The 113,920-nt window shown below is 46.1% G+C and carries 111 protein-coding genes and 16 pseudogenes (1 of these 127 cut by a window edge); 89 read left to right on the plus strand and 38 right to left on the minus strand.

Annotated features, from left to right (window positions below; all coding sequences use genetic code 11):
* Positions 1-1,197: the 3' portion of a DNA methyltransferase gene (locus DY231_RS24425; RefSeq protein WP_115632083.1), read on the plus strand. The gene continues 54 nt to the left of window position 1, outside the view; 1,197 of the gene's 1,251 nt are visible here — the last part of the coding sequence; its start codon lies beyond the left edge, outside the window; its stop codon occupies positions 1,195-1,197.
* 3 nt (positions 1,198-1,200) lie between these two features.
* Here the strand turns inward: DY231_RS24425 and DY231_RS24430 are convergent.
* Positions 1,201-1,434 (minus strand): annotated as a pseudogene (locus DY231_RS24430) (IS1-like element transposase); the annotation flags it as partial.
* Positions 1,435-1,562: 128 nt separating this feature from the next.
* On the opposite strand from DY231_RS24430, the gene DY231_RS24435 reads away from it, so the two are divergent.
* From DY231_RS24435 to DY231_RS24560, 25 genes are all read left to right on the plus strand, one after another.
* On the plus strand, positions 1,563-1,922 hold the full coding sequence (locus DY231_RS24435; RefSeq protein WP_166672008.1) for a hypothetical protein: 360 nt from the start codon (positions 1,563-1,565) through the stop codon (positions 1,920-1,922).
* Between the two features lie 399 nt (positions 1,923-2,321).
* Entirely contained in the window at positions 2,322-2,723 is a 402-nt protein-coding gene (locus DY231_RS24445; protein WP_134187289.1) for a hypothetical protein, read from the plus strand.
* A 346-nt stretch (positions 2,724-3,069) separates the two neighbouring features.
* On the plus strand, positions 3,070-3,897 hold the full coding sequence (locus tag DY231_RS24450; RefSeq protein ID WP_115632087.1) for a hypothetical protein: 828 nt from the start codon (positions 3,070-3,072) through the stop codon (positions 3,895-3,897).
* Between the two features lie 322 nt (positions 3,898-4,219).
* Positions 4,220-4,378 carry a type I toxin-antitoxin system Hok/Gef family toxin gene (locus tag DY231_RS24455; protein WP_115632182.1) on the plus strand — a complete coding sequence of 53 codons (159 nt, stop codon included), beginning with the start codon at positions 4,220-4,222 and terminating at the stop codon, positions 4,376-4,378.
* 621 nt (positions 4,379-4,999) lie between these two features.
* Positions 5,000-7,426 carry a phosphoadenosine phosphosulfate reductase domain-containing protein gene (locus tag DY231_RS24460; protein ID WP_115632088.1) on the plus strand — a complete coding sequence of 809 codons (2,427 nt, stop codon included), beginning with the start codon at positions 5,000-5,002 and terminating at the stop codon, positions 7,424-7,426.
* A 107-nt stretch (positions 7,427-7,533) separates the two neighbouring features.
* Entirely contained in the window at positions 7,534-7,740 is a 207-nt protein-coding gene (locus tag DY231_RS24465) for a hypothetical protein (protein ID WP_115632089.1), read from the plus strand.
* 71 nt (positions 7,741-7,811) lie between these two features.
* Positions 7,812-8,000, plus strand: a complete 189-nt coding sequence (locus tag DY231_RS24470) for a hypothetical protein (RefSeq protein WP_115632090.1) — start codon at positions 7,812-7,814, stop codon at positions 7,998-8,000.
* Between the two features lie 123 nt (positions 8,001-8,123).
* Positions 8,124-8,330: a hypothetical protein gene (locus DY231_RS24475; protein WP_115632091.1), complete on the plus strand. Its 207-nt coding sequence runs from the start codon at positions 8,124-8,126 to the stop codon at positions 8,328-8,330.
* 110 nt (positions 8,331-8,440) lie between these two features.
* Positions 8,441-8,686 carry a hypothetical protein gene (locus DY231_RS24480; protein WP_134187336.1) on the plus strand — a complete coding sequence of 82 codons (246 nt, stop codon included), beginning with the start codon at positions 8,441-8,443 and terminating at the stop codon, positions 8,684-8,686.
* A gap of 236 nt (positions 8,687-8,922) precedes the next feature.
* Positions 8,923-9,276, plus strand: a complete 354-nt coding sequence (locus DY231_RS24485; protein WP_115632093.1) for a hypothetical protein — start codon at positions 8,923-8,925, stop codon at positions 9,274-9,276.
* Between the two features lie 119 nt (positions 9,277-9,395).
* On the plus strand, positions 9,396-9,935 hold the full coding sequence (locus DY231_RS24490; protein WP_115632094.1) for a hypothetical protein: 540 nt from the start codon (positions 9,396-9,398) through the stop codon (positions 9,933-9,935).
* Between the two features lie 54 nt (positions 9,936-9,989).
* The gene (locus DY231_RS24495; RefSeq protein ID WP_115632095.1) at positions 9,990-10,499 is read left to right on the plus strand and encodes a hypothetical protein; all 510 of its coding nucleotides are present in this window, start codon (positions 9,990-9,992) and stop codon (positions 10,497-10,499) included.
* 294 nt (positions 10,500-10,793) lie between these two features.
* Positions 10,794-11,519 carry a hypothetical protein gene (locus DY231_RS24500; RefSeq protein ID WP_115632096.1) on the plus strand — a complete coding sequence of 242 codons (726 nt, stop codon included), beginning with the start codon at positions 10,794-10,796 and terminating at the stop codon, positions 11,517-11,519.
* Between the two features lie 133 nt (positions 11,520-11,652).
* Complete coding sequence (locus tag DY231_RS25570; RefSeq protein ID WP_115632097.1) at positions 11,653-11,982, plus strand: DUF957 domain-containing protein; 330 nt, start codon at positions 11,653-11,655, stop codon at positions 11,980-11,982.
* Positions 11,975-12,649 (plus strand): hypothetical protein, encoded by a 675-nt coding sequence (locus DY231_RS24510; RefSeq protein WP_115632098.1) that lies wholly within the window; start codon positions 11,975-11,977, stop codon positions 12,647-12,649. Before DY231_RS25570 ends, DY231_RS24510 begins: the two co-directional genes overlap by 8 nt.
* A 39-nt stretch (positions 12,650-12,688) precedes the next feature.
* On the plus strand, positions 12,689-13,063 hold the full coding sequence (locus tag DY231_RS24515) for a hypothetical protein (RefSeq protein ID WP_115632099.1): 375 nt from the start codon (positions 12,689-12,691) through the stop codon (positions 13,061-13,063).
* 24 nt (positions 13,064-13,087) lie between these two features.
* Positions 13,088-13,378 (plus strand): hypothetical protein, encoded by a 291-nt coding sequence (locus DY231_RS24520; protein ID WP_174977368.1) that lies wholly within the window; start codon positions 13,088-13,090, stop codon positions 13,376-13,378.
* 339 nt (positions 13,379-13,717) lie between these two features.
* Positions 13,718-13,930: a hypothetical protein gene (locus DY231_RS24530; RefSeq protein WP_115632101.1), complete on the plus strand. Its 213-nt coding sequence runs from the start codon at positions 13,718-13,720 to the stop codon at positions 13,928-13,930.
* Positions 13,931-14,294: 364 nt separating this feature from the next.
* Positions 14,295-14,573 carry a hypothetical protein gene (locus tag DY231_RS24535; protein ID WP_115632102.1) on the plus strand — a complete coding sequence of 93 codons (279 nt, stop codon included), beginning with the start codon at positions 14,295-14,297 and terminating at the stop codon, positions 14,571-14,573.
* A gap of 41 nt (positions 14,574-14,614) precedes the next feature.
* Positions 14,615-14,851, plus strand: a complete 237-nt coding sequence (locus DY231_RS24540; protein ID WP_115632103.1) for a hypothetical protein — start codon at positions 14,615-14,617, stop codon at positions 14,849-14,851.
* A gap of 76 nt (positions 14,852-14,927) precedes the next feature.
* Positions 14,928-15,446 carry a DUF262 domain-containing protein gene (locus DY231_RS24545; protein ID WP_115632104.1) on the plus strand — a complete coding sequence of 173 codons (519 nt, stop codon included), beginning with the start codon at positions 14,928-14,930 and terminating at the stop codon, positions 15,444-15,446.
* A gap of 392 nt (positions 15,447-15,838) precedes the next feature.
* Positions 15,839-16,519 carry a hypothetical protein gene (locus tag DY231_RS24550; protein WP_115632105.1) on the plus strand — a complete coding sequence of 227 codons (681 nt, stop codon included), beginning with the start codon at positions 15,839-15,841 and terminating at the stop codon, positions 16,517-16,519.
* The gene (locus tag DY231_RS25270) at positions 16,512-16,658 is read left to right on the plus strand and encodes a hypothetical protein (RefSeq protein ID WP_172588753.1); all 147 of its coding nucleotides are present in this window, start codon (positions 16,512-16,514) and stop codon (positions 16,656-16,658) included. Before DY231_RS24550 ends, DY231_RS25270 begins: the two co-directional genes overlap by 8 nt.
* A gap of 5 nt (positions 16,659-16,663) precedes the next feature.
* Positions 16,664-16,921 (plus strand): hypothetical protein, encoded by a 258-nt coding sequence (locus DY231_RS24555; RefSeq protein ID WP_115632106.1) that lies wholly within the window; start codon positions 16,664-16,666, stop codon positions 16,919-16,921.
* A 271-nt stretch (positions 16,922-17,192) separates the two neighbouring features.
* Entirely contained in the window at positions 17,193-17,597 is a 405-nt protein-coding gene (locus DY231_RS24560) for a hypothetical protein (RefSeq protein WP_115632107.1), read from the plus strand.
* 103 nt (positions 17,598-17,700) lie between these two features.
* Here DY231_RS24560 and DY231_RS24565 read toward each other — a convergent pair whose 3' ends face one another.
* Together DY231_RS24565 and DY231_RS24570 are read right to left on the minus strand one after the other, a co-directional pair.
* The gene (locus DY231_RS24565; protein ID WP_115632183.1) at positions 17,701-18,021 is read right to left on the minus strand and encodes a type II toxin-antitoxin system RelE/ParE family toxin; all 321 of its coding nucleotides are present in this window, start codon (positions 18,019-18,021) and stop codon (positions 17,701-17,703) included.
* Between the two features lie 5 nt (positions 18,022-18,026).
* Positions 18,027-18,257, minus strand: coding sequence for a type II toxin-antitoxin system Phd/YefM family antitoxin (locus DY231_RS24570; protein WP_115632108.1), 231 nt, complete (start codon positions 18,255-18,257; stop codon positions 18,027-18,029).
* Positions 18,258-18,472: 215 nt separating this feature from the next.
* Between DY231_RS24570 and DY231_RS24575 the strand changes: the two genes are divergently transcribed.
* Positions 18,473-18,895, plus strand: coding sequence for a hypothetical protein (locus DY231_RS24575; protein WP_115632109.1), 423 nt, complete (start codon positions 18,473-18,475; stop codon positions 18,893-18,895).
* A 2-nt stretch (positions 18,896-18,897) separates the two neighbouring features.
* A complete protein-coding gene (locus DY231_RS24580) occupies positions 18,898-19,134 on the plus strand; it encodes a hypothetical protein (RefSeq protein WP_256682734.1) in 237 nt (78 codons plus the stop codon).
* A gap of 5 nt (positions 19,135-19,139) precedes the next feature.
* Here DY231_RS24580 and DY231_RS24585 read toward each other — a convergent pair whose 3' ends face one another.
* Positions 19,140-19,391: a hypothetical protein gene (locus DY231_RS24585; protein ID WP_115632111.1), complete on the minus strand. Its 252-nt coding sequence runs from the start codon at positions 19,389-19,391 to the stop codon at positions 19,140-19,142.
* 430 nt (positions 19,392-19,821) lie between these two features.
* On the opposite strand from DY231_RS24585, the gene DY231_RS24590 reads away from it, so the two are divergent.
* The 4 genes from DY231_RS24590 to DY231_RS24605 all read left to right on the plus strand — a co-directional run bounded on the left by DY231_RS24590 (position 19,822) and on the right by DY231_RS24605 (position 21,304).
* Positions 19,822-20,019 (plus strand): hypothetical protein, encoded by a 198-nt coding sequence (locus tag DY231_RS24590; RefSeq protein WP_115632112.1) that lies wholly within the window; start codon positions 19,822-19,824, stop codon positions 20,017-20,019.
* Positions 20,009-20,332: a chromosome segregation protein ParM gene (locus DY231_RS24595; protein WP_115632113.1), complete on the plus strand. Its 324-nt coding sequence runs from the start codon at positions 20,009-20,011 to the stop codon at positions 20,330-20,332. Before DY231_RS24590 ends, DY231_RS24595 begins: the two co-directional genes overlap by 11 nt.
* Before the next feature lie 334 nt (positions 20,333-20,666).
* Positions 20,667-20,960 carry a hypothetical protein gene (locus DY231_RS24600; protein WP_115632114.1) on the plus strand — a complete coding sequence of 98 codons (294 nt, stop codon included), beginning with the start codon at positions 20,667-20,669 and terminating at the stop codon, positions 20,958-20,960.
* Positions 20,960-21,304 (plus strand): hypothetical protein, encoded by a 345-nt coding sequence (locus DY231_RS24605; RefSeq protein ID WP_115632115.1) that lies wholly within the window; start codon positions 20,960-20,962, stop codon positions 21,302-21,304. The genes DY231_RS24600 and DY231_RS24605 overlap by 1 nt, the downstream gene beginning before the upstream one ends.
* A gap of 1 nt (position 21,305) precedes the next feature.
* Here the strand turns inward: DY231_RS24605 and DY231_RS24610 are convergent, their stop codons facing one another.
* The 8 genes from DY231_RS24610 to mobI form a co-directional block, all read right to left on the minus strand.
* Positions 21,306-22,028: a nuclease-related domain-containing protein gene (locus tag DY231_RS24610; protein WP_172588754.1), complete on the minus strand. Its 723-nt coding sequence runs from the start codon at positions 22,026-22,028 to the stop codon at positions 21,306-21,308.
* A 16-nt stretch (positions 22,029-22,044) separates the two neighbouring features.
* Positions 22,045-23,202 carry a S49 family peptidase gene (locus DY231_RS24615; RefSeq protein WP_115632117.1) on the minus strand — a complete coding sequence of 386 codons (1,158 nt, stop codon included), beginning with the start codon at positions 23,200-23,202 and terminating at the stop codon, positions 22,045-22,047.
* Positions 23,203-23,211: 9 nt separating this feature from the next.
* A complete protein-coding gene (locus DY231_RS24620; RefSeq protein WP_115632118.1) occupies positions 23,212-23,883 on the minus strand; it encodes an IncC plasmid conjugative DNA transfer DtrJ family protein in 672 nt (223 codons plus the stop codon).
* A gap of 1 nt (position 23,884) precedes the next feature.
* The gene (locus DY231_RS24625) at positions 23,885-24,976 is read right to left on the minus strand and encodes a hypothetical protein (protein WP_115632119.1); all 1,092 of its coding nucleotides are present in this window, start codon (positions 24,974-24,976) and stop codon (positions 23,885-23,887) included.
* Positions 24,973-27,057: a conjugative transfer system coupling protein TraD gene (gene traD, locus DY231_RS24630; RefSeq protein ID WP_115632120.1), complete on the minus strand. Its 2,085-nt coding sequence runs from the start codon at positions 27,055-27,057 to the stop codon at positions 24,973-24,975. The genes DY231_RS24625 and traD overlap by 4 nt, the downstream gene beginning before the upstream one ends.
* Positions 27,058-29,964, minus strand: coding sequence for a MobH family relaxase (gene mobH / locus DY231_RS24635; protein WP_115632121.1), 2,907 nt, complete (start codon positions 29,962-29,964; stop codon positions 27,058-27,060).
* 122 nt (positions 29,965-30,086) lie between these two features.
* The gene (locus tag DY231_RS24640; RefSeq protein ID WP_115632122.1) at positions 30,087-30,785 is read right to left on the minus strand and encodes a hypothetical protein; all 699 of its coding nucleotides are present in this window, start codon (positions 30,783-30,785) and stop codon (positions 30,087-30,089) included.
* Between the two features lie 17 nt (positions 30,786-30,802).
* Positions 30,803-31,276, minus strand: coding sequence for a conjugative transfer protein MobI(A/C) (mobI, locus tag DY231_RS24645; RefSeq protein ID WP_115632123.1), 474 nt, complete (start codon positions 31,274-31,276; stop codon positions 30,803-30,805).
* Between the two features lie 737 nt (positions 31,277-32,013).
* Between mobI and DY231_RS24650 the strand changes: the two genes are divergently transcribed.
* The 5 genes from DY231_RS24650 (at position 32,014) to DY231_RS24670 (ending at position 40,342) form a co-directional block, all read left to right on the plus strand.
* Positions 32,014-32,814, plus strand: coding sequence for a trhR (locus DY231_RS24650; RefSeq protein WP_115632124.1), 801 nt, complete (start codon positions 32,014-32,016; stop codon positions 32,812-32,814).
* Between the two features lie 2 nt (positions 32,815-32,816).
* Entirely contained in the window at positions 32,817-33,392 is a 576-nt protein-coding gene (locus DY231_RS24655) for a hypothetical protein (protein WP_256682735.1), read from the plus strand.
* 515 nt (positions 33,393-33,907) lie between these two features.
* Positions 33,908-34,954: a conjugal transfer protein TraF gene (gene traF, locus DY231_RS24660; RefSeq protein ID WP_115632125.1), complete on the plus strand. Its 1,047-nt coding sequence runs from the start codon at positions 33,908-33,910 to the stop codon at positions 34,952-34,954.
* Entirely contained in the window at positions 34,944-36,353 is a 1,410-nt protein-coding gene (locus tag DY231_RS24665) for a conjugal transfer protein TraH (RefSeq protein WP_115632126.1), read from the plus strand. Before traF ends, DY231_RS24665 begins: the two co-directional genes overlap by 11 nt.
* Positions 36,354-36,361: 8 nt before the next feature.
* Positions 36,362-40,342 (plus strand): conjugal transfer protein TraG N-terminal domain-containing protein, encoded by a 3,981-nt coding sequence (locus tag DY231_RS24670; RefSeq protein ID WP_115632127.1) that lies wholly within the window; start codon positions 36,362-36,364, stop codon positions 40,340-40,342.
* Positions 40,343-40,658: 316 nt separating this feature from the next.
* On the opposite strand, the gene DY231_RS24675 is transcribed toward DY231_RS24670, so the two are convergent.
* Positions 40,659-41,204 (minus strand): lytic transglycosylase domain-containing protein, encoded by a 546-nt coding sequence (locus DY231_RS24675; protein ID WP_115632128.1) that lies wholly within the window; start codon positions 41,202-41,204, stop codon positions 40,659-40,661.
* A 151-nt stretch (positions 41,205-41,355) separates the two neighbouring features.
* Here DY231_RS24675 and DY231_RS24680 point away from each other — a divergent pair, with 151 nt between their 5' ends.
* The 3 genes from DY231_RS24680 (at position 41,356) to DY231_RS24690 (ending at position 42,985) form a co-directional block, all read left to right on the plus strand.
* Positions 41,356-42,099: a thioredoxin fold domain-containing protein gene (locus DY231_RS24680; protein ID WP_115632129.1), complete on the plus strand. Its 744-nt coding sequence runs from the start codon at positions 41,356-41,358 to the stop codon at positions 42,097-42,099.
* Positions 42,100-42,123: 24 nt separating this feature from the next.
* Complete coding sequence (locus DY231_RS24685; RefSeq protein WP_134187422.1) at positions 42,124-42,483, plus strand: hypothetical protein; 360 nt, start codon at positions 42,124-42,126, stop codon at positions 42,481-42,483.
* Between the two features lie 82 nt (positions 42,484-42,565).
* Complete coding sequence (locus DY231_RS24690) at positions 42,566-42,985, plus strand: hypothetical protein (protein WP_115632131.1); 420 nt, start codon at positions 42,566-42,568, stop codon at positions 42,983-42,985.
* Here DY231_RS24690 and DY231_RS25495 read toward each other — a convergent pair.
* Positions 42,982-43,425 (minus strand): hypothetical protein, encoded by a 444-nt coding sequence (locus DY231_RS25495; protein WP_256682736.1) that lies wholly within the window; start codon positions 43,423-43,425, stop codon positions 42,982-42,984. The genes DY231_RS24690 and DY231_RS25495 overlap by 4 nt on opposite strands.
* A gap of 269 nt (positions 43,426-43,694) precedes the next feature.
* Here DY231_RS25495 and DY231_RS24700 point away from each other — a divergent pair, with 269 nt between their 5' ends.
* From DY231_RS24700 to DY231_RS24715, 4 genes are all read left to right on the plus strand, one after another.
* Positions 43,695-44,504 (plus strand): DsbA family protein, encoded by an 810-nt coding sequence (locus DY231_RS24700; RefSeq protein WP_115632132.1) that lies wholly within the window; start codon positions 43,695-43,697, stop codon positions 44,502-44,504.
* Positions 44,504-44,707 (plus strand): hypothetical protein, encoded by a 204-nt coding sequence (locus DY231_RS24705; protein ID WP_115632133.1) that lies wholly within the window; start codon positions 44,504-44,506, stop codon positions 44,705-44,707. The genes DY231_RS24700 and DY231_RS24705 overlap by 1 nt, the downstream gene beginning before the upstream one ends.
* A 713-nt stretch (positions 44,708-45,420) precedes the next feature.
* Positions 45,421-45,951 carry a hypothetical protein gene (locus tag DY231_RS24710; RefSeq protein ID WP_115632134.1) on the plus strand — a complete coding sequence of 177 codons (531 nt, stop codon included), beginning with the start codon at positions 45,421-45,423 and terminating at the stop codon, positions 45,949-45,951.
* Positions 45,952-46,467: 516 nt separating this feature from the next.
* A complete protein-coding gene (locus tag DY231_RS24715; protein ID WP_115632135.1) occupies positions 46,468-47,709 on the plus strand; it encodes an SEL1-like repeat protein in 1,242 nt (413 codons plus the stop codon).
* A 78-nt stretch (positions 47,710-47,787) separates the two neighbouring features.
* Here the strand turns inward: DY231_RS24715 and DY231_RS24720 are convergent, their stop codons facing one another.
* Both DY231_RS24720 and DY231_RS24725 read right to left on the minus strand, forming a co-directional pair.
* Complete coding sequence (locus DY231_RS24720; RefSeq protein WP_115632136.1) at positions 47,788-48,048, minus strand: hypothetical protein; 261 nt, start codon at positions 48,046-48,048, stop codon at positions 47,788-47,790.
* Positions 48,049-48,114: 66 nt separating this feature from the next.
* Positions 48,115-48,624, minus strand: coding sequence for a hypothetical protein (locus tag DY231_RS24725; protein WP_115632137.1), 510 nt, complete (start codon positions 48,622-48,624; stop codon positions 48,115-48,117).
* 212 nt (positions 48,625-48,836) lie between these two features.
* Between DY231_RS24725 and DY231_RS24730 the strand changes: the two genes are divergently transcribed.
* Complete coding sequence (locus DY231_RS24730; protein WP_034500118.1) at positions 48,837-50,240, plus strand: ISNCY family transposase; 1,404 nt, start codon at positions 48,837-48,839, stop codon at positions 50,238-50,240.
* A 43-nt stretch (positions 50,241-50,283) separates the two neighbouring features.
* On the opposite strand, the gene DY231_RS24735 is transcribed toward DY231_RS24730, so the two are convergent.
* Positions 50,284-50,928 carry a DUF6904 family protein gene (locus DY231_RS24735; RefSeq protein WP_256682708.1) on the minus strand — a complete coding sequence of 215 codons (645 nt, stop codon included), beginning with the start codon at positions 50,926-50,928 and terminating at the stop codon, positions 50,284-50,286.
* 226 nt (positions 50,929-51,154) lie between these two features.
* Here DY231_RS24735 and DY231_RS25275 point away from each other — a divergent pair.
* Positions 51,155-51,586 (plus strand): annotated as a pseudogene (locus DY231_RS25275) (IS3 family transposase); the annotation flags it as partial.
* Positions 51,587-51,848: 262 nt separating this feature from the next.
* Here DY231_RS25275 and DY231_RS24750 read toward each other — a convergent pair.
* From DY231_RS24750 to DY231_RS24780, 6 genes and pseudogenes are all read right to left on the minus strand, one after another.
* Positions 51,849-52,616 (minus strand): hypothetical protein, encoded by a 768-nt coding sequence (locus DY231_RS24750; RefSeq protein ID WP_115632139.1) that lies wholly within the window; start codon positions 52,614-52,616, stop codon positions 51,849-51,851.
* A gap of 614 nt (positions 52,617-53,230) precedes the next feature.
* Positions 53,231-53,374, minus strand: a pseudogene (locus DY231_RS24755) (IS3 family transposase); the annotation flags it as partial.
* Between the two features lie 114 nt (positions 53,375-53,488).
* Positions 53,489-55,028: pseudogene (gene tnpC / locus DY231_RS24760) on the minus strand (IS66 family transposase).
* A 48-nt stretch (positions 55,029-55,076) separates the two neighbouring features.
* Entirely contained in the window at positions 55,077-55,424 is a 348-nt protein-coding gene (gene tnpB / locus DY231_RS24765; protein WP_042922210.1) for an IS66 family insertion sequence element accessory protein TnpB, read from the minus strand.
* 122 nt (positions 55,425-55,546) lie between these two features.
* A complete protein-coding gene (locus tag DY231_RS24770; RefSeq protein ID WP_147295672.1) occupies positions 55,547-55,813 on the minus strand; it encodes a transposase in 267 nt (88 codons plus the stop codon).
* A 779-nt stretch (positions 55,814-56,592) separates the two neighbouring features.
* Complete coding sequence (locus DY231_RS24780; RefSeq protein ID WP_147295673.1) at positions 56,593-57,531, minus strand: LysR substrate-binding domain-containing protein; 939 nt, start codon at positions 57,529-57,531, stop codon at positions 56,593-56,595.
* A gap of 260 nt (positions 57,532-57,791) precedes the next feature.
* On the opposite strand from DY231_RS24780, the gene tnpA reads away from it, so the two are divergent.
* The 3 genes and pseudogenes from tnpA to DY231_RS25500 form a co-directional block, all read left to right on the plus strand.
* The gene (gene tnpA / locus DY231_RS25715) at positions 57,792-58,100 is read left to right on the plus strand and encodes an IS66 family insertion sequence element accessory protein TnpA (protein WP_440898617.1); all 309 of its coding nucleotides are present in this window, start codon (positions 57,792-57,794) and stop codon (positions 58,098-58,100) included.
* Positions 58,087-58,326: pseudogene (gene tnpB / locus DY231_RS24790) on the plus strand (IS66 family insertion sequence element accessory protein TnpB); the annotation flags it as partial. The gene tnpA and the pseudogene tnpB (DY231_RS24790), both read left to right, overlap by 14 nt.
* 413 nt (positions 58,327-58,739) lie before the next feature.
* Positions 58,740-58,823: pseudogene (locus DY231_RS25500) on the plus strand (hypothetical protein); the annotation flags it as partial.
* Positions 58,824-58,914: 91 nt separating this feature from the next.
* Here the strand turns inward: DY231_RS25500 and DY231_RS24795 are convergent.
* A pseudogene (locus tag DY231_RS24795) lies at positions 58,915-59,608 on the minus strand (IS1 family transposase).
* Between the two features lie 3 nt (positions 59,609-59,611).
* A pseudogene (locus DY231_RS24800) lies at positions 59,612-60,615 on the minus strand (IS3 family transposase).
* Positions 60,616-61,196: 581 nt separating this feature from the next.
* Here DY231_RS24800 and DY231_RS24805 point away from each other — a divergent pair.
* The 8 genes from DY231_RS24805 (at position 61,197) to DY231_RS24840 (ending at position 68,601) form a co-directional block, all read left to right on the plus strand.
* Positions 61,197-61,751 carry a fimbrial protein gene (locus tag DY231_RS24805; RefSeq protein ID WP_147295674.1) on the plus strand — a complete coding sequence of 185 codons (555 nt, stop codon included), beginning with the start codon at positions 61,197-61,199 and terminating at the stop codon, positions 61,749-61,751.
* A 76-nt stretch (positions 61,752-61,827) separates the two neighbouring features.
* Positions 61,828-62,388: a fimbrial protein gene (locus DY231_RS24810; protein WP_172588756.1), complete on the plus strand. Its 561-nt coding sequence runs from the start codon at positions 61,828-61,830 to the stop codon at positions 62,386-62,388.
* Between the two features lie 54 nt (positions 62,389-62,442).
* Positions 62,443-63,147 (plus strand): fimbria/pilus periplasmic chaperone, encoded by a 705-nt coding sequence (locus tag DY231_RS24815; RefSeq protein WP_305954895.1) that lies wholly within the window; start codon positions 62,443-62,445, stop codon positions 63,145-63,147.
* 6 nt (positions 63,148-63,153) lie between these two features.
* Positions 63,154-65,772 carry a fimbrial biogenesis usher protein gene (locus tag DY231_RS24820; protein ID WP_440898616.1) on the plus strand — a complete coding sequence of 873 codons (2,619 nt, stop codon included), beginning with the start codon at positions 63,154-63,156 and terminating at the stop codon, positions 65,770-65,772.
* Positions 65,772-66,878, plus strand: coding sequence for a fimbrial protein (locus DY231_RS25280; RefSeq protein WP_172588757.1), 1,107 nt, complete (start codon positions 65,772-65,774; stop codon positions 66,876-66,878). Before DY231_RS24820 ends, DY231_RS25280 begins: the two co-directional genes overlap by 1 nt.
* Before the next feature lie 10 nt (positions 66,879-66,888).
* Positions 66,889-67,413 (plus strand): fimbrial protein, encoded by a 525-nt coding sequence (locus DY231_RS24830; protein WP_256682737.1) that lies wholly within the window; start codon positions 66,889-66,891, stop codon positions 67,411-67,413.
* Complete coding sequence (locus DY231_RS24835) at positions 67,413-67,934, plus strand: fimbrial protein (protein ID WP_115632145.1); 522 nt, start codon at positions 67,413-67,415, stop codon at positions 67,932-67,934. Before DY231_RS24830 ends, DY231_RS24835 begins: the two co-directional genes overlap by 1 nt.
* 1 nt (position 67,935) lies before the next feature.
* Positions 67,936-68,601: a fimbrial biogenesis chaperone gene (locus tag DY231_RS24840; protein ID WP_115632146.1), complete on the plus strand. Its 666-nt coding sequence runs from the start codon at positions 67,936-67,938 to the stop codon at positions 68,599-68,601.
* A gap of 125 nt (positions 68,602-68,726) precedes the next feature.
* Here the strand turns inward: DY231_RS24840 and DY231_RS24845 are convergent.
* The 4 genes and pseudogenes from DY231_RS24845 to DY231_RS24860 form a co-directional block, all read right to left on the minus strand.
* A pseudogene (locus DY231_RS24845) lies at positions 68,727-69,764 on the minus strand (IS630 family transposase).
* 98 nt (positions 69,765-69,862) lie between these two features.
* Positions 69,863-70,873: a chitinase gene (locus tag DY231_RS24850; protein ID WP_115632147.1), complete on the minus strand. Its 1,011-nt coding sequence runs from the start codon at positions 70,871-70,873 to the stop codon at positions 69,863-69,865.
* 58 nt (positions 70,874-70,931) lie between these two features.
* Complete coding sequence (locus DY231_RS24855; RefSeq protein ID WP_172588758.1) at positions 70,932-71,615, minus strand: acyl-homoserine-lactone synthase; 684 nt, start codon at positions 71,613-71,615, stop codon at positions 70,932-70,934.
* 88 nt (positions 71,616-71,703) lie between these two features.
* The gene (locus tag DY231_RS24860) at positions 71,704-74,016 is read right to left on the minus strand and encodes a glycoside hydrolase family 18 protein (RefSeq protein WP_115632149.1); all 2,313 of its coding nucleotides are present in this window, start codon (positions 74,014-74,016) and stop codon (positions 71,704-71,706) included.
* Positions 74,017-74,294: 278 nt separating this feature from the next.
* Here DY231_RS24860 and DY231_RS24865 point away from each other — a divergent pair, with 278 nt between their 5' ends.
* Positions 74,295-75,008 (plus strand): helix-turn-helix transcriptional regulator, encoded by a 714-nt coding sequence (locus tag DY231_RS24865; protein WP_115632150.1) that lies wholly within the window; start codon positions 74,295-74,297, stop codon positions 75,006-75,008.
* Between the two features lie 62 nt (positions 75,009-75,070).
* Here DY231_RS24865 and DY231_RS24870 read toward each other — a convergent pair.
* Positions 75,071-75,253 (minus strand): annotated as a pseudogene (locus DY231_RS24870) (DDE-type integrase/transposase/recombinase); the annotation flags it as partial.
* Positions 75,254-75,425: 172 nt separating this feature from the next.
* Here DY231_RS24870 and DY231_RS24875 point away from each other — a divergent pair.
* Positions 75,426-75,753: pseudogene (locus DY231_RS24875) on the plus strand (IS6 family transposase); the annotation flags it as partial.
* Positions 75,754-76,048: 295 nt separating this feature from the next.
* Here DY231_RS24875 and DY231_RS24880 read toward each other — a convergent pair.
* The 4 genes and pseudogenes from DY231_RS24880 to DY231_RS24895 all read right to left on the minus strand — a co-directional run bounded on the left by DY231_RS24880 (position 76,049) and on the right by DY231_RS24895 (position 80,970).
* Positions 76,049-77,482 carry an autotransporter outer membrane beta-barrel domain-containing protein gene (locus DY231_RS24880; protein WP_115632151.1) on the minus strand — a complete coding sequence of 478 codons (1,434 nt, stop codon included), beginning with the start codon at positions 77,480-77,482 and terminating at the stop codon, positions 76,049-76,051.
* Positions 77,451-78,302, minus strand: a complete 852-nt coding sequence (locus DY231_RS24885; protein WP_115632152.1) for a hypothetical protein — start codon at positions 78,300-78,302, stop codon at positions 77,451-77,453. The genes DY231_RS24880 and DY231_RS24885 overlap by 32 nt, the downstream gene beginning before the upstream one ends.
* A gap of 548 nt (positions 78,303-78,850) precedes the next feature.
* The gene (locus DY231_RS24890; protein ID WP_172588759.1) at positions 78,851-79,495 is read right to left on the minus strand and encodes a helix-turn-helix domain-containing protein; all 645 of its coding nucleotides are present in this window, start codon (positions 79,493-79,495) and stop codon (positions 78,851-78,853) included.
* Between the two features lie 345 nt (positions 79,496-79,840).
* A pseudogene (locus DY231_RS24895) lies at positions 79,841-80,970 on the minus strand (IS3 family transposase).
* Positions 80,971-81,494: 524 nt separating this feature from the next.
* Between DY231_RS24895 and DY231_RS24900 the strand changes: the two are divergent.
* Together DY231_RS24900 and DY231_RS24905 are read left to right on the plus strand one after the other, a co-directional pair.
* On the plus strand, positions 81,495-81,791 hold the full coding sequence (locus DY231_RS24900) for a hypothetical protein (RefSeq protein WP_147295675.1): 297 nt from the start codon (positions 81,495-81,497) through the stop codon (positions 81,789-81,791).
* 10 nt (positions 81,792-81,801) lie between these two features.
* Complete coding sequence (locus DY231_RS24905; RefSeq protein WP_115632155.1) at positions 81,802-82,137, plus strand: hypothetical protein; 336 nt, start codon at positions 81,802-81,804, stop codon at positions 82,135-82,137.
* A 618-nt stretch (positions 82,138-82,755) separates the two neighbouring features.
* Here the strand turns inward: DY231_RS24905 and DY231_RS24915 are convergent.
* Positions 82,756-83,793 (minus strand): annotated as a pseudogene (locus tag DY231_RS24915) (IS630 family transposase).
* A 371-nt stretch (positions 83,794-84,164) separates the two neighbouring features.
* Here DY231_RS24915 and DY231_RS25285 point away from each other — a divergent pair.
* From DY231_RS25285 to DY231_RS24950, 8 genes are all read left to right on the plus strand, one after another.
* The gene (locus tag DY231_RS25285) at positions 84,165-84,470 is read left to right on the plus strand and encodes a hypothetical protein (protein ID WP_172588760.1); all 306 of its coding nucleotides are present in this window, start codon (positions 84,165-84,167) and stop codon (positions 84,468-84,470) included.
* 197 nt (positions 84,471-84,667) lie between these two features.
* Positions 84,668-85,372: a fimbria/pilus chaperone family protein gene (locus DY231_RS24920; protein WP_115632157.1), complete on the plus strand. Its 705-nt coding sequence runs from the start codon at positions 84,668-84,670 to the stop codon at positions 85,370-85,372.
* Positions 85,373-85,407: 35 nt separating this feature from the next.
* A complete protein-coding gene (locus tag DY231_RS24925) occupies positions 85,408-86,145 on the plus strand; it encodes a DUF1120 domain-containing protein (RefSeq protein ID WP_115632158.1) in 738 nt (245 codons plus the stop codon).
* A gap of 11 nt (positions 86,146-86,156) precedes the next feature.
* Entirely contained in the window at positions 86,157-86,870 is a 714-nt protein-coding gene (locus tag DY231_RS24930; protein WP_115632159.1) for a DUF1120 domain-containing protein, read from the plus strand.
* 75 nt (positions 86,871-86,945) lie between these two features.
* Positions 86,946-89,414: a fimbria/pilus outer membrane usher protein gene (locus DY231_RS24935; protein WP_115632160.1), complete on the plus strand. Its 2,469-nt coding sequence runs from the start codon at positions 86,946-86,948 to the stop codon at positions 89,412-89,414.
* 19 nt (positions 89,415-89,433) lie between these two features.
* Positions 89,434-89,958 (plus strand): DUF1120 domain-containing protein, encoded by a 525-nt coding sequence (locus tag DY231_RS24940; RefSeq protein WP_115632161.1) that lies wholly within the window; start codon positions 89,434-89,436, stop codon positions 89,956-89,958.
* On the plus strand, positions 89,951-90,625 hold the full coding sequence (locus DY231_RS24945) for a DUF1120 domain-containing protein (protein ID WP_115632162.1): 675 nt from the start codon (positions 89,951-89,953) through the stop codon (positions 90,623-90,625). Before DY231_RS24940 ends, DY231_RS24945 begins: the two co-directional genes overlap by 8 nt.
* Before the next feature lie 758 nt (positions 90,626-91,383).
* A complete protein-coding gene (locus DY231_RS24950) occupies positions 91,384-91,797 on the plus strand; it encodes a hypothetical protein (protein ID WP_256682738.1) in 414 nt (137 codons plus the stop codon).
* Between the two features lie 140 nt (positions 91,798-91,937).
* Here DY231_RS24950 and DY231_RS24955 read toward each other — a convergent pair whose 3' ends face one another.
* A complete protein-coding gene (locus DY231_RS24955) occupies positions 91,938-92,528 on the minus strand; it encodes a GNAT family N-acetyltransferase (protein WP_256682739.1) in 591 nt (196 codons plus the stop codon).
* A 1,009-nt stretch (positions 92,529-93,537) separates the two neighbouring features.
* Here DY231_RS24955 and tssB point away from each other — a divergent pair.
* The 17 genes and pseudogenes from tssB (at position 93,538) to DY231_RS25520 (ending at position 111,641) form a co-directional block, all read left to right on the plus strand.
* Positions 93,538-94,026, plus strand: a complete 489-nt coding sequence (tssB, locus tag DY231_RS24960; RefSeq protein ID WP_115632164.1) for a type VI secretion system contractile sheath small subunit — start codon at positions 93,538-93,540, stop codon at positions 94,024-94,026.
* Positions 94,023-95,504 (plus strand): type VI secretion system contractile sheath large subunit, encoded by a 1,482-nt coding sequence (tssC, locus tag DY231_RS24965; protein WP_115632165.1) that lies wholly within the window; start codon positions 94,023-94,025, stop codon positions 95,502-95,504. Before tssB ends, tssC begins: the two co-directional genes overlap by 4 nt.
* Before the next feature lie 27 nt (positions 95,505-95,531).
* Positions 95,532-96,014 carry a hypothetical protein gene (locus DY231_RS24970; protein WP_115632166.1) on the plus strand — a complete coding sequence of 161 codons (483 nt, stop codon included), beginning with the start codon at positions 95,532-95,534 and terminating at the stop codon, positions 96,012-96,014.
* Between the two features lie 64 nt (positions 96,015-96,078).
* Positions 96,079-96,495 carry a type VI secretion system baseplate subunit TssE gene (locus DY231_RS24975; protein WP_115632167.1) on the plus strand — a complete coding sequence of 139 codons (417 nt, stop codon included), beginning with the start codon at positions 96,079-96,081 and terminating at the stop codon, positions 96,493-96,495.
* A complete protein-coding gene (gene tssF, locus DY231_RS24980; RefSeq protein WP_305954896.1) occupies positions 96,446-98,284 on the plus strand; it encodes a type VI secretion system baseplate subunit TssF in 1,839 nt (612 codons plus the stop codon). The genes DY231_RS24975 and tssF overlap by 50 nt, the downstream gene beginning before the upstream one ends.
* Positions 98,275-99,228 carry a type VI secretion system baseplate subunit TssG gene (gene tssG, locus DY231_RS24985; RefSeq protein WP_115632169.1) on the plus strand — a complete coding sequence of 318 codons (954 nt, stop codon included), beginning with the start codon at positions 98,275-98,277 and terminating at the stop codon, positions 99,226-99,228. Before tssF ends, tssG begins: the two co-directional genes overlap by 10 nt.
* 2 nt (positions 99,229-99,230) lie before the next feature.
* Positions 99,231-101,177, plus strand: coding sequence for a type VI secretion system Vgr family protein (locus tag DY231_RS24990; protein ID WP_115632170.1), 1,947 nt, complete (start codon positions 99,231-99,233; stop codon positions 101,175-101,177).
* A gap of 9 nt (positions 101,178-101,186) precedes the next feature.
* Complete coding sequence (locus DY231_RS24995; protein WP_115632171.1) at positions 101,187-101,663, plus strand: DUF6931 family protein; 477 nt, start codon at positions 101,187-101,189, stop codon at positions 101,661-101,663.
* A complete protein-coding gene (locus DY231_RS25000; protein WP_172588761.1) occupies positions 101,663-101,962 on the plus strand; it encodes a PAAR domain-containing protein in 300 nt (99 codons plus the stop codon). Before DY231_RS24995 ends, DY231_RS25000 begins: the two co-directional genes overlap by 1 nt.
* Before the next feature lie 3 nt (positions 101,963-101,965).
* Positions 101,966-103,036, plus strand: coding sequence for a type VI secretion system protein TssA (tssA, locus tag DY231_RS25005; protein WP_115632172.1), 1,071 nt, complete (start codon positions 101,966-101,968; stop codon positions 103,034-103,036).
* Positions 103,036-103,716: a type VI secretion lipoprotein TssJ gene (locus DY231_RS25010; RefSeq protein WP_115632173.1), complete on the plus strand. Its 681-nt coding sequence runs from the start codon at positions 103,036-103,038 to the stop codon at positions 103,714-103,716. The genes tssA and DY231_RS25010 overlap by 1 nt, the downstream gene beginning before the upstream one ends.
* 1 nt (position 103,717) lies before the next feature.
* Positions 103,718-105,094 (plus strand): type VI secretion system baseplate subunit TssK, encoded by a 1,377-nt coding sequence (gene tssK / locus DY231_RS25015; protein WP_115632174.1) that lies wholly within the window; start codon positions 103,718-103,720, stop codon positions 105,092-105,094.
* Positions 105,091-105,711, plus strand: coding sequence for a DotU family type IV/VI secretion system protein (locus DY231_RS25020; RefSeq protein WP_256682726.1), 621 nt, complete (start codon positions 105,091-105,093; stop codon positions 105,709-105,711). The genes tssK and DY231_RS25020 overlap by 4 nt, the downstream gene beginning before the upstream one ends.
* 153 nt (positions 105,712-105,864) lie before the next feature.
* Positions 105,865-109,146: a type VI secretion protein IcmF/TssM N-terminal domain-containing protein gene (locus tag DY231_RS25025; protein ID WP_256682740.1), complete on the plus strand. Its 3,282-nt coding sequence runs from the start codon at positions 105,865-105,867 to the stop codon at positions 109,144-109,146.
* 19 nt (positions 109,147-109,165) lie between these two features.
* Positions 109,166-110,617 carry a Clp protease N-terminal domain-containing protein gene (locus DY231_RS25505; protein WP_256682741.1) on the plus strand — a complete coding sequence of 484 codons (1,452 nt, stop codon included), beginning with the start codon at positions 109,166-109,168 and terminating at the stop codon, positions 110,615-110,617.
* Between the two features lie 286 nt (positions 110,618-110,903).
* A pseudogene (locus DY231_RS25665) lies at positions 110,904-111,325 on the plus strand (AAA family ATPase).
* A 37-nt stretch (positions 111,326-111,362) separates the two neighbouring features.
* A complete protein-coding gene (locus tag DY231_RS25520; RefSeq protein WP_256682744.1) occupies positions 111,363-111,641 on the plus strand; it encodes a ClpB D2-like domain containing protein in 279 nt (92 codons plus the stop codon).
* On the opposite strand, the gene DY231_RS25525 is transcribed toward DY231_RS25520, so the two are convergent.
* Positions 111,608-111,982: a hypothetical protein gene (locus tag DY231_RS25525; protein WP_256682745.1), complete on the minus strand. Its 375-nt coding sequence runs from the start codon at positions 111,980-111,982 to the stop codon at positions 111,608-111,610. The genes DY231_RS25520 and DY231_RS25525 overlap by 34 nt on opposite strands.
* A gap of 142 nt (positions 111,983-112,124) precedes the next feature.
* Between DY231_RS25525 and DY231_RS25295 the strand changes: the two genes are divergently transcribed.
* The 3 genes and pseudogenes from DY231_RS25295 to DY231_RS25040 form a co-directional block, all read left to right on the plus strand.
* Positions 112,125-112,274 carry a hypothetical protein gene (locus DY231_RS25295; protein ID WP_172588763.1) on the plus strand — a complete coding sequence of 50 codons (150 nt, stop codon included), beginning with the start codon at positions 112,125-112,127 and terminating at the stop codon, positions 112,272-112,274.
* A gap of 345 nt (positions 112,275-112,619) precedes the next feature.
* The gene (locus DY231_RS25530) at positions 112,620-112,751 is read left to right on the plus strand and encodes a hypothetical protein (protein WP_256682746.1); all 132 of its coding nucleotides are present in this window, start codon (positions 112,620-112,622) and stop codon (positions 112,749-112,751) included.
* 216 nt (positions 112,752-112,967) lie between these two features.
* Positions 112,968-113,168 (plus strand): annotated as a pseudogene (locus tag DY231_RS25040) (IS1 family transposase); the annotation flags it as partial.
* 43 nt (positions 113,169-113,211) lie between these two features.
* On the opposite strand, the pseudogene tnpC (DY231_RS25045) reads toward DY231_RS25040, so the two are convergent.
* Positions 113,212-113,920, minus strand: a pseudogene (gene tnpC / locus DY231_RS25045) (IS66 family transposase); the annotation flags it as partial.

The following is a 113,920-nucleotide window of genomic DNA, read 5'->3' on the forward strand; positions in this document are numbered from 1 at the left end:
GAGCTGTCCAATGCGGAAATCTATGAGAAAGCCCGGAAACTCGCTGGCCTGTCTGCTGAGGATATGCAGCTTCAGCGAGAATTTGGCGTTAAAAAAGTGAAAACCAGTGAGATTAAGCACAAAATCCGCTGGTTTCAGCAAACGCTCAAGCATGCGGGGATCATCGAAAAGGTGTCCGGGGTGCGCGGTGTCTGGCAACTTGCTCGCCTGACCGACAAAGGATTACGTGAGCCACGCGCTAATGTTTGTGTCGTCGGGTTTTCTACTGAACTGGGGGTAGGGATTTTTGGGGATGCGAGGCAAGTGTTTGGCAGCGTTCGGGATGAACCTATCACGCTGTGCTTCTCCTCACCGCCGTACCTGCTGCGGAATGCCCGTGCTTACGGAGCTGGCGCTGAAAGCGAAGCCGCTTACGTGGAATTTATCGTCAGGACGCTTGAGCCAATTGTCAAAAATCTGGTCAGGGGCGGAAGTATAGTGCTCAACCTGACTCAGGATGCCTTCGTGCCTGGCCGTCCGTCCCGCTCACTTTATCTTGAACGGCTGATACTCGCGCTGGCGGATGATCTTGGACTGGAACTGATGGACAGACTGGTTTGGGTCAACCGGGCTAAGGCACCAGGTCCCACACAATGGGCTTGTAAAAAACGGGTTCAGCTTGGCGTTTCATACGAACCCGTTATTTGGCTGACCTCCGATGCCATGCATGTCAGATCTGACAATCGCCGCGTCCTGGTCCCGCATACTGAAGCACATCAGAAACTGATTGATGCCGGTGGCGAACTGCGCACGACATCCTATGGTGATGGTGCTCATCGGCTCAAAGCCGGATCGTTTTCGGCACAGACCGAGGGAGCCATTGCAAAAAACACCCTGATCAGGGGGAATCTATGCCCTGATACCCTCTTTTGTCACAAAGTGGCTTCGGAGCTGGGGTTACCCCGCCATGGGGCGACATCACCGACCTGGCTTGCCTCATTTTTCATCGAGTTTCTGACAAAGCCTGGCGAGCTGGTCGTTGATCACTTCTCTGGCTATTTCAAAACGGCAATTGCGGCAGAGCGACTTGGCAGACGGTGGATTGGCACCGATAAAGTGCTGGAGTGGATAGCGGTCGCGAGTCACATGTTCCGGGGGCATCCTGGATTTGAACAGACCCCGCTCATCGACAGCCTTATTGACTCATATCAGAAATGATAAATTGATACTGATAGGTAGCGCTCGAGCGGTGTCACGTATGCCCGGATTGTTCATTGCAAGATCGACAAATTGTTTTTTCATTCCGGGCTGACAGGCACGATAGGCATAGTCGAGCTGGAAAGTACGGCGGTAAAACTGTCAGCGGTAGTGCTGATGCCCGGTTTTACCCTGACCATGTTTTTAAACGGATTCGGTCTGCTCACAAAAAGGGCATTTTACGTCAACTTTAGCCATCAAATGCACTCTGATAAAGAGTGATTTTATAATACAATCAAAACCTTGAACACTTGAACCGTGGGGGCTGCTCAGAAACAGAGTTGGTATAATAAAAACTTAAACCCAAATTTTGTAAGGAGAGCATGATGTTTATCTTTGAAGAAAGAACATTTTTAACCGGAGAAGTATCCGATGAGGAGTTAAACGATGAGGATATTGAATACATAAAGGGTATGAGAGGGGATTACCCCGAGTTGTCACACTGGAGCAATGCAGGTGTATATTTTGCTTTTGGATCATATTCTCAGGACATTTATGCAGTAGGTTGGTTATATGGCGTAAAAAGCCGAGATAATGGATTTCTCGCGTACTGTTATGTTTGTCAGTTATGCCCGGACTTTGATTTCGGCGGCACAGGCTTGTACGATACTGACACCTGGGAACTAGGTGAACAGCAGCCCTGGAACAATGAGAAAATACTACGTCCTTCATGGGCATGTCGTTAATTTAAACCTGAAATGTTTACACTTCTGGTTTAGACCGAGAAAAGTTACTTTTACAATTCCTGAAGACATTCATTCAGGCGTCCCTGGAGAATGAGTTACCATTAATTAGCATGGTCGCGACAGGGGTTAGGCGTGGTAAATCTCGTCACTTCGATTGCCACTTAATGAGGCAAAAATTGAACACTGAACTCTCTGACGATGATATTAAATATCTTTCAGTTCTGTTTGAACGTTTAGGTGCCGTACATAGTGAGTTTGAATATTGCCAGACTATTTTCGCATCTTCACCTGACCGAGTAGAGCAATTAAAGCAGGATGCGGCCGCAGTTATCAACATGCAAGATCGTATTGAACTTTGGGTAACCGGTACGCCCCCAATAAAACGATTCTAGTTCTCGTGTGCTGAAGCACATCTTTAAAAGCGAAAAATCAACGATGAGATTAAATATAATTGCTCCATTAGTGATGCTCCTGACTTCTATTGGTATCCATGCCGAGCCTATTAAGACGGTGAACATACGCACTTTTATGGAAGGTGATAGTTCATTAATTGTACAGGATGTGAAGTCGGATTGTAGATATAACGTCAGCGTTACAACTAAGTTTGTTGATGTTAAGACCTGGTTTGGCGTCACCATACCCAGACAACAAGCGTGGACTATGGTTGTAGATCAGAAAAGCTGTACCGGAATTTACCAGGATGTGAATATGCAAATTGTTCCCGAAAACAAAGCTCTCACACTCCCTGTTAAAGCGGGAACAGTTTTTTATATTTATCCGGAGTGGAATGCATTCGATTAAGTAAAATTTTAGCGTTTCATAAACTGATTTAGATGCCCCTCAAACCTTCCACCAGCTAAAAAACAAACAAACGGGAAGTAATCCTTTGCGTCAGAGCTGACCATTCCCGTTAGCCTTCAGTTTGGCAATGCAGGAAAAGTAACTTTTTGGGGAAACTGATTTTTCCAGGTGTCACGCAAAGTAAAATATCTGTCCTTATTAATCTGAATGCCTGAGTGAGTTAATAATTACCACTCAGCTTAGGCATAAAATAATTAGTATGAATTTTCATAGACCCTATTAGGTATTCCGGGAGGCAGGTTAATATATTCGTACAAATCCGGTAAATACTTTAAAGGAATTCATCATGGCTGATAATCATACTGAAGCATCGTTTTTAATCCCGTGCAGTAAAGAGCAGGCTATGTTAGGAATTGAAGCAATTAATTTTGTTTCCAGTGCGACCGAAGAAGAAAAACATATTCTTTTGAATAAGCAAGAAGCTGAAAGAACGTTGCTGGAAAAACTGGTAATGGCACTGGTTGAATATTGTATGGAGCAAACCTGCTCATACCCTGGCAACGAAAATAATTCATGGGTTGAACAGGAGTTATATCTTCAGTTAGGCACTGAAATTGATTGCGATGGGCTGAATATTTTCTCAGAAGTAGACATTGACCTGAATCATGCGGTTATCTTCACAGAAACCTTCCTTAAGCTGATGGATCTGCCTCATCTGGTGGAAATCAGTGCTGCTCATACCTGCTCTAGCGCAAGAATTAACGAATTCGCGGGTACACTGATCATGGTTTCAAAAGACCAAATCCGTTATCTCAATTGGGAGGAGTTTGCCCGACTTGAACGTGAGGCACATGAAGCTCAGGTTCAGTACAGTCTGTGTGAAGTGATGCATTACAGCGGGGAAAGCTCCAGTAAACAACAGTTCCTGATGACCTCCAAAGCGACTGAATCAGCCTCGGGGAAGGTTATGGACATTCTCATGACCTTTTCTGAGGATGGTGTGGATTATGACGGTCTTATCGTGACCAGCACAGAAGAGAATGACAGTTGCTGTCTCCATGCAGTCCACGCGCTTACGCCTTCAGAGTATGCAGTTTTGGCAAAATACATCCCTAAGGCAGAGGATGTGTATGCCGCAGCTCTCGCTCAGATCAAGGGCGATGATAAAGCTTAACTGCCGGGATTCCGGCGTTACAGCCGGATTGCCGGTGCAGTCAAACGGCAGTCTCATCCTGAATTTTTGATGAAGCAATGCTTACCGCAATAGTCGTTAATCGGTTGTTTCGTACAGATTAGTTGTCAGGAAAATCGCAGGGTGGGGTATAATGAACTCGGCGCTGGAGGCTTTTGCCCCAGCCAGTTGTTTCACTGATTGTCTGTGGCAGAAAGCAGAAAGCCCCGAAAAGCTAATTTTAATTAACTTAACGAGGCCACCTGTGAAAACTAGACACTTACACAGTAGCTTCATACCCGCAGAAATGCAAGGGAGCATGAACATGAAACAGCCACGACAAACTGTTATCTGGTGCCTATTGATAGTGTGTCTCACACTACTGATATTCACCGGTTTAACCCGCAGTAAGCTCTGCGAACTGCGTTTTAAAGACGGTAACAGAGAAGTGGCTGCAACATTGGCATACGAACCCGGTAAGTAGCTGAGCGGCGGGGATTCGTTCCCCGCCAATCTGATGCTGAATATGTCAGTTGCCAACAGCGCCTTTTTGAATGGGTTTCTCTGCTTGCAGAGGAACCCATTTACCCTTGGTTGATAAGGCTTCCTCAGTCACTCCAGCTTAACTTGAGTATAATATATGAGCCAGGATTTCGAACGCCGGGAACCAGACGCCCTTGAATTGCTAAACAAAGAATCAATTACTGTTGAAGAGGCTGATGCAGCAATCGACAGATGTGTCTGAGTCCTGAATTTAGCAAACGGGAAGGTCACTTTTGATACGCCCTAGGTGCTCGATGCTTCAGTTCCGTTGCACCCTGATAAAGAACATTGCGCCTTATCCCTGAATTCAGACATTGTGAACTGTTTCCCCGTTAATATTAAATATTATACCTGCGCCATATAATTATCATGATGCTTGAGTTGTGAAACTTTCGTATTACTTCGCCGTTTCTCTCGCTAATAACTATGATAATAGTTCACTAACTTTAATAATGTTCGCAAGTTATATTTAATTGATAAATTTATTGCCTTCTGGGTTATTAACCTTTTAAATATGTGTGTCATCATCTTTATATCTCCAGTCTGAATCAGGAATGATTTTATGTTTACCGATAACTCGGTAGTTGATATTTACGACCCTGTAATGCAACAGGCTAACTCCAGCTATTCCCGGAATATTATTTCTGGTGATAAATGGGATTCCGTCTGGCATGCACTCGCGAATGATACTGACCTGAATTATACCGATAAACACGAACCCGTGAGTATGGCGACTCTGATCACCGAGGCCACGTCTGGTATTTATAAAGCGATTACGGATGGCTGGACGATGAGCGTTGGTTTTAGCTCTGGTAAGGACAGCACCGTGGTTCTCCATCTCTTCCTGATGGCGCTGGTCAGAGCGGTGCGCAATGGTACTAACGTCAGCCAGCACCACTTTATCCAGATGAGCAATACGCAGGTCGAGAACCCGGAAATCCATTACCTGGCGACTAACGTACTGGGACACCTACAGAGCTTCATTGATAAGCACAATCTGCCGGTGACTATTCTGGTCGCAACCCCCTCAATGACGCAGGGCTGGGTAGGCCGAATTCTGACCGGAAGAGGTTTGCCATCCTGGAGCAATTCCGGCTCCAGGCAGTGTACCTTTGACTTAAAAATCACACCCTTACGTAAAGCGAAAGCCCGATACATTAAAGGTCTCCCTGATGTTTGCCGCAAGAAAGTTTGCCTGATGCTTGGCTCCCGTGACGATGAAAGCTCATCCCGCGCCGCCAGCATCGCCAGAATGGGTGGGGATGCGACATCCGTAAGGCACACTGCTGAAGGAGGCGAACTTTATCCCATCAAATCCTGGACTACGCAGCAGGTCTGGTCATTCCTGACGGAAAGTGGGTCGGCAAAAAACTTTCTGCTTCCGAGCTTCCAGGAGAACAATTTTGCCATTGCCACGCTTTATAAAGATGCAACGGGCGAGTGTGTCTGGAGTGCTAAAACATCATCAAAATCAAACGGATGCGGTTCCCGCTTTGGCTGCTTTAGCTGCCAGGCGGTCAGTGAAGACCGCTCCATGACGGCACTGATTGCCAACGATCCCGACCGCTATGGCTATCAGGAAGGTTTAAATCGGCTGCAACGGTATCTGACTAAAATTCGCTTTGACTGGAGCAAGCGTAACTACATTGGGCGCACGTTGTTTACCGGAGGGTACATCCGACTCCAGCCAGACGTATTTTCATCTGCGGTGACAGAGCGTCTTTTTCACGTCTGCTGCTCACTTGATTTCGCTGAAGCGAAACGGGCTGAGGCCGTGCGCGAAAAGTTACTTTCCGGGGCGATTGAAAACACACCTCACAACCGAAGAATGTCAAAACCCCAGTTCCGTATTGTTGAGGAAACTAACGTCATCCACGTTGATTTCCTGTGGTCTATCCATTGCTTCAACCCTGAGCCGTTCCGCGCAGTCGCCATCTACAGAAAGGTCTGGGAAGAGGGCGTTCTTGATTTGCTTGATGATGAGCCTGAAATGGAGGCTGTTCCGCGCACCCCGTTGCCTAAAGCTGACTGGTTGCGAATCCCTGGGTCGATTGCAACACGCAGCCATGACGGACTCAGTGATCCGCTGGCAGTGATGGCCTATTTTGATGGTGAGCATGATGCTCGGGCTGCAAGGGCGATTAACACCCCCTCTGGCAAGATGATGGTCGCTTCGTTTGCTGAAGAGGATGAGGTCATGGTCGATGAAGATGCGGCTTCGTTCATTATCTGGAATGAATATGATCAACTCCGCCAGCGTGTTGAGTCGGGTGAGTTTACTCCATGCAGCGCAGCGCAGTATTACCTGCGTTACGGCGTGGTAAGTCTGGCTAAAGGTAAAGGGAGCCTGTTCCATCGACTGGCACAGCGTGGGCAGCTCTATCAGCGAATGGGGCTGTCGGACACGATCCCCCTGCAAACGATGCTGGCAGACCCTCGTCATAAAATCATGACCGATCACGATTATCGTTTACTGGCTGGACGCAAGATTCGCGGAGCGGTTAAGAAGCTACGTTTCTGGACATGTTTTGCGCTTCTTGTTGACCTTCACATCGAGCACCAGACAGCAGTCGGAGAATGGATTATCCGCGCACTGCAACAGGAGGAGAATGTTCGGCAGGATTCTGCGGTTATTTCCGACAAGAACCATATGCTTGACGGTATCTTTTCAGTCTGCAACCTCCGACTTCAGTGGGTCGAAGACCATAACGGGCTGTCCCCGGCAACCCGGCAGTATTTTCGGTACATCCGACAGAAAACACTCGCCTATATCAGGGACTGTATCGCCGCAGGTAAAAAGGATGCTCTTTATGGTGTGATGTGGGAACTGCGGTTACTGGCTGGCAATAAGCGTCAGGCAACCAGCTCTGTTACGGGTTTTCAATGGCTGGATAACGAACTTCCGAAGCCGCAAGGTATTGCCAGCCGGATGCTGAAATCTTACCTCCGCGTGATCATCAAATGTCATGAAGAGGCGGACTCGCGATAACTCAAAATAACCACCAGCCAACCCCTCCGTATTTCGTATCTAACCGAAAGTTGAGGGGAGGAGCCCTGTGATTTAATAAAGGCCGATAAACACAACCGGAGTAGCAAATGAAAAACAAATTACCCACGTTAGTCCAGAGTTTAATTTTTACGGCAATTTTAATTGCTGGTCTGTACTTCTTCAGTGATTTCTTTGCAGATATGACAACCCCAGTCATCTTCGCATGGGTTGTTGGTTTCCTGGTCGTGACCGCAGCCTTTGGTCACCTCGTTGATAAACGTGCCCAGGCCCGGAAGTCTCCACCGGCTCACTGATAATCAACCCTGGCGGAACGGCTGATTCGTCAGGGCAACAAACGGGATGAAACAGATTGATGGGGAACGTAATGAACACAATAACCATTTTTAATACTCGCTTCTCCAACCGTGCAGAGGCTGAGGATGCAGGCGAACTTTATTCAGTCGATGTTGAGTCTAACGTATCAGTTAATGATGTCTGCACCATCAGCGATGCTGTAGTCAATGTGCTAAAGGCAAACAATGGCGTGAAATGCCAGTTTGTTAATCCGCAATAAACTATCGCTGGGTCAAACAGCCGACTCTGGCTGTGATGCTCCCGTATAACGCAAACGGGAAAGGAATTAACGCTAATTAACGCAACACCGGAATATCCCGGCTATCTAACTAAGGACTAAAGAATGTGTAGAGAACGTGATGAAGAAATGAAAGCTCTGGGTCTGTACGATGCTCAACGTTTCAAAGATATTGAAAGTGCCAAAGCTGCGGGTGAGTACCACGAGATCCGTGTTGAAGCTGACATGACCGCCAATGATATTCAGCTTCTGGTTGATACCACCGCTAAAGTTCTGGGTCATACCTTTGGCGTGACTGTCGTTGGGATGTGACCGCTCAGGCTCTTCCGCTACAGCTTCAGTGGTGTAGCGGAAGAAAATTTGCATGAATGCACCAGGGGGCAGAGATTAAAGCACTCCCTATCTTTAAGGAAATTCAGACCATGACGGCAGTTATAATTTCTGAATTAGAAAATGGCTCATTCAAAGCAGAGGATGGCACGTATCTCTATTCCTACATGCCTGGCGAGTCCGTGGTCTGGCGCTGGCGAGGCAGTTACAGCAAGACTGATGGTAGTCTTCACCACAAAGAAAGGGGTTGGGATTCATTATCAGAAGACGAATACCGTCAGATTGTCTCCCAATGGGATGCATTAACCGTAGATCCGCGAATCGAACTACGAGGGTGACAACGCAGGGATCACGCTCCCGTCAATAAAGGCAGAGTTTAAAATCTCTGCCTTATTTTTTAACGAAGAAAAGTAACTTTTTATATTACCGTAGAAATCTAATTCCTGCCCCGTACGCAGGTTTGGTCATGACTGAGCCACAAATTAAAATATCCAAAGAAATATCCACTGACCCTATTAGCATTTTTGCGAGATGAGTTAGCATCTTTTTATCAAACCCAGAGATGGAATAACTCATGTCTACTATTGCTGATCTTCAACAATACTCACAATTGCCTGACTCTATTAAGGTGATTGCCCGGAAAAATTGCCTGAGTACGGAAAACGCGTATTTCCGGCTGGCCTGTCAGTCACTTAAACAAAAGTCCTCATCCAATATTCATCAGGTTGTGAATGACCCCTTTCACATTACCAAACTGGTATCCCGGCTTGCCTGGCTGAAGCGTCTGACCACTGACGTCCCGTATTTTGAGAAATGCATTGAAGAAAACCTGTGCATGTTCTCACCCTCCGGTGATTTGTACCTGTTTACACAAAAATGCTTCGCCAGTGATTTATTCCATCAGCCTGTAGAAGGCGCTGTCCAGTAATGGAAAGAGATCGGGCAGGGAGTCGGTCTGGATCGCCCCTCAAAATCGTCTCTTAACGGAAAAGACGCGGCTGGCCTGTGTTGTACCATTGAATTTCTAAACCTGATAACGGAGAAAGTATGAGCCATCCTGAGGCAATTCCAAATGATGTCACCCCATTCCACATGACGGAAGAGCAGCAGTGCCAGGCCATCAGGGACCGAATCCATATGGTCGTGAATGGCTACCGTAATACCGTTCCACCAACACATATCACCAGAAAGAAATACCGTATCCGTTTTCTTCCTGTATCGCTGATCGCCGCTTGTCTTGCCGTGGGCTTCTCGGAGCGGGAAATTATTAACGTCCATCTGTACTTTCTTATCGCTGTACCTGTCCTGGGTTATTACGTTTTCAAACAGGTGCAATCCGGGGATGGATTCATTCATGTGACACCCGGTGAAAAATTCTGGCGTAACGACATCATTTCGGACGCTGATATCCTGCTCCTGAGTGAGAACGTGCATATTCGGGACTGGCTCAACAGGACGCTAAATGAAACCCATCGTTTGACGTACACCCTGCTGGCAGAGAAAGGGTATCGAATCGAATGGCTGGTCAGAGACGAGCGTATTATTTATGAAAAAAAACGTATCCGGCAGGTTATCAATAATGCATAACCCTGGCCGAGCTTCATTATTGAGTGAAATTATGACACCTGTTAAGGGATGAATATGCAACACGAAAAACCGACAGCTACTGAAGTTGAAACCACTCTTGCAATGATCACCAATACGGTCGACAGCTATCGCAGCAAAGTTCCTGCCACTCACTTCGAAAAGGGGTGGTATCAATGGGATCTGACTACCCAGATTATCTTTTATGTGTTTGTAATCGTATGCTTTTTTGGCAATGACATGGGTGATGCTGTCGTTGGCGGGGTCCTGGCTTCGCTCATCGTGTACGCCATTTACGGTCAGTTCCGGGGCGGGACCAAACTAAGGATTGTGACCTGGAGACCAGGCTATGCGTTTTGGGTGGGCGATAATATTTCTGATGCTGATCTGGTTTATTTAGGCCAGAACCGATTTATCAAAGAGTGGTTAATCAACCGCTTAAAAAATTCAACCGTACCGACTTATACGCAACTTAATAACGCGACTGACTCCATCACCAATATCATCAGCGGGCACCGCAAGAGTGCTGAGCTCAAACGGATTCAACGTGTGATAAGTTCGAACTGACAGGCCCTCTTGCCGGAGAGAGGGGAAGCTTTGACGTATCTCTCTCCGGGCAGGCTTCAGCTTCATGGTGAGTGAAGCGGTTTCGTGTACCTGTGATCACTCCAGGAAAACTCATTCAGAATGCATTCGGGAAGAAAATATTCGGTCAGATTATATGTGGTTATTAATATAAATAAAGCCTGAGTCCGGAGTTATATTTATCAAAAGAAATCTATAAATAATTTCCAATACCCTATTAGCTATTTTCGAACACCTGGTATGATTTACTTATATTGAACAGCCGGGGTAGAGAAAATGAATTTAACAAAACAAAACTTTCAAAAAATGGTGTCTGATTTAATTGATGCTGGTGCATATTGCATTAGTCTCGACTCACCCCCTGGCCTTTGCGTTCTTGAATTGACCTGGTTTGATATCAACGGAAATTATAAGAGCTGTCTTGTTTGCAAGTCTTCTACTAATGAGGGCCGTAGTGGTCAAAGTATTCGTTACGGACGCTGGTTAGATGAGTCGAAGCTATTGAAAGCTGATCTGATTCTGCCAACCGTGGAAATGTCCGCAACGGACATGCTTGAGCTGTGCAAACTGGTGCTCACCAACGTGTCCCGGTCCTGTGAAAATATTTATAAAGCGCCATCGCAGAGCGACAGGGCAATTATTATGAAAGGCACGATGAAGCGTTTGGGTGACTATGAGTACACACGGGAAACCGCAAAGTGGCTAGCCCGCATTTTACCACTGGATGGCTGTTACCCAATTTCAAGTTTTAAAGAGAGTGCAAGCATTGCCATTGCTGATATCAACCGTTTATTAGCCCCATCTGACCTCAACAAGGTGCGTGAAGACAAGCTGGCAGAAGCGCGCAAATTATCGCAAGAACTGAGCCACCTTATTGGAAGCCTTGTCGATACCTACAGTGATGTGTCTCATTGTGGCTCCAGCCATGCCAAAAATACGTTTCTGGGGTTGGTTGAACGTTCGAACAACCTCTCCAAAGGCATCATGAAAGCACGTTTGTAGAAGGCTGATAGGTCGGGGGGAAACCCCGGCTTAATGGCCTGTCCTGCGCCCCGGACGTAAAGTTACTTTTTGGAATAACAGCAGGATTTATAACTTTCAGTACGTTAACGAATTAAATAAACAGGAAGATGATATGAAACTAGAGTCAACTATTCAGGGGTTAGAAATTATGGAGTCCTGGCTTGAGGACAACATAAATTGTGGTACGGATATTATTTTCGACAATGACGAAGATAATACCGATTCTGAAAAAGCCCTTCCTTCCATTCAGAACGCCCTGGCTGTTCTGAATGCGCTGGACAAAGTAAACCTCAATAATTGCCTGCATTGTGCGCAACTCATTCAGGAATCGACGGCTCGTGGTGAAGTGGCTGATCCCGGCATGACCGCGCAACTGGTCGCGTCTTTGCTGGCGATTAACGGAGTGAAGACATCCCAGAGTGAGGAGTTGACTCATGGTTAGCGAACACGACAGCTTGATCACCAATGCGATGCTCAGTTCACTTGAGGGATACGCAAGCCTTATCCTCGACTCGGTTGAATTTGAGCTCAAACGTGAATTGACGCAGGAAGAGGCCCAGGTCGTTTACCTGAAGGTTAAGCATGCTGTTGAATTAGCATCAACCGTTCCAGCAAACGGCGTTGACAATACGCTTCGTGAGGCAGTTCGACAGGCCCCCACCACGAAGCTGGAAGGGTTACCTCCTGAATGGGCCGCTTACTTAAGAACAGTAACGCCGTTGCAGGTGGCATATCTGATTGCTGATCGAGACCAGTTGATGATTAAGGTGGAAGAACTGGAAGAGAACCAGCAGAAAATCGAATCCAAATCAGCATTTTCTGACGAGAAGCTTAAGGAGATTGAGCGGCACCGCGACAACTCACTGCTGGGGCATTTACCCGCTGACCTGGCGAGAGAATTACGCCAGACCCGAAGTCGACTGGGTAATTATTACAGCCTGCTTAAACGTGCCGATGAATCAGAAGCACGGGTCAGGCAACTCGAGTTACCCGTGAAACTTCCGGCAGGTTGTGAAATTAATGGCTTCACGATGCTCATTGAAGCTGAAGTTGTAGCCAGACTACAGGAATCAGGCATTCAGACTGTAATTTACAAAGGTGTCAAATAATTGATTTGCCAGGATATAACCAATGAGGGTGGCTAAATAATGTCTGTAAATTTAAAGAAAGGGCTGGCGTATCTTTCGCTTAACGCAGTATCCCTGGTAGCGATTCTGACGATTTGGGCAGTCTTAATGAATAATTCGATTATCAGATCAGAATGGTTTTACTGGCGAGCGGGACTTCTGGTTGTAATCGGACAGATGATTTTATTTTCCCTTTTTATTAAGGAGTTCAATAAACCTTTGTTTGGTGCTGCTCTGGCGTTCGCACCCATTGTTTTGTGGATTATCTATTTCGGATTCAAGAGCTATTTATATTGGCATATGGACGCAGATGCCGTTAGCAACTTACATATGCCTTTTATCGGCGGTATTGGAGAATCTGTGGTTGTCGGGCTATTCATTATTTCGGATGAGTAACAGAAATAAGGGGCAGGGCATTTTATGGATACCGATGAGCTTAAACAGCGGATAGCTGCTGGCGATTCAGCCTATATGTTGCTGGATGACGCGATGCCGAGAGCTGAAAGTCGTTTTAATCGTGCGGCTGATAACCTGGCGAAATTGCTTAAGGAGATTCGTGAGCATTTCCCTGATGCGCGATTTTATACCTCGGGAGGTGATGGGTTTTGTCTTGTGCTTGGGGATACACATTCCGGTGAGGCTGAAATCCCTAACCATGAACTCGCCGCGTTGCAGTCATCCACGCTGAAGGTTATGGGGGGCGACTGGTAAGGCACCGATTCCGCAAACACTGAAAAGAGGAGGAGTGGCGTTGAAATTAACGCGGACTCAGAAGGAACTTCTTAGACGGCTGGAGGCCGGAGAGAAGATAGAACGGGGGGCTCACGACCAGTTCCGCTGGAATGCTGACGGTAAGACGTGTTCCCGGACGGCGAGGAGACTGCATTCAGCCAGGTTGATTAGGTGCATTTTCACCACGACAGGTATGAGTGATGTGCAACTTACTGAGGCGGGAATCCGGGTGCTGGAAGCAGACGGAAGAAAAATATCTTAACCTGGGGTTGCAGGTATTGGTCGTGACGGTAGTGAGCTGGAAGAAAAGGAAAGCATATGGCGAGACTTAGCTTTGAGAAAAGGGCGTTGTTACTCAGGACTGTGGAAGCATTTTCAGTAATGTACGGCGACTGGGAAACATTATCAGCCGAAGAAACACAGGAACGAATAGGGGGTGGCGACATCATGGTTGCAGGTTTAGCTCACGTAACAGGATTTAAAGAAGAAGAAATTATTAGTGCAGCAGTGCGCCAGGCGAAGAAGCGGTAATTTTTAAGCTTTTGTTAAAAGCAAAGTAGTCATTTCATAGAGGCTGTTTTTTATCTGGTATTAATGAAATAACACACGACTTGTATTTAAGTTTCGATTATTCATCTCGCCACTGCCAGCAAACAGCGGCACATTATTAATGTTATCCCTCGGGATTTCACATTTAAACCTGTTCAATTACCTTTGGGCATCAGTGAAAAAGAAGTAATTTTTTTTCTGATGCCCTATTAGGTTTTTTCCATTTCGGGTTAATTTAATTCCATGGTGAACAACCAGGCAAGTGTGAATTGTTTAGATATAAATCACCCTACTGTATTTAACCCCGCACATAAACCATGCGGGGCTTTCCTCAGGACCTAATGCTATGCCCAAAAAACTGACAATGGCTCAGATTTACACGCTCAGACGGATTAAGTCGGGTACGAAATACCAGCTGGACGGGCGCAAAAAAAAGGGCCGGGAGCTGCGGTATAACGTGTTCAGCCGGGTTTATGAAGGCATGAATTGTTCAAGCATTCCGGTTCTGTTCAGGTCAGGGCTCATCAAATTCACAACTGATACGAAGGTTGCGGATTCATTGTTTCACAGTGTTGAGCTGACTGATGCCGGGAGACAAACGCTGGAAGAAAGCAAAGAACGTTAAATTTTACGACTGGCCGCGATACAACTTTTATGGAGCTCATCATGATTAAGAAAGCTGATCCAATTGCAAACTTTAACCCAGAAATCATCTATCTGGTGTCTGGTCGTGTTTCCGGGGAAGACGATGATATCGCGATGCTTGTTGAGGCGGATTCGCAGGGTGAGGCAGAAGATAAGTTTACACAGGAACTGCAACGCATCTGGGATGATTCGTCTGCCACGGTTTTGGTCATCTCCAGTCAGCATTTCAGCACTGCTTTTACGCAGCGAGTACGGTGAAGATTGCCAGCATGGTAGCCAGGTGCAGAGCCAGGTTATCGAGCTGGGGTTATTGAGGGGAATACAGGGGAGAGTTATGGAACACAGGCTTACAGGGCTTCAGCGCTTCAGTCCAGCAGTCAGCATTATCCAGATAGACAGTTATATCCACTGGATGGCGCATGGGGCGCTTAGCTTTGATGCGGAGTATCAACGTGAATACGTTTGGGGGCATGCCGAGCAACAGGCATTTCTGGCAACAGCGGCATCAGGTTTCCCGCTTGGACATGTGGCTCTTTGCCGCTTGCCCGACTGGGGCAACATTGATGGACCGTATATTGAAGTCGTGGACGGCAAGCAGCGGCTTGTGACTATGAAGCTGTTCGTGAATGACCAGATAGCTTTCTGTCATCAGGGTAAAGAATTCTATTGGTCTGATCTTAACCGCACTGAACGGCGGATTTTCACTAATGCCTCGCTCCCGGCAATCAAGCTGGATGACGCGAACTTAAGACAGAGGCTGGAGTTTTTCTACACAACAAATTTTACAGGCGTTCCTCAGAGCTGTGACCACAAACGCCGCGTGAGTGAAATGCTGCATGCAGCAGGAAAGTAACTTTTCGAATACTTCTGACCACACCGCAACAAATTATGGAGAGTTATTCATGAAAGCATACGGGAAGTCATATTCTGTACAAGGTTGTACTTGCGCACTGTGCCGCTCACGTGGATACAGAAAAGGTAATGGCTACGGTGATGCTCTTCGTGCCAGTAAACACCGCGCCAGGCAGCAGGCTAAACGGGAAATCAGTCGGCTTCTTCCTGTGTAAGATGTTGGCGCAGGGGGTGATAACGATGCGGGGATATTGTTTCTGTTTAAATCCGACCAGGCTGAAGTGATAAAACTTATATGACAGCTTATATCCCTCCGTTACAGCGCGACGATATCGACCGTAGACGTTTTTCACGGTCACCCAAAAATACCTCGTTTCAGTGAGGCCAAGTATCATGACAATTGAAAACGCATCATTCATCGAGCGAGTACTCCAATACTCACGCGACCTGAAAAAAGCCGCCGAGCATTACATGGCTATCGCCAATAAAGACGTGCCTTATTACGATAAGGCTATGGCCCGCCAGCCGTTCGATAAACTTTTGGCACCGTCCGACCTTACGTTAATGATTGATTTGCTCCACGCTCAAAATACAGAGCTGGAGCAGTACCGTAGCGCGGCTAAAACAGCTGTAGCGTGGACTGACTCAGAAGAGTTAAGGGATGCGGGTAATAGTGGGTGCGGGTATTTATTCCCTATTGGCGGTACTGCGAATAAGTTTGCTGACCCACGCCGCCAGGTAATGCTCTATCAAGGGCCGAGCATTCCCACGCCGGAGCTTCCAATCTATCAACTCAGGGATTGGCACTGGTACGATGCTGAAAAGCGCATTTACGAAGAAGTCACCGAGGCTGGGGGCGAGGGCCGCATTGTTTACGCTGCACCACCAGCGCCACCGCCAGCCCTTCCTGTTTATCAATATCGTATCCGCAACAGCTATAACGGGCAGGCTTCAGCCTGGCAGACCATCAACCGTGATCAGGTAGATTTTGTGCTGAAGGCCCAACCGATTAACGCAGAGTTTCAAATAATCAGTGCGGCTGAATACGCCGCCGAGGAAAAGCAAAGTGACTGACGAAATTAAGACGTGTGAAGGCTGCGGCAACGAAGAGCCAGAGCGAATTGAAACTTGCCCACACTGCGGAGCTGATAAGTGCGACCTGTGCGATATGGGCGATAACGTTGAATGTGGCAATTGCCCGGATGAGGGTTAACACTGATGGCAAAACTAACCAAAGCGGAACAGAAGTGGCTGGATGATATGCAGGCGGTATTAAACCGTTGTCCGTCTAAGCGCCTGGGCTTTTACACCATGGGTGATTACAGCGTACACGTCTTTAACCTCGCTCAGTTTGATGAGGTTTGTGCGTTGATGGATAAGGGCAAACACGATTTTCACCAGGCGACCAAAGCCACTGACGCAGATTTTTATGAATCGCTGGAATTTCCGGCTCAAGTTCAAAGCACAGCTGGCTAGACGAATACCTGTTGGAAAGATTTCAAACCATGCTACGTATCCAAATATTGTAACTCCTACTGCATACCTTAAGCGCTGGACAGAGCTGGGAGTTTGTCTAAAACTTATAAAAATAATATATGGTGGTTTAAATATGTGAATACTTAATGGGGGCTGTAGAATAAAGATGTATTACAGTCATTATTTAGCTTGCTGAAATAGTGACAGAACTAAATTGAATTGTTGATTTTGTGGTATAGCTTCGCTGAATGTACATACTAAGGGGTATGCAATGAAACTGAGAATTTTGTTATTCCTTGCTTTATCAGGGTGTAATAGCACACCTAATGGCAGTAACAACTTTAATATCCAACAGTTCACTGAAGTATCAAAAATATCCATGTACAAGCTTAACAGAACCCGACCTATTGATTATAAAAGTGAAATGCCCCTGAAAGGACTGGAGGATATATGTTCTCAGTTTAACTTCTCTCCTGAAGAGGAGAAAACCACGATAATGAATTTACTGGCTGAGGCAAATTATAACGATCCAATGTTCGCAAATTTAGGCCAGGGCGAAGACTGGACCAAAACGAGAAACCGGGTTTCACTTCGTCAGGCCGATTTAGCTTACCAGGTTTGCTTGAATGCTTACCAGGCCAAAACCGGAATGAAAACTGAGGTTATAAAAATGTGAACATTAGAGCTTTACGACAGCCCCGAGTCGAATAAAAGTACCTTTTCAAAATGTTTATCTTGTTTTTATTCATCTTGTACTCCGTTCATTTAGCAGAAAATGATTAAACGTAGATCAGTCGTCTGAACAGAAGTTGCTGAATATCCTGACGTTGTGACATCACGGCATGGACTGTTATAACGCTGTCGTCCAACGAATACAAAACTCTATATCCATCGGGTGTATTACATTCCCGATATTTTGCGCAGCCGATTTTAAGCAGTTCCGGGCAGACCTGACATCCCAATGGAAACTTCCGTACTTTACTTTCGAAGTGATCGAGAACCGCAGGGATCACACTGGACGGGTCAACATCAAGCCTTCTCAGATGACTCACTATCTCTTCAAGGCTCACCCTGGCAGTAAGGGTGTACTGGATGGTAATTGAACTCACAGGAGGCCAGCCAGTAACTCGTCTTTTGAGAAAAGTTTGCCATCGGCTTTATCTTTCTCAGAAAGGGTAAGCAGCTTGAGTAATGCTATGGCGTTCTCACGTTCCTGCTGAGCATCGTATGACTCAATTACATACGCGGGTACGCCATTCTGCGTAACCAGAATAGGTTCAGCCAGGTCTAGCGTTGCGGCGTTTTTCTTAACATAACTAATTGTTTCGACTTTCATGACAAACCTCATACTTAGGTTGAGGTTTAAATATAGTCTAAATGAAGTCTTTGGACAATGGTGAACTAACGGCGCTTTCCGCCTTAAATCAGAGCAATTCGCTCAAATAATTTTGTGATAAATCCGCAACCCCCATTGCTATGTACCTAAAATAAGGTACATTCATTTTAAGGGATGGCTATCGAGCCGCCCACTTTATGCCTCAGGGGGCTAAAATGATGACTTCCACAGTTAATAATTTACTTTCTAATGGGTTTTCACCCGTACGCTGCCCGGCAACTCAAGTGGTCATGCCAAATATGACCCGTAATTTTGATGGATTTCATATCAGTTACGCCCGTAGCATTCAGCACTATGGCAGTGATACTACGGCCATTGTTTTGCAGGGCAGGGTTTTCTTGCTTCTCAATGGCTATCACGCTGATGTGCTGAGTGAGGCTGCTGAGCGAAGCGGTATTCATGGCTGCATTGATATCTTTATCGAGCGAATCGGTCAGGCTAACAAATTAAGTGAACATCGTATGGCTGCGGGAATCGATAACGATCTCTTTGAACTGGCCCCTACGGTGCTTGACGTGATTGGACAGGATTATATGGACCGGCTTATGCAGGCGGTAACCAATGAAACGGAAGAATAATATTGGAATATGACAAGAAGGCGGCTTTAAAGCTCGCAGGGCATGCACTTTTCGGGGAGCGGTGGCAAACCGAACTGGGACGCGAATTGGGTCTGTCAGATGGCAGACGCATTCGCCAGTGGCTCTCTGGCGACCGAAATATCCCCGAAGGTGTCATGAAGGATATTTCCCGACTCCTGGCCGAAAAGAAACTGGAAATTGAGCGGGTAATTGCAGGGTTCCCGCAGATCCCCGACTGATGCTATTACCCCCAGGCTACATATGAAAACGCCGCCAGAGAACATAATCCGCAGACAAAAAACCAGTTGCGACGTTCTTTGCAGTGAGCCTTGCTCTGCGGGGTTTTCGCTCCTCTTTTTAAATCCTCATCGGTATAACGTTCACCAGCCCTATCCGTCGTTTCAGGATGAAGGAACTTAACCATCAAGAAGCATTTGATTGCCAGTGCGAGAAAGCCCACTTTTAACGCTATATCAATGATATTAACAAAGTCCATGATTACTCATTCTTGACGTTAAACGTTTAATTTAGGCCGTAAGTATATGACAAGCCCGACATTGATTCTATGGATTCAGGAATGGTTTATATGAACTTCTGATTTCAAATGTCAGGTCTGTTTCCTTTAAAGAACTCCGTCACTGCCTGGCCTACCCAATCACCTCGTTTCGCAGGTATACAATAAAAGCTGGCGATGGCATCACCTGATAATCAGTATCGTGAGAGAACTCAGGTTCAACGGTCAAACACATGTTCGATTATTAATTTAACCCGCCAATATATTAAACCCCGGACGGAATCGAAAGTAACGTCACACCCGTCACTTCTATAAATACCCCTTCATTTTCCGTCTGTAACTCCCTTAGGATTTTAAGCCTCAATGATATTCTGTTGCTCATACAGAAAAGCTAATAACAGGCGAGGTATATATGTGCGCTACTAAAAATATCAGCCGACAAAATGGTGACTCACTATTTGATGCCATTTTCTCAGACCTGACGTCATTCCGGGAAATTGAATATCGCCGGATGGTCCAGAAAGAAAATGTCACCATGCCTGGTTGCGGTCGAACTATTACTGAAGAAAAAGTAACTTTCGATAAAGCGGGGCAGTTGAATGCAGCGTAATCATCCTGCGGTCATGGCGCCCATCCCGGAAACGGCCAGACGCCTGTCATCCATACAGAGTGATGTTTTGTTTGTCCTCTACGGCATCGAGCAGAGAGTCAATATCAGCCAGATTCATGCAACCAGAATACGGGCCTTATTGAATAACAACCGGAGAAGTGATGTGCATGCATCTAATTTCAGGTGTTCGTGTCGCACCCTTTCTTCCCGTGAATTGCTGACCCTCGTACATGACGAAAAATTCAGGCTGCTGTTGTCCCTCACTGAAAAGGGCAGAGCCATGGCAGCAACCTTAGCCGAGGGCCAGCAGTGATCAGCATTATGGGTTTGAGGCAGAGGTAGGGATGTCCAGCTATGGCTGTAAATCAGGAAAGTTACTTTTTACCCACAAAATCGGACTGGACAGATGCATGCGGGAAAATGATATGTCGGGGTTTTAATGTAATCCCTGGGGGCGGCGGCAGTTTTATAACGGTGGTTCGAATCCGTAGTTAGGTGGATAACCTTAGGATTATGCTTCTCTTTTCCCTAAAGGTTGAAAGCAGAAACGGTATGGTTACTGTGTGGATTTGTTCACTTTCTTCCCATGAGCCTATTAGGTATTTCAGGATTCGCGTTACAATAAATACATTACTAAGGAGGTTCACATGGATTTTTTCATCATCAAAGATTTGGTACTGCTTTGCATCGGTATTGCGTTGCTGATTTTTTTCACGCTGAAAAAAGACAAGCCCCGCAAAGTGACGCCAGCAGTGAAGCCGGTAATCAGTACTACGAAGGAAGCTATGACGCAGAGTGAGAGAAATCGGGCTATCCGTAAGCAAGCATTAGATGATTTGAATGACCCTTGCGATGTTTCTTGCCCTTACAATGTTGTCTCGCCTTTAAATCCTCTCAACCCTCTCAACCCTCTCAACCCTCTCAACACAATGGATGAGTGATGGAAAGAAAGACGGTTTTTATCTCACCAGCCATAGTTCCGTACCGCCGTCCAAAAGGTGATCTGGACGGACGGTACAATTCACAGGCTTATACAATGGTCAGTGAGTGGGTAGGTTACTGCCAGGCAAGCAAGTATGAAATCCTGCCTGACAACGCAGCCAAGCCCGTTCAGCTACATTACCGCAGTAAGGGGCTCAGGTTTCAGCTTTTGCTGGTAGCTGATGGTTTCCCACAAGAGGGGGCAATCCCGACAGATATTTATCTTTTGCCTGGTATGCCACTGTATGACGCCATGCTCAACATGCAGCTTGGCTGGCAGTCGATCCCTGAATTAAATCCGTAAATTAACGGTACTTAGTTTTTTTTCCTCCCAGATAATTCAGTATCCGACCATATATTTTTACAAACATAAACGTCACCAGATACGTAAGTTTCATGCTCTGGTTAAAGCGCTTATTCAGGCTATTAATGTGAGTGAGATCCGTTATCAGCCCAGGAGTTAAGCGCCTGCTGATAATTTTATTCCTGATAAAAGTAACTTTCTCAGGATGGATGATACTCATGTCCTGTCTACGCTTTATGTTGTCCTCCATCTCCTTCATGCCCATGCATAGCCACTCAGGTTTATCGCCCTTGAATTTGCAGGGGCCATTGATCAGTACAACGTTTACACACTCAAGCTCAGGGTCATCCATGATGTGCCTGATGCCATGTATATGGGCTTCGTTCTGACGGAAGGGATTGTTCAGTTGGAGTCTATTTTTGTGTCTAAATTTCAACCATTTCTTTTCATTTATATCCCCGATAAGTGTGCCAACATAGTTCTTTTCCTCAATGACATAGAGGCCGTGAGTTGTCACCAGCACATGATCAATTTGAGTGGTTCGTCCACGAGGCATAAGCACGGTGACATCGCTAAAAAGACCCGCCTTGTCATCAGGAAGAAGTCGGGCAATCATCCCGGCCGTTTTCCGCTCCTTCATATCGTTTTTAATCATTTCCAGTAGACAGAAAATGACTGCGATAAGTAGGGCTACACAGACGCACAGTGCGATATTGAACAACATCCCTGTATCCATTGGTTTATCTCATTGTTGGGGTGCTGGTGGACGAACTGGACTCAATACCGGCCAGGGTGTTGTTGACGTATTCCAGTGATGAAGCAAGGGAAGCGAACATGCCCAAAGCCGAACGCAGGTTTCGCTGGGCCTCGTTGTACACTTTAAATTTATCTGTACCGTAAAGCGTGGATAATCTCTCCCGCAGCTCGACCGTGGTAACGTCAGCATCAATCAACCCGTACTTGATGGCCGTGGGTGTCATCCAGATTTTGCCAGAGTACAAGCCAATCGATTGGGCCTCTTCGGGACTCACAATTTTTCCTTTTCGACCGGCCTCGACATCCGAGATAAATGATTTATGCATGCCATCAAGGATTTCATCCTGCATGAACTCCCGGGTAGTGGCGGTCAGGGGGCGGTAGGGATCAAGAGCATTTTTGAATTCACCGGCAATCAGTGTTTCGTTTCTGACACCTACGGTATCCATAACCTTCGATACATCCCAGTGCTCCATTCTTACCCCGATGCTGCCTATAAGGGCATTGGAATCAGCATAGATAGCATCAGCTGCGGAGGCTGCGTAATAGCATGCAGATGCGCAGATGGTTTTAACACTGACGATGACCGGCTTATATGCAGTTCGGTCATCGACATTAAATTGCCCCACACCTGAACCCAAAATAGAAAGTACATTTTTTTTGACCGCAGCAACTTTGCTTAAATCTGGAGAGGGGTCATTGCTGGTGGACGGAAAACCGCCTGCATTAATTAGCTTAATCTGGCCTTTGGGATTGTGTAGTTCCTGAAGCTTACGATAAATCAGAATGGCATCAGATGGGCCGCCACCGCCTGACTCCGCCTCAATAAGTACAGCCCGTACGTTCGGGTTGTTGTAAGCTTTGGAAATGGCTTGCGCTATTTCAACCCCATCACCGGTGCGGGAGCCGGAGCCCATCTCTCCCGTTATTTTAATGACAGCTATATGAGTCCTGTTTCCTTCAGTCTCCATGTAATTGTCATACAGGTTATAAAAAGAAAACCCAACAGCAATAACGGCCACACCAGTCATGACCATTTTTGACGCTGCTGTTATTTTAAACATGCGAAAAAAGCGATCTGCCTGTGAATTAAAAGATTCGTTAAATGTCGCTGGTGGTTTAGTACTTTTCTTTTTGAACATACTTTTGCCTTACATGAGTTTCTGATAATTGGACCACAACCTGTTGAGAGCGATCCCGAGAATGAATAATGCCAATGGTGGAAATAATTGCGCAATGTTATTAAATAACGACATGTTAGGCATCAATAAGTAAATAAGTGTCAGCCAACCTATCAGCCAGAACCCTTTCAACCAGACTCTGTAAAACTGAATCGTGACATTACCAAACACATACCTTTTCAGTTTCCATTGATACATTCCATCAATTATCAATGCAGCAATGAACGGAAGAAAAACAAAGAGCCAGCCCAGAACCAAGTGCCAGCGATAAATTGACTGAAAAACTAAAAGCGGAATGTTTTTAGCTGCGGTATAAAAAAATGACATAAACATACCCGCTGCTAAATTAAATCCCTTTTCACTTTGCTCTATATCCTTAACCTCGGGCACAAGCACTCTATTGAGGTATTCAACCATGCCAAGATCATTTGCTAAGTAGTTAAATGTCAATTCAGCATTTTTAGTTACGGCTTGCCACTGCTCTGTAGGGATGATGGATTTGCTCGAAACTATTTCATCCCTGATCTGGTTGCTCAGTTCGTTAGTATCTTGTATGAACAAACTGTAGCCAAGATAAAATAAAAGACCAAGGTAGATAAACGATTTGAAAATTAGTTTTCTCTGGCTATTTGAGTCTGCCATCTCACGTCCTCCACTCTCTCAAAAGTTCTTTATGCTCAGAATGAGTTCGGTATTGATTTTTCCATAGGGTAGGAATTCCGACCTGCCACTGATATCGCTTAGGGATAATATTATTTACTAGCGTATAAGAGGCCATCTGGCGGTGCTCATCACTAAGCCAGTGCAGTTGACCCGGGTCAGGTGTATACACTGGCGAACTGAACCTGTAGGCCAGTCTGGAAAAATCAATAAAGTTAAAACTCCATGGCGTCCAGATCCGATACTCGTCTTTCACTCCTGTACTGTATACCGGGCAAGAGAGGAGGGTGTCGGTAAACTCTTCAACCATTTTCTGGCAGATGCCCGGGCTGTTGATATCAGCTGTATCTTTATCAATGTAAGGAAAAACTGCTTTATCAATAATCCGGTTAAACGCGCTGACGTACAAACAGGTCTGGTCGGGTAAAAATTCAATGCTGGAGAGCAAGCTCTTTTTTAACTCACTCAGGAAGGGTGAATCTTCAAAAGTAATTATCTGCTCATAATCGGTGCCGAGATGTTGTGGCTGCTCAATACGCTTTACCCCACTGAAAGTTACTTTTTCAGGAATTTCAATAAATGGTGACACTGATTTAGTCAGGTCTATAAAAGAGGGAAGCAGGTAGCCACCCAGAATCAGGTTGTTTTTTTGGACATGCTCTTTACGGTGTTCACATGGATCAAAGTCGATATTGAATGACACAACACTCTTGTCATTCGCTTCGGCCACTTCCTTGATCCATTCTTCAGATGGCCCATTGGTGACGGACCAATAGCAGTACTCTCGGTCGCCATATTTGTCTTTTAAAACGAGTTCGCCTTTTAACAGGAATAATTCAGAAAGTGTTTCTGATGCGCTGCGCAATAAACTTATGTCTCGCTCGATAAAGAAACGTGAAGACAGTTCCTGAACCTTTTTCTCTATTGTAGCTATACGGGACACGGCTACGCCAGAGGTGACATGCTGCAAACCCAGAGACTGGAAGCGTCTGTTAACCAGGCTCTTAAAACGTCTGGCGGGTTGGCATAATTGAAATAACTGCGAACGTGTCAAAACAACTTTGTCTGAATTCACTGTATTGTCCTTATGTACTTATCTATTTTTATTTTATTAATGTTTTCTCGCACGGTGAGTTTGTTCACTGGCGTAAAAATCATATCGGTCAGAGTTGTATTTCGTTTCATCTGGTTCTTAGGGATAGCTATAGGAATTTGTCCTACAATTTTCCGTCCATCCTGGAGGCGAGCCACGATATGATGCATAGGCATCTGACCGAGTAATTCTTTTGGAATCGTCTCTTCTCTGCTGGTGGACTTCCTTTCCGCCATAGCGCCAGTGAAGTTATTATGAGGCAAAGTTGTCTCGGCGCCGGTCGTATAAGTCACCTGATTTGAGCTTATAGAGCTTTTGCCAAAGTTATCGATGATAATTGTTTGGGTTGGGTTGTCGTTTACCCGAAGACTTATGTAGTTGTTACATAGACCGGTGATGCGATTCGCTGTTTCCTGGTCGGCAGCTGAAACAAAATCTGAGATTGTCTGAGTACAAACAAATAGAGCAATTTTTGCGGCTCGGCCCTGGGCGAGCAAACTGATCATTGCATTGTTGATAGCGGCATGGGCTTCGTCGATAAAGATACTGATTCGGGAATGCTGTGACATGTCACCGTCCCCCGTGTTGTATCTGCGGCCAGCACAAGCAGTCAGATCAGAAGTAATGAGCTGGGAAACAGCTTTTGCTGTATCTGGATTCGATAAGCCATCCAGAGAAATATATAAAACCCCTCCAGTGGTAAACATACCCTCACTGTTTATAACGTCTCTGTTACTGGCGGGGTATTCAGAGGGCGATAACAACTCATCAAGTGGGCTTTCGGTCAATTTAGCGAACAATGGCATTAATGACGCAGTCATTTTCGCCATATGCTCAGGTTCGCTGGTTGAATAACGAATAAGCTCACTGACTACGTCGATGCCATGGACTTTTTCAGACCCTTCATAATTCATAAAGTGGGCGATGTACCACTCATATAAACGCTTGAAGCGTTCTTTAAACGCGTCAGTACTTGAATAACGTACGATATCGACCCATTTGTCCTGACCGTAGTGTGCTGCATACATGCATTCCATCGCCTGTATAGCCAGGTTCTGAAGGGATTGAGGGCTCTGCATGTTTTTATAAATACTTTTTATTGAGGGTTTTTTGTTAGTTAAGCGGATTCCAGCGATAATTGATGAAACGAGAGATTCAGCAAACCGTACAAACGGGTTCTCTTCTCCAGGCACAATAATTAAGCTTAAAATTCGTGTCGTCAGGTCCGAAACGTTGACAAAACTGTTGCACACATCAATTGCACAAGAGGTTGATGGTTGGCCCGGGTGAAACTGGAAAAATGGCTTCCCCAGTTCCTTACATTCCAGCTCGAGTGCCTGCCGCCAGTCAGCATCGTTCTTGGGGTCAATAACAACAATCACATGACCAAGATGGAGCATTGACGAACTGAGCAACCTCAACAGAATGGTTTTACCTGTCCCAACGTTGCCGGTAATCAAGGTATGCCCATACCAGTTGTCTTCAGTCACGAATAAAGGTAGACGATCATCGACAGCAAATATGGCATTGTCGCCACCCATCTTCCTTGCCAGTGAGTCAAAATGCCGGGTAATCGGGTTCAAAACGAAAGGTAATTTTATTTCCCGTTTGTCGCTTGAAAGGTTGATGATTTGATAAACCCTGTCCCCATGCTCTGACCCCCATTCATAACCATCACATAGATAGGTCATTCTTGTAGGAAGCGATTTGTTTTCCTTGTGTGCGACTTCCTGAGCGATGCGAAAGTCTCTGTCATTAGAGAAAACGTCACTGTTGTTGATAGAGCGGAGATCATTGAGGGAGATAAATAAAAATTTTCTCTTAAACACGCGCCAGTGGGCATGGAAATACGGGGCCGCAGTCCAGACTCTGTAAATACACAGAAGGAAAAGCAACAGTGCTGAGTATTTCACGACCGGAGCCATTTGCGTACCATCTGCCTCATAGCCGACATACACCATGAATATGGGAGCGATAAACAAAACAATGGCACTTCGGTATTCCAGTAATGGACGATACAGATTTTCCTGAGCATGCAGATTGGTTCTTTTTGGGAGTGCCATTTATAGCTCCTGACTTTTCTCGATTTCGCTAATAATGTGTTCAAAGTGAAGGTCCGAGCGTTCCCCGGCCACAATTAATTCGGCAATGTTTATCTTGCTGCAAATCATAGTGACGGTTTTCTTTACCTTAACTTTGCAGGTTGGAAATTTGTTGAGGAGTTCAATGAGGGCTTTGTTATCGATTCGTCTGGTCCCAACATAAAGAGCACCTCCAAAAACGATAAGGGAGTGATAACTCACCACTGACTGTTTGGTCTGCTTCTTCGACGTGACTAGTGCCATAAACTCACCAGCAAGGTTTTCATAGTCCACTTCAAGGGGGGTTGAGTCAGACGTTATTTCGACCTGAACAGTGGAGGTTACATTCTGGGTAATGGGCTTATCAGTGGAATTCAGCGTCTTGCCACTATTTTTCTGCGTGTCGGGGGACGCTGCCTGCTCAGTTTGGTCTGGGTTCTTAGCCTGTTGCAATTGACCTGAATTTGTCACCAGCTCAGAGCTGCCTTTTCCCTGTTCTGTGAAGCCGAAAAGCGAATTTGATTCGGAGATCCGAGAAAAGATGCTGGTTAACTGCGGTTGGACTTGCAGTTTTTTAATCGGGGCGGTGACAACAGGCTCAACGGTCTGTGGTAGAGCTGGTGGTGTGAGTGTCTTATCTGGGGCAACTTGTTCGAGAACAATGACATCCTCGCCCTGATGCACATGCGAGTCCTCAATATCAGTTTCAGAATATGAGTTCACAACCTGTTCTATGCTGGTATTTATGGCATCTACGGAGTCATCATGTGGCGTTTGATGCAGCTCAGACAAGACTGATTGCTCCAGCTCCATGTACACATCATCTAAACATGACTCAAGATTCAGGCTTTCGTCCCAAAGATCCGGACCTTCAGATAAATAGGCTGGCGGTGAATCGTCATCCATCCCCGGATAATTTTCCGGAGGAAGTGGTAGAGGCTGATGGTCCGTTAAGTTTGGTTCTTCAGCCTCTTCATGACGTTCACTTAGTTCTACGGTCTGATAGAGGCCGGAATCAAGGAGAGACTTCAGTTTAGTGGTCCTGAGGTTTCGTCCACTCATCTGATATCCAGCAAAACTATCACCCAGCGCAATAATTGCGATATTGTTCTCGTCCCTGATGACCCACTGCCCATCAAACGAACCTTCCCGGAAGGTCTGCTGGAACAGCCCGGACTCGGCTAGATGGCTCTCTTCAGTTCCCGGGGCAAGTAAGATGATTTCACTTACGACTGCATATGGCACACCGTCCACCAGGCAGATGGCTGATTCGGGTATTTTGGTGGTAGTAAACAATTCTGTCAGAGCGTCAATTACGGACGTTTGCTGGACTAGTGCTTCATCTGGTTTAACTTGTGAATCATCAGTAATGTCCGGATACGGGGTTTTCTCTTCGTTATCCTCACGGGGTTGATCCACAGCAACTGAAGAGTCAGTGTTTGATTCTGCTGAATCCGATTTAACATTAACTGTCTCTGGTGAGATAACTTTTACAGAATCCGCTTTCTTTTGTGCAGCAGTTTCAAAACTGTCATTTACCGTAATGACCTCTTTGCGTCCAGGCATTGGGCGCAAGAATTCGGATACATTACGGAATTCATCAATAAGAATAAGGTCCCTGTTCTCATTAACCGAAAACAACCCCGGCACTGAGTCAGGAATAAAATAGGAGTCGAAAATTAGCCCAATCCATTTTACCTTTAATAGATTATAGAAGGGGACTTCGGCAATACCCGTGGCAAACATTTGTTGGACATCACTCTCCGTGTACTTTCCTGGCATAAAGTAATGAACAATTCGGGTGTCACTGTACGGTTCGATATAGCCGCGACGAATTAAAGCTTCAGTTAATGCCAGTCGTCCAACTTCGTCCTGCGGGAAGTTAAATTTGATTTCCTGAAACTCTTTAAGAATAAAATCAAGGAATGTTTGTTCGTTGAAGTAGACCTCACCATTGACGATGATGATGTGCATTGATTTTGACTGATAGTCGTTAATACCCAAATCTTTAAATTTATGTTTAACAGCGCTCATCGCTCGAGTAGCAGCATCAGTTGAGCGCAGACCAATAATCGGGTCGCGTATAACATTAAGGTCAGTCCCGGTGGAGTAATAATCCGCTCTTCTCACACATCGGGACAAAAAGTCATTAGCATTATTATATGAATTTAATGATGAGAGCATTCTGTCATAAATACGTTCTCTTGAGACTACTCCAAGAAAACGTAGGCAGGTGGGATTCAGTATTCTTTCAAGGAATACACTGGACCAGATATTGTGTTGATTAACCCTACGGACTCGCCAGTGAATTTCGTAGCTTTTAACGTTCTCGCTATTGCACCAGTCCAGTAAACTTTGTGCGGTTGGATTCCATGTGGTTGTCTTTAATGTGTCACTGCTCACTACATCAACATCATAAATTTTGCCTGCATCATGAACAAGGCCACATATAAATGCGGCATACAGGTATGCCTTTTTACGCTGAACCTCCTCATCCTGGTATCCAATGGGTGCCAGCTCTGAATCATAAGCCTGGATTAAAGATAAAAGGCCCACATCCAGACTGTGGGAGAAAAGCCCCCCAATACCATTGTGGTGATGATTCTCGGACGCAGGAAGTAAATGAACCCAGCGAATAAATTCGATCAGTGGTTTTGTAATGAGATTTGTAAAAGTAAATGCATCATCGCTGATGTCGTTATCGTCGATAGCAATACGCATAGAAATTTTTTTAAGTTTGTCGACATGCAATGACAAAATTGATTGCTCATTGAAGACAGTAATACCGCGAGGTTTAGACGGATATTCGACGAATTTTAAAACCTCTTCATTGGGGCATTTTGGGATCTTGTATTTCTCCGTGCCGTTTACATGAGAATAGGGCGACAAAGTGTCTTCGTTACCAGGACCGAAATTAGTAAATCTTCATCATACTCATCCAAAGACTTGTTGTTACGGACAAGCCCAATGGTCCAGTTCAAAAAACCTCTGAAGCCCATGTTAATTTATCCTTACTGATTAATTTCGTTTTCGATGTACTGCTGGACGCTTTTATACTTTTGTAGCTTCTCAATAAACTCGTCCGGTGAGTACTTACCTTCAACTCGATTTTTAACTCGAAGCGTCTTATTAATACGATCTATGGTGATAGTGATGCTTGTTAAAATATTATTAGTCATCATCTGGTATTGAGAGTGACTCACCAAACCGTAAAGGTTTTTTCTGTAGAGTTCGCCAACAGCGGTGTTCATATCAAAGATATAACGAATAAACTTCATCGTGTTGAGGTGATTGCAATTCAATGTGAATGAATCAAATGAAAACGGGGTGAACCGTACGGATTTGAAAAACGGGTCATTAGGGTCTTCAACCAACTCTTCAATATACTTGAGCAGTTCAATTCTAAGAACATTGTTTTCCTGATGCAGCGATTCAAACCAATCATCGATCATCTTGCTGAGCTCAGGAGTCCGGTTTGGTCTTACGGTGTGGGATAGGGTAGTAATTGCACGACTGACATTTTCGAGATCTTTAATGACCTGGTTTTCTTTCTTGCGCAGGTAATAGTTAAATTCAGGGGTGGTTGGAGTTAATAATAGAGTGACCATTCCCGGTGCATTACTTACATCGCGTGGAACTCTTTTTGTTGTAGCCGGTTTTTTTACTTGAACAGGATTTTTGGTACGTTCCAACTGTGATTGGTCAGTCATATACATTCCTTTTAGATTTATGCTTTATGAGTTTTACGGATTAAGCGGCCTACTTCAATGGATTGCTTATGTAGTAATTCCATCGTTTCTCTGAGAGGTTTAAGTTTTTCTTCAGCTTCAGAAATCATTTCCCATTCCCATTCCGCATGCTTTGGAAAACAAGAAACTCCATAATCACCGTTTTTCAGTGGCTTTACCCTTGCTGACATATGAAGAGTTGGGCGATTCTTCGCTGTTGGGCTGTAATTATTCCATTCGACAGTGTGTTTATTACCGCTCCCTATAATCGCTATCTTTGGTGCATAACTCCCAAGTACTTTCCATTTCTGGGTTTCTCCATGAGATGACCGTATTTCCTTTTTGTTACGGACCGTCCAGTCTGACCAATATTTGGTGCAGATCTCATTGGCCTGATCAACATAGACTTTGATCGCATCTGTCTGTGATTGCTGTAATTCAGTCAACACGTCTATTGATGTTTTCAGATTCATATCTCTCCCTCCCTCCAATGAACGTAACTGTACACGACCAACTCTCAGGTCAGATTTGGATAGAGGGGGGAAATTTGCGAATACCCTGGGCCGTTACAAATGTTCTGCACGTCTCATAGGCGGCGAGGGCGTCGTTTGGCACTCTGGTGCGTTACTGGGATGGCGGTGCGTTGAACTTTAGAGAGTCGCCATGAAAAAAAAGTAACTTTTTTTCCAAAGGTGCCGAAAACAGATTAATGAGATATATACCTGTCACACTTTTCTCGCGAAAGTGCCACAAGCCAGCCAATTACATGTGGCATTTTTGTTATAAAAGTGCCACAAGGACACTCATACCATGTGGCACTTTTATAGATTAAGTGCCACATGGTAAATTGCTTCAAATTTGATCAGTTAACACTGCCTGTGGCACTTTTAATTGAAAAGTGCCACAGGGTGCCGTATTAGCTTGTGGCACTTTTAAGGAAAAATGTGACATGCAGGCAAATTTCAATCATTAAGCAAATGTAAATTTTGTTTGCTTCTAGAAAAAAAGTGCTACATGATTTACAGTGTATTGTAAAAGTGCATCCCACTTTTTCGATGAAAGTGTTACATGATTAGTTCTCAGGAAATTACACAGCGTTTAGGCTTTCTACACTCAAACTAATACAAAAAAAGTTACTTTTCGGCTTTAGAACTCCTTCGGATCTGAGTTCCTTGTGCCCGATTCAAAAAAGTAATATGAGGGATGTTAAGTGTTCAATGAATCAGATCAGTATGTGAAGAATGCATTGATTCAAATTTTCCGCTCTGAAATTAATGTTATTCGATGCTACAGAGAGTTTATAAAAGCGCTCCCGCTTCACGGCTCCTCAATTTACCAGGCGGGAAGTAATCTTTTACTTAATCGTTTGCAACACGATAATTTCACACAGGCAATTGATGCTGCCTTTAGTGTCAGCAACCGGCCTGGCAGTTTATTAGTACCCCGCATTAAGGGGCGAGAGATTACATGGGCTCAGTTTATTGGGGCTCTTGTGAATGAAAATTCAAATTCCTTGCCTGATTATGATCCCGATTCAACTGATGAATCGATATATTATAAAGGCGAGAAAGTTACTTTTCTTAATGGCGAGATGGGTTCATTCGACCCAAACCAGGTGAAGAAGTACCGTACATTCATAATGAATGCGCAAAATGATTATTTGATGAATGTTAACTTTGCGGCAAGGCTGTTTCCTGAGTTCATCAGTATTTACTTCGGATTAAAGTCTGGAACTGTCAGCGACTTTCAAGATATTGGCGTTTCGTCACTTAGTTTACTTCAGGATTGTGTATTATTCCCTCGTGTAATTCATTTCAAATCGGAACCGTCAGAGGAGTCCCTGGCAACACCCGTTAAAGCTTCAGCATGGGCATATGAAGTGTTGGCTGATGTTAAACTTGGATATCTGAATGCAGATCTGATGGAACTACTTCGGTATGACACGCGATTTGCTAATAACAGACAGGATATTTTTACTTTGTTGTGCGATTCACAAAGTATGAGGGATTAACAATGGCAAAGTATACTTCTGATAAAGCAACCAGATTGTTTTATGCCGCCAAAACTCGTTCGCTGGGTGCAACCAAAAATACCATCCGCATTTTGCATGGTGGAATAATTGCAGAGGATCTCGAATACAGAGATGACTCTTTGGTTAAAATCAAGAAAGGATACCGTTCATGGATCAGGAAGTCTGAGAACAGAGCTGTTACTAACGCAGCTCTGGATATATCAGTGAACTACTTTGGGTTCAATCCTCTTAATCCTGAGGTGAGTCTTCGGAACATAAATTTTAATAAAGTCATCCTTGTTCTGGTCAATTTGGGGTATGGAAACTGTGTTCCTGAACTCAATAAACTCGTTGAGGTAATGATTTCCTTAAAAGAGATGGAAGAGCTCGATACATGCGCCTCTTGTAAGCGCCCCTATATTGTTCCAGTCACCAATGATACGCATTGTCCGCGATGCCGTTCTTTGACCATGAATTCTGCGATAACGCGCTATTCTAAAGAAACCATCAATTATGAAGAGCCAACTGCGGCAGTAAAACTTACCGTGGTAGATAATGACGAAGAGGGAGTTGAGTAATGATATTTGAGTTAGGGACGAACTTTGAATTTATGGAAGATTGAATTTTCACAACCCGGGTGGGTTAATGTTAATGTATTATCTTAACCTTGTAATATCTAAGGTAAATTAATTTACTGGTTCGTCTCTGTATAAGTCTTTAATCCTCATATTATTCTCCTTAAATTCTGCGTGTCTAATTCCCTGTCCTTTCCCAAACATAAGTTTGTCGATTAACAAAAATTTTAATGCTACTTACTTTGACAATCATTGTATTTAATCTGCCGCTTTTCACTGTTTATTGTCTGTAATGTTTAAAACAATACCAATGTAGAATGGTGCGGCTGGTTGTATAGACATTTCTGGATTCAAAAATTCTAACGAATTCACATTTTGACTGTGGTTAACAGATAACTTCGCCCCTCAATAAGTGGTGTGAATAGGGTGAGCTACGCACCTAAAAAGCACACCCTATACGAAAATTTCATTGCTTCCCCTATGCCATCATATGCCTACTGTTAACAGGAGTGTGGTGTATGAACTTAACAAGACGCATACCAACAAAGACTTTCGTATTACTAGCCTTGCTTACAACAAATGCACTTGCAGCTGTTGATGAGTCAAAAATTGAAGGCACACCATTTGTATCGGGGCAGTCTTTTAAGAAGGGTTTTTTCTGGTACGACGATACTTCTAAAAAGCCAATAGAAGAACAGGAAGAATTAAAGTCAGCCCCACCAGCTGCTCAGGATGTTCAACCGGAAAACGTTGATCTTAATTCTGCATGGCTTAAAGCAAGCATGCCAAAATTACTGACGCAGGCGATGGATAATCCTACTCCGGAGAATTTGTCCCGATATTATACCGCCCAGAGATTAATGCTGGATATCAGTACTCGTTTCTCAGATAAGTCAAAAGACTATTTTCTTAAAAATCCAATGATGTCTGAGAAGAGGCGTCAGCCAGTTGAAAAAGCTGCACTTGATGCGCACAGGGCTATAGTCGATAACAATCAGCAAACAGTGATGAAAGATATTTTTTCAAAATCTGGTTTGTTCTTCTTCTTTCAAAGTACCTGTCAATTTTGTCATGAAGAGAGCCAGATACTGACCTTCATGCAAAATTATTATTCCGCCGATATTCTTCCTGTTTCAATGGATGGCATGGGTCTCCATAACGGACTATTCCAAAACTTCACTGTTCCCAACGCTCAGATTATTGACCAGTTCAAAATACGTGAAGTTCCAACCCTTTATCTTGTTTCAAAAGATGGGCAGTCGGCACAAAGAATTAGCGAAGGGATGATTTCGGCTGAGGAGTTAAAGAACACCATTATCCTTGCCGCTAAGGGTATGAACCTTATTAATGATGCAGATTTCCAGTCAACACTTGATATTAAACGCCAGTATACGATTGGTGATGATGGAGTTATTTCTGTACCTAAAGCCGAACTGGATGCTGATCCTTATCTTCTACAGCGCATCATGGATAAAAAGCTGGAAGGGTATGACATGCCCACAGCAGATCCTGTTCATTACATGAATGCCGGGTTCGGTGTGCAGGGAGGCAATTATGGTCAGTAAACGCAGAGTCTGGAAACAAAAGTTACTTTTCACGTTTGTTGGTTTTGCTCTTACCGTGAGCAGCAACGTCTTCGCAGACAACTCCATGCGTAATATTTTTAACGGAATGATGGCAAAAACTGATCCGCGTAGCTTTGAATCAGCGACCCGTGTAGGTGTTGTTGGCGGTTCATTTTCTTACCGACAGGCAAATGTAAACACCAATCTGGTTTCTATGTCCTTCCCTAAAGCCGCAGTGGGATGTAATGGGGTTGATGTTTTTCTTGGCTCCTTCAGCATGATTAATGGAGACCAGCTAGTACAAGTTGCCAGGGGGATTGCCCAGGGTGCCGCAATTTATGCTTTCAACGTAGCTGTGTCAGCCATTTGTGCTGACTGTGCGGCCACCATTAACGACATACAGAATAAACTTCAGGCACTCAATAAATTCGCCAAAGACAGTTGTAACGCGACCTACTCATTTCTTGCTGAAAACCAGGGTACACCACAGACATTTGCAAACAGTATCAGTACCGGTCCGGGGGCTGTGCTCAACACGATAAACGGCCTGATTCCTGATTTCGGTTCTTCTATGACCAGTGCTCCCGAAAAAATTACTGCCCAGGCGAAAACGAAAGATCCCGAAGAATTTGCTGAAAAGTTTAGTGGAAACATTTTCTATATGGGATTCATGGAAATTGATAAAGGCACCATGGATATCGGAGGGGTCACTGAACTATCAGGCTATCGGCTCGCTGAGCAGTTAATGTCACTGGTCGGTACGTTGATTATTAACTGGGATAGTAAAGGTGAAAAGGCAGGGTTTGAAGTAAGGCCCTCCACGATGACGGTTACTGATTACATTTTCGGACCGGCGACTCCCGGGAATATCAAGATGTTGAAGTGTGCCCCGGCACCTGATCCATCAAGCGCAAGAAAAGCCCAATGTCTGACGATGAAAGAGGTGACTGATGGCAACTTTATTGGGCTTAAGCAAGAGATTGAAAAGCTTCTGCTTAATATCCAGACAAAAGTTCACAGTAACCAGACACTCTCAGAAGAAGATTACAGAATGCTTGGGTATATCGGACTTTCGAACATAGTTCCGTCATTCCAGACGTTCTCTATGGCTGAGGGTTACAGCTACATACAGGACATCAGTACTTATTCAGCCACAATGCTCGTTATCAATATGCTTCGGCAGGTATCGGCAAAGATGACGACTATGAAGCTCCCCAGCGATGCTTTGAGTTCTCATCAGGATGATATTCGCCGCTATGCAGATAAGCTTGATGAGCAGATAAAAGCAGCTTATGAAGTGTCCCGAGCTCAGACAGTAGATTCTAAAAGGGTTGTCGATTCGTGGGATGACAAGCTCTTAAAATCTATGTTGTGGCTCGACAGTGGTCGCAGAGGGTGAGGTGAACGATGGACTATAACATTTATACTCTTGGCGATATCGATTTTGTATGGTCGGCCTTTAACGGCATTGCTCTTATCTTTTCCCAGCATACAGGTGTGCGAGAGTTCATGACAACGGCCGCAGTTCTGGCTGCGGTGAACCTGTTTTACAAATCCTGGCTTTGGGTTCTCAATCCGCTCAAGAATGAAGTGCCGATCTTCAGCTGGCTTCTTGGCCTGGTGTTATTTTCTATAGCTATAACCCGGGTTGATGTGACCATTGAATCTGTGAAAACAGGAGAGGTCCGTGCTGTTGATGGGGTGCCTATCTTCATCGCCGCATCAGCAACGCTGACGACTAATCTGTCGCAGGGATTACTGCGTGATTACAAAATAGCCTTCGACCCGTTATCCCCCATCGATATGAATGCATCATCACTTAATGATGACATTACCCTTGGCCCGATGGTTAAGTTTGTTAAATTCATGCAGTGGGGGGGCGACTCACAGGGCTATTGCAGCCAGTTTCCTTCTCCGGATGCCTCTATTGGGACACTCAATCTGTGTAAGACTATTCAATCCATTGCAATGGACTGTCTGAAGTCATCCCAGAACTCGACGGCGACTATTGTCGGTAAAGAAAACATCTTTAACGATATCTACAGCAGCGATCTTGCAGAAAGTCTCGCCGCTATTTCTTCGGCTATTAGTACCGGCAACAAAAATGCCAGCGCCCGCCTTGTCGGTACGAACGGGTCCAAAACTAAGCCTTGCGCTGACGTTTGGTCTGACGTTTTAAGCATCAAGGACCGACCGGAAACCGTGAGCCTGATGCAAACTATTGCCCAGGTAAATGGGATCATGACCCCGGATGATGTCACCGGGGCTAACAGTGGCTTAGATTTTACCGCAGCCATGAAAGCTGCAAACGGCATTTACAGTCAAGCCATTGGTTCACATGACGTAATGATGGGGAACTTTGTTCTTAACAGCCTCAGTGTCGGTGAGCAACTATACAAAAGTGGTTTGGGCAGCGCGGCAGGTATGCAACTTTTCGAGGCTCAGGTTAAGCGTACCAACAGTATGGTTTCACAGGGGCAACTCTGGTTACAGTTGTCCGGTGCCGCGATTTCCTTCCTGGAGATGTTCTCATACATGGTGGCTCCCTTCGCATTGCTGATGTTGATAGCACTCGGGGGCAACGGGGTCGGTGCGGCCGCTAAATATCTGCAACTTATTATTTTCGTGAACATGTGGCCGATCACCGCCGTTCTGGTAAACGCGTATATCAAAAAGGTACTTACTGCTGACCTTGATACATGGTCAACTTTAAACAGTCAGAACAGTGTTGTCACCTGGATGGGACAACCTGGATTGTATGAAACCTACAGCTCCTATCTTTCCGTTGCGTCAGGTCTATACGCTCTCATACCGGTACTGACACTTTTCCTGATGACGCAAAGTATTCATCCGATGATGAATGCCACTAAAGGGGTTACTCCTGATGCACCTGTCAATAACGGGCATCTGACACCACAGGTCTGGTCTTCCCCAGATGCCGGTAAATCGTCATTCGGGGATGTGCAGCAAGTGGCCGATGTTTCAACGGGCAGAGGCATGGGAACCAGCGGTGGATTCAGTAGTTATACCGCACCGCGTGTTGGCACCTGGGCTACCGGCGAGGCTTCGCAACAGGCGCAGGGGATGAGTGCCACTCAATCGCATTCACAGTTGAAATCTGATACCCAGTCGTTCAACCAGTCAATGAGTAATTTGCGTGAGCAAATGGCCTCTGGTAGCACAAACAGCCAAAGTTCACAGACTATGGCAAACACCATGAGTATGGTGGAAAAGCTGTCATCTCAGGTCGCAAACGCTGTTAGCAAAGACACTTCTCTCGGTCAGGAGCAAGTTAAAGGAATGGTATCGCAAATAGCGCTCCAGGGAGCGCTCTCTGCGGGTACGGATGGGATGAAATCTATGCTTGGCTCTTTGGTCTCCGGCAAGGGGACGATTAATAGCTTGCTCCAGTCATCAGATACAAATCAGCAAAAACTGGGGCAATCTCTCAAGGACGCATTTACCAATACACTGTCTAACAACAGCGGGCTTGATGAGGGGATCACTAAAGGGATGTCCAGCCTCAAATCTTCAGGTTACCTGGAGAGCAACTCGATGAAAGAAGCCTTTGGCTCGGTAATGCAGTCTGGACAAAGTCTGATTAACAGCGCGACGGCTGCGGTTTCCACTGAAGGGAAAATGTCCAGTTCCAGCGGAATGGATTACAAACAGACAGTTAATCTCGATAACGTTTCAGACTCACTGAAGCAGAGTAAATTTACCGATGATGCAGTGCGCGATTACGCAAGTAAGAGTGGACTGGATGCCAATGCCTTTATGGATAAATTTAATTCGCATTTCGATACCTTTAGTAAGAGTAACACGATGGGGGATGATCAGAACCGCCGTGATGCACTGGTATCAACCATGCGTGATTTTGGTAATGACCTGATGAAGTTTGATGCAACTAGCGGGGAAACCCCGGCACAAAGTCAACAGGATTTCCGTCAGTCACAGGCTTTACTGCAAAATCTTGTAACGGATTTTGGGGCAAACGAGCAGATGTTAAGCCCGGCAATTCGTCAGATGGCTGCAATGGCCGGAGATGCAACCCCTGCTAACTTTATTGCGAATACGCAAGGACAACAATCACCAGTCAATACTTCCAATGTACCTACTCAGGGGCAAGTCCAGTCCGGTGGTCAGGCAATATCTGGAAATGTTGAAAATGGGATGGCTGGACAACGAGCTGAAGCATCACAGACTCCTCAAGGAACCGTGAATGGGGTGAGTGCGGCAGGACTGACACGTGAATCTGGGTCCGCCGCCGTTACTGGGGTTCATAGTGAAAATCAGAAGGCGGTAATGTCACCGTCTGAAAGGGCAGCATTAAGCCAGGCCGACGAAAAGGGCGTACCGATGACTACGGCGAAAGTAGACAAGCTTGCTGCTGAAAACCAGAATCTTAGTGGTAAACAAGCAGTATTCACGGAAGCAGGTAATGCTGCATTTGGCGCTACCCCTCCACAAATAGTCACCGGGCCTGTCAGAGAAACAATGGCCGCTCTGAAAGTTGGCAACGATTTGTTTGGTGATGCAGACAAGGAAGTTAATCGTATTCAAAATTCTGACATGACTCCTGAGCAAAAACGAACTGAATTGGGGGTTCGGGCTGCGGCCAACTTACACCTGGCAAATAATCAGGATGGTTCAGAACGTAATGAGTCCAGGCATAACGCTGAAGTTTATCGGAACGCGCTTAAAGATGAAGGCGTCAACTGGAGCATGGATCAGATTCAAAATATGTCACGTCAAGCTTCGGGGTATAACAAGGGAGCCACGAGCCTGGACGATGTGGTTAATGCCAATCTCGGCACCCCATCTGTGTCTTCTCAAGCCAAAACGGTTCTGCCTGGTTCAGCCCCGGTTGCAACTGATATCGACAGGAATGCCGCAGATACACTCATCAGGAACACGCAAAACTCGGGAGGGGTTGTCAATACTGCTGGGGCTGCGCTAATGACGGGTAAGCAATTCGTTGCAAACACAATGAATGATGCGGGGTTAGGAGGTAGTTTACGTGCATTTGAAGGTTGGGGGATGATCAATACACCACAATCCACCATAACCGAGAACCTTCAGGCCGGAGCTATTCCTAATGACCTTGGTGGAAAAGTGTCGGCAATGATGATAGTGAATGATGCAGTACAAACCAATGAAGGAAATCCGGCTCTGGCAAGTGGAGCACTGGATCGGCATGAATTGCAGCTTTCCACTATCAACCAGGCAATTTATCAACAAATGAGTGATTCTAAGGAGTTTGGGCCTGAAAAAGCAGAAGAATTCAGGAATTTTGCTCAGTCAAATTTGAATGATTCAAGCCTGAGCTACGGTGAGCGTTCGGACCGGTATAATAACTGGGTCAACGAAAACCGCTCTTCAAAGTAAAAGTTAAGACAGAAACTAAAGGCTGTGGCACGTGCTACAGCCTTTTTTTTAAAAAAAAAGTTACTTTTCTCATCCAGCTGTCGCTCGGGAGACGAATTCTACGGACTGCACCAGCCGGGTAACGTACTGACGACGAGACCCATGCGTATTGCTGTATATCGAATGGTCAAACACCGGGGGCGATTACTGATTCACGGCGACATTACACAAGGGGCAGGGCAGGTGTTCTTGAGTGCTGAATCTTCTGATCCAGCACTCAAGACGATCAGAGTGATTTCCGGGTCGGATTGCCGAAAAGAAAAATACTTACTGAATCTTATTTAGCATCCACTTCAGATGGTATCGCCATGTTGTTGGCGATATGCCCGTTGTACTGAGGAGCGGGGTGTTGCGTCCACTGGTAAAGCTCATGCATTCCATTTCTTTGCTGGATTCGACGGTTGTACCTTTCCATAAATTTGAAAATGTACCGCGCTCTGACTTTGGGGGTCTTACTGTTGTAATCGCCAATACCTTCGAAAACATTGCCTTGCCGGTCGACTATTTTTCTCCACAACCACCAGGTGCCCACCCAGAAACTTGCACAAGCATCATACGCCAGCACTTTCCAGGTAACCGTGGGGAAATTACTTTTTATTTCGGGCAGATTTGAAGAGTTAATTTGCATCGGGCCGATATCGTAAGAACCGTTTGTGTTCCTGACGAACGAGCCGACTTTACCGCCTTCATTATCGAATAGCGTAAATACGAGTTCTGAATCTATCCCGAAGTACCGTGACGCATCATTAACACACTGGTTTCTGATTTCCGTTGGAACAGGGATCGGCATTGGTCTCACATCATCAGCTGGTGGTATGAACATAATCGTGGCTCCGGGCTAATTATTTCCTCGATATATTCTCCCACACATAAACTCTGTAACTTTTCGCTTAGAACCAAATATTGGGGCCTTTAGCGAAACAGGAGGTGATTAGCGGCATGGTAATATCAGTGCTCAAATTAAAGGGGGGAGAATGAACAAAAAAGTTTTGGCTGGGTTGATATTTGCACTGTGTGGATTAGCGCCCTTGATTGCGAAGTCGACAGAAGTTTCAGTGCTGTCAGAAAATGCCCTTCAAAAGTTGAAGGATGTTGGCCTCACTATTGAGCATACCGAACCCTCACCTGTATCGGGGATCTTCACAGTCGTATCGCAACAAGGCGTCAGCTATGTTGATAAAGAAGGTGATTACATATTTACGGGGAGCCTGTTTAAAGTGAATGGTAAGGATGTGGAAAATACGACAGAGCAAGCCGTTTTAAAAGGCGTCCGCAGTTTTGTCGACCGGACAAAAGTCATTGAGTACAAATCACCTCAGGAAAAATATTCACTGGCAATATTCACCGATATAACGTGTGGTTTTTGTCAGAAACTCCACCACGATATTGATAGTTATCAGAAGGCCGGTATCACAATTAAATTCCTTGCATTCCCACGAGCGGGTCTTAATTCAGTTGTCGCAAATAATATGGCAAAAATCTGGTGTGCAGCTGATCCTGCCAAAGCTTTGACGGATGCGATGAACTCTTCAAACCTGCCCGAAGGACGGCCTGATGATAAATGTTCCGACATCATCAAGTCTCACTACCAGATTGCCTCCACGATCCCATTACAGGGCACCCCAACTATGGTGACGTTGTCCGGAAAGCCCCAGGTTTTTACCGGCTGGTTGAGTCCGGACAGTATTGTTAAACAGATGGAAGCATCCGCTAAATAATTGCAGTTCAACAAAGAGGTTTTCATGAAAAATATTTGCCTTACTGTGGCATTACTTTTAAGTGTTGGTTCTCATCCCGTGTTTGCATCCGGATGTACCGGCCCTGGCTGTTCGGCATCTCTGACCGGAAAGCCGAAACTGACCCTCATATCTTCAAACAGCGCAGAGAAAGGCTCCATGCAATCGCTGTTCAGCCAGTTAGGGACTCAGGAAACTAAAAAGCTAAAAGTGAATAACGACAGTCAGCGCAAAGCCCCGGGCAGTAGTTCTTCAGTGGGTGCTGATGAAGCAGCTCCTGTCAGGAAATACATTGCTATCGAACCGGAGATTGTTCAGTCCCCAATTCTGCTGCAACCCGTGACCGGTGCTGAGCGGTTTGTGTGAATAAATGGAAAAACTGCGGTGTGTTGCGGCTCAACGTTTGTCGGTATCTCATTGAGCCAGGCACACCAACAGGGGAGATTCGATGAGCTGGACTGATGAGATTCTGCTGAAAGCGTGTGGTGTACCTGACCGTGAATACCTGAAAATCCCGGTTATTAATTATCTCTATCAGCTTAAACTTAAGGAAAGTAAATTACTTCTGAGCATTTTCATTATCTGGTGCGTGATGACTGTCACAGCGGTCTGTTTCATTGATATAGGCATAATGCTAAACCTGTTGTTTTTAGTTATTCAGATGGCAGTGTTTATCTTTCTGCTTATGCGATTGCAGTTCCTGAGACCTCAAAGAGAGGTCGATAGCGCCACTTATCAACTTGTTGTGCAATTCCCGCAACTATCAGAAGCGGAGAAAAATCAATTCCAGACGCTCTATCTCATCAAGAATACTGCAATCGTCATGAATGATTTGTATCTCCTTCATGAATTTAACAAAAGTAATTAATTCCAGGGGACCACGGCCACATAATTTCCCGACCGTAACGGACTGTCGATTTTACTCAAAACAGCCGCGACCATGGCACTGTATGCCTGTTGGTCAGATTGAACCGGCGCATTACTCTGCATGTCAATTTTAACAATGTCTTTCCCCGGCGTTCCTTTCGTCTGAATCCGGACTGTCATACTGCGGAAAAAGTAACTTTTTTGCTGCTCGTTGACTCCAATGAACCCTTCAACCGGTTGATAGGAATAATTCGTATGGGTTTTACCATTCGCTGTTTTGCTGGTGGACTTGTTATCAACTACATACCCAATTACACCTGTGACTGGTACTGACTCAATAATGACATTCTCGCGGCGGTCTGAATAATTAAACAATAACGTAAACATGCTATCGGGCGCATTCACTCTGAAGCCCCCTTTAATTAAACCATCACTAATCATGCTCGCCAGATATCGGGATTGAATCGAATCATCAGGAGGAATTACCGCAACTGTTTTATTGGCAACGGGGCGCTCAAGCAGATCATACGCATCAACCTGAGTTGAAAAGTGATAACCGCATCCAGATAAAAAAAGACTGAGCTAATTAATAACGTGCGTTTCATTAAACCCCTCAAATATCGCCCATTAGCGTGAATTCCATAGAGACCGGCTCAGTATAATGGAAACCTACAAAATCCTAACAAGTTAAAAAACGCTAAGGTAAAGGCATGCAAAAATCATCACTCTTAAAACCCATCGCAATGGTTGTTGCTTCAGCCATTATCGCAACTGCGGCATCAGTTTACATATCTGCGAATTATTTTAAGCCTCAGCACTACACGAAAGATGAAATAGGGAAGGTGGCTGCTGAGTTCCTGGTACAACATCCCGATTATCTTCTGAAAGCGGGAGAGGCTCTCGAAACTAATAAAGTGAGTGCTTCAATTCAGGCGTTGATCCCATTTGCACCTGCTTTGTTTGAGACAGCTGCAACACCAAGCATCGGGCCTGCTGACGCTGATGTCGCTGTTATTGAGTTTTTCGATTACCTTTGCCATTACTGTCAGCAGGTTACACCTGTTGTTGAACAAAGTTTCGACCAAAGTAAAGGAGTGAAATTCTTCTTCAAGGAGTTCCCAATCTTCGCCGGGAGTAAACCGGTTTCCGGTATGTCTTCAGCTACGGGGTTGTACATATTTAAGAAATACGGGGCAGAAGCCTATCACAAATTCCATAATAATCTGATGGCGGTAACCGGTACATTTTTACGTAGTCAAAAAACATTTACTGAAAATGACCTGAAAATGGTAATTGATAAATCTGGCTTCGAAGTCTCTATGACTGACGATGACAAAAAATATTTTGAAGAGATTATCTCTATCAATATGCAGTTGGGCGAAAAGCTGGGTATTAATGGCACTCCAGGGTTCATTATCATGAACATGAAAAACCCTACTGCATTGACGACTACCTTTATACCGGGTGCGACAGACCTCTCTACTTTACAAGCAGCTATCAGCAAAGCCCGAGGCCAATAATGATACAGAAACGAACTCTGACAGATGAAGAAGTGGCGTTATTAAAACATAATGAGTGGATCACCATTATTTATAACGATGCAAAGCGCGTGACTTGCCGTTTTCTTGGGCTGGATGCGGGTGTCATTCAATTTGGTGCTATGGGTTGGGACGATGCGATTGATCTGAACCAGGTAACGGTCGAGCGTATGGCCCACGATTAATAGCTCTGTGCAGAATGCTTCTTACCAGAGGCATTCTGCACAACAGTTGAATCGTTATTATTAATATACAAGGACTGATTTCCAATTGTCAGCGGGTCTGGAGGTGAACAAGCCCATACGCGGACTCACATCTGTCCTTTTATAATCTCTACCATAAGTGAGCCAACCCACCCCAATCCTGCTAAAGCACATATGATAATTAGTCGTAGGAATAAGACTGATTTTTTGGATATCATTTTATTTGCCCATATTTTGCATAATATCACCTTCCACTAGTATTTGACTCATGGTATCAAGACTGACTTCATATTTCTAGTACTGGATGGAAATACCTGACTGTCCAAAGTGGCTCTGAGATTATGCGGTGGAATGTGAAAGGACGCTGTACGGCTTCAGCGTAAATAATTATGGATAGTAATACTGGTGTATCTATGAACTACCAGAGAATACCTCTTTGCCACATAGTGTTCAGATATGTCCGCTGAGCCTCGCTCAATAATTTACTGTCCATATAACTTCGGTGTGATACTGGAATTACATTGATTTTATTTTGTTGCTGTAGGGCCTATTAGGAATTTCTACATGCGTGTTAGCATTGTTTTAGATGGTTAAGTGCTGTTTAATTTTAAGCTAACTCAATCATCGCATCATTTATTCCGTATGAGTGAACGGTAAGAATTCAGGGTTTATTAGATAATTGATAAGGTGCAAGCATGGAAAGTATGGAGTCAAAATTAACAAAAGCGAAGATGGAATCCTGCGGGTGGCAACTAAAGGAATATCCGAAAGTTAATCTTAATGATTCTTATATGGTTTACTTTCGAGACTTTCGTACTGATACATTGACTGTCATGGCACTTCAGAAGGTTGCGTTTTCTGATTTCAAGGTGAACCACAAATTACCTATTAGTAATCTCGTGGAAAAGTTAACGCCATTGCTTAATAAGCTGCATAATGGAAATGGGCTGACTGAGGGGGAGGTTGACGAGATTAATCCAGTCCTAATACATTATATCAAAAAAACTCAAACGTTTTTTAAATGGAAGAACACCTTTGGCGGACGCACCAGAGCGCACTTTATCATTAACATCTATAAAGACAATCAGGCGGGAGGGGAATATCTGATCTTAAGGCCAGTACTGATAGGCTCTGCGGAAGAAATTATTATTGCTGATGACGTCACACAGATGACGGATGAAATATATTACCTAGACAGAGAGAGAAATAAAAGCTGGTTTCGGTGATTAATCAAAAATAAGTTAGGTTAACCTCGGGTGATTATTGCTCCGGGGTTTACGTTTTCAATGCGCCTTATTATGCGCAGCGTTGATCTGAAAATTAGATTGCTAATTTAGCTTCCTCAATCTTGCTTGCTATCCTTTGGCTTGAATTCGGTATTAGAGTCTATGTTATCGGCATGTTTTAAGATGAGCGAGACCTTCTGTGATTTGAATTTTTAGAATGCTGAGAACACTGTCTGAATTGTAATAATCACGGTTGGCCCATGAGCGTTAGCAGTAACAATCGGGTCAATACCAAACAAAATCGCCAAAATAGTAAATCCACCTGCATATCCACATTGCTGTTCAAACGGGCGGCAATCAGGCTTCTTCTAGTGCTGATGCGCAGTCATCAAGAACAACAAATATTCTCCCCATCTGGACACTGACATTCACTTCGAACTCGAGTAATATTTATGTAAGAGTGTTAAACAATAAAATATGAATAATAACCCTGCGTAACAACTAAAAGAAAATCATATGAAACTAACCAAAGTAAAATCTCTTTTAATTTTACTACATTTATCAGTAGGGTGTAATGCCTATGCCTCAACAAACCTGTCCGCGCTTGAGCAAGCTGCATCCAAAGGTGACGTAGTAGCCCAGAGTAATCTCGGCGTAGCTTACTTTAACGGAAATGGTGTTGAAAAAAATTATGCAAAGGCTAAAGAGTGGCTAGAAAAGGCAGCGGAACAAAATAATCAAAATGCCAACTATACGCTTGGTGTCATGTATATGTACGGATATGGAGCAGATAAGGATTTAATAAAGGCCGTTGAGCTGTTTAAAAAAAGCGGCCCTCATTATAAAGGTGGGGCCTATAATAACCTTGCGAATGTATATGAAAAAGGTTTAATTGGACCAGCAGATCCAGCTCTAGCCCTTAAATATTTTTTATTGGCAGCTGATGCTGGAAGCCCTGAATCTCAGTTAATAATTGGCTGGCGTTTTGAACGTGGTGAAGGAGTAAAGAAAAGCACTACAAAGGCTTTCGATTATTACAAAAAATCAGCGTTGAATGGTAATGCCATCGCTAAATATCACTTAGGCCGTATGTATGATGACGGGATTGGAGTAAAGCGTAATGATGTTCTTGCAGCCAAATGGTACATTGATGCCGCTGAAAACGGTAACGTAGGTGCTATGACGAATGTCGGTGTAATGTTTACTGACGGGGAAGGTGTTAAGCAAGATTACGCTAAAGCCAGATACTATCTGGAAAAATCTGTAAAAAGTGATTCTCCTGAAGGAATGGCTAGTCTTGCCTATTTATATATCAACGGGCTGGGTGTTAAAAGAGACCTTTATAAGGGCACTCAATTATATACCGACTCTTGTGACAAAGGATTAGACGAGGGTTGTAAATACCTGGCCGAATTAAAATCAAAAGGTCTTTATAGAACCCCAAAAGTGATACAAACGAGCAGTGCAGGAGTTAAACGATTAATCGCCAAATCTATGGATGCAAGCACTAACGCAACGTTTACCTGGAAGGGTGACGATGCTATTTTCAAAGCCAATGATGGTAAGGTTGATTGTACCTTCTTAAATGATTTCTCCGAAAAAGGAGGTCAACTGGCGACATCGTTTGTTTGTACCAACAATGTGCAGATTATCTTAAAGCAATTCAAAGAATCGAATAATGCCTACCTTTCCGTTATGACGGACAATTTCAAGAAAGAAGTTAATACCTTTTCCGTTAACGTCTACGTGTCAGAGTGATTGTTTATTTAATCCTGTCATGAACCACGCATTCTATGGAATTAAAGGAGAGACGTAAAAAAGACCGCTGGCGCGGCCTCAGTTGGAGTTTTCAGGAGGGCGGCCAGGAGGATTGTAATGGCGATCTATAAAACTAGCCCATTCTGTGCGAGTCATTCCTCCTCGTTCATTGATTTTCTTAAACCAGTCAGGGTTTTCATATTTTGAGGCGTTTTTGAAAATCCCAAATTTATCTGATGTTAGAGGAACAATACGAACATAATTGTCCCAGCCCCATACGAGCACTGCAACAGCAATCAGCAATAAAAGAATCAGAACTACGTCCAACAAATATCCCATTTTCTCCGACCTTAGAAATTTCGAGATTATGACTCATTGTATCAAGCCAGACCTCGCGTTACCAGGTTAGCGTATTGCGTATTCATAAGGTGTATTTCCCGCTAGTGCAGCAAAAATATCGTATTTCATTTTGATCTTAATCGCCAGTGACTTTGCTTCACGATAGGCACGTTTACCTTTAGTGCTGTCTGGTTCGGACCTGAACGTCAAAAGTAACTTTTCTATTTTGAGTGTATCTGGATTGGCTATTAACTGGTTGGAAGTCAGTTCGCCAGTTTTTAGCGCAATACGTTCATTTGCTTTCCTGACTCTTGAAGCCAGGTCAAAACCCCGGGCACGTGCTCTGTATTGACGCTGATAGTCGGCCAGTGCAGCTGCGTGACGCATTCTGTACCGTCTCTTAGCCGCCAGCACCACCGGCTTGTTGTTATCCTGGTAGGATTTGTTTTCTTCAGCAATGCATTTTCGACATCGTGACTTATGGCCATCTTTGGTTTTCCGGTCAAGACCAAAATCACTGAGAGGGCAGATCCGCTCGCATTTCCGGCATAGCTTTGACTGCAACGGTTCGCTCATTATTTATCATTTCCGACCAAAAAGTTGCCCTATTCTGCGTTAAATCGACTATCTCTGTCAATGAATGGTCATGATTTGTCATAACTATCATTATGCGCACCAAGGTTGTAGCAGCTCAATAGTAGTGTCCGCCTGTAGCTCAATTCACGTGACCGCGATATGGTGAGTCTCACGGAGTCGTTTTTCATCAGTAAAAACTACCGGAGATTGCCATGTGCGCAGAAAGCTCAGGAATGTTTACCTTGAAAGAGATCAACCGCGTCAAAATTATCCAGGATGTCATCGAGCGCCGAATGACAACGCACCGCGCAGCTGAACACCTCGGGATCAGCGACAGGCAATGCCGCCGGCTTCTGGTGCGTTACCGTGAAGAAGGTCCGCTCGGTATGGCCAACCGGCGACGTGGCATGCGTGGTAACAGGCAACTTATGCCCGGTCTTGCCGATCAGGCTCTGGAACTTATCAGGACACGTTATGCTGATTTCGGTCCGACACTCGCGCAGGAAAAACTCGCAGAGCTCCACGGTCTGATCCTCGGTAAAGAGACCGTGAGGCGCATTATGACGCGTGCGGGTCTCTGGGTTCCCCGTAAACAACGGGCAGCCAGGATCCATCAACCTCGTTACCGGCGCCCGTGTACTGGTGAGCTGATACAAATAGATGGCTGCGACCATGAGTGGTTCGAAGACCGTGGCCCGGCCTGTACCGCTCTGGTCTACGTTGATGATGCAACCAGCAAAATTATGGAGCTTCTGTTCGTCAAATCAGAGTCCACGTTCTCTTATTTTGAAGCCACGCGACGCTACATCGACAAACACGGTAAGCCACTGGCGCTGTACAGTGATAAAGCGGGCGTTTTTCGGGTGAATAACAAAAATGCGACCGGGGGTGATGGCCATACGCAGTTTGGTCGGGCCATGCACGAGCTGAGCATTCAGACTATCTGTGCCGATACCAGTGAGGCGAAAGGTCGCGTCGAACGTGCACATCTCACCCTGCAGGACCGCCTGGTGAAAGAGTTCCGGTTACAGGGGATCAGTTCAATGGAAGCGGCCAATGCATTCGCCGAAACATACAGGGCTGATTACAACCGACGCTTTGGTAAAATCCCGAGGCATGATTTTGATGTTCACCGCACCGTGGAACACGATGAAGATCTGGATCTGATATTCACTGTTCGCGAGAAGCGAAAGGTCTCAAAAGCACTGACCATTCAATACGATAAAATGTTGTATCTGATAGAAGACAGTGAATATAGCCGCCGCGCCATGGGTAAGTATATTGATGTATATCATTACCCCGATGGGCAAAAAGAGCTGCGTCTGAATGGTGTGGCTCTTCCCTGCTCTACCTACGATCGGCTCTCTGAAATCGACCAGGGTGCCATTGTTGATAATAAACGTCTCGGCAGAACACTTGAGTTTATCCGGCTGGTACAGAGCAACCGCGATGACACTCGCTCACAGTCCGTTCCTGCAGGTGATGGCCCTTCCCGACGACGTCCCAGAGCGGCCGGTAAAAAGACCCAGCGTGCGCTGAACCAGGATGACATGCTTGAAGCCCTGAAGCAGCTTCAGTCGCGTTCTGAGCAAATCTTTGGCAAAAAGCCTGGCTGATTCAACCGTTATTGATGAGTGCGACGACAACTTAATGACGTGCTTACCAGTGAATCGTATCTGGCCAGACCCAGTCCGTATTATTCATGGTATTCAGCATTTTTGTATCCGGCTTTTCACGGGCATATTGACTCCAGAGTGAATCAAAGGAGCAAAGGATCTTATCCAGTTTTTCTTTTCTCTTTGCAGGTGGCTGACTGAGGAAATAACAACACCGGCTGTCAATATTGTCCTCAAGCCATTCAAAGTCAGAGTCAGCTGCGCTGCTGGCCAGTTTTATCATCACTTCTGCCCGGTTACCCGGCAGAAACGCCTGTAAAGCGGACTCCAGAAGATGCTCGAATGCATACATAATGGATAACTGTTTTTTATCTGTCTGGATGTAACTCATTGAACGTCTGAGGATTGCAGACTGAAGCAAGACCAGTGGCCATAACAGTTCCACGCCATAAAGCTGATAGGAATCCCCTTCTTCATACTGATACTGCTCAGTACGGCGACAACCTTCCCGGGCTTTGCGGATGTCATAGGCCAGGGCGAGCATAAAGCCATCTTTAATCTTTATCAGAGGACTTTCGTCCACAGCGAAATGGATAAACTGGTGTAATTCATCCAGTGCTGCCGTATCTCCCCATAAAATAATACCGGCATTATTGGGTGTTAATTCAAATCGGAACATAACGTCCATCTTCACATTATTTCAGTATGAAAAAAGACTATCAGTAATGATTTCATTCAGCATCCGGTATTAAACAAAACACCGAGATTAATTGAAAAGAAACAGGATTAATGGTCATTTCAATTGAGCCAGATAACGGTCAGTTTAATTGAGGTTTGACAAAGGTTGTAGTAGCAAAGTTGTAATGTCCGCTCTGGGGGTGCGGACGATTTCCTGGACTCACAGGAGATTGTTTATGTTTTCGTACGCAGATAAGTTGCGGGCTGTTGAGCTCTACTTTAAATACGGGAAAAAAGCTTCACGGGTTGTCCAGGAACTCGGATATCCTTCCACCAGGCAGCTCAGACGCTGGGCTCGTATAATCCAGGCCGGTGGTGTGCTACCTGAGTCTGTTCCGAGAAAACCCCGCTACACCAGTGAACAAAAACGGGCTGCTGTGGAGCACTACCTTAATCATGGCTGCTGCCAGGCTTTCACCCGCAGAAGCCTGGGGTATCCCAGTGACTGGTTGCTGAATCGCTGGCTGGACGAGCTTCACCCGGGCAAACGGCGGCTCATCTCCGTTGTACAAAATCATCATGCTCCCTTTGATACAGAGGTAAAACGTCAGGCAGTCAGAGAGCTTTGTACCCGGTCCGAGTCTGCCCGTGAGGTCGCTGTAAGTGCAGAGCCTCGAGAAGCAAAGTCCGATATTTCACAGCGATAATGTCCATTATAAAAAATGAAGGACATTATTTTCTCCGAACCGGAGGGAGACCAACAGACGGTCTACATGTGCCGCTTACACCCATGCTACTGAATGGGTAGCGCCTATATTAGCGTTCCATTTCAGTGTGATTAATGAATAAATCCATAATCAAACAACCTCCCCTCCTGAAGATAATAACTATTAGTGCTTATAACACAATGCCAGAAATATTAACAATTTATTATACAAATTCGCAAGGAACGCCAGGGTTTAGAGACATAAGAGTATCTTGTAATTTAATCCACTTTTTATTGTGTTCATCATTATCAAGATGATAACTTGGAATATTTCTAGGGCAAATCATTATTCCAATGACTTTAACCTTTTGTGTTTGAGGTAGTCCTTTGTAAATATTAACCCCTGATTTCCCGATGATAAGAATTTCATTATGTGTCCTTTGAGTTGTTGAACATAAAATCTCCGTTGGTGAGGTTATTTGATTGTACCCTCCTTCCACCCGAGGCAAACGGTCACCATTTGATTTTAGTTTTCGTTCTCCACTGCTGATGTGCTCAAACAATGCAGCTGAATTTATTACTTTTCCCACCGGGCTTGCATTTTCACGACCAGCATGATTTGGGAAATATACATCTTTGGAAAATGTGCCAATTATATTCTGACAGGGGACATATAGGACAAAAGCTATCTCATAAAACATTTGAGTATCTCTCGTGAAACTACTTCTAACTCCGTTTGGTGGTACTTTTGGTATCTTATTTAAGTCAATGAGCGATGTAGAAATAACATCCCATGTATTTAGTACATCTTCAGCACGTTGCCTGAACAAGGGGCCATCAAAGCGTGAAGAGGCGGGGATTGTATGGACCAGATGAACACGATGTGGTAAATTTTCACTACGCCATTTGTCAAGCATATGCTTTATGTTTTCTTCACTTTGTGTAAGAAACATATGATCGTTAGATTTTGGCGATTTTTTACTATTTTTCATTAATGCACATTCCTTTAAAAAATTAAATTAATAATTAAATTGAATTACAGAAAAAACATAAACCAAAGAGCAATGGTAATACAAGATTAATTATAAATATCTTTGTAATTACACTAACTAAAAACATAAATTAAATCTATCACAATGATTGCAACTAGATTTTATTTGTTAAGGTCAGCCATGCGAAAATACGTTACATACTATTCACTGATATTATCAGTGATAGAATAAACATATTAAATTCATATCAATTACCTTGGCTTCAGTCCATAAGCATAGGTGTGGTACTTTAGCTTCAACTGTTATGTAGGATTTCTTTAATTTTTTATCATTTTCAGCTATTGTCTACTAATGGTCAACATCCATTTGTAGACATGGCATTTCACACAAATTTCTCCTATTATATTAATTGATATTGATCAGTGCGTTTTTAATAGAGACTCCCAGTCTATCAGCTAACAATAACAGCTCTTTAAAGATGAAAAAGAAACTTGATGAGAGTTTTTTTATCTTTGGCGCAAAACCGTTCGAATCGCTTAAGCAGTTAATTGAAGTTTGTCGCCCATATGGTAAATGTGTTGATAGGATCCTACCCACGTAATGTGGACACGGCCCTAAGCGAGGTTCTGGTTTTCAAATTGTTCGGGACTGAGACCGCCACAGGTACTGTGGCGGCGCCACCGATTGTAATCACACTCGATATAATTAAACACCGTCGTCCGCATGATTTCCCGGCTGATAAATCGTTGCCCGTGGATATCCAAGTCTAGTAGCATCACATCTCTCCATTAATCATCATTACAGGGCCTGATATTACCATTTGCATGCCTTCATCGTAAGCGTATGCCGAGAACCGTATTGACGAAGATAAGTTATTCAGCGGGCAGGACTGCGCGCCATGGCAACAGTTCACCAACCCGGTTTACCGGCCAGTCAGCTATAACATCAAGCACATGGTGAAGGTAACGTTCCGGATCGATTCCGTTCAGTTTGCACGTCCCTATCAGGCTGTACAGCAACGCTCCGCGCTCACCACCATGGTCAGAGCCGAAGAACAGGTAGTTTTTACGACCCAGACTGACCATCCGCAGAGCATTCTCCGCGATGTTGTTATCCGCTTCAGCCCAGCCGTCGTCTGCGTAGTACGTCAACGCTTGCCACTGGTTCAGTGCATAGGTGAACGCCTTTGCCAGTTCTGAGTGTCGGGACAGGGTTTTCACCTTTTCACGCAGCCAGTTTTCCAGTGATTTAAGAAGCGCTTTCGTTTTCAACTGGCGTTCGGCAAGCCGCTGTTCTGCTGGCATTCCCCTGATATCCGCTTCGATGGCATACAACTCGCCGATCCGTTTCAGTGCTTCATCTGTGAGCGCTGAGGGAGTGCGAACGTGAACATCATGGATTTTACGCCGGGCATGGGCCCAGCAGGCTGCTTCCTTTATATGACCTTCCCGGTAGAGTTCATTGAAGCCTGCATAGGCATCCGCCTGCAGCACACCGCTGAAGCCGGCAAGATGGGCCTGCGGGTGGATGCCTTTTCTGTCCGGGCTGTACACGAACCACACCGCCGGGGCCAGCGAAGAACCCGCGTTACGGTCGTCGCGAACGTACGTCCATAAGCGCCCGGTCTTCGTTTTTTTGTTGCCCGGCAGCAGGACCGGGACCGGCGTATCATCAGCATGAAGTTTGCCATCGGTCAGTACATAGTGCTGAAGGGCTTCGTCCAGTGGTGACAGCAGGCGACAACACGCATCCACCCAACCCGACAGTACAGAACGGCTCAACATCACACCCTGGCGGGCATAGATCTCCGACTGGTGATACAACGGTGTGTGTTCCGCATACTTTGACGCCAGTACACGGGCCAGCAGTCCCGGTCCGGCGATACCCCGCTCGATGGGCCGTGAAGGCGCCGGAGCCTGAACGATACGGTCGCACTTCGTGCAGGCGTGTTTTTCGCGCACTGTGCGGATAACCCGGAAGGCGCTGCGCATCAGCTCCAGTTGTTCGGCTGTATCCTCACCAAGGTAGCTCAGCGCCCCCCCCACAGTCCTGGCAACAGGGCTCTGCCGGTAGCAGGCGCTTTTCATCACGGGGGAGTGATTCCGGGAAGGGTTTACGTGTGCGGGTCTGGCGCAGAGGGCGCTGTACCGCCGGGTCATCCACCCGGCCGGTAAGGGTATCGCTTTCCTGCTGAAGCCGGTTCAGGTCGGCTTCCATCTGTGCGATACGGCGGGATATTTTTTCGGAGCGGCTACCGAAGTTCATCCGGCGGAGCTTATCCAGCTGTGCCTGCAGCTTGTCGATTTCGCGTTCACGGTCCGCCAGCTTTTCGAGCAGGACACGGTTCAGCGCTTCCTGTTCGGCAAGAAGACGTTTCAGTTCATCGATGTCATCGGGAAGCGGGCTGTTCATCCGGGGTATTTTACCAGGCTCATTCGCCCACGACCAGGATAAAGAGGTTTACAGCATAGTCAGGGATGTCAGCAGTCTTTTAGGCTGCCGCCAGTCGATGCCCTCGAGGAGCATCGCCAGCTGTGCCGGGGTGAGGAAGACTTTGCCGTCGCGGGCCGATGGCCAGGCGAAGCGCCCGCGCTCCAGCCGTTTCGTCAACAGGCATAGCCCGTCGCCAGTTGACCAGAGGAGTTTCACCTGACTGCCACTTCGGCCGCGGAAGATAAAAACGTGACCCGACATCGGATCGTCTTTCAGCGCGGTCTGCACCTTTGCGGCCAGCCCGTTGAAGCCGTTTCTCATGTCGGTGATGCCGGCGACCAGCCAGATTTTCGTGCCTGACGGTAGCGGGATCACTGTTTTAGCTCCCGTATCAACATTGTCAGCAGGCTTTCGCTGATGGCACCGTTCAGGCGGAGCGTCCCGTGCCGGAAGGTTATTTCACAGGTGACGCTGAGTGTTTCAGGTTCATGCGCTTCCTATGGAGGCTGAACAACGGGAGCAGTATCAGCATTGAGTGTTACAGGGATCAGCACTGGCATGTTGGTATCAGAGTGTTGAGGCGCGCGAAGCTTTCCCTCACGCCAGTATTGACGCCATTTGAACAACAGATTGTCGTTAATTCCCTGCTCACGAGCGAGTTGTGCGACTGATACACCGGGTTTGTATGAGAGTTCGACCATTTTGATTTTGAACTCAACGGGATAGTTGGGGTGTTTTTTACGAACAGAAGTTAATGAATTCATGGATAGCGTCCACCATATTTGGTGTCCACTATGTTGTCAGAAATGTCAGGTTCTGCCAGACGGTGCTGGAACGACGCTTACCCTTCATCCCTCTAATCCCCCTAACACTAAAACCCCGTGCTCGTCCCGGCCCCCTGCAAATACCTCACCTACCCCAACTTACACAATGTGCCCTGGACAAGCCGCCCCGCGTATTTCGGGGACACAGGGGGGAAATAAAAGAAAACAAAAGGTTACGTCTGTCATACCGGCTCCGATCGGTAAATCAGGCGAAGCCTGACAGCTCGTAATGGCTTAGCAGGGTCTATAGGGATGAAGGCATGCAATTCAATATTCATTCTCGCTCCTCACTGACCTTGTTTCCGGCTGCGGCCGTTTTAATTTCATCGCCCGATCACCAGTTCTGCGGATAGCATGGCCAGCTCAGCCACATGTCATAAACCCGGGTTTCAGAACCGACCATCGCGTAGATGCCCTTACCCGGGTACCGGGCTGGCCGGAAGAGGAGCTGGACGAGTTGCTGCGCCGCTGCCGGGGTTCGCCTTCGGCGGCGAAGGAGCCTGACAGAAAGCGACCGATATCCGCACTAAGGACTTGCATCCCTGACAACGTTAATAGCGACAACCTGCGTCCCACGTAGCTTTAGAGCCACAATACAACTGACTCAGTTCCTGCGACCAGCCTCATCGGACCTGTCAATATGAGTTCACCGGAACGTTACCCATCCGCAGGACATAGATATGTTATATCGCAAGATACCCAGCAAAAAGCAGCAAGGATTATTTTAGTTCCGGAGGAATATTTTCTTTAAGAAGATTGATTAAGCGCAGGAAATTTTCATTACTTAGAGCACTTTTGTTGTAACTCATATAGAAGTTGATGGGTTCAATGGGGATCTCATATTTTAGAGATTTGAGGTTAAAGCATTCACCAAATTTCTTGAAAAAGCTTTCGCTTACAAAACTGACACACTCGGTCGTTTCGGTCACAGCAGCATTAACTTCAACGGAACTGCTGCTGAAAAAAATGTGACGCCCACTTTCATAGTCCTGAACAATATCTTGAGCATGTTTGAGTCCTTGGGTATTAATATTGATATAAGTAAACTTCTCCCGGCGGATGTCTTCTTGAGTTAACTCCTTGTCAAGGCGCGGGTGATCCTTATTACAAACAACAACGATATTTTCCCGCATGTAAAGGACCGTTACGGTAGAATTACCATAATGAGGTTTCGTATCAAAAATCAGATCCGCTTTACGATAGTTTAGAATGTCTTCCGACTCATTCAGTGAGACATTTGCGCTGATATGAGTCAATTCATAAGGTAATTTCAATTTATGAATTAATGCGCATATTTTAGGTAGAACGATCTGTGCAGTATACGGTAATGAGTAAACGGTGAATTTATTTCTAGTGTTAATATTCGATGTGTTAACCAGGCTATTAACAAGCCAACCAAGCTCATTACTGATTTTTTCATGTAAATGAATAGCAACCGTAGTAGGAACTAGCCCCTGTCCCTTACGTATGAAAAGTGGATCGGAAAAATAAGTGCGCAGTTTATTAAGAGACTGACTAATCGATGAAGGGCTAGATTCTAGTTTATCTGCAGCGATGGATACACTACTGTAGATAAAAATAGTCTCAAAGATGAACAGTAAATTAAAATCGAAAGAATTTATCTTTTCGAAATTGTTAATAATAGAATCATAAATCATTTCTGCGTTTCCCGCCGTTTGGTTTTTGGTCGTCAGGACATAACTGGCCAATTATTCTAAATCGTTAGGTTGTTTAGGTTTCATACTCATAGCATATCATCGCTTTCTCCCGATGACAGGGGCAATGTTACGTCGTCAACTAATGGTGCATAGTAAGCATCCGGTGAACTCATCTTCACAGACATTTTCAGTCGGTTAGCATTGCCGGCATCAGTTAACCGTATCTACCGGAGTCAATCGATGCCAAAAAACGCTGGTCCATTGAAGAGAAAAAACAGCACGTCGAAAACTGGCGTGCCAGCGGCCTTACCCGTCAGCAATTTTACGAACTGCACGCCATTTCTTTTAATTCCATGCGCGAATGGCCGCAGGATGTCGCGAAAGCTGAACGCAGGGAAAATGAGTCAGGACTGCTTCCCGTGCACATCTCCACTCAATCTCCTGCTGCAAACACACCGCAGGTGGTGAACGAACCTGTCATGCTGTTTTTGCCCGGGGACACTCGCATGAGCTGCCACTCCACTCAGCTCACTGATGTCTTCAGGGTGCTCAAACATGCTAACGCCTGAAAATGTCTTTCTCGCCGTGAAACCCGTGGATATGCGACGTGGCATCGATACACTGACGCAGTATGTTCAGGATGAGCTCAAATCATCGTGGCACGAAGGTGCCGCCTTCATCTTCACCAACAAAGCCCGCTCCCGATGCAAAGTGCTGCGCTGGGATAAGCACGGGGTCTGGTTGTGTGTCCGTCGTCTGCACAAAGGTCACTTCCGCTGGCCACGGGCAAACGACACTTACGGTTTTGCAATCAAAGTCTCTTTGAACACGATTCATAGTTACTCTTATCAAAATTGAATTAAAGGTATGCGTTGTGAAGATAAAATGATAAAGCTAAAAAAGTGATAATCATTCCCTTTTGGCGAAGCTATTTCGTATTAAAACCGCTACAAGGCATAACTGAGTCTTTATTCATTATAATCTTTTATATCCCTTCGATGCGCGTCCACTATTGGACTATCACTGATAATGATTTATTAGTTACACTACTTCAATAGAAGTCCAATAATGGATTTTCATTGACGGTTTCATCATTGCTGGCATGTGTTAAAGTTAAAGTTAAAGTTAAAGTTAAGTTGTGTATATCCCCTGGGAAACGACAGGTTGCTATTCGTATGGTTCTGGAAAATCAGGGCAAGTACAACTAGTGGCAGTTGCTGAGAAAGGTTCACCATTTTATGCAAACCGTCAGTCCATTCCCGGGAGGTAAACATGTTCAGGCAAAAGTGTAGCGGTATTAGGTGCAGCTATTTAAATAGTTTAATCACGTTGCTTTTAACCATCCAAATCAATTTCATCATATGAAATCGGTGATGCCTCCGATTAGTTGAACATGTATTTTTCAATAAAAGCGCCGATGACCTTTTCGTGGAGTTCGAAAGAGCGCGAAAAACAAATTGTCTTGCGAGCCACCCGTTTGATTCGGGTACGCAGCGTCAGGTTGTTTCGTTCAATGCGCTGAGTAAAGATTTTGCTAGTCAGATGCTTATCCTTCGGAACTTCTCTGCCATAACTGCCCCAGTCATCGCTGGTAAACATACCGACAGTAAAGGGAGCCAGTAACGCCAGTAGCTCCCGGCAGGTTTCATCGGTTCGCGGGCCAAATGTATAAGCCAGAACGCCGCCATTTTTCGTGTTATAGCCATACCATAACCAGTGTTGCCGGGCTTTACTGCCGACAAAGCTCCATTGTTCATCCAGTTCGCAGATGAGCGCTATATCGGCATGAGCAACCGGAGAGGTGGTTACCCGACGCGGCGAGAGTTTTTTAAAGCCAGGATGACCGTATTGATACCAATTTTCAGCGTCCTGGCGGTATCACGGACACCGGAACCATTAAAGGCCATATCGACGATTTTGTTCTGTACGCCGGGCTTACGGGCTTCATAGATAAAAGAAAGCTGAAAACGCGACGACATGATTTGCAGAGAAATCTCTGATGCCCTGACGGGGTGCGCCCGTAGCGGCAGACCTCATCAGACTTGCAGTGAGGGCAATGTGATCCTACCCACGTAATGTACTAAGCGAGATTCAGATTTTCAAATTGTTCCGGGCTGAGTCCGCCACAGGCACTGTGGCGACGCCACCGATTGTAATCACACTCGATATAATTAAACACCGTAGTCCGCATCATTTCCCGGCTGATAAAGCGTTCACCGTGGATACATTCGACTTTCAGTGAGTGGAAGAAGCTTTCTGCACAGGCATTATCGTAACAACAACCCTTTGCACTCATGCTACCGCGCAGGTTATGCCGCTTCAGTAGCGCCTGATAATCCGCTGAGCAGTACTGCCCACCACGGTCGGTGTGAACGATGACATTTTCCGGGCGCTTACGTCGCCAAAACGCCATCTGTAGCGCATCGCAGGCCAGCTGTGCCGACATCGACCAGCCGATAACAGCACGTGACCACAGATCGATGACGACAGCCAGATATAGCCAGCCTTCATCAGTACGTAAGTAGGTGATGTCACCCGACCATTTCTGGTTTGGACCGCTGGCGTAAAAATCCTGCTTCAGCAGGTTCTCCGACACCGGCAGGTCATGCTCGCGGTAACTGACCGGGCTGAACTTCCGTGAAGCTTTCGCCCGAAGCCCCTGACGACGCAGGCTGGCTGCCACGGTTTTCACGCTGAAGCGGTAACCCTGAGCATGCAGTTCATCGGTCAGGCGCGGTGCGCCGTAGCGCTGTTTTGCCCGGTGAAAAGCCTCGTGCACGGCGCTGTCACAACTCAGACGGAACTGCTGGCGTGAGTTTAGCCTCGCACCCCCGCTCCTCGTCCCGTTCCGCCAGCTGGCGTTTGAGACGAGCATTTTCAGCAGCGAGTTCATTTTCACGCTCAGAGGATGAGAGCTGTTGCTGCTGTTTACTGCGCCAGTTATAAAGTTGCGATTCATACAGGCTGAGTTCACGGGCAGCGGCAGCAACACCGATGCGTTCAGCGAGTTTCAGGGCTTCACTGCGAAATTCAGGGGGAATGCTGTTTACGGGGCTTTTTGCTGGTTGATACTGTTTTTGTCATGTGAGTCACATCGGTTGAGAGTTTACTCACTTAGTCTCGTGTCCACTATTCGCGGGTAGGATCAATGAACAATAACGCTGGCCACAGGAATACCTTAAAAGGCCATATTATACACCAGATAAACTAATTGGAGGCATTACCATGAAATCATAATATTGCATACAAATACGCAAGCAGACAAAGCACTCACCCTTCTGCATTCTCAGCTAATCGCATATAAGGGAAAGACAAAGGCATTGCTTTATTTCCTTCTCTGTTCAACAACTCGATTGTTACGATATCAAAAAAATATCGTCAGATTCTGATAACTTCATGAAATTATCAGAATGCCATGTTCTAAAATCCGCCTAGAATTCCTTAACATTTCCATATAAAGCACATCCCAAACTCATTTCGATCGTCATTGAATAACAACGTGATTCTATCGGAACCCACAATTAAAAGCACAGCCATATTTACACTTAAAATAGTCCTTTAATGGACATAAATATTTCTATGTTTTATTAAAAATATATAGATACTAAGCACGTTTTTAACGTTTAAAGACATTTTCAAAATAATTTACTTTAAAGGATTATCTTATGTTCGGAACTTGGAAAACTAGTGTTTTGGGTGCTGCGGTATTGGTTGCAATGTCAGGTTCAGCAATGGCGGCAGGAACCGCATCAGTACAGGGTGGTAATGTTCACTTCACCGGTACAGTTATTGATGCTGCATGTTCAGTCGCTATGGGTGATGCGGGGAGCAATGTAGAAGTGGATATGGGCCAGGTTCGTTCAGCCAAATTCACAGCTGTAGATATGGTTGCCAACCAGAAAGTCCCATTCACTATTACCCTGGCTGACTGCGATACCACTGTTTCTGCTAATGCGCAGGTGACGTTTAATGGCAATGGCGTAGCAGGCAAGACTAGCGTGCTGGCTAACGGTGCAGGCCCTGGTTCTGCAGCAGGCGTGGGCATCCAGATTTATGACAACACCGGTGCCACCCTGAACCTGGGCGTCGCGTCTGCCAAAACCGCTTTAATCAATGGCAATAACACTCTGCATTTCAGTGCTGACTACATCTCTACTGCCGCTGCCGTTGTTTCAGGTTCAGTTGACGCCACTGCAACCTTCACCATGACATATTCCTGATCCCTGTTGGGTTTCAGCCGCTCGCCTGATTTCAGGCGAGCATTACTGAACCTGTATCGCTACGGAAATGAATAAAATGACTATGAGCAACCGCCTCCCACCTGCGTTTTTTTTACTGCTGTGTAGCGGTTTAACGTTGATGTTTTCTCCGGCTAACGCCGCAACTGTGGTAACGGTGGCGGGTGGGCAGGCACATTTCCGGGGGGCCGTGATGGACTCAGCCTGCGTGGTCGCACTCGGTGATACCAACGCAGAAGTGCAGATGGGACAAGTGCGGAGAGCAGAGCTGTCGAGCGTCGGGCAATGGGCCGACCCGGTAGCATTTACTCTGACGCTGACAGACTGCGACACCTCCGTAAGCCAGGCTGCGGGTATTGCTTTTCAGGGCAATGCCGACCCGCAAGATCCGATGGTATTAGGGATGGATAATGGCCCCGGCTCCGCTGTGGGCGTGGGTCTTGGCATCTACGATGAAAAATCCAACCTGGTGGTGCCCAACAGCGCACCCCGCTCTTTCTCAACGCTTATCGACGGCCTGAATGTACTGCATTTTATGGCGAAATATCGCGCCACTCGCGAAACCGTGGTTTCCGGTGATGCCAGCGTAACGGCCAGTTTCATCGTGCTGTATCAGTAAACCCCATTCCCTCACCGCCAGTCATAATGCTTTCTACGTTTTAACGAGGTTATTGTGTTATTCAAAAATTCGCTCAAACGAAATGCCCTGCTTTCGCTGGCTTTTCTGCCTTTATTTATTAGCGCTGCCTCTTTTGCTGGCGGTGTATCCCTTGGCGGAACGCGTTTAATTTACCCGACTGGAAATAGCCAGGTGTCAATGCCGGTCAATAACAGCGATGATAAAGCTATATTTCTGGTGCAGTCCTGGGTGGAAGATGACAATGGCGTGAAAACCGAAGATTTTGTTATCACCCCGCCGTTATTTGTTATTCAACCACAAAAAGAAAACACCTTGCGTGTGATGTATGTCGGCAGCAAAGTTTTGCCCACTGACCGCGAAAGTGTTTACTGGCTGAATGTGAAAGCCATTCCGTCTGCCAGCTCAAAAATAAAGAATAAAAATGTATTGCAGCTAGCGATTCTTAGCCGGATAAAATTATTTGTTCGGCCTGATAACCTGCCGTTGAAATCAGCAGAAGCCCCGCAAAAATTGCGCTTTCATCGCAATGGCGAACAACTGACGATTAATAACCCCACGCCTTATTACATCACGCTGGTGCAATTAAAAGCGGGTGACACAAAATTACCTAACACCATGGTCGCACCACAAACGAAAGCCTCTGTCTCTATTCCTGGCAACGCCCAGGGGGCAATCACTTATCAGACCGTCAGTGATTTTGGTGCCAACTCCGAAACACAAAAAAGTGTGATGGAGTAATCAGCAATGATCCGGAGAATGGATGCAACGCTAAACCCTATCGCACAAAGCATGATGAGTACGAGCAATCATTCGTGCATCCTGGTACTCCTGACTTTGGCATTTTCACCCTGCGTGATGGCGGATAACTATTTTAATCCGGCTTTTTTATCTGGCGACGCTTCGGCGGTTGCTGATTTATCACGTTATGAAAAAGGCAACGGTCAGGCACCAGGCAAATATCGCGTAGAGGTTTATCTCAACGACACCTATATCTCAATGGAAGATATCGAGTTTATTGCGCCCAAAGAGAAAGATGGCAATGTGACTGCCTGCCTGACAAAAAAACGATTAGAGCAATTAGGCCTGGCACTCAACGCCTTCCCGGCATTGGAAAAACTCTCCGCCGAGAGTTGTGTGCCGTTAGCCGATGCCATTCCTGGCTCACGGGCCGACTTTGATTTTGAAAAGCAGCGCCTGGATATCAGCTTGCCGCAGGCTTCGCTCAAACAAAGCGCTCGCGGCTATATTCCGCCAGAACAGTGGGATGAAGGAATTAATGCGTTATTAACCAACTATGCATTTACCGGCAGCAATAGCTGGGGCGACAGCAGCGAAAACAGCTATTACCTGAACTTGCAAAACACGCTCAATGTTGGGCCCTGGCGGTTACATGATTATTCTACCGGCAGCTACACGACGAGCGATGATGGCGAAGCGACGCATGAATGGCAGCACGTCAGCACTTATCTGCAACGCACCGTGATCCCCCTCAAAGGTGAATTGACCCTCGGCGACAGCTACACCCCTTCTGACGTGTTCGACAGCATCGGGTTTCGCGGGGCGCAATTGGCCTCTGATGACAACATGCTGCCCGACAGCCTGCGCGGCTTTGCACCCACCATTCGTGGAATTGCGAAAAGTAACGCCAAAGTGTCGATTAAACAAAACGGCTACGTCATCTATCAAAGCTATGTGCCGCCGGGGGCGTTTGAAATTAACGATCTGTTCCCGACCTCATCAAGTGGCGACCTGGACGTGGAAATCACCGAAACGGACGGCAGTAAAAGCAGTTATACCGTGCCCTATTCCGCCGTGCCGGTATTACAACGCGAAGGCCGGGTGAAATACTCTGTGACCGTGGGCCAGTACCACACCAACAACAGCGATCAGGGTGACGAAAAGCTGGCCCAGGGTACGCTCATATGGGGGTTGCCGCACGGCATCACTGCCTATGGTGGCATCCAGTATGCAGAAAACTACGCCGCAGAAGCGCTCGGTGCTGGCCTGAATCTGGGCGAGATCGGCGCGCTTTCGATGGATATTACTCAGGCCAACAGCACTCTGCCGGATGACAGCACCCACAGCGGGCAGTCACTGCGTTTCCTGTACGCCAAGTCGATGAACTCCACCGGCACTAACTTCCAATTGCTCGGCTACCGTTATTCTACCCAGGGCTTTTATACTCTGGATGAGACCACCTATAACCGGATGGATGGCTACACGTATAACGATGACGGCAGCGAAAAAGATTTCACCCCGGACTGGACCGATTACTACAACCTCTATTACAGCAAGCGCGGCAAAATTCAACTTAACGTCTCGCAGCAAATCGGCAGCTACGGCTCCGTATTTGTCACCGGCAGCCAGCAAAGTTACTGGAACACCAGTGACACCGATACCCTGATACAAGTAGGTTACAGCGGCAACTGGCACGACATCAATTTCAACCTGACCTACAGCTATAACCAGGCGCAGGGCGAACCGGACGCCGACAAGCAATTCGCATTGAGCATGTCTTTGCCGTTGGGTAAATGGTTGTCTGCGGGCGGTAATAACAGCGACTCGTACAGTTCACCTAATAATGCTTATGCTACCTATAACAACAATACCGATTCCCACGGCAAGATGACGCAAAGTGCCGGGATTAGCGGCACGCTGCTTAAAGACAACAACCTGAATTACAGCGTACAGCAGGGTTACGGCAACCACGGCGACGGAGCCAACGGCTCGGCCTCACTCGATTATCAAGGCACTTACGGCAACAGCAACGTCGGCTACAACTACAGCGGCGGCTATCAGCAGGTGAATTATGGTATTAGCGGCGGCATGGTGCTGCACAGAAATGGCCTTACGTTAAGCCAGCCACTTGGCAGCACCAATGTGCTGATCCGTGCGCCAGGTGCTGACGGAGTGGATGTCGAAAACAACACTGGCGTGAAAACCGACTGGCGTGGTTACGCGGTGATCCCGTATGCCACCACTTATCGTCAAAACCGCATTGCGCTTAATACCGATACGCTGGGCGATAAAATTGATTTAGATAACGCCGTCGTTAATGTGGTGCCGACCGAAGGTGCGCTGGTCCGGGCAGATTTCAAAGCCCACGCCGGACTACGTGCTCTCATCACCCTAATGCACGGCCAAAAACCGGTGCCCTTTGGTGCCACTGTCGGTCGTGGCGATAGCGAAAGCAACACCATTGTCGGCGATGGTGGGCAAGTCTATTTAATGGGCGTGCCATTAACCGGTGATTTAACCGTGCAATGGGGCAGCGAGGCCCACGAAAAATGCAAAGTACATTATCAGTTACCGGAAAGTGAAATGAAAAAACCGATCAGCCAGTTTACGGCGGAGTGCAAATAATGAAATGTCATCTCACCCTTGTAACGCTGCTGCGAAAAGGTCTGCTGATCATCGGCTTATTGCTGGGTGTCACGAACATCGCGCATGCCTATACCGGATGGTGCACGCCGGAGGGTAGCGCTCAACAGTACCATTATAATTTCGGCAACATAACCATACTCGACGTCAACAAGAACGTGGGGGGCTTTTTATTTCCTCGGGCATACAATTGGGATTTGGGGGGAACGTATATAGCAACATGTGATTGTGACCCCGTAGCAGAGAATCTTTCGCCAACTTATTATGATAAATTTTATCGCACTATGTCATCCCTGATGCCGGGGCATACCGACGGCGAGTATCAGTTTTTCAAAATTAGCGATTACCTTGAAGTTGCAAGTGATATATGGGTGGCTGGGGCTGTAAACTCTTATAAACCTACCCCCTGGACTAATGAAAATAATTTATCCTCGCTCACAAATGGAGGTAAGAACCCGACTAATCCAGGGGCCTGTAAAGGTTCCCCAAGCGGGTATGGCGCTTTTGGTACGGGGTCAAAAGGCAGAATAAAGATATATATTGCAAAACCGTTTATCGGCTCTACCCTGGTCAACAATATCAAGCTTCTGGATATCTATGGTTCCGTAACGTCTGGGAGTTTTGGTGGCACCCCGATGGCTTCTGTTTATATCAACGGCGTCGTCACCGCCCCGCAGAATTGTGAAATCAACGCCGGACAAATCGTGACCGTCGACTTTGGCCAGATGTGGGCCGGGGATTTCACCACTAAAGGTCAGCGGCCCACTAACGCCCCCCCGCAAACCGTCAAGGTGCCCATCAAGTGCAATAACATACCCGCCTTTGGGAACTTAACTCTGCGCATTCAGAGCGAACCTTCTGCGCAGACGCCGGAGGCAATCAAGACCAATAACCCGGACGTAGGCGTGGAAATCCTCGATGACAGCGGGCACCTGCTGTTGCCCAACACCGGTCTGGTACCATTCAGTGTCGATGAAAACTCTGAAGCTACGGTGACGTTTAAAGCAGTGCCGGTCAGCACGACAGGAAATACTCCTGCCAGCGGACTTTTCCAGGCTCAGGCCTACATTCGCATCGACTTTGCCTGAGGACAATTAAGTGAAGAAAACACTTTTGCTGTTATTGCTCGCAAGCTGCTCAACGCTTGCCGATTTGGGCCACGTGAACCTGATCATGTCTGGCGAAATAATGAAAGAAAGCTGTGACATTGACGCCAACAATCTGACTCAGAATGTTGAAATCGGTGATTTTGCCGTGGGTACCTTTAACTCTGTCGGCAGCGTCAGTGCTGACAAAAGCTTTAAAATACTATTAAGTAAATGCTCGCCAGAAATAAAAACTGCGGGAGTCACCTTTACCGGCACCGCGCAGGCGGGCGGTGACTCCAGCCTGCTGGCGTTGTCCGACACCACTGGGACGGGTAATCTTGCGCAAGGAGTAGCGGTGCAGTTACTCGACAGTAATAAAATCCCGCTGGCGATAAACAGCCTTAACCCGGTTCGCTACCCAATATCCCCGGGTGATAATACCCTGAACTTTTCCCTGCGCTATAAAGCCGTTTCGCTACCGGTCGTCGCCGGTAATGCTAATGCAGTGCTTTATTTCAATATGGATTATCAATAATGAAACTCTTTATTTTTCTCGCCGCACTCGGGATAACGTTGTCCCCTTCACTATGGGCGTATGAAGCCGGTCCCGGAACAATTAATATCACCGGAAAAATTCATAGTGATACTTGTGTGCTGGACAACAATAATTTACAGGTGGATTTGGGAAATATAAACAGCCACGAATTTAGCCAGAAAGATAAGCAGAGTTTTCCTATCCATTTTGCCCTCAACCTGACTAACTGTGAGAATGCCGTCAGCGGTGTCAGCGTACAATTTGATGGTACACCTGCAAAGGGAAATCCCGCACTGGTCGCGATTGATAACGTCACTGGTGCGGCGACTGGCTTAGGCATCAACATAATGGATGACCAGAAAAATACGATTGCTATTAACAGTGAAAGCCATCAGTACCCCATTATTTCTGGCGGGGGAAGTAATACGCTGAACTTCTACGCCAGCTATATGACCCTTGGCGATGTAATTACCGCAGGGACTGCTTCGGCCAGCGTCACCTTCACCCTGACGTATCAATAATATGAAAAAGACGCTTATTTTACTGCCGTGGATCCTCATCACCACTCAGGCGCAAGCTGGAGTTGTGGTGGGTGGCACTCGTTTTGTATTCCCTGAGCACCAAAACACACTGTCGCTTGAGGTAAAAAACACCGGCAGCCTGCCATTTTTGATCAAAACCCAAATCACAGCAGACAGTGGTGCGGTGCCGTTTATCGCAACCCCACCATTATTTGCTGTGGAAGCCGGGCATGAAAACGCGGTGCGGATAATTCGTACCGACGGCACTTTACCCGACGACCGCGAAAGCCTGTTTTATATCAGTATTGCGGCAATTCCTTCCGGCAAACCGCAACCTCACTCTTTACAAATTGCGTTGCGTTCGCGCTTTAAACTGTTCTACCGCCCGGACGCGCTACAGGCCAATGCCAGAACCGCCTACCAACAGATAGCATGGCACCAGAACGAGAACGGATTAGTTATCAACAACTCCACGCCGTATTACATTACGCTGAGTCAGTTGCGCATTAACCAGCGTGATATTCCCATTGTGGAAATGCTGGCACCTTTCGGCCAGGAGCAATTTAATGTCTGTGCGCGTGGTGAAGTGTGCCAGTTGCAATGGCAAACGCTGGATGACACCGCCAATCTGACCCCGCTTCAACAAGCCCATTTCCCTTCACATTAATACCCACCCGGCACCGCAAATTGTGATGGTGTATCACCAAAAAATATAGAAATCGAATTTCTCCGGTTTCTATATTTATGCTCAACTTTATTTTATACATGACGGGGGCTAAATAGCTGCGTCTATTACCGCTCCACTTTTGTTAACCCGTGTTGACTGCCGGGGAAAGGTGAAGCCGATTTCATAAACTGTCTGACATTTTTCAGTAACTGCCACATTGTCCGGCAGCGATGATTACGCGTGATTGTTTCATGTAATGCCAGCCATAAAATCTCTATCCTGTTCAACCACGGTGAGTAAACTGGCTGATAAATAACAATAAATTTTGGATTCCCCTTCAATCATTTCAGCATCTTTTTGTTCTTGTGGATGATATGGTTATCAACAATTAGCGTGAGCGTTTTTGCACTGCGATATGTGCTTCTCAACTGACTTAACATCCTGATAAGTAAACCTGAGTCTTTACTTGTGCCATTCACATAATCCACTCTTCCTGTCCCGGCATGCAGCACTCCTGCAAGGTAATGCTTTTGGTTCTGTCCTGGCGTTGGGATGCGTTTTTGCTGCCCTTTTTTCTGCCAGTCAGCGCCAATTTTTGGATTCAAATCGATATCCACTTCATCCTCGTAAAATACGGGATGATCGGCACAGTTTTTTTCTAACGCTGCACTCGTCGCTACCAGTTTTTCCTCTTTGTGAGGATCACGAATATGGAGTGTCGGAGCCGCTCTGTGCCAGACAATCCCAGCCCCCGGTAACCAGCGACGAAGCGAGCCTGGATGTAACGTCGCATTAAATAGTTTATTAATTTCAATCGTTAATATCTCAGTATTCCATCGAGAACGCAGATAGCCGAAATCTTGTGGTGAACGTTGAACCAGTAAATCGAGCATGCGTAGCATTGCTTCCATAGGCCACTTTCTTTGACGTCCGGGAGGTAGACTTTTCAGGCCTTCAGCCCCAAATAAAGTGAACCAGTTAATCCAGCGCCCGACGGAAGAACGGGCTGCGCACAGAGTTTTCGCTACTTGAGTCAAAGATTCGCCACGATGTAGCATCAACATTGCCATGAGGCGTCTGGCGTGGTTTTTATCCGCAGTTTTGTGCACGGCTTTGTGCATCTGGCGTCGTTCATTACGAGGTATAGGTGCTATGATCGGCATAACTCAGTCCGGTTTGTGATGTTTGGCGATTGATCAGATCGCTCAAACCGGATTGAGTTCCCTTTAGTGATCTACTATTAGGCGCAGCTATTTAGTGTTTATCTTCGATTTTTAGTTCCAGGGTGCAATTGAAAATATGCCCGACCGCTGTGTGGTCTTGCATTTGATTTGGAGATGGCTGTAAGCCCTGAGATGAAAAGCTCGGAATATTCACCTGGTACTTTCTGTTCTGGGTTGCTGCTAGTTTCAAGATCAACATAGGTATATCCGGAGGGATTATCTCGATTAAAAGACCAGATACCTATGAACTTGAGGGGGTTGATTTGCGCAAATCGAGTCAGTGTATTGATATCATCGAGCTTAAACATGCTCCCGTCATCATTAAGACCTATCATCGGAGTGATAGCCACTTTGGCTAATAACTCTGCGGTATTCAATGCTGGGTAGATTGGTGCTAATTGTCTACTTATGCTGAGTGCTGCATCAACGGCAGCTTTACCCATATCAGTCGCAGTATCAGGGTTATTATAAGGATCACCATAATCCATAGCCATTCCATTCACACCATACTCAATCCCCTCTTTTTTAGCCAGTTTCAGAATGTCTACACCGCTCTGGTTCAATCCTGTCGGTAAAGTGGGAAGGGTAAAGCTGATCGCAACATGCGGTTTACGGATGGCGACATTCTTTAATGCGAGACAAATCTTTGCTGCATCATAGAGACTATTTTCCAGGTCGAAATCTAACCCACTTGCACCATAAAGCTCAATTGTGGAGACATAAATTTCCTCCAGCTCTGTTGCATTAAAATGGGTGGAAATATCAGAATTGGAGGCGCCACCAAACGAAATAATTACACGTAAGCCAGCACTATTGAGTTCTTGTGCCAGTGGAACCGCCCAATCAAGAGGCATCGCCGAACTGGCGGCCCAGCAAGGGGTTTTTGAAGATTCTTCAAGTGTCAAAAAACCAAAAACTAATCCATCAACTTTCCATTTGAGTGCTCGTTCATAATAAATTGGATTCGGTCTTCCTTGTGGGTGATTTTCCCAATCACTCCATTCAGCATTAATCGTAACATCAATATACGGAGTATATAAATTAGACATAATGTTTCCTGGTTGAAATGATATGGTTGATGTATATTTATTCTTTGACACCTTCACTTCATCCAAAAATGGATTTTTCTGTTTGGCTATTAATATTCATTATTGTTACGACGGTTTTTGCATTACGCATTGATATTTCTGAACCAATCCTTTCAATAGAAATACCCTGAATTTTGAGCATTCGTTCAATTATTGTGGTGGTAACAAAAATAAATTGTTCAATTTTTTTATCTTTTGCATATAAAATCAAATTTCGGAGTAATTTGATTACCGAAGATGAGAATCCATATCCTTTCACCGACTGTTCTTTCTCGAAGGCAAAACGTGAAAGTTCATAGATGGATGCTGAACAAGGAATAGGAGATTCACTTTGCCATAAAAAAGGGAAAATCTCACTCAGCATATAAGGTGACGTTGTAGGTAAGATTCGAACACAACCTTTTACATTGCTCTCAGTATCGGTAGTGATAATATATTTGGTATCATGGATGTCGAACTTATCTATTTCATGACCGTTTATACTGGAAACATCCCATTGCAAGCGTTCTTTGAATACTCGATGTCGTAGTTGAAATACTGATAACAATAGATCATGATATTTGCGTTCACCTGAAATACAACCATATGCTGAAGGCTTCGATAGGTCAGCATAATTTTTATTATGAATATTCATTGCTGGATGTACGGTTTCTACCGGCTGCATGATATTATTTACTGGCACCATTTTTGCCTTTTCATTCACGATTGATGAGAGTGCGGTTCTTTCAACCCGCACTCATATTGATGAGTTCTGGCCCGGAATATTTATTTTATAATATCGGGTCAGTCAGTTACCGATTACGGCCAGGATTTCGTCCTCTTGGGGCACAGCAACCGCCTTTCACGTCCGGGCATTGAGGTTGATTTGTTCCAGGTAAACTGCCCAGCAGGAGCCATGGATCGCCACCGGCACTGTCTTGCGTGCCAGGTTCGGTACCTTGTGTCCACCATTTAGCTGCATAGTTTTTACCTTTCCAACTGACGCGATCTGCTTCGTTATACACAGTATTTACATCCCACTGTGGGTAAGCGGAAGCCGTCTGAACAACAATGTCATATGAAACGGTGTCACTGAGACCACCGGCATCCGTAACCATCAATTTGAAAACCAAAGGTTGATTGACTAAAACTGTTGGTGCGGTATACGCCAAAACTTTCTCTGTCAATGAGATTGCTGTTACGTTGGCTGGTAGTGTCCAGAAGAAGGTTAATGGTTGTCCTTCCGGATCGTAAGAATTAGATCCGTTTAGTGTGCCTGTAGCACCGCTGGCAACCGTTTCATTACCTGTTACTACGGCGACCGGTGGTTGATTAATTCCACCTGCAACCTGGAATGTATAACTATCGGAGCCGGACTTTGTGCCATCTGAGACGGTCAGTGAAACGGTGTAGCTACTTTGGTAACCCGTAGCAGGCACACGTAACTTAATTATTTGATCCGTCAGATTGCCCGACACGTTTAGCCCTGCCGGAACATTCCACTGCCAAGTTATCGGATCACCGTCTGGGTCATAGGAATGGCTGCCATCGAAAGTGAGCTCAGCAATCGGTGACACTGGGCTTTTGGGCCCCTGGATTTGTGCTACTGGAGCACGGTCAATTGGGTCGGGGCTGACATTGACACCTTTAAAGTAAAACGGTGTCATATCAATGACCTGATTAACGATTGGCGCACCGAGCCCTTCACGTGCAGCATTGACCAATAGGCCATTGTCCTGATCTGCCGTCCAGGTAAAAACGCCGCCTAATCCTTTTTCACGCGCATATTCTGCCTTGGCTTTTACTGTGCGTGGAGTATCCAGAGACAAAAACAGTTTCGATGATGTATTGTAAAGGTAGTCGGCATCGGCAAGTTCATCGGTATAAAGCTGGAAACCGTTTTTACCTTTTTGAGTTTCAAGGTCCAAGTAGTTATAGATGATGTCGTACCATTCAGTACTACCAGATTCAAAGGAACCTGTCGTAGTGCCCGACCCTGGTTCATACGTACCAATTAGCGGTGAAGGCTGAGTGATTACTGCATTGCGGGCGTTACGTGTGTAGCCCGCATAACCAATATTAATGCTACTTTGCGCGACACCGACAGAAATGAGGTAATCCACTGCAGCATCAACTCCCCAGGTCGTTTCATTTGTTTTATGCAGGTTAGTGTGATGATTGAGAGAGGCAGCCCAGGGTGTACCAAAGAAGTCGTAGGTCATCAGGTTAATTCCGTTTAGACCTGCCGCAAGTAATCCGGGAACGTCTGATTTGGCAAGAATTGTAGGATCTGCTGATGAAGCAATACTAATTTCAGTGTTGCCTAAACCTGCATTGGTAAAGGCTGCTCGTAAGTCTTTCATCAAGAGAATGTAATAAACACTGTCATCATCACTGTAAGGATTATTATTCCCCGCAGCACCAGGGTACTCCCAGTCGATATCCAACGCAGTGAACATTGGGAAGCGTTTAAACAAGTCAATGATGCTGGCACAGAAGCGGGTTCGTTGCTGTGAATCTCTAGCCATATCGTGAAAACCATTGCTCATGGTCCATCCACCGACACTGAAAGAGAGAATTAAATTATGGCCCTGAGCTTTGGCTTTCTTTTGTAAATCACGCAAGCCACCCAACACACCCTGTACTTTATCCTGCTGAAAATCATCAGGCATGGGGATATCAACCCAATTCGGAAAACCATTGTTCAAGTAACTTTGCGCATCACCCCAAACATCCAGAAATGTGACTGAGCCATCCTGCGTATTAATGCCGAAATCTGATGCACCTTTCGCTATTGCCGAAGATTTCTCCCCCTGGTCGCCGATAATTCCAGCAAAACCTACGATGAGTTTGTCAAATGCAGTTGGTGAAACCAGTGTTAGATCTACGCCACGGCCGCGATCAGAAGCGGGCTCTTGCTTACCTTCTAAGCGGCTATCGTATTGAGACCAGTCTGTGTAATAACCGAAAACTTTCGGACGTCCTACTGTATTGTATTTATTGTAAACAGGTTTTGCGACACGGGCAGAAGTGTAGCTAAATTTCTCTGAATCAGTTGCAGAGTCAAAATTATCAAGTTGGTAGGACTCATCTGTAGTTGCATCGGGCTTAGTAATATTGGACATAAACAATCCTTAATAATTGTGAGTGGAAACTATTCTTTATGAATTTATTTCGGAGTCTCTTTTCGCAGAAAGATGTTAACTATCCTGGCTTCTTTGGCTAATTTTGCAAATAAAGTAAATTCTGCTTTGTGGTTATAAAACAGTGACTTATGAAAAGTAAACTTAACAAGTTAACAAACCTGCCTTTAATAACAGGTAAGACAATTCAATAACTATTGACAGTGTTTTCAGCATTCATATACTTGGATGTATACAATTAATAACTATGATGTTTATATATGAATGATAACAATGATTTTCATACTAACTTCATCGACCTCAACGAGGTTATTAATGAACACATTCAAGATGATATTTATCGTTGGTTATTTTCAATAAAATTTGATAGCTACGCTTACGTTGTTTCCCCACGCAATGGTAATGATTTTTTTATATTAAATGGATTTAATTTTCTTTGGAAAAAACACTATACTGAGTATCAGTTTCATAAAATAGATCCTATTTTAGCTAAAGCCAGAAATTATCAGTGTCCATATATATGGAGTAGTGTTAATTTATCAATAGACAATAGATTTCTTAATTGTGCCAAGAAACATGGTGTGCGTTTTGGTTATTCGGTATCATTGCCATTGAACGAGGATTACCTTTCAGTATTGAGTATTGTCCGTAATAATGATGCTTTCATCTCTCGAAAGGATTCTGTTAGCACAATTGGTATGATGTATATTTATTTGCAAAAACTGAATGATTCCTCACAGGCATATATCAATACCATGAACAGCAAACAGCTAATTATACCTAGGCTGACTAAAAGGGAGCAGGAATGTTTACAATGGGTGGCTGAAGGGAAAACAAACTGGGAGATAAGTAAAATACTTTCGATTTCAGAAAGAACGGTTATTTTTCACGTTAATAACTGCATGGCTAAACTTGATTCGAAAAACAGAGTGCAGGCCATTACGAAAGCCATGCGCGTGAAAATAATTACATAGTCTGAATGGATTTGTCGCATTAGCGCAGGCAAACCAGCAAAAGTCACGCGGATTACTTTTAAGGCAGCCAACAGGTAAAACTGTTCCGCCGGCGACAATCCTTCATCAGCTGAATGCTGAAATTTACCCTTCCGTATCATGTGGATTAATTCCATATCAGCCAGAATCGTCTGCGCACGTCGGAATGATTTGAATCCCTGCATCGATCGGGTTCACCGTTTGATATTCCGGTGGTCCTGCTCCAGAGTAATGCCTCCAATTAGTTTATCTGGTGTATAATGCCGCCTTTTAAGATATTCCTGTGACCAGCGTTACTGTTCATTGCCCTCACTGCCACAACTGGTAGCGGGTTTTCCCGTTCTGTCGCATTAAGGCGCTAACAGGTAACATGCTGTTTTTTTATGATGTTGCCTGACCATGTCTCTGATCCGAAAAGCCTTCAGTCGCCTGCATTACCCTGTCGATATTATTGCCCACAGTGTCCGCTGGTATCTGGCTTACTCACTGAGTTTGCGGGATCTGGAAGATATGATGGCAGAGCGGGGTATTCTCGTTGACCATTCCACCCTCTATCGCTGGGTTATCCGCCTCGTCCCCTTGCTGGATAAGGCGTTTCGTCGACGTAAACACCCTGTGGGCCGCCGTTGGCGAATGGACGAAACCTATATAAAAGTTAAAGGCCAGTGGAAATATCTGTACCGGGCTGTAGACAGCAACGGCCAGACCATTGATTTCCTGAAACTGCCGAAGGGTGAGCTGGACCGGAATAGTCTGTCCAGACTGGTTTCTCGCCATAATCGCCGTCAAAGAATGAGGATATTAGGCGAGTCACCAGAACAAACGCAAATCACAGCTGGCACAGGGCTGCAGATAAATTCCAGCCAGCAGAAAACCCGCTACCAGTTGTATATAACAGGGGGGTATGAATACTCGTTGACTTAGAATTTCAGTGAGAAACCGGCGTTAACCATGAACGGTGACTCCATTTTATTCGAGTGATTGTACTGTACACTGGCACCTACATTCAGGTTTTTAGTGACCTATGCGTTAATACCCGCATCATATATGCCAGTCACGTCAGACATATTATCTTCCAGTCGGTCGTCATTGACCTGTACGATATTGTCGTTCACCAGTTCATATGCCACCGCCAGTTTCAGGTACGGTTTGAGCTCAGCAGAGCGAACGTTAATCCTGGTGCCAAGATTTACCCCGCTTTCTACTACCAGGGAATTCACACTACTGACATCAGCTTTCATGCCATTGGACAAATTATAGTTATCATGGTCGGTAGTAAAACCGGTCACGGCAACGTAAGGGGCGACGAACGAGCGGTCATAAGTGAAGTATTTTCCTGCTTCAAGATGCCCCGAGAGTCCATTCTGGTTGTAGTCCCCATCAGCGGCACCACCGCTGGTCATTGTGGCATTGACCCCATCTTTGAACTTGTTCACTTTCACGATACTGTCGACGTAGTATCCGCTGTTATTCATCCAGCTTAGATAGCCGCCCGTTGACAATGAATCAACATTGCCCGATCCATCTTTGTCGAAATCGACGTCGCTATTGGTATCACCCACAATACCGCCGACGGTCAGATGGCTATTGGCGAAGTCTTTGCTGGCATCTGCACCCAACATTACGCCGTTAAGGTTCATATAAAACCCGGCAGCATTATTATTGACGCTTTGCTTATTGCCGATGTAACGCGCCCACACATTTAAATCATGCGACGTATCGCGAACCGCATCAACACGGTCGCGGACGGTGTGCATTTCCACATCGTTTATGATGGGTTCTGTGACCGCCATCGACAAAACGGCAGAAGTCGATGGTGTATACGCTGGCGCAGTTTCAGGTGGTGCTGGCGGTGTAGAGCCCGTGGACAAATCCCAGTTACCGTTACCGTTACCGTCTGTAACCAGGTGATATTCATAAGTCCCGGCATCCACGACGCTACCTTTATTGGCGAGCTTAAATTCAGCCGTCCCGCCATTTGCCGTGACAACGCGCAAGGGGTCATCATTGACCGGGCTGACGCCAGAATCGGTGGCATATACATTGAAATTACCACTGTCAGTCCCGGTGATATTAATCGTGCTGCCTTTCATCTCACCAATACTGGTATTGATATAAAAGTTACCGCTGCCGCTGAGCGTATCTGTGGTTAACGAGCTGTAATTAGTGGGGTCGAGAAAGACGCTGCCACCCTGCATATCCAGAGAATTAACTTGGTAATTCAGCGAATTGCTGGCACCGTGTGAACCGTCGAAGTAAACATTACCCGCTACAGTGAAATCTGCCGCTGAAATGTCTGCATGTGCCCAGACAAAAGTCGTGGCACCGGCATTAGTTATGACATCACCGGTGATGCTGGGTGTAGTATCTTCTGTCGCTTTGCCGTCTACGGCTTTAATGTTTAACAGGCCATTATTGGTAATGTTATTGGCGTAACTGTCGTCCTCTATGGTCATCGGTCATCGCCCCGGTTGATGTTATCACCGTGTCATCAAGACTGGACTGATCTCTGCTGTCAACCATGCCTGCAACGGTCATATTATTGATTGCAGAATAACCAGAAAGTTGGGCATAACCGCCTTGCTCAACCAATAAGTTGTTAGATGTTGATATATTTTCGGTATTTGTATCGGACGATCGGGCGTACCCGGATGAATACCTTCCGCCAACTTTTACAACGGTGTCATTATCCGTACTACCGTGATTATCGATTTCGCCATAAACGATACTGTTATTTGCTACGCCCGCCGTTGGGGCAATATTCTGATCTTCTGGGTGGTAATTGGCCTGAACAACGAGAGTGCCACCTTGCTGTACTGTGCTTCCTTGGCTGATACCGCCATTTTGAATATTTTGTGTACCACCAGATTCAATAACGGCATTAAAAGATTGCGCAGTATTTATCTGACCTGGCTCGTTTTGTGAACCTGTGTTAAGCACTCCGCCTGCGCTGAGGTGGGTATCATAATCGGCACCGAAGCGGTGATTTAACACGGATCCATAACCGGTGACGACGCCACCGTTGAGGATGTCCATGGTACCTGTGTTAATGGTGATAGTACTGGCGGTGCCGCTAACGAAAAGATCTGCATCCTGGCTTTTAAGGGCTGAATTATAAATGAGTCCAAGAGAATCGATAGTCTGAGTGCCTCCCTCATTATTCATTCCACTGGTAACTCCGCCAGCATAAATGTGCTGTGAACCATCGTTAATAATGGAGTTTGTGATTGTGCCATAAACATTTTTGAGTTTGATTGGGATTATCAATTGTCTCATTATTAACAACATTTTCTGCGGAAATATCTGGGGTGAAACTTGCCTGGGAGTTTGATGCATTAAGAGTCACCAATATCCCGAAAGAAATAAGTTTGATGTTCATTGGGAAGTAGCCTTGTAATATAAATAACAAGTAAAGTATTAAATTGCGTGGCGAAATTATATGTTGATTTTAAGGTAGGAAACAATGTGCAGAAATGGACGATATTCTCTATTTCATTGATTTTAAATTTTTATTTATTTTTGATGAAATCATTTTCCTGATTAGGATGACGGAAAAACATCATTTACGCGAATGAATAATTGTTAGGTATATTTATTTTTGATCGAAGGCGACAGGTTTCTTAATGCTTTAATTGTCAGGGGTTAATAGATTTTAGCGGGGGTTGTCAGAGCGACAAAATAGTGGTTAAACATATTTAGTATGTTTCATTTTCACTTCTTCCTCAGTTAAAGTGTGTATTATCTATGGAGTGTGAAAAGATTTTATAAAAATATAGCCCTGCTATAAAGTCAGGGCTTGAGTGTAAGTGGTTAAAATAAAATTATTAATATTTTGCAGGGAAGTTTTTTATTATTCCTTTTAGTTTGCCATTTTGTATTTCAATATAACCACCAAGACGTAAGTCTGCCAACATTTTCATCACTCCACTTCTGGCAAGATGAGTTCGGGCAAGAATATAATTGCTGACACTAATCTTCTTTCGGCTTTCAATGGGTAACAGGGCGAGTTCGTGCAACAAGCCACAGACAATTTCATAAGTTGTACGACTTATCATCAAATCCGCAATATAACTTTGATAGTCAATAATATAACGATAATAATCAATCAATTCTCTAACCAAACCGTGTTTCGTGACCAGCTCGATAACGGTATCGCGTGGCAATGTTAACACTTTGCTTCCCTTTAACGCGCAGAAAGTATTAATCTCCTTACGGTAACCTGAAGCCAGTACACCAATGAATGTTGGACCAGAAACGACAGCGTAAAGCAGTTGGTCTGAGTTGCGGAAAATATTCATCACCCCTTCAAGAAGCACTATCACAACCTGTTCACCATTATTGCCTGTCAAACTAACGTGGACCATATCTGAATGCGTATCAACAAATGTGCCGTGAGGGCTGCATACATCAATAAGACGGCGAATGGACTCGAACGGTTTTTCGCCAGGAGTGAATGCTTTATCTTCCATGTTATGCTCCCCTTTCATAATGTTTAAAATCCATCTACAGAGAAAATATAATTAAAGTAACCGTAGTCACCTGTTAACAATATTCAAATCTACGTTGCCGCTAATGACAGTAGAAAAACGGCTTTGCCAGAATTGAGATTAGCGTTACTGTCCAATCATAGACGTTGACAATTAAGTAAAGTTAGATTAAAGCTGCAGATTTTTCAAGTATATATACATCGAAATCCCTATCTGCATTACATCTTTATTGGGGTATGGATACCCAACCCTGAATTTATGACACTGGTTTCTGGTTTCCTGCCCAGTAGTGCTATCAGATCCTACCCACGTAATGTGGACACGGTCCTAAGCGAGGTTCTGATTTTCAAACTGTTCCGGGCTGAGTCCGCCACAGGGGCTGTGACATCGCCAGCGATTGTAGTCACACTCAATATAATTAAACACCGTAGTCCGCATTATTTCCCGACTGGCAAAGTATTCTCCGTGGATACATTCCACTTTCAGCGAGTGAAAGAAGCTTTCCACAGGCATTGTCGTAACAACAGCCTTTTGCGCTCATACTGCTACGCAGATTATGACGTTTCAGTAAGGCCTGGTAATCCCCTGAACAGTACTGGCTGCCTCTGTCAGTATGAACAATGACTTTTTCCGGGCGCTTTCGCCGCCAGAGCGCCATCTGTAACGCATCGCAGGCCAGTTGCGCCGTCATGCGTGGCGACATTGACCAGCCGATGACGGCTCGGGACCACAGGTCAATGACCACCGCCAGTCATCAGTGCGAAGATAGGTGATATTTCCCACCCATTTCTGATTCGGCTCACAGGCGTAAAAGTCCTGCTGCAGCAGATTTTCAGACACCGGCAGACCATGCTCACGGTAACTCCCCGGGCTGAACCGGCGCGAGGCCTTAGCGTGCAGCGCCTGACGGCGCAAGCTGGCTGCAATGGTTTTGACGTTGTACGCCGGAAGCTCATCAGCAAGACGCGGTGCGCCATATCGCTGTTTTGCGTCACTGAATGCCTTTCGGACTGCGTTATCGCAGACAAGACGGAACTGCTGACGCGGGGTTATCTGATGACGATGCAGACGCCAGGCATACCAGTCGCTGCGGGCGACACGGAGCACCCGACACATGGCTTTGTTGCTGAACTCAGCCTGATATTTTTCGATAAAGACATACTTCATTTCAGGCGCTTCGCGAAGTATGTCGCGGCCTTTTGGAGAATGGCCAACTCTTCTGCCTGCTCTGTCAGTTGGCGCTTGAGCCCGGCATTTTCGGTCGCAAGTTCCTGCTCACGTTCGGATGCGGACAGGCTCTGCTGTTGCTTGCTACGCCAGGTATAAAGTTGCGATTCGTAGAGGCCGAGTTCACGCGCGGCTGCGCCAATACGTTGAGCGAGTTTAAGCGCTTCGTCACGAAAGGCGGGCGTGTGTTGTTTGCGGGGCTTGTTTTTCGTTGCTGATGGTTTAGTCATGAGTCACCTCTGGGTAAGAGTTTACTCACTTAGCGCTGTGTCCACTATTGTTGGGTAAGATCAATCTGCTCGCTGTGTACACCACACATCGTCAGGAGCATCGTGGCTCAAATTGCTCTCGAACAGAATAAACTAATTTATCAGTATACGTTGATAATTTAAATAGACGTTTGTCCTAAATTGGACGTTGCGAGCAATATTTCTGCACACTAGACTGCGTGCAGATTACGGAGTTCAGTGTTATCTGAGTTAAGTGCACATCCCGATACTTTTCAATATATTACTTAATGGGAGTAGTGAACTATTCCTTTTACCCTGCAGGTTATCTCCACCGGTGCTTACTCTGTCGATGCTGGCGTGAACGTCAGCGCAAATATTGTGGCTCCGGCATGCTCAGTTTCTGTTGGTTCTGTTAGTCAGAACGTCGAGCTGGGCAAAGGGCGCGCCTTATCAAGGCTGGGGATGCAACGGCATGGACCTCGTTTAGCGATGATTTCGAGGCGTGCCCGGAAACGGTGACGACGGTGACCGTGACCGTTACATTAACCGGGTCACTAGAACCCGACGTGCCGGAGCACTACATCAATACCGGGACCACTACACATGTCGCTATTGAAGTGATGGATGTTGCGAGCACACAAGCAATGAGCAATGGGAAAACTTTAACCATAGGCATCAATACCGAACATAAAACGTCCCTAGCATTAAAAAGCAGGATGATCACACCAAATGGTAAGGCTACTTCAGGTAGCGTTATTGGATTAACGCAGCTTTTAAATAAAGGCGCTGCAATTACCTTAGAACGAATTCTCAGCAACTAGGATTAACGTCATGAAAAGCCTCAGACAGGAACTGGTGCAGATAAACAAAAACAAACAAGGTTTAAAAAATAAAAAACTGGATTTAAATTTACTGCCTGTATTTGTTAAAATGTTCAATGATTACAGTATGATGAAGAAATATGATGTTATAGATATGTCATTTTTTTCCACCTCATGTCCTTTGAATAAATTAAGGGATTATTTTGATGATCCTCTTTTTATCCGAAAAGGCCGGAGTCTGATTGCGACATCATTCGCGGAAGAGCTTTATGCACTGATCAATAAAGAGTTAACAATACTATTGGTTAATATTCAGAATGTCTCCAGATCCTCCGAAATGGAATGATGATCTATTTGAATTAAATGTATTAGCTACGAAACTTTTGTTTTTTTGGTTAGGGTATGAAGGTTGTGCTAATAAAAGATAGCAACTCTTCTTTTAAAGAATGCGTTAAATTAATTATCAACAATTACTTTTACAGCACTAACGATAGGCGTTTAATTACATTTACGGAAAATTTTAATGAAGAGAGTGTTAAGCATGCTGATGTTATAATATTAAACATCCCTGCAGGTACATACTATCTGTGCTTTCCTTTGTTGAAACTCAGAAAAAAAGATAGTATTTTAATCATTGTTATTGATGAAATTGTAGAGCATAAGCTTAAGGAGTTACTTCATTGTTTTGAAAAAAAACTACTTTCATTTCTCGTCATTGTAGTGTTAATAAATTGACTCACTACTTAGATAAGAAAAGTACCCGCTGGGTTTCCCCCCCTAAGTAAGCCATGCCACTCTTGTAAGCGACGAGTATTAACCCCACTTCAAAAAGATATATGCCTCGGCCTTTCTCAGTGCTTTTCATAGCATTATATTGCTGCTCATTATGATATTTCATACAAAAAAGTTAGTTTTTACAAAACGCTGATTAAAAAAGTTCAAATTATCTAAATAGCTGCGCCTATTACCGCTCCACTTTTGTTAACCCGTGTTGACTGCCGGGGAAAGGTGAAGCCGATTTCATAAACTGTCTGACATTTTTCAGTAACTGCCACATTGTCCGGCAGCGATGATTACGCGTGATTGTTTCATGTAATGCCAGCCATAAAATCTCTATCCTGTTCAACCACGGTGAGTAAACTGGCTGATAAATAACAATAAATTTTGGATTCTCCTTCAATCATTTCAGCGTCTTTTTGTTCTTGTGGATGATATGGTTATCAACAATTAGCGTGAGCGTTTTTGCACTGCGATATGTGCTTCTCAACTGACTTAACATCCTGATAAGTAAACCTGAGTCTTTACTTGTGCCATTCACATAATCCACTCTTCCTGTCCCGGCATGCAGCACTCCTGCAAGGTAATGCTTTTGGTTCTGTCCTGGCGTTGGGATGCGTTTTTGCTGCCCTTTTTTCTGCCAGTCAGCGCCAATTTTTGGATTCAAATCGATATCCACTTCATCCTCGTAAAATACGGGATGATCGGCACAGTTTTTTTCTAACGCTGCACTCGTCGCTACCAGTTTTTCCTCTTTGTGAGGATCACGAATATGGAGTGTCGGAGCCGCTCTGTGCCAGACAATCCCAGCCCCCGGTAACCAGCGACGAAGCGAGCCTGGATGTAACGTCGCATTAAATAGTTTATTAATTTCAATCGTTAATATCTCAGTACTCCATCGAGAACGCAGATAGCCGAAATCTTGTGGTGAACGTTGAACCAGTAAATCGAGCATGCGTAGCATTGCTTCCATAGGCTACTTTCTTTGACGTCCGGGAGGCAGACTTTTCAGGCCTTCAGCCCCAAATAAAGTGAACCAGTTAATCCAGCGCCCGACGGAAGAACGGGCTGCGCAAAGAGTTTTCGCTACGTGAGTCAAAGATTCGCCACGATGTAGCATCAACATTGCCATGAGGCGTCTGGCGTGGTTTTTATCCGCAGTTTTGTGCACGGCTTTGTGCATATGGCGTCGTTCATTACGAGGTATAGGTGCTATGATCGGCATAACTCAGTCCGGTTAGTGAGGGTTTGTGATGTTTGGCGATTGATCAGATCGCTCAAACCGGATTGAGTTCCCTTCAGTGATCTACTATTAGGCGCAGCTATTTAGACGTGAGTTTCCTACCTGCGTAAGCGGCACATGTAGACCGTCTGTTGGTCTCCATCCGGTTCGGAGAAAATAATGTCCTTCATTTATGATCTGCACCCGCAGTGCGGGTGTATTCTGAGTGACGCGCAGTGCGAACTTTTGCCTTTATCGAGCGCCTTGATTTGAGTATAAATTTCAACCAATCACCGATGAGGAAGCGCTATCAGGGACGATTCTGTCACGATGATAAAGAGGGCAGTTTTCGCGCATGCGCAAAGATATTGACCATGACTTCTTACCAACAGACGATGATTAGCATTGAAAATGGCACTACTCAGCTTCCTGCTGCCTTTATTTGCAATGTGTTCGGGATCCATCGCTGTAGCTATCGGTACTGGCTAAGCCGACCGCAGAAACCTGATGCAAAACAAATCGTTATACTGAGCCTGGTTCGTGAAGTTCATCATACCAGTAATGGCTCTGCGCGGGCCCGGAGCATTGCCGATATGGTCAGCGCAAAAGGTGTTCCGTTGAGTCGCTGGCGGGCCAGTAAGATAATGAAAGAGCTGAATACAAATAATTTATCTAGCTAAATGATGGAAATACAATTTCTATTTACCGTCCATATTTAGACTCTTGTCAATTTTTACATTAGGTTTAATATACACCCCATACTGCATTGCAATAAAGTTCTTAGATATTATTTTTCACACATTAACTGCGACAAATGACGCATTCCCAAACCCTGCGACGTTGTTATATATAAACTTAATAAATCCAGAGATTAATAATGAGCAAATTAAATAAGCTTGCATGCCTGTCATTGGTCTGCTGTAGCCCCTTCCTTGCTTCTCAGGCTGTACACGCCTCCGGCATGAAACTTGAAACCTCTGTTGTTATCGTAAATACAGCAGACGGAGAAGGCGTGATGACGCTTAAAAATACAGATTCAAAACCTGTATTACTTTATTCATCGGTTGAGAACTTACCCGGTGATAAAGAAGAGTCACTGATTGTTACGCCCCCTGTCGTGCGGGTTAATCCAGGCGACAGCCAGACAGTACGTTTCATGCTTAAAACACCAGGTAAAAATGTCGAGCAATTTAAACGTGCTATTTTCGAAGGCATTCCTGCCACTGATAAATCCGCGGATAAACTGCAAATTACCATTCGGCAGAATGTCCCTTTAATCATTCACCCTTCGGCTTTGAAAGATAATCCGGAGCCATGGAAAGATTTAAAATGGCAGCAGGTGAATGCGAGCAGCATAAAAGTAACTAACACCGGATCTTACGTTATCCGTATGTCTCCTGAAATTACGTTATTACCGAAAAATATTAAAGGTTCAATGGGTGGGAACTATATTCTTCCCGGTCAGTCTCGCGATGTCACTCTGCGCGGCACAGTCTCCGGCGCACAAATGGTACAAATCACACCCGCCAATAAATATGGCTATTTTGTTAAGCCTTATGAAACAGAATTAAGCAGCCATTAAGAATAAATAATTACTCACACATCAGGATAATTATCATGAACGGAAAACTAAGCAGTAAATTAATCATTACGACCATGCTGGCGGGCTCAATGTCTGCTGCCATGGCACAATCTGACGGTCCCAGCGGAGAGCTGACGGTGAAGGGGACGTATACACCTCCGGCATGTACCGTCTCGCTTGGGGGAAATGGCACCATTGACTATGGTCATATCTCTTCAGCAAGCCTGGAAGACAGCACGTCGACCAGCCTTCCAATAAAAACGTTAGCAAATGCGGTGACGGTGACATGTCCTGACAAAGCCGGCATTGAGCTGTCAGTTATAGATAATCGTGCCTCAAGCACTCTGGCAGGTACAGACGCTAAAACACGAGCAGCATTATTGCCCGGTGGGTTGGGTAGTGACGAGGTGTCGACGGGTGCAACCCCTATATTGCTAGGATTAGGCAGTGACTCCGTGGGCAAACCGGTCGGAAATTATGTGGCAAACTTCAATAATGCCACCGTTGATGGCAAAGCTGCATACTTTTCAGATATGTCAATGATGGGCATGGGCGGGGCCGTAGCTGGTACAACTGGCTATCTGTCTAAGCCTATCGATGACTGGGCGCAATACTACACCCGCGTTGTCGGTGCTGACGGAGCCTCTGTCTCGGGCAATATCTTTACCATGGATTATTCCGTGCAGGCTGCCATTGCGCCAAAAGAAACATTGGATACATCAAGCGACATTAACCTTGACGGTCTTATCACTCTCACTGTTTCTTATATTTAGGGATATCTGTAATGAAAGAAATTAAATATATCGCAATTGGTGTACTGACACTTGCTTGTAGTTTAAGCGCCTATGCACAAATACCTAACGGAAGCGTTAATCTAAAAGTCATTGGTAAAATCTCGCCAGCCAGTTGTACCATGGTCCTGGGGGCAACGTCCGGTAATCTTGATTTTGGCCACATTGATTACAATAATGTAGATTCCAATGAGCTATACATTGGTTCTGCTAATTACCCAGCTAAAACCCTTAGCGGTTTAACGGTTAACTGCGACAGTCCAACGCTTATTGGTATTTCAACCACGGATAACAGAAAATCATCTGTGTTAAACATGAATATTAGTAATGGGAGATCATATAACCAGGACGGCGAAGTGATAAATAACATTGAACCGTATTTGGGTTTGGGTACTGACGCTAAAGGCGTTGCCATCGGCGGCTATACTGCAGACTTTATTCACCTGAAGGTCGATGGTAATACTTCACGCTTTTCAGACTGTATGGCACAAGACTCTGAAACGGCCAAAGTGGCGAGCTATGCCTCTGCCAATGATTGCCCAGCCGGTCAGGTCCGCAAGGTTCTTGACACCTCGGGGAATATTATTTCCGGTAAAGTATTCACCTGGGATTACATCGTCTCGCCGATGTTAAACACACCAGACAATTTAGACCCGGCAGGCTGGTCGATGGATGGCTCAGTGACTTTGCAGGTTGTCTATTTGTAATATGGCAGTAACGCCTTATTTTTAAACTAAACAAAAGTCATTTTGTTTATTATCCCGCACATTAGGAAAGATTAAATGACTTTTAAAAAAATTAGTTTAACAGTTAGTGCATTTTTATTTCTGTCAGAAATTCTTTTCCCTGTAGCCTATGCAGATGATGACATCGACTTTGACGTAACTACCCTGCAAGCACGTGGGCTTTCAACTTCATTGAATGATTATTTTCGCTCAGGGACTAAGTTCTCGCCTGGGGTAAGTAAAGTCACGCCTGTCATTAATGGTACTGAACAAGCCGTACTGGGATTAACCTTTGATGAAAAAGGTGAACTTTGCCTGCATAACGCCGATCTCTCCAGTCTGCATATAAAGCCAATAAAAAATGAAGAAGACCGGTGTATAGATTTAAAGTCTAAATACCCACAGGCGACAATCAATTTATCGCCGGGCAGTAACAAAGTAGACTTATTATTACCTCCCGAAGCCGTAGAAGACGCTAACAATCTCGACATTAGCAGTTATCAAACCGGTGGGACTGCGGCACTGTTCAATTACGATATGCTGATGATGAGGAACCATACAAAGTCTGATGGTAATGATGACAGCGATATCGACAATGACAATAAATTGAGCACCTTTCAGTCCAACACTGAGATTGGGTTTAATTTTGATGACTGGATAATACGCAGCCGTCAGAGCTACAGTTCAACAGACGGTGAGCAGACCTTCGATCAGCTTTACACCTATGCACAACGTACCCTGCCGCAATACAAAACCATCATGCAGGCAGGTAAAGTCAACATCGCTGGCGGTGTGTTTTCTACTCCGCAGATTTACGGGGTCCAGTTTTCCCCTGAACAAGCCCTAATAAATAATAAAAGCAGCGGTGCCAGCGTCAATGGTATTGCACAAACTCAGGCTCGTGTGGAAGTCCGTCAGGCGGGCGTAATGATTTATTCCACCCAGGTTCCTTCTGGCCCTTTCCAGCTCGACCATTTGTCCACCCTGAATAACACGGCAGATCTACAGGTCAGCGTCATTGAACAAGATGGTTCAACGCGGACCTTCGTTGTACCGGCCTCGTCGTTCGCACACCATTTTAGCCAGCAGGAAACCAGCTTTTCCGGGGCGATTGGTAAATTGGATGAAAGTGACAATAACGATGGCGTGTCAGGCTCAATGGCAACACTGAGCATGACGACTCCGTTCAGCAGCCGTGCCATGTTTAGCGGCGGCGTTTTGCTGGCACAGCAATATGAAAGCACCGCGGCGCAACTTAGCACCGGGCTGGAAAGTGGGTTAGCGCTCTCCGGAAAGCTGACCATCGCGAATGACCAGCGCAATCATGTCAATGGCGTGCAGTCTAACGTGTCAGCGAGCATGCCGGTGGGCGAGCAACTGACCGTTCAGGCATCTGCGACATTGCAGAACAGCGGCTATCGCGACCTGACCGACGGTAAAGACGTCGATCACGAAGATGACCATCCTGGTAAGGATGACGATGACAATTATAACGATCAGTACAATCGCTATAAATCACAGTACAACGCAGGTATGGCGTACCGTCTGGGTGAATTAGGCTCAATTAATATGGCCTGGTCACGGGCAACCATGTTTGGTGATGACGGGACGACTGACCGCTGGACTGCCGGGTGGTCAAAAACATTTACCGGAGGCATATCTGTTTCCGTGAACGCTGAACGTGACACTGGCGCGGATGCTGAGTCGCTGGTGTATGCCAATATGAGCATCCCATTTGGTTCATTCCATATTGGGGCAAATATGTCCCGGGTAGGCGATTCGACCAATCAGGGTATTACCTTAGATCAAACCCTTAATGAGCGCGTAAATTATTCCCTGTCGGCCTATAAGAACAGCAATGGTGATACCAACACGTATAATGGCAACCTGCATGCGATAACAAATTCTGCGCAATTAAGTCTGGGTTATTCCCGCTACGATCAGGATAGTAATACCTATTCTCTGGGCGCAACCGGTGGCGTTGTCGCAACCAAACAGGGGGTATTATTCACCCCTTATCAGGTACAAGACACTTTCGCCGTCGTACAAATCCCTGGGGTTAGTAATGGCGAGGTACAGACGCCACAAGGGTCTGTCTGGACGAACAGAAAAGGTTACGCCGTTTCTTCTGGCATGAATGCATACGGTGAATCAAGACTGGTGCTTGTCACCAAAAGCTTACCTAAAAACGTGGATATCAATAACGGTATCCAGATTGCTCACGTCGCCCGAGGGTCGGTCACGGATTACACATTCGGCACGGTACTCAGCCGACGAGCATTAATCCGTATCTACACCGCAAATGGCCACCTTGCTAACCGGGGAGATGTGGTTACAGACAGCCACGATAATTACCTCACGACAGTGGGTGGCGATGGCACAGTATTTTTAATCGACGGACAGCTTGAGCAGCAGCTGGTATTGAAGTCTTCCGGGCAACCGCGTTGCCACGTGGCATTTACGTTGGCACCTAAACCTGACGCCGACAAACTTTACGAGACATATGATGCACAATGTAAATTGTAAGAGGCTCCGTACGTTACTGTTGAGCTGCAGCCTGGCGGCAATCACCGCTTCAGCCCACGCGGCACAGTGCGATTTGAATGTCAGTCAGATTATGACGGATTTCGGTACCTTTAACCGGGGAACCCTGACTGTCGCCGCTAACAATCAGCCTCAGAATATCATCGGTAAAAAAGTCTCTACCGTGACTGTGACCTGCCCGGAACCCACGCGTGTCGCACTGTTTTACCATGCACCTGCGAGTGCGAGCGGCAAAGGTTTTTCACTGGGGAGCATGGCTCACCTGATCCTGGTAGGCAGCGATGCTCAGGCGGATGGTCACAGCATCAATTTTGCCTATCAGCAAGAAGGTGGTGGCGCGTCATCCGGTAACGGACGCAAACTGCCGCTGTCGGCCAATCGCGGTATCACCCCTGCTGATGGCATTCTCGTCACACACTTAACGTTTCAGCTTACCGCAGTGGCCGCATTGAACGATGCCGATCAGCATATCAGTGGGCAAGAGGTTTTGAATAACAACGGCAGCCTGGAGTTAGTCAGTGAATAATCAATCGAAGGTTTTTTGGTTCATTTCGTTAAGCATGGCGAGTTTTTGCGCCATGGCATCGTCTCAGGTGCAACTTTCGTTTACCGCCACCGCAGAGCCACCGCCTTGTCATATTCTGGCGACTCCCGACACACTCGATTTTGGTAATATTAACCGGAATACGTTGGCGGCAAAAACACCCACTCAAATTCCGGCCAGGTCGTTCCCCGGTGGAATTAGCATTCAGTGTGAGGCGCCTACCAGCATAGGCTTTAACGCGGTTGATAACAGTAGTGGTAGCGTGCTGAACAAAGGCAGTCTGAAATGGGATACCCCCGCTGTGACCGTCAGCCCCAGCGACACGGACCAGCGTTTCGGTCTTGGATATACGGAGACGAATACACCCATCGGCGTCTGGAACGTCGCTTTCCATTCTGCGCAGGTGGACGGTAAACAAGCTCAGGTTGGCATCGTTAATAATGGCCTGTTGGACCCCAACGATACCGCCCCAACAATGCGTAATGACGGTAAAAAGGTGGCCTGGGTTCAAAATAATGTCATCGCCGTTGGGGAGATTTTTAGTATTCAAGCTGATGCGGCTTTAACCATTGCACCTCTTGACGAATTATCGTCCAGCAGTGAAATAGATTTCGCAGGCTCAGCGACGCTGGAAATTGTTTATTTATAATTAAAAAACGGGTAGCGGGTTTTCCTGCTGGCTGGAATTTATCTGCAGCCCTGTGCCTGCTGTGATTTGCGTTTGTTCTGGTGACTCGCCTAATATCCTCATTCTTTGACGGCGATTATGGCGAGAAACCAGTCTGGACAGACTATTCCGGTCCAGCTCACCCTTCGGCAGTTTCAGGAATTTATCTTTCCCTACCTGGTGGCTCCACGACGAGGCCCCCGCCAAAGATCAGTTGCTTTAAGATATTTAACTATAACCTGACGATGCTTTACCTTGGCTGTCAGATGATTGCCAGCCCTAGGCTGTGCAGCACATTACTCCACCCCAAAACCCTCTACCAGTTGCTAGACATCGGACTCAAAGGCCAGCAGATCAGCTGGTTTATTCCGACTAGCGCACGACTGGGTTCATTGAACCAAAGGTTGTCAGGGCTAAGCGTCAATGTCGTATCATGATTTCGGCTAAAATTTCGATTTATTCAATAAAGCCATTCTATTGTGCTTTTACCCATTCCAAAGCTCGAGTTCGTGTAATTCATTTCGATAAGAGGGAAGATAATTCAGTAGCTGTAAATATACCTTTTGAATATCAATTGATCGCATGAATGCCAAGTAATCACAATGCCTAATAAATTTTTATATATTATTGACTTCATCACATTTTTGATATTGTTTCATTTAAAATGAGGTGATGTATATTATAGTCATCAAGATTTAGATTTTTTAAATTCAACAATATTCTGTTTTATCATGGAGTAAATGGCTATGCCTTATAGTGACGATGGTCAGGGGATTGTTCGTAGAGGGCTTCTCGAGCAGCAAATAATTCAGGAGAATAAATTTTCAATTTATTCTCAAGCCGTCTACTGTGTTAACCAAATGCTGAGGTCTGCAAATGTAGGTATCTCTGAGCAGGCGTATCGAAGTATTTCACACAATTTAAATGCCGTTGCGAATGGGCATCTTTACGAAACTTCGGCATCGCTTTCGGAATCCAAGGTTTTCGCTCGCGACACTTTTGATGCACTAAAAGTTGGTGATTTCAAATCGGCAGCCATCACGGCAAGTGGTGTGGCAGTAAACATGATTGGAGGTCCATTGTTTTTCGGTAACTACGACCGAAACAAATTAACTGCCATTGAACGTCATCTCTATGATAGTTTTCATTTATAGTGTTTCGCAGGAAAAGGTAGCTACACGACCAATTAAATATATTGAAAACTGATTTGGGAATCAAACCATCGGGGCAATATTTCTATTGTCCCGATTTTGTATCACTTGCTTTCTAGTATCTTCATCCCAGTGTTATGATTTCATTCTATTATTGTCCAGGACTCTAATATATAATCTTTTAGCACTGGGTAAATAAGTGAAATATTTCCGACCCAACATGGACCTCGAAATGAGTCGTGAAGGAATGAGGATTCAGCAAAATGATTCGTCCATCGGGAATTTAACTTCCCGTTATTGGCCCCAAAAGAACTACACGTAGTATTCATCCGGTTGGGGTTTCCGATAACGCGCGGACGAAATCCCATTTTTAAATAAAAACCTTCGCTTCCCTCAAGCGGAGTGAGCATTGCCGTTCTTAAGTTATTCTCCCTTCCGAAATTTATCGCAGAAAAAACCAACAATTGCCCTAGGCCTGAATGTATATTAGGTTTTTTAATTGTTGGGTTGTTTGTGTTGCCATTAACATATATTGCTGAAATGTATAGAAAATCTGATTCACCCTCTTCGCTTTGGGCGGAGCAACGACCACTTGCAAGCTCCACATTGTTTTCAGTGATCAATGAGAAATTCATGGCATGTCTGTCATCTTCAGGAGGCTGTTCCCTTTCTTCATACAACCTGATTATTAAAGGATTGTTATTGCGTGGATTTTTTTCAAAAAAACGCATCATTTGATGAGGTTTCCTTTGGTTCAATATAGACGTCGGTTTTTAAAATACATTATACTCATAATCTATAAATTAACAGATTATTTTATTGTTTATTCCTGATGTTATGCAATACCCAGGCGTTTATGGCGTAGTGCACCAACTTGCTCTGCAAGTTCCATTTTATGTTATGTGTAAAATTTCTCCATGATGTGTATCCTGACTAATCAGTATTAAATCTACAAACAGCTTTAGTGATGTCGCTTTTTTCGGTTGGAGTGAGAAACTTCTCGTGAAATGCCAAGTTTTAAAGAGTACATGATTTTGTTCGCTTCTGTTATAAATTTCACACGTATAACAGCGAGATAAGTAATGCCGGGCGGGTTCGTTATTCTTAATGGTTAATTATTTATATTTTATAAGATAATATTTTAAGAAAACAATATTACTGCAAAAACACACCTGATTATCGACCCTGTAGGTTATAAAAATGTATGTTTATAAATAATTGTGTTTATTTTTTTGTGTTTATTGCGCGCTTTTTCTTTAATTAATAATTCATATGAATGCGTTGCGTCATCATTCATTTGCATGAGGAATGATTCGTCAGGGTTAAACTATATCTCATGATATCACCACGTCTTTCCTTTGAATTTTTCTTGTAGTATTCTTACTCACATTAGCAACGGCATAAATAACTTGATTAATTATATTTAATAATGGAAATCATTATCAAAACAATAAAATCATTTGATAGGATAATTCATTTTTTGAAAACAAAATAAACACACTAATCAAAATTAGACCGTACAATCCCCACGGATATAGAGCATTCCTTTAACACAGATAGCAAAATAAGGGAAGTGGGTGACAATTTTTGCCTTGGGGAATACCCCATCCATTATGGTGTCAATGCTGACACCAGAAGGCGATAGTTCCTGGAGGAAAGTAATTTTCTACGGGCTCTACTAGGCTACTTATAGCCTAACCATGGAATGATTTTCTTAATTTTATTATTAGTTAGGTTGAATATATGAGTAACACTCAGCATAAATTAGACAAAGCAAGGCCACCCCGTGTACAAATTACGTATGACATCGAAATAGGTGATGCGCAAACCGTCAAAGAATTACCGTTAGTGATAGGTGTCATGGGGGATTTCACCAGCAGCGAAGATGCTTTTCGCGAGCGTAAGTTTCTTAATATTGATAAAGATAATTTCGTTGAAATTATGTCATCAATGCAGCCGGATGCCCAATTTTTAGTCAAAAGCACTTTGCCGGAACAAAGTGGAAATCTTGCCGTCTCTCTCACTTTCAATAGCATGGAAGATTTTTCTCCTGACAACATTGCCCGTCAGGTTGACCCTTTGCGCAAACTCATTGAGTTACGTGAACAGTTGTGTGATTTACGTAACCGGGCAGCCAGTAATGAGCGCCTGAAAGAACAGCTTTCAGAGTTGCTTCAGCAGCAGAGTCAGGCTTTATCCTCCCCAAATATAGTGAAGGGAGATGAAGAATGAGCACTGAACAGGTATTAAATACCGCATTGCCACAGGTCGCCAGCCAAGATTTTCTGGATCAGATTATCGATAGTACCAAGGCTATCCGTCGTGAGTCCGACCGTGGACGAATGAAGAATCAACTGAATAACTTTCTCACCGAAGTGACCTCGGGTGCTGTCGTGGTATCGAGCGATCTGATCGGGAGCATCGAAGCTCGTATTTCAGCCATTGATGAACTGCTCTCCACCCAAATAAGCTTGATCATGCATGCACCGGAATTTCAGAAGAAAGAGTCTTCCTGGAGAGGTCTGCATAAACTGGTCCAGGCCAGCGTCACTGAAAATACCCAGGTCCGCCTGCTGCAATGCACTAAGCAAGATTTAATTAAAGATTTCAAATCCGCATCCGACTTTGATCAGTCAATGCTGTTTAAATGTGTTTACGAAAGTGAGTATGGCACTTTTGGTGGGGTACCGTTCTCCGCCTTCGTGGGTGACTTTCAATTCGATAATACTCCGCAGGATATTGAACTTCTTGAGCAAATATCTCACGTTGCCGCTGCTGCCCATGCCCCGTTTCTGAGTGCCATCGCGCCCGGTATGCTGTCGATGAATGATTTTTCAGAGATGCCGCGCCCACGTGACCTGGCAAAAATGTTTGACACCACCGACTACACCCGCTGGCGCTCATTCCGTCAGACTGACGATAGCCGCTACATTGGTTTGACCCTGCCACAAGTTCTGGGACGTATGCCTTATGGCGCAAAAACCGTCCCGGTAGATACCTTTGGTTTCGAAGAAAACATTCACGAAAATGACATTGGCTCAGACTATCTGTGGATCAACTCCGCTTTTGAGCTCGCTGGCCGGATAGTCGATTCTTTTGAAGAGTACGGTTGGTGCGCATCTATTCGCGGAGTGGAAGGCGGTGGTCTGGTCAATGCTTTACCTGCCTATAACTACGTATCGGAAAGCGGTGAACGCGTGATGCAATGTCCAACTCAGATAGCCATTTCCGATCGCCGTGAAAAAGAGCTGTCTGACCTCGGATTTATTCCTTTAGTCCATTGCAAAGGCACAGATTACGCCGCATTTTTTGCCGTTCAGTCTGTGAACCGACCTCGCCAATACAATTCAGATCAGGCTAATGCAAATGCGCGACTTTCCAGCCAGTTGCAGTACGTCCTCGCCACCTCACGTTTCGCTCACTATCTGAAATCCATTGTGCGCGATAAAGTCGGCAGCTTTATGTCTCGCAGCGAGTGTCAGGAGTATTTGCAGAAATGGATTATGCAATACGTCGTCGCTTCAGATAACGCAGGGCCGGAAACTAAGGCGCGCTATCCGCTGCGTGAAGCAAGTGTTGAGGTTGTTGAAGTTCCTGGTTTTCCTGGAACCTTCCGAGCTATTGCCTATTTAAAACCCCACTTCCAGCTGGAAGGATTAACAATGTCGTTGCGCTTAGTTGCAGACTTACCTGCCGCAACGGCTTCATAACAGCTATTAACAAAAGGAAATATTACCATGTCCAAGTTGCAAGACTGTCAGTTCATTCAAATCAACATCGACGGTAAAATAGTCGATGGTTCTTCTGAAGAGAAATCATACAGTAAGTGGATGGAGGGTTATTCACCCGCAGGTTTATCTACTTATGCAGGTGCTGACGGCGCTTATTTTGAAAGTTGTCACGCATCTATTCTGGTCACCAAAGAAACCAGCAATCTTTATGAGCAATACTTAAAACGCGGTTACAAAAAAATCATTATCACCATTGTTCATCGTGGTTCTGATCATTTAGACCAGAATTATGAAATTCAGCGTACCGTCTACAACGATTGCAAAATCAACAGCCTCAGTATTGCCATGCAGGATAAGTTGTTCATGAACATCTCCTTCACCTATGAAGGCATGGTTGAACTAACCTTAAACGTGCCAAATGCAACAGATGAAGCGCTGGATAAGATTGGACCAATCAAATACGACATTCCTAAAAAAGCCCTCGTATAACTAGATTGTCAAAACATAAGCAGTGCGTGAGCACTGCTTTACCCACATAGAATGAGATCTTCCCATGTCTTCATTATTGCTTCGCCTGAGTGATAACCATCCGCGCATTGAAACAGATAGTTACCGGACTGAAGACAAAAGCATCTGGTTACTCGATGAGCTCAAGATGCTTTTGTCTTCACGTTCACGTTTTGCCCATATTGAGGATATTCCTCTGGTCAATGCCTCCATTCTAAATTATGGCATTGATGAGTCCGTCTCGCAGATCAGTGAGCTGGGTGAACGAAAACAGGTCATTGAAACACGGATTAAAAAGGCATTACAGCGTTTCGAACCTCGTTTAACCGAAGTAGATATTATCACCAAAATGGATAACCCTGCTCATGTCATATTCGAAATAAATGGCCTCTGTAATTTGATACCAGTGAAAATTGAACTGGTATGGGATGACTGTATGGGTAGGTTTTACTTCAATGAATAGGCTACTGCCGTATTACCAGAAGGAGCTAGCCTTTCTGAAACAGCATGGGAAGGCCTTTGCCAACCGCTTCCCGAAAATTGCCAGACGCCTCGGTATGATCAACGGCGAGTCTGAAGATCCGCATGTGGAAAGAATCATCGAATCTTTCGCCTTGCTCACTTCGCGTATTCATCAGCGTTTAGACGATGACATGCCTGAAGTCACAGAAGCATTGCTTACCACGCTCGCTCCGCAGTTTTTGCGCGCTATACCTTCAACCTGTATTGTGACGATTGAGCCAGACCGGCAGACAAGCGGTATCACTGACAAAAATACCATCGCGGCAGGAACTCCGTTATTTTCACGCCATATCGACGAAGGAGTTTGCCAGTTTCAGACCGTTTATCCGGTTGAACTATTACCATTGTCAGTGAAGCATGCTCTCCTCCAGTTTGAGAAAGACGACCTTAACTGGCATTTGTACCTTGATTTTCAGGTATGGTCAGGTGCTACGGTGACCGGTGAAACGCTCCGCGTTTTTTTACACGGCCCAAGTAATGCGGTAAATATTCTCTATACCCTGCTGTGCTCGGCAATAAATACGCTGACTCTGCGCAATGATGATACGGTTTATTCGCTCAAAAGTGAGGCGGTAAGACCGGTGGGTTTTCAGCAGCAAGAGAGCTTGATTAAGCAGGATCCGCGCATCTTGCCGATTCATGTCCTGTTGCAGGATTATTTTTTCTTCCCCCAAAAATTCCATTTTCTGGATATCCAACTGCCGGCAGCATTCAGTGGTACATCAAACAGCACATTTCGACTGGAAGCCGTGTTTAACCGTTCGCACCTCAATCATTCACTCGAAAAGCTGGCGGAGATTATCGATGCCGATTTTTTCCGGCTCCACTGCTCACCGGCCATTAACCTATTCACGCAGCGCGCAGAACCCATAACCCTGACTGAAAGCACGGCAGAATACCCAATTATCCCGGATATTCGTTATCAGCATCAGGTGGATGTATGGGCCATTAACCATGTTTTTGTCCAGAGCAGACAAGACAATGATATCGCTGTACATCCCGTTCAACCCCTCTTTGGTATTGATCACTCTCGCCTGGAAGGAAACACGGGGATTTACTGGCAAAGCTTCCAACGTGAAACGCTGACTGACAAGGGACCGGACAGCAAAACTTTTATTGCTTTCGCCAACCGTAATATGGAACCAGGCACGCCAAAGGCCGATATCATTACCATCAGCCTGACCTGCACCAATCACACCATCCCGAACCAAATGAAAAATGGTCATCCTGAAGGGGATTTTGATTCAGACCTGCCTCTTGCTGGGTTAAAAATCAGTGCATTAAGTCGTCCGACACGGCCCGTGACACCTGCTGCCAAAAGTGCTTTGCGCTGGCGATTAATTTCCCAGTTATCCCTCAACCATATGCTATTAAGCGGCAACCAAGGGGTGGATGTTCTGCGGGAAACATTGATGCTGTACAACTTTCACAATCAACCTGCTATCACCCGCATCATCAATATGATCCTGCAGCTTGAGGTTGAGTCCATCACAGCCAGATTAGTCGCCCATGATCCTTGTACCACGGCACGTGGCATTGCACTGACCCTAACCTTCAGCCATGAAGCGTTGAACGAACCTGAATATTACCTGCTGTGCTGTTTCCTGGAACACTTCCTTGGTCTGTATGCACCGGTCAATAGCTTCACACGTGTGACAACCCTTATTGAGCACGAAGAACATACGCGCCATAACTGGCCGATCCGCGCAGGAAAACTGTCATGGATTTAACGCGCATCACCAGCCGGTTCAACTTTTATCAACAGCTCAGAACCCTGCTGCGCAAGCTTCGTGATGGTAAAACGCCTGAGCCTGAGGTGCTCAATAGCAAACTAAAGCTTATCTCTTCACTGTCGATGGAAACACCGCAGGGTCAAATTGCAAGTATTCGGCAGGACACATCAGAAGATCCGCTTAGCATCACGCTGTGGCAAAACGGATTGACGGGCGCTATGGGCGCGTTACCCAACGCCTACAGCGAGTGGATGATCGAGCGGCACTATCGCTATGGCGACCACGGTGCAAAGGATTTTTTGGATATATTTGGGCACCGACTCTATTGCCTGGATTACCTTGCCTGGCAAAAAAATCATCTTTATGCCCATGCAGAGTCAGACCAGCCACCACCATTGAAGCAGGCGACGCTGGCGCTCAGCGGCTTACTTACTTCCCCCTCAATGTTTGGTGGAGAAACCTATGCACACCTGTTTGCGGCCCCGGTTCGTTCACTCGTCAATCTGGAGGTGTGGCTTAGTCATTATTACGGCGTCCCCGCGCGCATTAATCCTTTTACCGGTTGCTGGAAAATCATTGATGACACCGAAATCTGTCGACTGGGTCAGCCCGTGCAGACGCTGGAAACCGCGCCGATGATAGGCCGCGCCCGGTGGGAGGTACAGTCACACTTTGACGTCACCTTTGGACCTATGGAGCAGGTTATGTCTCACCACTTTATCCCTCAGGGAAAGTTCTATCAGGGCCTCTGGTCACGTATCCGTGAATATGTCGGCCCAGGATTGGATTTCACCGTCCACCTCAATGTCAGCAATCGCAATCAGTCACTGGTGCCGTTGGGGACAGGACAATTAGGGTTGAATATGTGTATTGGCTATAACGATCCGACACAGATGCACCAAATCTGTCTGCCGATGTACACCCCAGACCAAGGAAGATAAACATGTCACATGTCTCTCAAAAAAATCACTTCTTGCACTGGAACGGTTCAGTGGCAGGCGACTTATTACTGATGTCGCTAAACGGCAGCGAATCCGTTTCTATGCCTTATTGCTATCAACTGCGTTCGTTGACCGAGTTGAAAGAAAAAGAGATCGCAGCGCTGCACGGTAAAGCGTTTTCTTGCCAGATTGGCGATGGGTTACACAACAGCCCTCAGCGCTACCTGCATGGTATTGCCACCCATATTCAGCGTGACCGAGATGCGAATGGAAACGCAGTATGTACACTCCGGCTGGAGCCTGCTTTTGCCTTACTGCGTATGGGTCGTTCGATGCGTGTTTGGCAAAACATCAGCGTGCCAGATCTGGTCAAAAAACTGCTTGGCGAACGCCGTATCAACCAGCTTGATATCCAACTGCATAACACCTATCAGAAACGCGAGTATTGTATGCAATATCGCGAATCTGACTTTGACTTTATCAGCCGCCTGCTGGAAGAAGAAGGCATCTACTACTTCTTTAAGCACCAGGAAAATCAACACATCATGGTGCTGACAGATGCTCCAGCCGGCCATCCGATGGCTAACGATTCCAACCTGATCTGGCATCACCAGGGCAAGAATTTGACACCAGGCAACATTGACAGCTGGTCCTCTTGCTCGGGTCTTATTCCCGGAGAAGCCGTATTCACCGGTTACAACACTCAGCAGGCGGCTGCCGTCACTAGCCAGTACACATCCAGGAAAGAAAATAATAGCCTCGATCAGGTGAGCTTTACCGACATCACTCCGTCAGAAGAGCGCGCGATGCTGACGAGCAAAGCCAAAATTACCATGGATGCCTGGGAAGCTAACACTATAGGGTATGAGGCTAACGTTAATGCCTACTGGCTAAGCTGTGGCGAAGTTTTCAATCTGAAAGAACACCCGACGGATAGCGATAGTTATCGTATACAAACCCTCTTCCTCGATGCCAGCAATAATGTAGAAGGCGGTATAGGTGATTACCACTGCGAAATCAAATTACTACGAAACAATGTTACCTGGCGCCCCATTGCTACGCTCAATCCACCCAATATCGGAGGTGTGCTGATAGCCAAAGTGGTTGGCCCCTCTTCCGAAGAAATCCATACCGACGAACAAGGCCGCATCAAGATTCAGTTCCCATGGGATAAAGAAAACAAAAATGATGGCACCAGCTCTTGTTGGGTACGTGTCTCCCAGCCGTGGACCGGCAGCCAATTTGGCGGTCAGTTTATTCCCCGTATTGGAAGCGAAGTGTTGGTCAGCTTTATTCAGGGCAACCCCGACTTTCCTATGGTCATCGGTTCCGTTTACAACGGACAAAACAAATTACCATTCTCCCTACCTGGTGAAAAAACCGAATCCGGATTCGCCTCTCGCAGTACCAATAATGGAGGCATGGACGAAGGCCATCGCCTGAGTTTTAACGACAAGAAAGGTGAAGAGAAGCTGACCATTACCGCCCAAAAAGACCTTCTACTGACAGTGAATAACGACGCTATAAGCGACATTAAACACGAAGTGAAAAGCAAAATTGGCGCAAATCGGGATACCGAGATCGCCAAGGGTAACGACACTCTGGTTCTCAAACAGGGCAACCTGCAGGTCACGCTGGACAAAGGCAATATTGAGCACAAGGTCACGGGGAACATTAGCACTAGTCTGAGCAACGGTAATTACACCCTCACGGCTACCGGCGGCAGTGGAAAAATCAAAACAGACAAAACCTGTGTTATTGAATCCACCCAATCCATCGAGCTGAAAGTGGGTTCTAACAAAATATCCCTTTCACCAAGCGGCATTACCATCAGCGGTACGATGATAAAAATTGAAGGTTCTGGCACCGCTGAACTGAAAGGGGCAATGACCACGGTGCAGGGAAGTGGCATGACGCAGATTAAAGGCGGCATTATCAATATCGGCTAAGGAGCAGTCATGTCTAATTTCACGTATCACCAGGCTACATCGGGGTGGCAGCATAATGCACTCCAGCTTGCCACCACAGGACAATGGGAAGAGGCGCTGACGCTCTGGAGTGAGCAAGCCACGCCCGACAAGCTGAACCTTTGGTTACTTAAACGCCTTGACGGGGTAAAAAATGACTCCAACACGCAGCTACTCGGTGAGATGCGGCGTTGGATTACCGAACCCGAGGAGAAACTGCGTTGGAAAATTTTTCATCACGCAGAAAAAATGGGGTTCGATACGCCAGTGGGCGCACTCGCTCTCTCTCTGTTTTGGTCACAAGGCAGCATGAGCCCTGAAGGGTTAGAGCCAGTCTATCCCGAACCGCATCTCAGTGGGTTGATGCGCCGCTGTGTGTTGTTAATGCTGGCAACTCTTAACAATGACTCTCCCGCCAAAGGCACGACAGCTCTGTTGGCGCAATGGGCTCATCAGGAGAACTTATAATGGCACAGCCCGCAGCACGTGTTTCAGATATGCACGTTTGTCCAATGGTGACCCCGGGGCTACCGCCCATTCCACATGTGGGCGGCCCTATCCTGCCCCCGGGTGTCCCTACTGTACTAATAGGCGGTATGCCTGCTGCCACAGTGGGTTCAATGGCAGTCTGCGTTGGCCCACCGGACAGTATTGTCATGGGCAGCGTAAAAGTCTTAATAGGCAATAAACCGGCAGCACGTATGGGTGATAGCTGTGCCCACGGCGGCACCATCGTCGCAGGCTTTCCTAAAGTACTTATTGGATAAAACATGTCAGATATTCAGCAACAAATAGCCTCTCTGTTGGTACCCATTAACCCGGAACATCCGGCCGGCATCAATATTGAATATGAACAAATCTATGACGATATCCGTGAGGCGCGTGAAAGTGACCCGGATTATTTCCCGCAGGACGAATGGACTATTGCCGAACCACGCCAGGCAGACTGGCATAAGGTACGCACCCTGAGTGAAACCGCGCTAACACAACAAAGTAAGGATTTGCAGGTAGCTTGTTGGCTGGCCGAAGCCCTGACTCATTTACAAGGTCTTACCGGAACAAGCAACGGTTTCCACTTCTTGTGTGAGTTTATGACGCGTTTCTGGTTACTGTGCTGGCCTGCGCTGGACGAAGAGGGAGCAACCTACCGCTATAGCAAACTCAGCCGTCTCGATCGGGACATCAGTCAAGCACTTTACACTTCTTCTCTACTCAGACAGCCGGAATCTTCGCTGGCCCATTGGCGTAAGGTATTAGCATTCGAGCATAAAATTTCTACCAGGCCGGATTCGCGTAACGAGTTAATTGCCAAAGATGGTGATCTAACCATGGAAAGTTTTGACCGACTTGCCGCCGCGTTTTCTTCAATTGAGATCAGCAAACAGGCCGACACACTCGAAAGACTTCAGGAGCAACTAGACCGGCTGGAGGCTACCTACTTCTCACTGAGTCAGAGAGAGCCACACGCCCTGTTCGCACAGACGCGTCAAACAGTGAGCGAAATAGCTGATTTTCTACAACGACTTGCTGCACGAGCCATTCCGGTCGACAACGATTTGATGAGACTCAATTTTGCAGACAACCCGGCAGAAGCGGACAACATTGAGGCTTACGATATCCCGGTCAGAAATAAGGAGTTGTCACGAGATTTAGCTATCAGCCAGATGCTGGCTATTGCCCAGTTTTTCCGCCAGACCGAACCCTCAAGTCCCGTGCCATTTTTGATGGATAGGGCCGCACGCTGGGCAAACATGACACTCACTGACTGGCTGGAAGAAATGCTGACCGATAGTGGCAGCCTGCGTGAAATCAACAATGTACTCAAAGGGCAACAACAGTAATGAAAGGCATCAAGATTTCTTCACTGCTGTTTGCCATGAGCATGACGCTGGGCGGTTGTTCATCCGATACACCTTCCCAACAGCAGGCAATCGATCAAGTAGCCTCGCCGTTTAGCCAAGGAGCGATCACGCTCAACCTGACCGCCGAGCCTGGCCTGAACGCTTGGAATGAGATCGCTAATAGCTGCACTGTACTGATCATTCAGGCACAGAACGCCAGCACGCTTAATAAACTCATGTCCAGCCCTGTTCAGCTAAAAAGCCTGTTTAGCGGAGCCGGTACTGAAGACGGCATCTTAAAAGTCGACCGCTATCCCGCTATGCCGGGACAGCAAACCACGCTGCACATCGACCGCAGCGAAAATACCCGTCAGATAGCTATTGTCGCAGGGTACTACCCATTCCCCCAAAAACAGCACATGGCGCAAATAGCGATCCCTGTCGTTACGCGTAGCGAAGGATGGATAGGGAAGGAATGGTTCGCTGAGTTGGCACCGTTGACGCTCGACATCACGCTCGGCAGCCAAAGTATCACCCAGATAAAAGGGGCGCAGCTCGAACCGGTCGTTATGGTGCAAACGGAACTTGCTGCAAGTCCGGAAAAGTCAGCGGCTCCACAAACGGATCTAAGTCTCTCGTCAATAAAACAAAACATCTCGTCAATGGTGAAAGAGAAATAGCATGTACTCGGAACAACAACAGATTTTTTGGTACTCAGGGCTTTACCTGCAGCCCCAGCATTTTCAGTCGGTAGACTTGCATCATAGCTACATGTTGGCACAACAGCGCCGACTGGCGCAGCCCTGGAATCTCGGCGTGATACAGTGTGATATCCATTATGAAACCCTGGTCGATTTTTCTTTAAAAATCGACCATCTGCGCATGATTCTGCCTTCTGGTTATTATCTTGAATATCCGGGGAATTGCCTGATCGAAACTTACCAATTCCGTGACAGCTGGAAGCAGCGAGAAAAACCCTTCACGCTATGGTTGGCGCTGCGCCGTTTCGACCCGGAGCATTCAAACGTCAGCAATGGCACCAGCAGTCGCTGGGTCAATTACACCGAAGAAAGTGTGATGAAGGACGTTTATCACAACGGTCCAGAAAGTGCGGTACCTCGCATTGCCTACAATGTTCGTATTCTGAGTGAAGAGGAGAAAGAAACAGCGGTCGATTGCGAATTCGTGCCTCTTGTGCAACTGCGTTACGACAATGATCGCGTGATCCCAGACCCTCTTTTCAGCCCTCCAGCCATAACGCTGGCAGGTTCGCCTTCACTGAAAAAAATGCTCGATGGCTTGTACGCTGAACTCAGTAACCGTGCTCATAAATTTGAAGAATACAAACGTCCGGAGCATATGACTCAGGAGAGCAAAAGCGGCGGAGATATGACCCAGTTACTGACTATGCGCTCTTTAAACCGCACGCTGCCGCTACTTAATCACTACTGTAAAACACCGACTATGCACCCATGGGCTATCTACGGTTTACTGGTGCAACTGGTGGGGGAACTCTCCTCCTTTAACGATATGTGTTCGTTTACCGGTGAATGGTTGGACGGTAGCTCACCACTACTGTCTTACGATCACTATCGTTTGATTGACTGCTTCACAAGCGTGAAAAGTAATTTGATTGCTCTACTTAACGGCCTGGAGCTGGAAGATAACACTTGGATCACTCTGGAATCTGACGAGCAGGGGATCTATCACGGTGACCTGCATCATATGCAAACTCAACAGGCCAGCACCATTTTGCTGTTGCTGCGCTCGGATAAACTCGACGCGTGGCGAATTCATGCACCGGACAGCACCGAATTTAAAATTGCCACGAGTGCAGCCATCAGCAGCCTGATCCAGCATGCATTACCGGGTCTGGTTTCTCGGTGGGAGACCCCCTCTCCGCGCGGTGTACCTAACCGAAAAGACTCCTTTTACTTTGCGATGAATCAACACGAAGAGTTGTGGAAAACCATCGAAAAGCAGAAAAACATAGCTTTCTACTGGGCCGATGCTCCCGATGACCTCCAGGTGAAACTGGTATTTATGGTGCCCTCATGATGCGACTCCTCGATTGTTACCTGCCGATATTCAAACTGGCCGCAGAGTTCACCGTTCATCCGGAACAGTCTGCAGATTATGACGATTTTCGCCAACAATGCGTGACCAGCCTGGAACAGGCGGTGCAGGCAGCTGAGCATCAGGACATTTCTGACCACGAAAGAGACATGGCGTTTCTTGCCATCGTCGTCTGGCTGGATGAAACCGTTCTGTGTTCGTCCACTCCACACCGCCAGCGCTGGCGTACTGAGCTGCTGCAACGCGATTATTTTCAGACATCCGTCGGTGGCGAACTCTTTTTTACTTATCTGAATCAGTTAAAAGAAGAGCATCAGCAAGCACGGTTGGTGTTTCTGTTCTGTCTCCAAAGCGGCTTTCACGGCAAATACAGCACACAGCAGGACAGTTCTGCATTAGCTCAACTTATTGAGCAACAGCGCCAGCTCTGTTTGCCAGAAAACTGGCAAACATGGCCAAACAATGCAGAAATTACGCCGGTTTACATCAAAAAACGCTTACTCAATGTATCGGTAAAAAGCCGTTTATGCCTGGCGCTCCTGGGCATAGGGTCACTCTACGGATCGCTTCTACTTCTTCAGTCTTTTTATTTTTTATAAAACATTATGCTAAAAAAATTATTCGTTTTTGCTGGATGGTTGCTTCTACTCTGTCTGGTGCTGCTGTTTTCTTTCTTCATCGGATTGTCGCTGGGCTGGAACACCCTCACTATTTTTAGTGTTTGGCTGGGGATCCTGGTGACGGGAGTCCTGATGCGGGCCACGTTATTATGGTTAATGGGGTTCGTTAAAGAAAAAAAAGTTAAGCATTTCTTCCAGAAATTCCGTCTTTCTCGCCGTGAATACGTGCTGTTCGAACACTGGAAGTCCGGGGCAGCGGTAGTGAAACGCCTTCAGCGTAAGCGACCGGCTATCCCCTGGTATATTCTGCTAGGCGATCGCTGCGGCAAGACCTCGCTACTGGCAGGATCGGGGCTGCCTATGTATTCAAATGATGTGGATGATCGGGAGGTGGTGCCGACGCACACGCTGCGTTGGTGGTTCTTCCGTAACCTGTGTTTTCTCGATCTCTCCAGTAATTTTTTGAATAGTGCGACGACTTCTCACCGCGCATGGAGCAAACTCGTGGGTTGGATCGCGCGTGCGCCCGCCCCATCAGGCGTTGTGATTGCACTCTCCGTGATGGATCTCCTCAATGAAGATATTAGTGCGTTGCATGATAAAGCACGCAAGATTCGCGTTCAGCTCGAACCGTTGACGCACAAGCTTAAACGCCGGCTTCCGCTTTATTTGATGATCACACAGTGCGACCAATATCCAATGTTTAGTCTGTGGATGCAGCAGCTTTCGTCCGCACAGCACAAGCAGGCACTTGGCTATTACTGGTTTACCCCACCTGACGTTGATGGGAAAGATGCCTCCACATTATTACCACTGTTTGCAGCACTGAAAAACGGGCTGGATCTGGCTCGTGTTAGCATGGGTAGCACGCCTATGGCGATCCACCCTGCACTACTGGAATTTCCGGAGGCTTTTACTCGCCTGCAAAACCCGCTGCGAACATTTCTGGCATCACTTTGTGAACCCAACGCTTACTTTACGCCAGCATCTCTCGGCGGTGTGTGGTTTTCTGCATGCGAAAAGCAAGAAACAAACAAAAGCCGTCGCACTTCTTATTTTGTCCATGATCTACTCACGCGTCATTTGCCAGCATTCAGCACCTCGCGTGAAATTGTTTGGCAGCGAAATAAGAAAGTGCGAGCTGCCCTGGGTTACCTGCTACTGCTGGGTTGTGTCGCAGCATTGGGTTACAGTGCGGTGAATAGTATGGCATTGATGCAGCACGACGCCATCAGGCTTCCCCCGGTGCAACTGGCGGAACTGCTGGTGGAAAATGAAAGCCGTTGTCACTCCCCTATCACTTATCTGCCCTTTTCTCTGATATTGGACCGTCAGCATCGGCAGGTTGAACAGCAACTGGCTAAGGAACTTCCACTACGCCCGCTCAGTACTGGATTAGTGCTTACTGCGTATCAACAGCAGTTCAACGTTGCCCCGGCACAAGTGCAACGTCGGATGGTACTCGACCTTGCGCAAACTATCCTTTCCCACCAAAGCATGAGAGATGGCGCTACACTCGAGGAGCTAGGTCAGCAACCGACCACGCCGGACATATTACGTTTAACGGGTACCGCACCTACTGCGACTCCACTCGTACAGTTGGCACTGGACCGCCACATGATGCAACAACCAGCAGGTGCAGACCAGTTAGTGGCCTTACGCCGCCTGCTCGCGACCCTCATCAGGAGCAACCCTGACCTGACTTGGCTGGTTGCGCCAGTTGATTCACTTCCCCCATTCCGGATCAGCGATGACTGGCCGCAAGCGGCAGTAACAACTTCCTTGTCTGGCATATGGACTCATCAGGGAGAAATACAACTCAACAAATGGGTCATCCTGTTTAACCAGGCGCTAGCCAGCCCACAGCCTGAACCGACACTTCAACATTTTATGCAAACTCTGCCGGCTCAACGACAGGATGCCTGGCGTCAGTTTTTACTGAGCGTGTCCCCTTCGTTACAGGCAGTGGAGCCCCACACTTTGCCCCAAAATCAGCTTATCGCACTAAGCCTTGGGCAAAGCCCGTCCATGAAATTTGCTCAATACATTTTGTCTGAACTAGACAATATTCAGGTAGATGATGGCCAGCCATGGCTTAATGAACTTCGTCATATCAACAAATTACGACTGCTGGCTGCTGAAAATCCGACCCTGCAGAAAGTCAATTTCGTCGATGCAAAACTGCGCACTATGTTCGGAAAGTGGTTAACGGGTGCAAATACACAGACTATCAGCCATGCCTATAGCTCACAAATTGATGCATGGCGTAAATGGCAGAGTGCACGGACCCTGTCAGTCAATGAAGCACTAAATCAAGCCGCATTGAGTCCATCGCTGACAGCCGGGCTATTTGAACCGGCGCCAGATGCGAAACCCAGAAATCCACTGATCACACTTTTCGCCAGTTACGACCAACTGCGCAAAACTCTGGAACCCCAAAGCCAGCAGCTCGGCGTGGATGCTGTCTGGGCATTGTATCAAAGTGATGCCAATAACCTACTCGCTCACGCTCTGGCCCGCTCCGGCTGCTGGTTGAATGCGCAGTGGCAAAGCAAAGTGATGTGGCCAATGCGCAAAAATGCAGCGACACAGGATTATGACACTCAACAATTGCTTACCTGGCAGTATCTCGCCGATTTTATGCGCGGCCCGGCCAAAGGGCTGCTAGTCGTTAATGATCAAGGACCCCAGGCCGGTGAATTCCACGGCCAGTCGCTCCCCCTGACGCCAAAGTTCCTGAGTATTGCCAGAAACATTCTCACCCCTGAAGACGTTCTGGACGTTCCTGCTCGTCAAAACACTCAGGGTGAAGATCGGCTCGCCACGCTTAACGACGCGATAGAAAAACTCACCCAAAAACAAAAAACGCTGGAGGAGCATCCCTATACCGTCAGCATCGTCAGCCAACCCGCCACTGTCCCGGAAGGTGCGCGACTGATCCCAACCGGTGTGCGTCTAACGCTGGTCTGTCAGAGTGGTAGCACTGTGCTCGACAGCATGAATTTTGCCGAAACACAGACATTCATCTGGCACCCCGGGCAGTGCACGAGTGTAAAGCTGGAAGTGAAGTTCCCCGGGTTTAATGCCAGCTACACCTATGAAGGTGACAGCGCATGGCCTGACTTCCTCGACGAGTTTTCCCACGGGGATGCCTTACTCGATGTTCAGGATTTTGAAGAAAACGCGGCTCCTCTCGTGCAACTGAATATTAAGCACGTTCTGGTGCGCTTTCAGATCAAAACCTCACAGCCCCTGCAAGACGCATGGCTTGCCTGGCAGAGTCAGAATGATCAACTCATCCAGCTCAGTGAACAGCAACAATTGCTGGTAGAGCAGACTCAAACTCAGCAGCCAGCCTCTGCGTTGCGGGGGAAGCTTTCAACACTGCCGGAAAACACGGCGGAATGTCGGTAATTTATTGAAGGAGAAAGATATGAGCCATTATTTAAAACAAATTGTTCAAAAACTCACTACAGAGAGCCGAGCTAATCTGGATGCTGCTATTAGCATGGCGATTTCGCGTACCCATCATGAAGTAGATATTGAGCACTTATTGTTGTCGGTGATCACTCAGAACAGTAGTCTGATGGAGACCCTCTGTTTAAGTGCCGGGCTTGCACCTGATGCCCTTTTAGGTGCCACCCAGCAAACGCTGAACACTTTACGCAGCGGCAACAGCCGCGCCCCTGTATTTTCCGCAGGCCTGGTCGACTGGCTGGAGAAGGCCTGGCTTCACGCCAGCATTCACTGGGAGCAGGTGTCTCTTACCCCCTCGGTGCTACTGGCATCTATATTGGACGAAAATGCCTTCCCCGATTTAGCTCCCAGTGTCCGTGAAGCACTGACCTGCGACCGAAGTAAAGCTGATCAGATTTTGCTGAATGTCGGCAAAACGGCGCTTGATGCCACCCTACCCGGTGCAGAACAAGCAGGTACGGCACTCAGTAAATTTACCCGTAACCTGAGCGCTCAGGCTCGTACGGGTGAGCTTGATCCGGTGCTGGGACGAGAGCCTGAAATCCGCCAGATGATCGACATTCTGTTACGCCGCCGCCAGAACAACCCGATTCTTACCGGTGAACCAGGTGTAGGAAAAACGGCTTTGGTTGAAGGCCTGGCTCTGCGAATTGCGGCTGGTACAGTACCGGACATTTTAAAGCCAATGGAAGTACTGACTCTGGATTTAGGCCTGCTTCAGTCGGGAGCCAGTGTGAAAGGTGAGTTTGAAAATCGCCTTCAGGGAATAATGAAAGAGATAGCCTGCGCCCCACGACCGATCATTTTATTTATTGACGAAGCCCATACGCTGATTGGTGCTGGCGGCCAGGCAGGGCAAAACGATGCAGCCAATCTGCTCAAACCTGCCCTTGCTCGCGGGGAACTGCGCGTGGTAGCCGCAACAACCTGGATGGAGTATAAAAAATATTTCGAAAAAGATGCTGCCCTGACCCGTCGATTCCAGCTGGTAAAAGTGACGGAACCCGGTATCGAAAGTGCCACCGCTATGTTACGTGCCATTGCACCAGCAATGTCACGCCACCATGGTGTACAGATCCTGGAAAGCGCTATCCATGCTGCCGTAACTCTCTCGAGCCGATATATCTCAGGGCGACAACTGCCAGACAAATCGGTCAGTCTACTCGATACCGCTTGTGCCCGCGTCGCGGTTTCCCAGTCTCATAAACCCAAAGAAATTGAGGATATCGATGCCCTGCTAAGCAATCTGTATACCGAACGAGACTCGCTGATTAAGGAGGGGCTACATGATAAACGTCTGGAACAACTGCTGCAGCGGGAAAGCGAACTCATCAGTGACCTCGCCAGCCTTCAGCCCCAGTGGGAGAAGCAAAAAAACCTGGTACAGGCAACTGCGGCAAAGCAATGATGCCAAATTAACAGCTCAATGGCGCAGTGAGCTCACGCAACTTCATCAGACCAGAGCACTGGTATTTGACTGCGTGGATGCAACCTGCATCGCTGATGTTGTGTCTTCCTGGACCGGGGTGCCACTCGGGCGCATGGTTGAAAATGAACAGCAACAGCTGAGCGAACTGCTTCAACGTCTTGAACAACGGGTGGTCGGTCAGCGTCACGCGCTCTCCACAATTGCGACACAAATTCGCATCAACCGAGCCAATATGAGCGATCCACTAAAACCTACCGGGGTATACATGCTGGCGGGCCCTTCGGGAGTCGGAAAAACTGAGACGGCCTTGGTTCTGGCTGGGCTACTTTATGGCGGCGAACAAAGTCTGGTGACGATCAACATGTCAGAATATCAGGAAGCGCACAGCGTCTCTGGTCTGAAAGGTTCTCCCCCGGGCTATGTGGGTTACGGTCAGGGCGGCGTGCTGACTGAAGCAGTAAAACGTAACCCCTACAGCTGGTCCTGCTTGACCGAAGTAGAAAAAGCGCATCCTGACGTCATGGAGTTGTTTATCAGGTATTCGACAAAGGCGTGATTGAAGATGCGGAAGGCCAGCTCATTAATTTCCGCAACACGCTCATTATCATGACCTCCAACCTCGCCAGTACAAAAATCACCACTGCCTGCGCGGCCGGGAGAAACCTCGCCGAAGCTCTAAAGAGTTGATTAGCCCGGAATTTGAGCAGGTTTCCGCCCGGCGTTAATGGGTCGTATCACATTGATTCCCTATCTGCCTTTACAGCCAGAAACGCTGGCGAAAATCATCAGGATCAAACTTGATCGTATTTGTCAGCGCTACCACAGTGCAAGCCTGGGGGAGGTACAAGTCAGCTACTGCGAAAACGTAATCACCTGGATAGCTGCACTGTGCCAAATGAATCAGAGCGGCGCCCGCGATATCGACCAGGTGTTAACCCGGCATATGTGCCGTTGCTGGCAGACAATCTGTTACAGGATGAGAACAGTCTCAAGGGAAACCTGAAATTGAGTATCAGTAAAGATACAGGGATGAGTTGGAAGCACATGACAAAAATTAATTACGCCGTCAAGCCTGGCGAGCTGAAAATTAATTGCCATGACCCTCGTTATCGCAATGAATTTCTGCTGCTTAGTAACAACGTCCACAGTTGGAAAAATCACGTTCACGACGATCATGGTGGCTGACACAGGAAAAGCAATGCCTGGAGCTCTTTCAGCGATTTGGTTATGACTTGCAAAGCGGAGTGTGGTTTTGCCTGATAAGTTGCCAGCGTCACGGTTGGGCCGGTATTGCCCAATTCCACGCTGTTGCTGGCCGATGCTTTTAACAAGCAACAGCGCCAAGTGTTGGCCCCCAATAGCTGCAATAGATCTGCGTCAACAGATTATCGAATGGTACTGTACCCATGCTGCTCCCTGCATTTATGGCTTGCCACTGCAGTATGCCGAAACGACCATACTGCAGCAACTTGAAGGAGCTGTGTCGATGCTGCTTACAGCACAAGTGATGATCCCGCAGTCGCGCAGCCAGGTGTCACTTCGTAGCCTGCTGATTATTTGCAAGCTAGCAGACAATCACTACAAAACGGGTTTTGGTTCCAAAAGCGACAGTCATCAATGCTCCTCCCATAACTGAGGCTCTCCAGTCAGTTTCTGTAGAGCCTCCGTTACCAGGTAAACGCCCGTTGAAAGCGTTACTTCTGGGGGGAATACAGGTATTGCCTTTACGCTTACTGTCGTTAGTGCTGTGCACTGGCTGGAAAAAACATCTGTAGCTATCAGCTTAACAAAATATGGCCAGGCAATTTTATATCAAAAAGCAGGCTCAACGCGCTTGCCGAGCAAACTGCGAGCCTACCCACCATAAACAGTTGGCATGGTAAATAAGCCAATTAAACAATCTTGAGCAACGCTTGCTGGAGGCTGAACAAAAACGCAAACCTTATATGACTATTTCTGAGCTGAAAACGGAGATTATAAGATGCGGCAGACCTTGCAGCAAGGGGGGCGCCAGTTCAGGGCGCAGTTAGATGATTTGCAAGTAAAGCTCAATAACCAGCAACCTGTTAGCCCTGGGGAGATTAACGCCATCTCACAACACCTACAGCGCTAAATAGTCGTTTAATTCAGTTGACGAACAGACCGTAGTTCAATTTTTATTTAGGGTGGGAATATAATATGTGTAATAAATACCAAAGAGAATTGTAAGTATAACAAAATCGTTTAAACAGATATCAAAATCACTTAATCGGGCCGATAGTCGCAGTCCGTTCAAGTATTCAAAGTGTTGATTGTATTGTAAGATAAAATTTTTAATAGAGCGTATCGAATGGCAAGCGTTGACGTGAAGTGCCCATTTTGGTGAACAGACTGAATTGTTAAAAAACATGGTCTGGGAAAAGCCGGCCATCAGCGTTAACGGTGCCAGATGTGCAGCCGAACTTTTCAGCTCGATTATTCTTATCGCGCCTGCCACCCGGGCATGAAAGAGCAGATCGTTGACCTTGCTATGAACAACTCAGGTATCCGTGATAGCGTAAGCGTATGCCGAGAACCGTATTGACGAAGATAAGTTATTCAGCGGGCAGGACTGCGCGCCATGGCAACAGTTCACCAACCCGGTTTACCGGCCAGTCAGCTATAATATCAAGCACATGGTGAAGGTAACGTTCCGGATCGATTCCGTTCAGTTTGCACGTCCCTATCAGGTTGTACAGCAACGCTCCGCGCTCGCCACCATGGTCAGAGCCGAAGAACAGGTAGTTTTTACGACCCAGACTGATCATCCGCAGAGCATTCTCCGCGATGTTGTTATCCGCTTCAGCCCAGCCGTCGTCTGCGTACGTCAACGCTTGCCACTGGTTCAGTGTATAGGTGAACGCCTTTGCCAGCTCTGAGTGTCGGGACAGGGTTTTCACCTTTTCACGCAGCCAGTTTTCCAGTGATTTAAGAAGCGCTTTCGTTTTCAACTGGCGTTCGGCAAGCCTGTTTCTGCTGGCATTCCCCTGATATCCGCTTCGATGGCATACAACTCGCCGATCCGTTTCAGTGCTTCATCTGTGAGCGCTGAGGGAGTGCGGACGTGAACATCATGGATTTTACGCCGGGCATGGGCCCAGCAGGCTGCTTCCTTTATATGACCTTCCCGGTAGAGTTCGTTGAAGCCTGCATAGGCATCCGCCTGCAGCACACCGCTGAAGCCAGCAAGATGGGTCTGCGGGTGGATGCCTTTTCTGTCCGGGCTGTACGCGAACCACACCGCCGGGGCCAGCGAAGAACCCG

It is taken from the genome of Buttiauxella agrestis (assembly GCF_900446255.1).
Classification (GTDB): Bacteria; Pseudomonadota; Gammaproteobacteria; order Enterobacterales; family Enterobacteriaceae; genus Buttiauxella; species Buttiauxella agrestis.

Coding starts and splice junctions, on each gene's coding strand:
- DY231_RS24545 (WP_115632104.1), top strand. CDS start 14,928: ATGGAACACAGGCTTACAGGGCTTCAGCGCTTCAGTCCAGCAGTCAGC.
- DY231_RS24975 (WP_115632167.1), top strand. CDS start 96,079: ATGTCTTCATTATTGCTTCGCCTGAGTGATAACCATCCGCGCATTGAA.
- DY231_RS24730 (WP_034500118.1), top strand. CDS start 48,837: ATGTGCGCAGAAAGCTCAGGAATGTTTACCTTGAAAGAGATCAACCGC.
- DY231_RS25530 (WP_256682746.1), top strand. CDS start 112,620: ATGCGGCAGACCTTGCAGCAAGGGGGGCGCCAGTTCAGGGCGCAGTTA.
- DY231_RS24955 (WP_256682739.1), bottom strand. CDS start 92,528: ATGATGCGTTTTTTTGAAAAAAATCCACGCAATAACAATCCTTTAATA.
- DY231_RS24710 (WP_115632134.1), top strand. CDS start 45,421: ATGGAAAGTATGGAGTCAAAATTAACAAAAGCGAAGATGGAATCCTGC.
- DY231_RS24460 (WP_115632088.1), top strand. CDS start 5,000: ATGTTTACCGATAACTCGGTAGTTGATATTTACGACCCTGTAATGCAA.
- DY231_RS24480 (WP_134187336.1), top strand. CDS start 8,441: ATGACGGCAGTTATAATTTCTGAATTAGAAAATGGCTCATTCAAAGCA.
- DY231_RS24520 (WP_174977368.1), top strand. CDS start 13,088: ATGGATACCGATGAGCTTAAACAGCGGATAGCTGCTGGCGATTCAGCC.
- DY231_RS24735 (WP_256682708.1), bottom strand. CDS start 50,928: ATGGACGTTATGTTCCGATTTGAATTAACACCCAATAATGCCGGTATT.
- DY231_RS24500 (WP_115632096.1), top strand. CDS start 10,794: ATGAATTTAACAAAACAAAACTTTCAAAAAATGGTGTCTGATTTAATT.
- DY231_RS24885 (WP_115632152.1), bottom strand. CDS start 78,302: ATGAGACAATTGATAATCCCAATCAAACTCAAAAATGTTTATGGCACA.
- DY231_RS24990 (WP_115632170.1), top strand. CDS start 99,231: ATGTCACATGTCTCTCAAAAAAATCACTTCTTGCACTGGAACGGTTCA.
- DY231_RS24670 (WP_115632127.1), top strand. CDS start 36,362: ATGGACTATAACATTTATACTCTTGGCGATATCGATTTTGTATGGTCG.
- DY231_RS25570 (WP_115632097.1), top strand. CDS start 11,653: ATGAAACTAGAGTCAACTATTCAGGGGTTAGAAATTATGGAGTCCTGG.
- DY231_RS24495 (WP_115632095.1), top strand. CDS start 9,990: ATGCAACACGAAAAACCGACAGCTACTGAAGTTGAAACCACTCTTGCA.
- DY231_RS25000 (WP_172588761.1), top strand. CDS start 101,663: ATGGCACAGCCCGCAGCACGTGTTTCAGATATGCACGTTTGTCCAATG.
- DY231_RS24465 (WP_115632089.1), top strand. CDS start 7,534: ATGAAAAACAAATTACCCACGTTAGTCCAGAGTTTAATTTTTACGGCA.
- DY231_RS24515 (WP_115632099.1), top strand. CDS start 12,689: ATGTCTGTAAATTTAAAGAAAGGGCTGGCGTATCTTTCGCTTAACGCA.
- DY231_RS24685 (WP_134187422.1), top strand. CDS start 42,124: ATGAAAAATATTTGCCTTACTGTGGCATTACTTTTAAGTGTTGGTTCT.
- DY231_RS24780 (WP_147295673.1), bottom strand. CDS start 57,531: ATGATTTATGATTCTATTATTAACAATTTCGAAAAGATAAATTCTTTC.
- DY231_RS25520 (WP_256682744.1), top strand. CDS start 111,363: ATGGGTCGTATCACATTGATTCCCTATCTGCCTTTACAGCCAGAAACG.
- traD (WP_115632120.1), bottom strand. CDS start 27,057: ATGGCACTCCCAAAAAGAACCAATCTGCATGCTCAGGAAAATCTGTAT.
- DY231_RS24490 (WP_115632094.1), top strand. CDS start 9,396: ATGAGCCATCCTGAGGCAATTCCAAATGATGTCACCCCATTCCACATG.
- DY231_RS24485 (WP_115632093.1), top strand. CDS start 8,923: ATGTCTACTATTGCTGATCTTCAACAATACTCACAATTGCCTGACTCT.
- DY231_RS24575 (WP_115632109.1), top strand. CDS start 18,473: ATGATGACTTCCACAGTTAATAATTTACTTTCTAATGGGTTTTCACCC.
- DY231_RS24920 (WP_115632157.1), top strand. CDS start 84,668: ATGAGCAAATTAAATAAGCTTGCATGCCTGTCATTGGTCTGCTGTAGC.
- DY231_RS24705 (WP_115632133.1), top strand. CDS start 44,504: ATGATACAGAAACGAACTCTGACAGATGAAGAAGTGGCGTTATTAAAA.
- DY231_RS24935 (WP_115632160.1), top strand. CDS start 86,946: ATGACTTTTAAAAAAATTAGTTTAACAGTTAGTGCATTTTTATTTCTG.
- tssC (WP_115632165.1), top strand. CDS start 94,023: ATGAGCACTGAACAGGTATTAAATACCGCATTGCCACAGGTCGCCAGC.
- DY231_RS24930 (WP_115632159.1), top strand. CDS start 86,157: ATGAAAGAAATTAAATATATCGCAATTGGTGTACTGACACTTGCTTGT.
- DY231_RS24570 (WP_115632108.1), bottom strand. CDS start 18,257: ATGAAAGTCGAAACAATTAGTTATGTTAAGAAAAACGCCGCAACGCTA.
- DY231_RS24555 (WP_115632106.1), top strand. CDS start 16,664: ATGGCAAAACTAACCAAAGCGGAACAGAAGTGGCTGGATGATATGCAG.
- DY231_RS24880 (WP_115632151.1), bottom strand. CDS start 77,482: ATGACCATAGAGGACGACAGTTACGCCAATAACATTACCAATAATGGC.
- DY231_RS24725 (WP_115632137.1), bottom strand. CDS start 48,624: ATGAGCGAACCGTTGCAGTCAAAGCTATGCCGGAAATGCGAGCGGATC.
- DY231_RS24860 (WP_115632149.1), bottom strand. CDS start 74,016: ATGTCCAATATTACTAAGCCCGATGCAACTACAGATGAGTCCTACCAA.
- tssB (WP_115632164.1), top strand. CDS start 93,538: ATGAGTAACACTCAGCATAAATTAGACAAAGCAAGGCCACCCCGTGTA.
- DY231_RS24540 (WP_115632103.1), top strand. CDS start 14,615: ATGATTAAGAAAGCTGATCCAATTGCAAACTTTAACCCAGAAATCATC.
- DY231_RS24890 (WP_172588759.1), bottom strand. CDS start 79,495: ATGGAAGATAAAGCATTCACTCCTGGCGAAAAACCGTTCGAGTCCATT.
- DY231_RS24680 (WP_115632129.1), top strand. CDS start 41,356: ATGAACAAAAAAGTTTTGGCTGGGTTGATATTTGCACTGTGTGGATTA.
- DY231_RS25285 (WP_172588760.1), top strand. CDS start 84,165: ATGACTTCTTACCAACAGACGATGATTAGCATTGAAAATGGCACTACT.
- DY231_RS24655 (WP_256682735.1), top strand. CDS start 32,817: ATGGCAAAGTATACTTCTGATAAAGCAACCAGATTGTTTTATGCCGCC.
- DY231_RS24995 (WP_115632171.1), top strand. CDS start 101,187: ATGTCTAATTTCACGTATCACCAGGCTACATCGGGGTGGCAGCATAAT.
- DY231_RS24970 (WP_115632166.1), top strand. CDS start 95,532: ATGTCCAAGTTGCAAGACTGTCAGTTCATTCAAATCAACATCGACGGT.
- DY231_RS24925 (WP_115632158.1), top strand. CDS start 85,408: ATGAACGGAAAACTAAGCAGTAAATTAATCATTACGACCATGCTGGCG.
- DY231_RS25505 (WP_256682741.1), top strand. CDS start 109,166: ATGAGCCATTATTTAAAACAAATTGTTCAAAAACTCACTACAGAGAGC.
- DY231_RS24835 (WP_115632145.1), top strand. CDS start 67,413: ATGAAACTCTTTATTTTTCTCGCCGCACTCGGGATAACGTTGTCCCCT.
- DY231_RS24560 (WP_115632107.1), top strand. CDS start 17,193: ATGAAACTGAGAATTTTGTTATTCCTTGCTTTATCAGGGTGTAATAGC.
- DY231_RS24585 (WP_115632111.1), bottom strand. CDS start 19,391: ATGGACTTTGTTAATATCATTGATATAGCGTTAAAAGTGGGCTTTCTC.
- DY231_RS24530 (WP_115632101.1), top strand. CDS start 13,718: ATGGCGAGACTTAGCTTTGAGAAAAGGGCGTTGTTACTCAGGACTGTG.
- DY231_RS24770 (WP_147295672.1), bottom strand. CDS start 55,813: ATGAATTCATTAACTTCTGTTCGTAAAAAACACCCCAACTATCCCGTT.
- tssK (WP_115632174.1), top strand. CDS start 103,718: ATGTACTCGGAACAACAACAGATTTTTTGGTACTCAGGGCTTTACCTG.
- DY231_RS24715 (WP_115632135.1), top strand. CDS start 46,468: ATGAAACTAACCAAAGTAAAATCTCTTTTAATTTTACTACATTTATCA.
- DY231_RS24470 (WP_115632090.1), top strand. CDS start 7,812: ATGAACACAATAACCATTTTTAATACTCGCTTCTCCAACCGTGCAGAG.
- DY231_RS24450 (WP_115632087.1), top strand. CDS start 3,070: ATGGCTGATAATCATACTGAAGCATCGTTTTTAATCCCGTGCAGTAAA.
- DY231_RS24550 (WP_115632105.1), top strand. CDS start 15,839: ATGACAATTGAAAACGCATCATTCATCGAGCGAGTACTCCAATACTCA.
- DY231_RS24610 (WP_172588754.1), bottom strand. CDS start 22,028: ATGTTGTTCAATATCGCACTGTGCGTCTGTGTAGCCCTACTTATCGCA.
- DY231_RS24595 (WP_115632113.1), top strand. CDS start 20,009: ATGCAGCGTAATCATCCTGCGGTCATGGCGCCCATCCCGGAAACGGCC.
- DY231_RS24750 (WP_115632139.1), bottom strand. CDS start 52,616: ATGAAAAATAGTAAAAAATCGCCAAAATCTAACGATCATATGTTTCTT.
- DY231_RS24865 (WP_115632150.1), top strand. CDS start 74,295: ATGAATGATAACAATGATTTTCATACTAACTTCATCGACCTCAACGAG.
- DY231_RS24455 (WP_115632182.1), top strand. CDS start 4,220: ATGAAACAGCCACGACAAACTGTTATCTGGTGCCTATTGATAGTGTGT.
- DY231_RS24590 (WP_115632112.1), top strand. CDS start 19,822: ATGTGCGCTACTAAAAATATCAGCCGACAAAATGGTGACTCACTATTT.
- DY231_RS24700 (WP_115632132.1), top strand. CDS start 43,695: ATGCAAAAATCATCACTCTTAAAACCCATCGCAATGGTTGTTGCTTCA.
- DY231_RS24665 (WP_115632126.1), top strand. CDS start 34,944: ATGGTCAGTAAACGCAGAGTCTGGAAACAAAAGTTACTTTTCACGTTT.
- DY231_RS24850 (WP_115632147.1), bottom strand. CDS start 70,873: ATGTCTAATTTATATACTCCGTATATTGATGTTACGATTAATGCTGAA.
- DY231_RS25295 (WP_172588763.1), top strand. CDS start 112,125: ATGCTGCTTACAGCACAAGTGATGATCCCGCAGTCGCGCAGCCAGGTG.
- DY231_RS24615 (WP_115632117.1), bottom strand. CDS start 23,202: ATGTTCAAAAAGAAAAGTACTAAACCACCAGCGACATTTAACGAATCT.
- DY231_RS24690 (WP_115632131.1), top strand. CDS start 42,566: ATGAGCTGGACTGATGAGATTCTGCTGAAAGCGTGTGGTGTACCTGAC.
- DY231_RS24720 (WP_115632136.1), bottom strand. CDS start 48,048: ATGGGATATTTGTTGGACGTAGTTCTGATTCTTTTATTGCTGATTGCT.
- DY231_RS24620 (WP_115632118.1), bottom strand. CDS start 23,883: ATGGCAGACTCAAATAGCCAGAGAAAACTAATTTTCAAATCGTTTATC.
- DY231_RS24905 (WP_115632155.1), top strand. CDS start 81,802: ATGAAAAGCCTCAGACAGGAACTGGTGCAGATAAACAAAAACAAACAA.
- DY231_RS25020 (WP_256682726.1), top strand. CDS start 105,091: ATGATGCGACTCCTCGATTGTTACCTGCCGATATTCAAACTGGCCGCA.
- DY231_RS24435 (WP_166672008.1), top strand. CDS start 1,563: ATGTTTATCTTTGAAGAAAGAACATTTTTAACCGGAGAAGTATCCGAT.
- tssA (WP_115632172.1), top strand. CDS start 101,966: ATGTCAGATATTCAGCAACAAATAGCCTCTCTGTTGGTACCCATTAAC.
- DY231_RS24535 (WP_115632102.1), top strand. CDS start 14,295: ATGCCCAAAAAACTGACAATGGCTCAGATTTACACGCTCAGACGGATT.
- DY231_RS24600 (WP_115632114.1), top strand. CDS start 20,667: ATGGATTTTTTCATCATCAAAGATTTGGTACTGCTTTGCATCGGTATT.
- DY231_RS24510 (WP_115632098.1), top strand. CDS start 11,975: ATGGTTAGCGAACACGACAGCTTGATCACCAATGCGATGCTCAGTTCA.
- DY231_RS24805 (WP_147295674.1), top strand. CDS start 61,197: ATGTTCGGAACTTGGAAAACTAGTGTTTTGGGTGCTGCGGTATTGGTT.
- DY231_RS25010 (WP_115632173.1), top strand. CDS start 103,036: ATGAAAGGCATCAAGATTTCTTCACTGCTGTTTGCCATGAGCATGACG.
- tssG (WP_115632169.1), top strand. CDS start 98,275: ATGGATTTAACGCGCATCACCAGCCGGTTCAACTTTTATCAACAGCTC.
- DY231_RS25280 (WP_172588757.1), top strand. CDS start 65,772: ATGAAATGTCATCTCACCCTTGTAACGCTGCTGCGAAAAGGTCTGCTG.
- traF (WP_115632125.1), top strand. CDS start 33,908: ATGAACTTAACAAGACGCATACCAACAAAGACTTTCGTATTACTAGCC.
- DY231_RS24820 (WP_440898616.1), top strand. CDS start 63,154: ATGATCCGGAGAATGGATGCAACGCTAAACCCTATCGCACAAAGCATG.
- DY231_RS24605 (WP_115632115.1), top strand. CDS start 20,960: ATGGAAAGAAAGACGGTTTTTATCTCACCAGCCATAGTTCCGTACCGC.
- DY231_RS25495 (WP_256682736.1), bottom strand. CDS start 43,425: ATGATTAGTGATGGTTTAATTAAAGGGGGCTTCAGAGTGAATGCGCCC.
- DY231_RS24810 (WP_172588756.1), top strand. CDS start 61,828: ATGACTATGAGCAACCGCCTCCCACCTGCGTTTTTTTTACTGCTGTGT.
- DY231_RS25025 (WP_256682740.1), top strand. CDS start 105,865: ATGCGGGCCACGTTATTATGGTTAATGGGGTTCGTTAAAGAAAAAAAA.
- mobI (WP_115632123.1), bottom strand. CDS start 31,276: ATGAATCTGAAAACATCAATAGACGTGTTGACTGAATTACAGCAATCA.
- DY231_RS24840 (WP_115632146.1), top strand. CDS start 67,936: ATGAAAAAGACGCTTATTTTACTGCCGTGGATCCTCATCACCACTCAG.
- DY231_RS24950 (WP_256682738.1), top strand. CDS start 91,384: ATGGCTATGCCTTATAGTGACGATGGTCAGGGGATTGTTCGTAGAGGG.
- DY231_RS24675 (WP_115632128.1), bottom strand. CDS start 41,204: ATGTTCATACCACCAGCTGATGATGTGAGACCAATGCCGATCCCTGTT.
- DY231_RS24475 (WP_115632091.1), top strand. CDS start 8,124: ATGTGTAGAGAACGTGATGAAGAAATGAAAGCTCTGGGTCTGTACGAT.
- DY231_RS24640 (WP_115632122.1), bottom strand. CDS start 30,785: ATGACTGACCAATCACAGTTGGAACGTACCAAAAATCCTGTTCAAGTA.